Annotated in this window: 86 protein-coding genes and 1 tRNA gene; 56 read left to right on the top strand and 31 right to left on the bottom strand. The window is 32.6% G+C overall.

All coding sequences use genetic code 11. The features are described from left to right. On the top strand, positions 1-1,210 hold a 1,210-nt coding region (locus tag LF845_RS05865), incomplete at its 5' end, for a hypothetical protein (protein WP_242820071.1). 7 nt (positions 1,211-1,217) lie between these two features. Here LF845_RS05865 and LF845_RS05860 read toward each other — a convergent pair. Beyond that, entirely contained in the window at positions 1,218-1,418 is a 201-nt protein-coding gene (locus LF845_RS05860) for a hypothetical protein (protein ID WP_242820070.1), read from the bottom strand. Between the two features lie 171 nt (positions 1,419-1,589). On the opposite strand from LF845_RS05860, the gene LF845_RS05855 reads away from it, so the two are divergent. From LF845_RS05855 to LF845_RS05845, 3 genes are all read left to right on the top strand, one after another. Continuing rightward, positions 1,590-2,363 (top strand): HD domain-containing protein, encoded by a 774-nt coding sequence (locus LF845_RS05855; protein ID WP_242820069.1) that lies wholly within the window; start codon positions 1,590-1,592, stop codon positions 2,361-2,363. 102 nt (positions 2,364-2,465) lie between these two features. Beyond that, on the top strand, positions 2,466-2,675 hold the full coding sequence (locus LF845_RS05850) for a hypothetical protein (RefSeq protein ID WP_242820068.1): 210 nt from the start codon (positions 2,466-2,468) through the stop codon (positions 2,673-2,675). 31 nt (positions 2,676-2,706) lie between these two features. Beyond that, positions 2,707-3,891, top strand: a complete 1,185-nt coding sequence (locus tag LF845_RS05845) for a site-specific integrase (RefSeq protein ID WP_242820067.1) — start codon at positions 2,707-2,709, stop codon at positions 3,889-3,891. Between the two features lie 23 nt (positions 3,892-3,914). Here the strand turns inward: LF845_RS05845 and LF845_RS05840 are convergent. The 4 genes from LF845_RS05840 to LF845_RS05825 all read right to left on the bottom strand — a co-directional run bounded on the left by LF845_RS05840 (position 3,915) and on the right by LF845_RS05825 (position 5,893). Continuing rightward, positions 3,915-3,988 (bottom strand) — tRNA-Pro (locus LF845_RS05840). A gap of 114 nt (positions 3,989-4,102) precedes the next feature. Further along, complete coding sequence (locus LF845_RS05835) at positions 4,103-4,858, bottom strand: pseudouridine synthase (protein ID WP_242820066.1); 756 nt, start codon at positions 4,856-4,858, stop codon at positions 4,103-4,105. After that, positions 4,855-5,556, bottom strand: a complete 702-nt coding sequence (locus LF845_RS05830) for an LrgB family protein (protein WP_242820065.1) — start codon at positions 5,554-5,556, stop codon at positions 4,855-4,857. The genes LF845_RS05835 and LF845_RS05830 overlap by 4 nt, the downstream gene beginning before the upstream one ends. Further along, positions 5,540-5,893, bottom strand: a complete 354-nt coding sequence (locus LF845_RS05825; protein WP_242820064.1) for a CidA/LrgA family protein — start codon at positions 5,891-5,893, stop codon at positions 5,540-5,542. The genes LF845_RS05830 and LF845_RS05825 overlap by 17 nt, the downstream gene beginning before the upstream one ends. 104 nt (positions 5,894-5,997) lie before the next feature. Here LF845_RS05825 and prxU point away from each other — a divergent pair, with 104 nt between their 5' ends. From prxU to holA, 11 genes are all read left to right on the top strand, one after another. Further along, positions 5,998-6,720 carry a thioredoxin-dependent peroxiredoxin gene (prxU, locus tag LF845_RS05820; RefSeq protein ID WP_278252178.1) on the top strand — a complete coding sequence of 241 codons (723 nt, stop codon included), beginning with the start codon at positions 5,998-6,000 and terminating at the stop codon, positions 6,718-6,720. 166 nt (positions 6,721-6,886) lie between these two features. Continuing rightward, on the top strand, positions 6,887-7,252 hold the full coding sequence (locus LF845_RS05815) for a YbaN family protein (RefSeq protein WP_242820063.1): 366 nt from the start codon (positions 6,887-6,889) through the stop codon (positions 7,250-7,252). An 81-nt stretch (positions 7,253-7,333) separates the two neighbouring features. Continuing rightward, positions 7,334-8,101 carry a 5'/3'-nucleotidase SurE gene (gene surE / locus LF845_RS05810; protein WP_242820062.1) on the top strand — a complete coding sequence of 256 codons (768 nt, stop codon included), beginning with the start codon at positions 7,334-7,336 and terminating at the stop codon, positions 8,099-8,101. A gap of 104 nt (positions 8,102-8,205) precedes the next feature. Next, positions 8,206-10,869 (top strand): tetratricopeptide repeat protein, encoded by a 2,664-nt coding sequence (locus LF845_RS05805; protein ID WP_242820061.1) that lies wholly within the window; start codon positions 8,206-8,208, stop codon positions 10,867-10,869. Between the two features lie 9 nt (positions 10,870-10,878). Beyond that, complete coding sequence (locus LF845_RS05800; RefSeq protein WP_242820060.1) at positions 10,879-11,484, top strand: MotA/TolQ/ExbB proton channel family protein; 606 nt, start codon at positions 10,879-10,881, stop codon at positions 11,482-11,484. Between the two features lies 1 nt (position 11,485). Then, positions 11,486-11,887, top strand: a complete 402-nt coding sequence (locus tag LF845_RS05795; protein ID WP_242820059.1) for an ExbD/TolR family protein — start codon at positions 11,486-11,488, stop codon at positions 11,885-11,887. Beyond that, positions 11,884-12,603, top strand: coding sequence for a hypothetical protein (locus LF845_RS05790; protein WP_242820058.1), 720 nt, complete (start codon positions 11,884-11,886; stop codon positions 12,601-12,603). Before LF845_RS05795 ends, LF845_RS05790 begins: the two co-directional genes overlap by 4 nt. After that, on the top strand, positions 12,603-13,733 hold the full coding sequence (locus LF845_RS05785) for a class I SAM-dependent methyltransferase (RefSeq protein ID WP_242820057.1): 1,131 nt from the start codon (positions 12,603-12,605) through the stop codon (positions 13,731-13,733). Before LF845_RS05790 ends, LF845_RS05785 begins: the two co-directional genes overlap by 1 nt. A gap of 136 nt (positions 13,734-13,869) precedes the next feature. After that, positions 13,870-16,428, top strand: coding sequence for a leucine--tRNA ligase (leuS, locus tag LF845_RS05780; RefSeq protein WP_242820056.1), 2,559 nt, complete (start codon positions 13,870-13,872; stop codon positions 16,426-16,428). A gap of 2 nt (positions 16,429-16,430) precedes the next feature. Next, positions 16,431-16,919 carry a hypothetical protein gene (locus tag LF845_RS05775; protein WP_242820055.1) on the top strand — a complete coding sequence of 163 codons (489 nt, stop codon included), beginning with the start codon at positions 16,431-16,433 and terminating at the stop codon, positions 16,917-16,919. Continuing rightward, entirely contained in the window at positions 16,900-17,790 is an 891-nt protein-coding gene (gene holA / locus LF845_RS05770) for a DNA polymerase III subunit delta (RefSeq protein ID WP_242820054.1), read from the top strand. The genes LF845_RS05775 and holA overlap by 20 nt, the downstream gene beginning before the upstream one ends. On the opposite strand, the gene sfsA is transcribed toward holA, so the two are convergent. Next, on the bottom strand, positions 17,776-18,462 hold the full coding sequence (gene sfsA / locus LF845_RS05765; RefSeq protein WP_242820053.1) for a DNA/RNA nuclease SfsA: 687 nt from the start codon (positions 18,460-18,462) through the stop codon (positions 17,776-17,778). The two genes, holA and sfsA, sit on opposite strands and share 15 nt — an antisense overlap. A 133-nt stretch (positions 18,463-18,595) precedes the next feature. Here sfsA and LF845_RS05760 point away from each other — a divergent pair, with 133 nt between their 5' ends. The 14 genes from LF845_RS05760 (at position 18,596) to LF845_RS05695 (ending at position 29,739) form a co-directional block, all read left to right on the top strand. Next, entirely contained in the window at positions 18,596-19,279 is a 684-nt protein-coding gene (locus tag LF845_RS05760) for a lytic transglycosylase domain-containing protein (protein ID WP_242820052.1), read from the top strand. A gap of 11 nt (positions 19,280-19,290) precedes the next feature. Beyond that, on the top strand, positions 19,291-19,935 hold the full coding sequence (locus LF845_RS05755) for a lactate utilization protein (RefSeq protein WP_242820051.1): 645 nt from the start codon (positions 19,291-19,293) through the stop codon (positions 19,933-19,935). A gap of 170 nt (positions 19,936-20,105) precedes the next feature. Beyond that, the gene (locus LF845_RS05750) at positions 20,106-21,542 is read left to right on the top strand and encodes an HD family phosphohydrolase (protein WP_278252176.1); all 1,437 of its coding nucleotides are present in this window, start codon (positions 20,106-20,108) and stop codon (positions 21,540-21,542) included. 13 nt (positions 21,543-21,555) lie between these two features. Beyond that, complete coding sequence (locus LF845_RS05745; protein ID WP_242820050.1) at positions 21,556-21,909, top strand: response regulator; 354 nt, start codon at positions 21,556-21,558, stop codon at positions 21,907-21,909. Then, the gene (locus LF845_RS05740) at positions 21,902-22,666 is read left to right on the top strand and encodes a biotin--[acetyl-CoA-carboxylase] ligase (protein ID WP_242820049.1); all 765 of its coding nucleotides are present in this window, start codon (positions 21,902-21,904) and stop codon (positions 22,664-22,666) included. Before LF845_RS05745 ends, LF845_RS05740 begins: the two co-directional genes overlap by 8 nt. Beyond that, entirely contained in the window at positions 22,650-23,420 is a 771-nt protein-coding gene (locus tag LF845_RS05735) for a type III pantothenate kinase (RefSeq protein ID WP_242820048.1), read from the top strand. Before LF845_RS05740 ends, LF845_RS05735 begins: the two co-directional genes overlap by 17 nt. Then, complete coding sequence (locus tag LF845_RS05730; protein ID WP_242820047.1) at positions 23,404-24,168, top strand: tetratricopeptide repeat protein; 765 nt, start codon at positions 23,404-23,406, stop codon at positions 24,166-24,168. The genes LF845_RS05735 and LF845_RS05730 overlap by 17 nt, the downstream gene beginning before the upstream one ends. Then, on the top strand, positions 24,161-25,024 hold the full coding sequence (locus LF845_RS05725) for a helix-turn-helix domain-containing protein (RefSeq protein ID WP_242820046.1): 864 nt from the start codon (positions 24,161-24,163) through the stop codon (positions 25,022-25,024). Before LF845_RS05730 ends, LF845_RS05725 begins: the two co-directional genes overlap by 8 nt. Positions 25,025-25,082: 58 nt before the next feature. Continuing rightward, the gene (locus tag LF845_RS05720) at positions 25,083-25,838 is read left to right on the top strand and encodes a hypothetical protein (RefSeq protein ID WP_242820045.1); all 756 of its coding nucleotides are present in this window, start codon (positions 25,083-25,085) and stop codon (positions 25,836-25,838) included. 1 nt (position 25,839) lies between these two features. Then, a complete protein-coding gene (locus tag LF845_RS05715) occupies positions 25,840-27,024 on the top strand; it encodes a cysteine desulfurase family protein (protein ID WP_242820044.1) in 1,185 nt (394 codons plus the stop codon). A 51-nt stretch (positions 27,025-27,075) separates the two neighbouring features. Further along, positions 27,076-27,516, top strand: coding sequence for a Fe-S cluster assembly scaffold protein NifU (gene nifU, locus LF845_RS05710; RefSeq protein WP_242820043.1), 441 nt, complete (start codon positions 27,076-27,078; stop codon positions 27,514-27,516). A gap of 15 nt (positions 27,517-27,531) precedes the next feature. Beyond that, complete coding sequence (locus LF845_RS05705) at positions 27,532-27,753, top strand: NifU family protein (RefSeq protein ID WP_341352897.1); 222 nt, start codon at positions 27,532-27,534, stop codon at positions 27,751-27,753. 48 nt (positions 27,754-27,801) lie between these two features. Next, positions 27,802-29,088, top strand: coding sequence for a TrkH family potassium uptake protein (locus LF845_RS05700; protein ID WP_242820041.1), 1,287 nt, complete (start codon positions 27,802-27,804; stop codon positions 29,086-29,088). A gap of 3 nt (positions 29,089-29,091) precedes the next feature. Continuing rightward, on the top strand, positions 29,092-29,739 hold the full coding sequence (locus LF845_RS05695; protein WP_242820040.1) for a potassium channel family protein: 648 nt from the start codon (positions 29,092-29,094) through the stop codon (positions 29,737-29,739). Positions 29,740-29,753: 14 nt separating this feature from the next. On the opposite strand, the gene LF845_RS05690 is transcribed toward LF845_RS05695, so the two are convergent. The 18 genes from LF845_RS05690 to pyrF all read right to left on the bottom strand — a co-directional run bounded on the left by LF845_RS05690 (position 29,754) and on the right by pyrF (position 46,846). Continuing rightward, positions 29,754-30,881 (bottom strand): M23 family metallopeptidase, encoded by a 1,128-nt coding sequence (locus tag LF845_RS05690; protein ID WP_242820039.1) that lies wholly within the window; start codon positions 30,879-30,881, stop codon positions 29,754-29,756. 1 nt (position 30,882) lies between these two features. Next, the gene (locus LF845_RS05685; RefSeq protein WP_242820038.1) at positions 30,883-31,485 is read right to left on the bottom strand and encodes a DedA family protein; all 603 of its coding nucleotides are present in this window, start codon (positions 31,483-31,485) and stop codon (positions 30,883-30,885) included. Beyond that, positions 31,478-33,121 (bottom strand): DNA repair protein RecN, encoded by a 1,644-nt coding sequence (gene recN, locus LF845_RS05680; protein ID WP_242820037.1) that lies wholly within the window; start codon positions 33,119-33,121, stop codon positions 31,478-31,480. The genes LF845_RS05685 and recN overlap by 8 nt, the downstream gene beginning before the upstream one ends. After that, entirely contained in the window at positions 33,114-33,974 is an 861-nt protein-coding gene (locus tag LF845_RS05675; RefSeq protein ID WP_242820036.1) for an NAD(+)/NADH kinase, read from the bottom strand. The genes recN and LF845_RS05675 overlap by 8 nt, the downstream gene beginning before the upstream one ends. Beyond that, the gene (locus LF845_RS05670) at positions 33,949-34,752 is read right to left on the bottom strand and encodes a TlyA family RNA methyltransferase (protein WP_242820035.1); all 804 of its coding nucleotides are present in this window, start codon (positions 34,750-34,752) and stop codon (positions 33,949-33,951) included. The genes LF845_RS05675 and LF845_RS05670 overlap by 26 nt, the downstream gene beginning before the upstream one ends. Further along, on the bottom strand, positions 34,745-36,601 hold the full coding sequence (gene dxs, locus LF845_RS05665) for a 1-deoxy-D-xylulose-5-phosphate synthase (RefSeq protein ID WP_242820034.1): 1,857 nt from the start codon (positions 36,599-36,601) through the stop codon (positions 34,745-34,747). The genes LF845_RS05670 and dxs overlap by 8 nt, the downstream gene beginning before the upstream one ends. An 11-nt stretch (positions 36,602-36,612) precedes the next feature. Further along, positions 36,613-37,512 (bottom strand): polyprenyl synthetase family protein, encoded by a 900-nt coding sequence (locus LF845_RS05660; RefSeq protein ID WP_242820033.1) that lies wholly within the window; start codon positions 37,510-37,512, stop codon positions 36,613-36,615. Continuing rightward, entirely contained in the window at positions 37,505-37,729 is a 225-nt protein-coding gene (gene xseB / locus LF845_RS05655) for an exodeoxyribonuclease VII small subunit (RefSeq protein ID WP_242820032.1), read from the bottom strand. The genes LF845_RS05660 and xseB overlap by 8 nt, the downstream gene beginning before the upstream one ends. A 3-nt stretch (positions 37,730-37,732) precedes the next feature. Beyond that, a complete protein-coding gene (locus LF845_RS05650) occupies positions 37,733-38,203 on the bottom strand; it encodes a peroxiredoxin (RefSeq protein ID WP_242820031.1) in 471 nt (156 codons plus the stop codon). Continuing rightward, complete coding sequence (gene rlmN, locus LF845_RS05645; RefSeq protein WP_242820030.1) at positions 38,193-39,299, bottom strand: dual-specificity RNA methyltransferase RlmN; 1,107 nt, start codon at positions 39,297-39,299, stop codon at positions 38,193-38,195. Before rlmN ends, LF845_RS05650 begins: the two co-directional genes overlap by 11 nt. Then, positions 39,250-40,572, bottom strand: coding sequence for a GGDEF domain-containing protein (locus LF845_RS05640; protein WP_242820029.1), 1,323 nt, complete (start codon positions 40,570-40,572; stop codon positions 39,250-39,252). The genes rlmN and LF845_RS05640 overlap by 50 nt, the downstream gene beginning before the upstream one ends. Next, complete coding sequence (locus tag LF845_RS05635) at positions 40,544-41,806, bottom strand: CheR family methyltransferase (protein WP_242820028.1); 1,263 nt, start codon at positions 41,804-41,806, stop codon at positions 40,544-40,546. Before LF845_RS05635 ends, LF845_RS05640 begins: the two co-directional genes overlap by 29 nt. Further along, the gene (locus tag LF845_RS05630) at positions 41,775-42,110 is read right to left on the bottom strand and encodes an STAS domain-containing protein (RefSeq protein WP_242820027.1); all 336 of its coding nucleotides are present in this window, start codon (positions 42,108-42,110) and stop codon (positions 41,775-41,777) included. Before LF845_RS05630 ends, LF845_RS05635 begins: the two co-directional genes overlap by 32 nt. An 11-nt stretch (positions 42,111-42,121) precedes the next feature. Beyond that, positions 42,122-42,793, bottom strand: coding sequence for a flagellar brake protein (locus tag LF845_RS05625; protein WP_242820026.1), 672 nt, complete (start codon positions 42,791-42,793; stop codon positions 42,122-42,124). Positions 42,794-42,795: 2 nt separating this feature from the next. Next, positions 42,796-44,310 carry a response regulator gene (locus LF845_RS05620; protein ID WP_242820025.1) on the bottom strand — a complete coding sequence of 505 codons (1,515 nt, stop codon included), beginning with the start codon at positions 44,308-44,310 and terminating at the stop codon, positions 42,796-42,798. A gap of 3 nt (positions 44,311-44,313) precedes the next feature. Continuing rightward, complete coding sequence (locus tag LF845_RS05615) at positions 44,314-45,480, bottom strand: ATP-binding response regulator (protein WP_242820024.1); 1,167 nt, start codon at positions 45,478-45,480, stop codon at positions 44,314-44,316. 77 nt (positions 45,481-45,557) lie between these two features. Next, a complete protein-coding gene (gene pyrE / locus LF845_RS05610; protein ID WP_242820023.1) occupies positions 45,558-46,136 on the bottom strand; it encodes an orotate phosphoribosyltransferase in 579 nt (192 codons plus the stop codon). Next, positions 46,133-46,846 (bottom strand): orotidine-5'-phosphate decarboxylase, encoded by a 714-nt coding sequence (gene pyrF / locus LF845_RS05605; protein ID WP_242820022.1) that lies wholly within the window; start codon positions 46,844-46,846, stop codon positions 46,133-46,135. Before pyrF ends, pyrE begins: the two co-directional genes overlap by 4 nt. 124 nt (positions 46,847-46,970) lie before the next feature. Between pyrF and LF845_RS05600 the strand changes: the two genes are divergently transcribed. Next, the gene (locus LF845_RS05600) at positions 46,971-48,020 is read left to right on the top strand and encodes a threonine aldolase family protein (RefSeq protein ID WP_242820021.1); all 1,050 of its coding nucleotides are present in this window, start codon (positions 46,971-46,973) and stop codon (positions 48,018-48,020) included. After that, positions 48,004-48,453 (top strand): pyridoxamine 5'-phosphate oxidase family protein, encoded by a 450-nt coding sequence (locus LF845_RS05595; RefSeq protein WP_242820020.1) that lies wholly within the window; start codon positions 48,004-48,006, stop codon positions 48,451-48,453. Before LF845_RS05600 ends, LF845_RS05595 begins: the two co-directional genes overlap by 17 nt. Positions 48,454-48,466: 13 nt before the next feature. Here the strand turns inward: LF845_RS05595 and fdhD are convergent, their stop codons facing one another. After that, positions 48,467-49,249: a formate dehydrogenase accessory sulfurtransferase FdhD gene (gene fdhD, locus LF845_RS05590; RefSeq protein WP_242820019.1), complete on the bottom strand. Its 783-nt coding sequence runs from the start codon at positions 49,247-49,249 to the stop codon at positions 48,467-48,469. Further along, positions 49,209-49,823 (bottom strand): molybdenum cofactor guanylyltransferase, encoded by a 615-nt coding sequence (locus LF845_RS05585; RefSeq protein ID WP_242820018.1) that lies wholly within the window; start codon positions 49,821-49,823, stop codon positions 49,209-49,211. The genes fdhD and LF845_RS05585 overlap by 41 nt, the downstream gene beginning before the upstream one ends. A 311-nt stretch (positions 49,824-50,134) precedes the next feature. Between LF845_RS05585 and LF845_RS05580 the strand changes: the two genes are divergently transcribed. From LF845_RS05580 to LF845_RS05485, 20 genes are all read left to right on the top strand, one after another. After that, positions 50,135-51,046 carry a hypothetical protein gene (locus LF845_RS05580; RefSeq protein WP_242820017.1) on the top strand — a complete coding sequence of 304 codons (912 nt, stop codon included), beginning with the start codon at positions 50,135-50,137 and terminating at the stop codon, positions 51,044-51,046. Between the two features lie 16 nt (positions 51,047-51,062). Continuing rightward, the gene (locus tag LF845_RS05575; RefSeq protein ID WP_242820016.1) at positions 51,063-52,103 is read left to right on the top strand and encodes a cytochrome C; all 1,041 of its coding nucleotides are present in this window, start codon (positions 51,063-51,065) and stop codon (positions 52,101-52,103) included. A gap of 2 nt (positions 52,104-52,105) precedes the next feature. Further along, complete coding sequence (locus LF845_RS05570; protein ID WP_242820015.1) at positions 52,106-53,008, top strand: formate dehydrogenase subunit gamma; 903 nt, start codon at positions 52,106-52,108, stop codon at positions 53,006-53,008. Then, entirely contained in the window at positions 52,995-53,822 is an 828-nt protein-coding gene (locus LF845_RS05565; protein WP_242820014.1) for a cytochrome C, read from the top strand. The genes LF845_RS05570 and LF845_RS05565 overlap by 14 nt, the downstream gene beginning before the upstream one ends. A gap of 62 nt (positions 53,823-53,884) precedes the next feature. Next, positions 53,885-54,688 carry an NHL repeat-containing protein gene (locus LF845_RS05560; protein ID WP_242820013.1) on the top strand — a complete coding sequence of 268 codons (804 nt, stop codon included), beginning with the start codon at positions 53,885-53,887 and terminating at the stop codon, positions 54,686-54,688. Between the two features lie 25 nt (positions 54,689-54,713). Further along, positions 54,714-57,599 (top strand): cytochrome c3 family protein, encoded by a 2,886-nt coding sequence (locus tag LF845_RS05555; RefSeq protein ID WP_242820012.1) that lies wholly within the window; start codon positions 54,714-54,716, stop codon positions 57,597-57,599. Positions 57,600-57,650: 51 nt separating this feature from the next. Further along, positions 57,651-58,967 (top strand): cytochrome c3 family protein, encoded by a 1,317-nt coding sequence (locus LF845_RS05550; protein WP_242820011.1) that lies wholly within the window; start codon positions 57,651-57,653, stop codon positions 58,965-58,967. 10 nt (positions 58,968-58,977) lie between these two features. Continuing rightward, on the top strand, positions 58,978-59,916 hold the full coding sequence (locus tag LF845_RS05545) for a tetratricopeptide repeat protein (protein ID WP_242820010.1): 939 nt from the start codon (positions 58,978-58,980) through the stop codon (positions 59,914-59,916). Further along, the gene (locus tag LF845_RS05540) at positions 59,894-60,817 is read left to right on the top strand and encodes a cytochrome c3 family protein (protein WP_242820009.1); all 924 of its coding nucleotides are present in this window, start codon (positions 59,894-59,896) and stop codon (positions 60,815-60,817) included. The genes LF845_RS05545 and LF845_RS05540 overlap by 23 nt, the downstream gene beginning before the upstream one ends. A gap of 10 nt (positions 60,818-60,827) precedes the next feature. Next, positions 60,828-61,919 carry an NHL repeat-containing protein gene (locus LF845_RS05535; protein WP_242820008.1) on the top strand — a complete coding sequence of 364 codons (1,092 nt, stop codon included), beginning with the start codon at positions 60,828-60,830 and terminating at the stop codon, positions 61,917-61,919. Position 61,920: 1 nt separating this feature from the next. Then, positions 61,921-63,285 (top strand): sensor histidine kinase, encoded by a 1,365-nt coding sequence (locus LF845_RS05530; RefSeq protein ID WP_242820007.1) that lies wholly within the window; start codon positions 61,921-61,923, stop codon positions 63,283-63,285. Then, positions 63,275-64,576 carry a sigma-54-dependent transcriptional regulator gene (locus LF845_RS05525; protein ID WP_242820006.1) on the top strand — a complete coding sequence of 434 codons (1,302 nt, stop codon included), beginning with the start codon at positions 63,275-63,277 and terminating at the stop codon, positions 64,574-64,576. Before LF845_RS05530 ends, LF845_RS05525 begins: the two co-directional genes overlap by 11 nt. 349 nt (positions 64,577-64,925) lie before the next feature. Further along, entirely contained in the window at positions 64,926-65,528 is a 603-nt protein-coding gene (locus LF845_RS05520; RefSeq protein ID WP_242820005.1) for a cytochrome c3 family protein, read from the top strand. 61 nt (positions 65,529-65,589) lie between these two features. Continuing rightward, on the top strand, positions 65,590-66,300 hold the full coding sequence (locus tag LF845_RS05515; protein ID WP_242820004.1) for a cytochrome C: 711 nt from the start codon (positions 65,590-65,592) through the stop codon (positions 66,298-66,300). Positions 66,301-66,557: 257 nt separating this feature from the next. Next, positions 66,558-66,977, top strand: coding sequence for a cytochrome c3 family protein (locus tag LF845_RS05510; RefSeq protein WP_242820003.1), 420 nt, complete (start codon positions 66,558-66,560; stop codon positions 66,975-66,977). Next, on the top strand, positions 66,967-69,336 hold the full coding sequence (locus tag LF845_RS05505) for a hypothetical protein (RefSeq protein WP_242820002.1): 2,370 nt from the start codon (positions 66,967-66,969) through the stop codon (positions 69,334-69,336). The genes LF845_RS05510 and LF845_RS05505 overlap by 11 nt, the downstream gene beginning before the upstream one ends. Further along, positions 69,278-70,228: a peptidyl-prolyl cis-trans isomerase gene (locus LF845_RS05500; RefSeq protein ID WP_242820001.1), complete on the top strand. Its 951-nt coding sequence runs from the start codon at positions 69,278-69,280 to the stop codon at positions 70,226-70,228. Before LF845_RS05505 ends, LF845_RS05500 begins: the two co-directional genes overlap by 59 nt. Beyond that, the gene (locus tag LF845_RS05495) at positions 70,182-71,156 is read left to right on the top strand and encodes an NHL repeat-containing protein (protein WP_242820000.1); all 975 of its coding nucleotides are present in this window, start codon (positions 70,182-70,184) and stop codon (positions 71,154-71,156) included. The genes LF845_RS05500 and LF845_RS05495 overlap by 47 nt, the downstream gene beginning before the upstream one ends. A gap of 39 nt (positions 71,157-71,195) precedes the next feature. After that, entirely contained in the window at positions 71,196-72,800 is a 1,605-nt protein-coding gene (locus tag LF845_RS05490; protein ID WP_242819999.1) for a cytochrome c3 family protein, read from the top strand. A gap of 83 nt (positions 72,801-72,883) precedes the next feature. Then, positions 72,884-74,128, top strand: a complete 1,245-nt coding sequence (locus tag LF845_RS05485; protein ID WP_242819998.1) for an HD-GYP domain-containing protein — start codon at positions 72,884-72,886, stop codon at positions 74,126-74,128. A 75-nt stretch (positions 74,129-74,203) separates the two neighbouring features. Here LF845_RS05485 and LF845_RS05480 read toward each other — a convergent pair whose 3' ends face one another. The 5 genes from LF845_RS05480 to wtpA form a co-directional block, all read right to left on the bottom strand. Then, the gene (locus LF845_RS05480; protein WP_242819997.1) at positions 74,204-74,827 is read right to left on the bottom strand and encodes a PilZ domain-containing protein; all 624 of its coding nucleotides are present in this window, start codon (positions 74,825-74,827) and stop codon (positions 74,204-74,206) included. Between the two features lie 27 nt (positions 74,828-74,854). Beyond that, positions 74,855-75,742: a GGDEF domain-containing response regulator gene (locus tag LF845_RS05475; protein WP_242819996.1), complete on the bottom strand. Its 888-nt coding sequence runs from the start codon at positions 75,740-75,742 to the stop codon at positions 74,855-74,857. A 64-nt stretch (positions 75,743-75,806) separates the two neighbouring features. After that, positions 75,807-76,568, bottom strand: a complete 762-nt coding sequence (locus LF845_RS05470; RefSeq protein WP_242819995.1) for an ABC transporter permease — start codon at positions 76,566-76,568, stop codon at positions 75,807-75,809. Continuing rightward, positions 76,555-77,538 carry an ATP-binding cassette domain-containing protein gene (locus LF845_RS05465; RefSeq protein ID WP_242819994.1) on the bottom strand — a complete coding sequence of 328 codons (984 nt, stop codon included), beginning with the start codon at positions 77,536-77,538 and terminating at the stop codon, positions 76,555-76,557. The genes LF845_RS05470 and LF845_RS05465 overlap by 14 nt, the downstream gene beginning before the upstream one ends. After that, positions 77,531-78,481 (bottom strand): tungstate ABC transporter substrate-binding protein WtpA, encoded by a 951-nt coding sequence (wtpA, locus tag LF845_RS05460; RefSeq protein WP_242819993.1) that lies wholly within the window; start codon positions 78,479-78,481, stop codon positions 77,531-77,533. The genes LF845_RS05465 and wtpA overlap by 8 nt, the downstream gene beginning before the upstream one ends. Before the next feature lie 120 nt (positions 78,482-78,601). Here wtpA and LF845_RS05455 point away from each other — a divergent pair, with 120 nt between their 5' ends. The 5 genes from LF845_RS05455 to aroC form a co-directional block, all read left to right on the top strand. Continuing rightward, entirely contained in the window at positions 78,602-79,372 is a 771-nt protein-coding gene (locus LF845_RS05455; RefSeq protein WP_242819992.1) for a tRNA (adenine-N1)-methyltransferase, read from the top strand. A gap of 53 nt (positions 79,373-79,425) precedes the next feature. Continuing rightward, positions 79,426-79,599 (top strand): hypothetical protein, encoded by a 174-nt coding sequence (locus LF845_RS05450; protein ID WP_242819991.1) that lies wholly within the window; start codon positions 79,426-79,428, stop codon positions 79,597-79,599. 47 nt (positions 79,600-79,646) lie between these two features. Beyond that, positions 79,647-80,015, top strand: a complete 369-nt coding sequence (gene crcB, locus LF845_RS05445) for a fluoride efflux transporter CrcB (protein WP_242819990.1) — start codon at positions 79,647-79,649, stop codon at positions 80,013-80,015. Positions 80,016-80,017: 2 nt separating this feature from the next. After that, the gene (locus tag LF845_RS05440; RefSeq protein ID WP_242819989.1) at positions 80,018-80,347 is read left to right on the top strand and encodes a DUF190 domain-containing protein; all 330 of its coding nucleotides are present in this window, start codon (positions 80,018-80,020) and stop codon (positions 80,345-80,347) included. Between the two features lie 9 nt (positions 80,348-80,356). Further along, a partial coding sequence (aroC, locus tag LF845_RS05435) for a chorismate synthase (protein WP_242819988.1) occupies positions 80,357-81,382 on the top strand: 1,026 nt, incomplete at its 3' end.

Here is an 81,382-nt window from a genome sequence, read left to right as displayed (position 1 = left end):
ATTGTTGCATTTAAGTAATAAGGAATTTTATCGATTGCGTAAGGAGTGGTTTAATTATGTTAAGCCCTATCTTAATGATGAGCAATTAAATAAGGTAGGTAAATGGGAAGAAAATTTAGAGAAAAGAAAGTTAAATAAGGAACAACGATTTTATTTGGAGCCTTGGCAGGTAAGGGAGTTTGAAGAGTTAGAGCAGGAGATGGAGAGGAGAGGATATATATCTTTTGATAAAGCCAAAGACGTTAGGAGTTTTAAGGCATCAGCTAAGTTTTTAGGTGTTAAAGTTTTAGAATATTTGAAAGGTAATAAGGTGGATGCGTTAGTTAAGTTCTTACGTTTGTTTAATGCAGAAATTAAAAGTAAAGAAACGAAAAGCGGCAGGGTAAGACATTATTTGAATCTGCCCTATAAGGATAAGAGGAAAGAGGGTATTCGATTTGTAGATGTTAGGATTGATAATTTAACTCCAGAATTAAGAGAAGTGTTAGATGGAGTCTATAGGATTTATAGAGAAAATAGAAACATTGAGGAAAGAGCAGGTGCGGTTAAAAAAGGAAATACCGCTACTAAAGAGCAGGAAAATCCAATTGATAAAGGAAATACAACTATTAGAGGACAAGAAAAGCCAATTAATAAAGGATATCAAGGAATAGGAACAGAAGAAAGAGTTAATAGTAGAAGACAGGAGTCAAGCAAATGCTCAATGGAATTTAGAGAACAACAATCACAACGAACAAGTGCACAAAGAATTACCAAAAATAGTAAAAACCTTAGGAGTCCTAATTTTTTTGATAATACTAATCATGGTGATAAAAAAAATAGGAAAAATAATGTTAAAAATAATTTTGATTTAAATAACTATTTTATTGTTATTTGGAATCCTCAGAAAAAAGAAAAAATTCATTTAGAAATTGGCAAAGTAATTGATGTAGATTTTGGAGTGAAAATAAGCATGATTAATGAAAATTCTGCATTGATTCAAGGCGGTACAGCTCAAACACAAGCCGTAATAGCTATAAAATTGGCAAAAAAATTAAAATGGAAAGGTATTTCAACTAACTCTGATGACAAAGAATTTATCAAGCATTTAGTGAGTTATGCTAAGAAAAATAATATAAAATTCGTACCTAAGAATGATTTTCAAAAGGAAATTTTAATGGCAAATGAACTTGCTGATAATTCAGGTAATGTTTTTGGACCAACACTATAGGTAAATATTATTCTTCACCTACTTCAAATATATCAGGAAATTGCCAGTCCATCAATTTACAGAGCTTGTAAAAATTTTTCATACTAATATTACCTTCACCATTAAGAATTTTTTGAGCGGCATCAGCACTCATAACTTTTCTTAATGAAACTGAATTATGGTTTTTCCTTATTTGTTCTAAATATTCTGGTTTAATTTTGAACTGCATAATTATATTATACTCTTCAAAAAATTTATTTCAATAAAAAAATTGTTGACATTGTCGGTAAAGCGACTATTATATTAATGTCGGATATACGACAAGTTGTGGTTGTAAAGAATAGGCAAAAATGTAAGCTTTAATTTTGTCTTTTTAATATTTGTAAGCGGAGGTATTGAAATGGTTGATTGTATTTTCAAAGTAAAATTAATTGAATTTAACGATAGGAATTGTCACCTTTTTTTGAATAATAAAGAAGGTGCCATAAATGGATTGGCTGATTTAACTATTGCTAGTAATATTAGAAAAAATGATATAGTAAAAGTTACGGCTGAAGTAATTGATGAAAGAAGTTTAAAAATTATTGAACTGCAAAAATTATCAAATATAAATTATGAAACTGCTATAAATGTTTACTCTGCAGTATGGCCATACCAAGAAAAATATGATGAATTTATAAATATATTGCTAAGTATAAACGACTTATATTGTAGATATATTATAAGAAACCTTTTTTTGTCTCATAGTATTATAAATAAGTTTTTTTATATTGGCGCGTCTATTAATCCAAATAATCATCATTTTAGAAAATTTGGCTTATTCTTACATAGTTATGAGGTTATGAAATATGGCCTTTTTGATATAGAAATGTTAAATTTAACTGCCGAAGATAGGGATATTTTTATTACTGCTTCATTATTTCATGATATTGGAAAATGCTTGGATGACGTAATGCTTATTAATGGACATAAGCAAGCATCTGTAAATATCCTTAATTATTGTGCATCAAGGATTAATGATAGACTAAAGGTTATGAGAATTATCAATGCAATACTTCATACTCATAGCTATGATTATGATTTTAAAAAATCACATATTGGAATAATATTAAAAAATGCTGATATAAGAAGTGCTCAATATAATAAGACAATGGTTAAAGCTAGTAATTATTAGTAGGATAATTTGATAAAAATTAATAAAAATTACTTTTTTTTTTAAAAAAAATTAAAATTCATGTTATATATACTTTACAAGTAAATTTCGTAAGGAGGTAACATGAATAATATTAGCGAAAATATCGACTATTTAAGTTATGAAGAATTATCTCTAATTTTACATTTGAAGGTTTGCACTTTAAGAAAGTGGATGGTGGACGGTAAATTTAAACCGGGTAGAGATTATATCAAGTTAGGTAAAGCAAAAAAATCTAAAGTTTTATTTAAAAAGGATATTATAAATAGAATTGATAAGATTGCGAAATTTTGATACTATTTTAAGAAAATATAAAGGTTGAAAATTGAGAAAAACTGTAAAAGTTAGAACAGATAAAGGAAAGCTTTTATTAGATTTTTATTACAAAAATGTTCGATGCAGGGAATATCTCGGAATTGACAATACGAAACAAAATTGGCGATTTGCTGAACGTTTAGCAAGTGAAATAGAGCAAAAGATTTTGTTAGATACTTTAGATTATGTGGAGTATTTTCCTGAAAGTAAAAAGTTGGAATTATTTGGTATAAGTAGAAAAAAAGAATATTTATTTAGTGAGTACGCCAATAAATGGTACAACACACAATTAAAAAAATATGAAGCTAGCTTAATATCGAAAAGTACATTAAAGCAATATGAATACGGAATTAATAAAATTAAACTTACAGGTTTTTATTTTAAAAAAGTTGATGATATTAAAAAAAAGGAAATTGAAGAATTTATAATTGATTTGAAAGCTAAAGGGCTAAAATCAAAATCAATTAATAATATTTTAACACCTATCCGTTTAATTTTTAACAGTATGTACGAAGAAGAATTGGTTAATGATAATATTATGTTAAAAATAAAAAACATTAGACAGGAAAAAGTCGATATAGACCCATTTAATAGGGAAGAAGTTTTAAGGTTTTTAGAATACTCAAAAAATAAATATCCTGAAACATATCCTTTAATTGCAACAATGGTATTTACTGGTATGCGTGTTAGCGAAGTATTAGGGATGAAATGGGAAAATATAGATTTTAACGATAATACTTATACAGTTAAAAGTGTCATTGTAAAAGGCGAAATAAAGGAGACAACAAAAACAGTTGAAAGTAAAAGAGTAATTAACTTACCTGATATTTTGGTAGAAATTTTAAAAAAACATAAAACTAATACTTTTTTAAAAAGTGAATTTGTATTTTTAAATCGTTACAACAAGCCTTTTACAAAAACTGCTAATATAAATAAAGTTTACTGGAAACCTATGTTAAATAAATTAGGGATTAGGTATAGAGAAATCAGACAATTAAGACACACACATGCAATTTTAAGTATTCTTGCAGGTGATAACCCGCATGATATAGCTAAAAGATTAGGGCATTCTAATTTATTAACCTTTTTTAATAGATATGCAAAATATTTGAAAGATTATCAAAATGAATCCAAATTACAAAATTATATTTTTGCAGAATACTGTCAGAATTTGAATATTAAAAATTCTAAATAATTAATAAATAACGATGAAAATAATCGGGGCGACTGGATTTGAACCAGCGACCACACCCACCCCAAGGGTGTACGCTACCAAGCTGCGCCACGCCCCGAAAATTTTAGTAGGGTGTTTATAGCAAAATAAAAAATTAAATCAATTATTTTTTCAAATATATTTTTTATTTTTATATAATTTTTGACAGAACGTTACAAAAGCTTTAGCTTAATTAAGCTTTTATGCAGGCTTTTATAAAAGTTTTAAGGTTTTTGCTTGAGCAAAACGTATCGTTAATTTCTACCCTTTGACATCTAAGCATTAACCTATCTAAATTATCTTGAATTCCGTACATTTTATCACCTGCTATAGGGTGGCCTATATGACTAAGCAGAGCCCTTATTTGATGACGTGTTGCTTCTTCAACAGTTACTTTTACAAGTGTAAATTCATTAAAATACCTTATAGGCTCTATCGCTGTTCCTTTCCCTGTCAGCTTATCAGACACTTTTACTTTTTTTCTTTTTTCTGCATCTATTTTGTTAAAAAGTGTAACCGGCTTGTCAAATTTTCCATGGATAAGGGCAAGATACTTTTTTTCGATAAACTTTATATTTAGATTTCTCGATATTGCAGGAATTACTCCGTCAGTTTCATAATCAAGTCTTGAGATAAGTGTAAAATCCGGAAAATGTTCATCGATTATATCTGAAATAGTGAGTTTGTCTTCGAGTCGTATTCTTTCGGTGTGCATAAAGGGTGGTTTGTATAAAAAAACAATATTTTTATTAAAAGTTATTAGAAAGTCGTGCAAATTGTATGCTGTTTTTTCAGTCTGTATATTTAGTGTTATATCAAAAGAAGATAGTAGCTCAGAATCTGACTTTACTATCTTTTCATTAATAGCTACTAATCCTTCCTTTATATACCTTTTAGCGAGTCTCTTCGAAATATTATATTTTTTACTAATTACGTCACTTATTTTCATAATAACTTGTAGATTATGTAAAAGATTATGGGTGTAAATATTGCTGTTGCTATTCCATTAAGGCATATTGCAAGAGAGCTTGTTGCACCTTCAAGTTCACCTTCTTCAAACGCCCTTGCAGTACCAATCCCGTGGGATGCACTACCAATTGCAAGCCCTATAGCAACTTTGCTTTTTATCCCGGTAATTTTTAAAAAAGCCGGCCCGATTACTGCACCAAGAACACCTGTGGCAATTACGATAGCCGCGGTGAGGGATGGTATTCCGCCTATTTTCTCAGCAATACCCATTGCAATGGGCGTTGTTACAGATTTTGGAGCAATTGATGCTACAACAGCTTTTGATGCACCCAAAATTTTTGCTGTGAAGGCAGCAGAGAGTATCCCAACAACACTGCCAACAACAATTGAAATTATTATAGAAACACCCCTTTTTTTTATCTCTTCAAATTGAAGATACAATGGTACGCCAAGAGCGACAACGGAAGGGCCCAAGAAAAAACTTATAATTTTAGCACCACTAAAATATGTTTGATAGTCAAGGTTTATCAGTTTTAAAATTGCTATCAGAGATGTTATGGATAAAAGTACTGGATTAAACAGTATAAACTTAAATTTGTTATAAAGCATTGTGGAAAAATAAAAAACCATAAAAGTAACCATTATGGCAAAAATCGGAGAATTAATCAGCTCTTTCATTATTATTCCTATCCAAAGTTTGTTGAACTTTTCCTACCGCATATAAAACAGCCAGTGTACTAAAAATATATGAAAACAAAATTGGTATAAGCTCTGTTTTAATAAGGTCAAAGTATATCATTATCCCTACACCCGGAGGAACAAATAGGAATGCCATATTTTTGACAAGTATGTCTGCTGCAGGTTTTACAGAATTTAATTTAATGATTTCAATTTTTAATGATATTGTCAGCAATACCATCCCTATTACATTTCCCGGTATCGGAATTTTTGTAAGATAGGTTATGCTATCACCCAAAAACAAAAAAAGAAAAATAATCGTAAGACCCTGTATCATATACCTAATTTATCATTTCGCTAAGGATAATACAACTAAAATTTCAAGTTGGGTTGCTAACGGTATGCATTTGTGGTATATATTTATAAAAGGAGGTGAGATAGATGGCAGAAGAGATTAAAGGTGGCTGTGCCAGACCAACTGGCGGCCCGGTGGGTGAAGAGCCTAAACAGGGAATTGAACAAGAATCTTTAAGTAGCAATGTGGAGGTGAGAAAAATGATAATGGTAGGGCAAAAAGCTCCAGATTTTGTGGCACCGGGATATTTCAAAGGTGAATTTGTTAATATTAAATTGTCAGACTATCTCGGAAAATGGGTTTTACTGTGTTTTTATCCGGGAGATTTTACATTTGTCTGAGCGACGGAACTTTCTGCGGTCGCAGAAAAATATGATGAATTTAAAAAATTAGGTGTTGAAGTTTTGTCAATGAGTATTGACAGTATGTTTGTTCATAAGATGTGGAATGATTATGAATTGAAAAAAATGATAAATAAAGACATCCCTTTCCCTATGCTTTCTGATGCGGGGGGCAAGGTTGGCACGGTATATGGAGTTTACGATGAAAATGCAGGGGTCGAGACAAGAGGAAGGTTTATTATCGACCCAGATGGAGTAATCCAGGGTTTTGAGGTATTGACCCCTCCTGTAGGGAGAAATGTAAGCGAAACACTCAGGCAGGTACAAGCTTTTCAGCTTGTAAGAAATTCTAAAGGGACTGAGGCAACCCCTTCAGGCTGGAAGCCCGGTAAGCAGACTTTAAAACCCGGACCTAATCTTGTAGGTAAAGTCTGGGAAGCTTGGAAAGTAGATGAAGCCTTTGACTAAAATAAAAACAATAGGCCCCTTATTATATTAGGGGCCTTTAACGTTCTGATAAAAGGGAGTTCAGCTATTTTCTATTTAAATATATAGATAAAAGTTGCTCCTCAATATGAACTTATGGTAAGTTCAAGCCTCTAGCTATATAAAGTAAAAAAGGGGTAATTTAGGTTTGAGACGAATTATTGCATTAATATTTGCATATTTTTTCTTATTACTTGGCATAATTGGTATGTTTTTGCCTGGGCTACCAACAGTGCCTTTTCTTTTGTTGACTGCATGGTTTTCTTCAAAAGGCTCTGAGCGTCTTCACAATTGGTTGTATTCACATCCGAGTATAGGTAAAATTCTTAGGAATTGGAAGGAGTATAGAGCAATCTCTAGAAAAAGCAAAGTGTTAGCTGTTTTGATGCTTATTTTTAGTTTAGCAGTTATATATAAAAGCTACAGCAATAAAGTTGCTCTATTATGTTTTACAATTTTATTTGCATTTATTGGTTTTTATCTGATTAGCAGACCTGAGCCAAATATTAATTAAAACTTTATTCCTCTTTCAGTTAATATAATTTGATTGTTGATAAATAAAATATTTTTAGTATTATATCTGTTGAGGTGTGCTATGAAAGTTTTAATAACAAATGATGATGGAATATATTCAAGAGGGATATTTTCCCTATATGAGGCTTTTTCTAAAATAGCTGAAGTAACGATTGTTGCTCCAATTACAGAGCAGAGCGCGGTTGGGCATGCTATTACAATTACTTTGCCTTTGAGAGTACACGAAGTATATAGAAAAGATAACTTTTTCGGCTATGGGGTTAACGGCACTCCTGCTGATTGTGTGAAACTGGCTTTTTCAGACATATTAACCACTAAGCCTGACCTTGTAATTTCTGGAGTAAATAGAGGTGCTAATCTTGCTTCAAATGTGATATACTCCGGTACTGTTTCTGCTGCGACAGAAGGTGCTATGATGGGCGTCCCATCCCTTGCCGTGAGCCTTGCTTCTGTGGAATATAATGATTATTCAGTTGCTGCGGAATTTGCCGTATTTTTTGCCAAAAAGGTTTTGAAATACAAATTTGAAAATGGAACATTGTGGAATATAAATGTGCCCCCTCTGAAAAAAAGTGAAATTAAAGGGTGGAGGTATGCTGTGCAAGGTAAGACCAAATATCTTGATACTTTTGAAAAAAGGGTAGACCCTCGTGGAAATACATATTACTGGCTTACCGGGGAGAGAGTAATTGTGCGCACATCTGAGGAGAGTGATGATTACCTCTTGGAAAAAGGCTACATTACTGTAACACCTATAAAATATGATTTAACAGATTGCGAACTTTACAAAAGACTAAAAGAGGAAGAGGATAGCTATGAATTTAATTAAAAAACTTATTGTTATTTTGGTAGTTTCATTGTCTCTGTTTTTAATAGGGTGTGAAGGATGCTCTGACTCTAACCCGACATCACCAGAACAAACTCAAAACTAAAATGGGTAGGTTGTTACTTTCACTTTTAATAATATTTTTGTGTTCTTCAAATATTTTTGCCGGCGTGGAAATATCTGATTTTTCTTTTATAGGAAAAGAAGTTACAAATTTTAATATTCGCCCGGTTTATAAAAACATAAGTGTTGATTTTAAAAATATTAAAGCGTTTGATACTTATATAGACAAACTAAATTTTGAGGTAAACGATATCTCAAAAGATGATTATTCTACAAAAGAGCCCGGATTTATGTTTTCCGGGGATTTTGGTACGGCAATAAGCTCTGCATTTATTGGCTCTCGAGCATACAGAAACTATCTTGCCAAGATGTATCTTAGAAAGGATTATTTGAAAGTTATTGAGGGCTTTGAAAAATATGAAGATAAGTTAACAGGTTCGGATTTTAAGGATGAATGTACTTTTTTGTATGCCATCTCTCTGATGAGTGTCGGGTATTATGATAAATCTTTGAATTATTTATCAGATTTGGCGACAAGAGATAACCAATTTGGAAATCTCGCTCAAGAATACTTATTTGACTACTATAAAGAGATGTCTCAAAATGAAAAGATAATAGAGCTTGCAAGCAAATATTCAAAACTTACGCCATATTCACTTTATATTTATATTGATACACTTTTTAAACTCGACAAGTATGAAGAAATTGTTAATGTTATAGATAATTATATTGATTTGGCAGATAGTTATCCTTTTTTTTATGATTATTACTTCTACAGCAAATACATTTTAAAAGATTTTGAAAGTATCCTAAAAAATACTAACAAAGGGACAAAAAATTCATACCCTGTTTTTATCGACATTTATCTTAGTAAAGGTGAGCATTCAAAGGCTTTTGAATATATTGAACGACTTGATGATAATGAGCTTAAAAGTTTTTTTACTGTAAAAAGTAAAATTTATATGGGGGATTATCTTGAGGCTTTGTCAGATTTAAAAAATATAAAAAGTGAAAATTATCTATCCAATCTGTTTTTTGAATTAATGTCGAAGGCTTTTCCTAATATTGAAGTGTCATTACTTGACAAATTTAATTTCAAGGATTCATATAACATAGATTATAAAAACTTTTATAAAGGTTTATTGTTTTTAAAAAAGTCAGATTATCTAAGCGCTGCTTCAAGTTTTGAAAAAATAACTTTTAATGAATTGTTGTTGTTGAATAGTTACTATTACAAGGGGTTGGCATATTTTTATGTTAACAAGGATTTGGCTGAAGTCAATCTGAAAAGATTTATTTTGGAAGGGAAGGATAAACAAAAATTAGATTCTGCAAGGTATTTGCTCGGGCAGATTTATCTTAACAGAAATCAGACAGACACGGCGTTAATTGTGCTTGAAAGTTGCAGCACTTTCTACTGTGAAGAGCTGAAAGGGGAGATTTTTATAATAAATAAAGAGTATGATGTTGCCCTTGAATATTTGAAAAATGTTGAAACTGATAGAGGTAATTATCTTAAAGGCGTTATAGCTTTTAATAGGAAAGATTATGAAAGTGCTTTAAAATACGTGAAAAAGATAAAAAAAAGTGACATAGAAACAGATTATCTTTTAATGTCAATTTATTTTAAGCTTAACCGCCCTGATGCTGCACGAGCTATTGTAGAAGAGTATAAAAATAACAAACAATTTTTTGACTCGGCTGTGAATTATTATTTTTTAAAAGGTGACTATGAAAGGGTATTATATCTTTTAGATTCTACAAACTACAAAGATGACAACTATTTATTACTCAGAGGTAAGTCACTTTATTCTTTAAAAAAGTACAAAGAAGCCGAATCGATATTTTTTGATTTGCTCAATAGAGACAAATATGTTTATGACTCAATTTTTGGAATAATCAATATTAAAAGGGTCAAAGGTGATAGTGAAAAATATGTGGATGAGATTTTCAAGCTTATAAAGGACAGAAATTTTGACAGGAAGGGGCAGCTTGTCATAGAGCTTGCCAAGGAAAGTGTAAACCAGAATAATCTTCAAAGTGCGATTTACATTTTAAACTATTATTTTGATAATTTTTCTGAGGCAAAAAATAACAAGGACGCATATCTGTTAAGAGGGGACATCTTTAAAAAGCTTGGTAGATTTAATGAGTGTATTAAGGACACGGAATATTTGATTAGAAAATTTTTGGATAATGATGATGCATACCTCTTGCAGGCAGAGTGTTATGAGTCTTTGGATAAGGCAAAGGCTATTGGTGTGTATGAGAAACTTATTGGTAATAAAAGATTTGACATTTTAAGTAAAAAAAGACTTTTAAACCTTTATGAAAATCCTGACAAGATTATTCAAGTTGCCAATAGTTTTGTTGAAGAGGACAAGTTAGTTTATCTTGAGGGGATTAAAAAGGCACTAAAATTCGTTGGCGACAATAAAAATATTTTAAACTACAAGGGTGAGATAGATAATCTTATTGATTCTGAAATAAAGGGTTATGTTTTGGCCGGCATTTATTTTAATTCGTTATATCTTTATTATCAAAATGATTTTAAAAATTCTGTCAAATACTCAATGAAAGCCTATTATCTGGACAAAAACTCAGAATTTAGTAAACTTTCTCTTGAGAATGCAATCAGAAGTTATACCGCATTAGGCAATAAAGCAAATGCTGAAAAGGTTAAAAAAATATTAAAAGATTTAAAATAGGGGGTCTTGATGTTTGAAATAATTCAAAAAGGCGGGGTCTTGATGTACCCGATAATTTTTCTTTCTGTGTTGTCTCTGGCAATATTTCTTGAAAGATTATTTTCTCTTCGTACTGAAAAGTATGTCCCGTCAATGTTTATGGAAAAAATGCACGCTTTCCTGAAAGCAAAATCTTATGAAGATGCAAGGTCACTATGCGATTTAAAGCCTTGTGCCATAGGTAATATATCAAAAAGTATGCTTAATAATCTCGATCTGCCTATTTCAAGGTTAATGGAGCTTGTGGAAGAGACGGGAAGGTTTGAGTCTCGTAAATTAGATAAATTTTTACCTACACTGCAGACTATTGCCACCGTTTCCCCCCTTCTCGGACTTCTTGGTACAGTTATAGGTATGATTAAGACATTTATAGTTATCTCTCAACAAGGGATAGGAAATGCTCAGGCTCTTGCAGGTGGTATTTCCGAAGCCCTATTGACTACAGCTGCGGGGCTTTCTGTTGCTATCCCTACAGTTATTTTTTATCATATTGTCAGACATAGGTCAGAGAAGATATCAAACGAACTTGAGATAGCAGCATCAGGCATAGTAAATTTAGTTTTTAAAGAGGAATAATATGAAGTTTAAGGAAAGTTCCAAAGATAAAGGGCTTGAGATAAACCTTACCCCTCTTATAGATGTTGTATTTTTGCTTTTAATTTTCTTTATGGTGTCGACTACATTTGTCTACACAAACTCATTAAAGGTAAATCTTCCTAAAGCTAAAGGGGAATCGGTTGAGACTCAAAAGAATGTAAATGTTTCGGTTACAAAAGCAGGTGCGCTGCTTATAAACGGTAAAGAGGTATCAAAAATTGCCTTTAAGAGTAAAATAAAAAATCTTTACAGTGAAAACCCTAATGCCACTATTATTATTCAGGCGGATAAGGATAGCAAACACGGTGATGTGGTTTTTGTTATGGATGAGAGTAAAAAAGCGGGTTTTGACAGGTTTGCAATTGCAGCTGAGGAAGAATGATAGGAAGCCGAGGCTTTTTTTTAATATTTTTGACTGTATCTTTGATATTCCATATGGCATTGCTTTACGTGCTACCATCTTTTAATATAGATATTTCAGCCAATATTGAAAAAATCATTGATGTTGAGTTTGTTAAGACTCCAAAAGTAAAAACAGAAAATATTAAAAACAAGGAAACTAAGCCGAAAGAGATGTCAGCTTACGACTTAGCCAGTAAAATATTAAATGAAAGTTTTGATAATCAGAAAACTCTCCCCCCTGATGTGAAGCTTCCGGAGTTTGATTCAAAAGAAAAGATAAATCTTGACAGAAAAGAAGAAAATATTGCCTCGCCTGCTTATAAGCCTGAAAATACTAATATTGATGTTTCTTCCGAATTAGAAAATAAAACGGGGGTCAGCAGCACTGAGATTGCAGCGGAAACCAACGAAAGTAACAGTGATTTTTTCAAGATTGAATCAAGCTCGGTAAGGGTAAGAAAACCTATATTTATCCCAAGTATGCCCGATTATTCACTTGAAAATGATACGGAAGTAAAAATACAATTTTATGTTGACTTTAAAGGGAATCCGTTAAAGATTACCTTTTTAACTGCTACGGACAGTTATATAGAAAAGCTGTCAACAGATTTTGTTTCAAGGCTTAAATTTGAGCCGGCAGGCTCTCAGGGGCAGCTTGACAAGGCTGTAATTACACTATTTTTTAAGGTGAAATAATGGATTTGAATATTCGTGAAATTGTAAGTGATAAGATTAAAAAAAATGGAAAGATGACTTTTAGAGAATTTATGGATATAGCCCTTTATTACCCTGGGTTAGGATACTACCAGAAAGAGAATCCCTTTGGGCAACAGGGAAGTTTTTATACGTCTGTGGATGCTTCAGAATCATTTGGGAAAAGCATTGCTAAAGGGATTTTTAAATCTATTTCACAGTTAAATCTTGAGCCAAATCTTTGTGAGATGGGTGCAGGCAGTGGTCTTCTTGCTAACGATATTTTAAATTATTTCAAAGAGAGTGAGCCGAATTTTTATGAGAATATGACTTATACCATAATTGAGAAAAGTGACTATTTGATAAACTTTCAACGAGAAAACCTCAAAGAGCATTTGGATAAACTGCAGTGGAAATCATTTAAAGAGTTAAATAATTTTAATGGTGTATTTTTCTCAAATGAGTTGGTTGATGCGTTCCCCGTGCATAGGATTATAAGTATAGGCGGTGAAATAAAAGAGCTTTATGTGATTGAACATGAAGGCAAATTTACATTTTATCCTGACAACTTATCAACTGCTGAATTAAGTGAATATTTGGATACCTTAAATATCAGATTAATAGACAAACAGATTGCCGATATTAACCTTGACAGTGTAGTTTGGATAAAGGATGTGGGGAATAAAATTAATAAGGGATTGGTAATAACTATTGATTATGGTTTTATGGCTGAGCAGTTATATGCACCTTTTAGAATGGATGGAACGGTTACTTGCTATTTCAAACATACTCAAAATAATGATTTTTTTGAAAGGATAGGATTTCAGGATATTACCGCATTTGTAGATTTTTCTGCATTAAAATATTACGGTGAAAAGTCAGGTTTAGATTTTGTTAATTTTTTCCCGCAATGGACTTTTTTGATTGCAAGTGGAATCATGGATGAATTTGACAATAAAAATATGACTGACCTGCAAAGGGCATCTCTTAAATCTTTAATTATGCCTGAAGGGGGGTTTGGAACAAACTTTAACGTTCTTATCCAATCAAAAGGGGTTATTTGTAAAAGTGATTTTTTGTATAAAAAAACTTCTTTTCAGCTTTTAAGTGAGCTGACTGAGAGATTGAGCTAAAGATTTTAAAAGTTGTATTCCGGTATTTATTCTCTTACAGCCATAAAAAAGGTGTGGATAAAAAATTTCTTGGTTGAAGTTTGATTTTTTTCTTAGTAATATCTTAGTTTGACAATATATAATTTGGAGGATTTTTATGTATTACGATGCATCAAAAATTGAGAATAAATGGCAGAAAAAGTGGGAGGAAAATAAGGTATTTAAAGTATCTTACGATAAAAGCAAACCAAAATACTATTGTCTTGAGATGTTTCCTTACCCGTCAGGGAAGATTCATATGGGGCATGTAAGAAACTATGCAATCGGTGATGTGGTCGCAAGGTTCAAGAAGATGAATGGATTTAATGTACTTCATCCGATGGGTTGGGATGCATTTGGCCTACCGGCAGAAAATGCTGCGATTAAAAATAAAATTCATCCTGCCAAATGGACATATTCAAACATAGATTATATGAGGGCACAACTAAAGCAGTTGGGGCTTTCGTATGACTGGGACAGAGAGCTTGCTACATGTGATCCTGAATACTACAAATGGGAGCAGCTTGTATTTTTAAAAATGTTTGAAAAAGGGCTTATTTATAGAAAAAAATCCACCGTCAACTGGTGCGAGGATTGCAATACTGTTTTAGCAAACGAGCAGGTAGAGGATGGAAGATGCTGGAGATGTTCAAGTAATGTAACAATGAAGGAGATAAACGGCTGGTTTTTCAAAATTACCGATTACGCTGAAGAGTTATTGGAATATACTTACAAACTTACTGATTGGCCTGAAAAAGTTTTGACAATGCAGAGAAACTGGATAGGCAAATCATACGGTGCAGAAATAGATTTTGAGGTAAAAGATTTTGAACAGAAAATTACCGTTTTTACTACAAGACCGGATACTTTATATGGTGCTACTTTTATGCTTTTAGCTCCTGAACATGAGATGGCTAAAGAACTTATAAAAGGGACTGAATATGAAGAGGAAGGGCTGAAATTTATAAACAGTATTCTTAAAGATGACAAAATCAGCAGGGCAGCTGACAATAAGGAGAAAAAAGGATTTTTTACCGGAAGATATGTATACAATCCTTTGACTAAAAAAGAGATTCCTGTGTATATCGCAAATTATATATTGATGGATTACGGGACTGGTGCTGTTATGGCAGTGCCGGCACACGATCAGAGGGACTTTGAATTTGCAAGAAAATATAACCTTGATATTGTGGTGGTGATAAATCCTGAAGGGGAAAGTTTAAATCCTGCCGATATGCAAGAGGCTTACACCGGCCCTGGAGTGATGATTAATTCCGGTAAATTTGACGGGATTACAAACGAAGAAGCAAAAAGTAAAATTACGGAATTTCTTGAAGAGGAAAATATAGGTAAGAAAACAGTTAATTACAGACTTAGGGATTGGGGGATATCAAGACAGCGTTATTGGGGAGCACCTATCCCCGTAATTCACTGTAAAAAATGTGGTATTGTCCCTGTGCCTGAATCTGACTTACCTGTAAGACTCCCTTTGGATGTTGAATTTACAGGGAGTGGCAATCCTCTTGAAACATCTTCCGAGTTCAAACATGTTAAGTGTCCACTATGTGGAATTGATGCGGAAAGGGAAACTGATACTATGGATACATTTGTGGAGTCTTCATGGTACTTTTTAAGATATTGCTCTCCAAAATGCGATACCGATATATTTGACAAGACTGAGGCTGAGTATTGGATGAATGTTGACCAATATATAGGTGGCGTAGAGCATGCCGTTATGCACCTTTTATATGCGAGGTTTTATACGAAGGTGCTAAGAGATTTGGGTTTTGTTAATATCGATGAGCCTTTTGAAAGACTCCTTACTCAAGGTATGGTCTGCAAAGAAACTTATTCTTGCAAAAAAGACGGATGGCTATTCCCTGAAGAGGTCGAAGACGGAAAATGTAAGCTTTGCGGTGGGGAAGTTGCTATAGGCAGAGTTGAAAAGATGAGTAAGTCTAAGAAAAATGTTGTTGACCCGGATGCATTAATCAAGAAATATGGGGCAGATACAGCAAGACTTTTCAGTTTATTTGCAGCACCACCTGAAAAAGACCTTGAGTGGAGTGAGCAGGGGGTTGAAGGCTGCTTTAGATTTTTAAACAGAGTGTTTAGGCTGTTTTCAAATAATTTAGAATTGATTAGGCAAGATATTAATGCGGCAGATGATGGAAGCAAATTAGCAAAAGAGATTTTATATCATATGAATGTAACAATAAAAAAAGTAACAAGTGACATTGAAAAGTTTCAGCTTAATACTGCTGTTGCTGCTATTATGGAGTTGACAAACAATCTTTATTTAATTGAGCCAAAACTGTCAACCAATTATGAAAAGATGTTGTTTAGAGAATGTTTGTTAAGTATGGTGAAACTTTTGACTCCATTTACACCTCATATGTGTGAGGAGTTATGGCAGCTTGTAGGCAAGTCAGGATTTGTTTCGCAAGAAAGCTGGCCTGCATATGAAGAAAAGTATACTGTTAAGGATGAAGTTACTCTTGCAATACAGGTAAATGGTAAGGTAAGGGCTGAAATAACGCTTCCTCGGGACGTGGATAAAGATACAGCAATTAGTGCTGCTAAAGGCAATGAAAAAATCATGGGTTATCTCGAAGGGAAGACTATAGTCAAAGAGATATATGTACCTCAAAAACTTATAAGCCTTGTGATTAAATAGATATGAAAAAGTTATTAATACTATTGGCTATTTTTGTCAGCGCCTGCGGATACAGATTTGCAGGCGTTGATTTTGCATCAGGAGAGGCAAAGTATAAATTTTATGTATCTGAGATTAAAAATAGCTATTTTGAGTCCGATTATCTGTCTTTATTAAGTGACGAAGTAAACGATTTTTTCAGCAAGTATGGTATGCTGGCTGAGCAAAATAAGGCTGATTATATTATTAAGTTTGACCTCATTAGCGCCAAAACTGAGTCGAGTATTACTTCCGTATCAAATCAGGCCGTAGCTTCGGATATAAATATAAAGATAAAAATTTATGTATCTGACCAAAATTCTAGGGTAGTATATGAAAAAGTTAAATCTAAAAGTGAGAGTTTTAATCTGACGGAGAATATTTCTGGCAATATTCAAAATAGGGATGATGCATTTAGAAAAGGTGTAAAAAATCTATTGTTAGACTTTAAATATGAATTTGAAAAAAGATAAAATATTAATTATTGGAAGTGACAGTTTTCATGATGAGCAGGTCGAAAAGGTATTTGAGAGGTTTGCTGACCTTGAAATAGATAAAAAAGTCTATTACGGCGATGAATTTGATTATGAGGATTTTGTTTTTTTTATATCATCACTCCCCCTTTTTAGTGATTTAAAAGTTGCTTTAGTAAAAAAAACAGAAAAACTAAAAAAAGTTGAAGACATATTAAGTACGGTTTCTAAATCTGAGTCTGTTATAATTTTTTTGTCTGGCGAAGAGAAAGCGGCTGCTGATTTTAAAAAATGTGAAAACATTAAAATTATCAATGAGCCGAAAAAGAATAAGTATTCAGACTTGAATTTAATATCTGATATGTTTTCGGAAATCGGTATTAAGCTCAGCAAATTGGCTGCAGAAGAAATTTATGAAATGTGTGGCAAAGACTTCGGGATTGTAAAAAATGAAGTTGAAAAATTAAAAATTTATTATGCATATAAAAAACCGGAAGGTGAAAATGAAATTTTAGAGAAGATAAGTTATGCAAAAAGTGAAAATGTATTTGACTTTATAGATAGTTTTTTTGATAAAAATAAACATAAGTGTATGAAAATTCTTGAGGGTATGACAAAAAATAATGAGAATCTTGCCCCGCTTTTTTACATGCTTTCAAAAAGGCTGATGCAGATTGCAGTGTATAAGATTAATCCGGCTTTGATTAATGAAAGACAATTTATTATGGAGAAGATTAAAAAAAATGCTGCAAACTGGAGCATTCTTGAGCTTTCCAAATGCTCAGACCTTTTTGTAAAGATAGATTATGGCTCAAAAGTAGGCATGGCTGATATCGACAATGATATTATTACCCTTTTAGGGTTGATTTAGTTTTTCCAAATAGCATAAGCTTTTTTCAGGCTTAAAAATATTTTTGTACACGATTACATTGATTATTTCCTTTAGTTCTTTCAATTTGTTACAATAATCTTTATCAATAAAATCTGCACACTTGAACTTGTCATTTGGTGATTGTATTACATAAAGCATATAAGGTATAAATCCGTCTGTAATTGATTCAGACAATGTATTTAAATGCTTCAGGCCTCTTGTTGTAGTAGCATCTGGAAAATATGCAAAGTCATTATCAAACATAGTAACATTTTTTACTTCTATAAGTGCATTTTTACCATTTTTAAGTTTTACCATAAAATCAATTCTGCTATCTTTGTACTTAAATTCCCGCTTAACAGAATGAAAACCGCTAAATTCTGATATTTCATTGTCATATATTGCAGCTTCTACAATTTTATTGACAGCTATAGTGTTTGTGTAAAACCAATGATTTTTTACCTTGATCCCTTCCATTGTATATTTTAATTTTCTTTTTTGGTTATCAGATATGCTGAAAGCAACCAAACTATCCCTTTCTAAAATGGTCTTCATAGAGCCGGTGTTTGGATTATGAAGGGTAATAACTTCATCACCAAATAAAATATCTACAAAGAATCTTTTATACCTTTTTAGAAACTTTCCAAAATAAAGTTCTTTTAACTTCAACATGTTATGCTCACTTAGCAAATAATTGCTTGCTTTTTTTTAAAAGTAGTATATTTTTTCACAAAAATCAAATTCAACTATTTGGGGTGTTTCCCCTTTCATATAAATCTGAATATTGCGCTTTGAGGTGTTTTTAGTGAAGAAAACTTTTAAAATGTATGTTAATGTAGTATTTATATTAAGCGTATCAATAGCTTTATTTTCAATGGCATTTAATTTTTATCTTGTTAGAAAAGTAAACAGTTACGTAACTTATTCTGAAAGTTTAAATAAAAAATACTCAAAGCTTCAAAATGAGCTTGAGAGTACTTTAAAATTATTAAATTTTTATCTTGATGTGCAAAGGATAAGTGAGTTAATTGAGCAGTTTGATACACAATATAGTAAGTATACAATTACAGATATAGCTTATTCTATTGTTGAGGAATCTGCAAAGAATAATCTTGACCCTTATCTTATGCTTGCAATCATAAAGACTGAAAGCTCATTTAATTATAAGTCGGTTTCAAGGAAGGGTGCCATAGGCCTTATGCAACTGCTGCCTGATACGGCATATTATATATCTGAAAAAGTTGATGATTTATTTGTAGAGAATAAGAAAGAGATATTTGACCCTGTCACAAATATCAGACTTGGAATAAATTATTACAATTATCTTTTATCCAAATTTAACGGAAATGAGGAAGTGGCTATAGCTGCTTATAATTTGGGACCAAGAAATATTTACAAATATTTAGGCAGAGGGAGACGAATCCCAAAATTTTATTACTACAAAGTTATGCAAAACTATGCAGAGTTGACTGCTCAAATTAAATCTTAGGTAGGGGCGATATGGAGATTGTTAAAAAGTGGTTTAACGAGCGAACAGCTTCTTTAACAATTGAAAATCTTGAAAAGAATGGATTTAAGGCATCTTATTTTGAAAAATCTGAAACTGCCCTTAAATACATCGAGTCTATTGCCCAAGATTTCAACAGAATCGGTTTTGGCGGTTCTATGACTGTACTGCACGATTTAAAACTTGATGAGCTGCTTAAGGCAAAAGGGAAAGAGATATTAAATCACAATATTGGCTCACTTTCACCCGAAGAAAAGCTGGAAATTCGAAAAAGACAGCTTACTTGTGACCTTTTTATTACATCAACAAATGCCCTCACAAAAGATGGAAAGCTAATAAATACTGATGGGGTAGGGAACAGAGTTGCAGCAATGATTTTTGGGCCTAAAAAAACATTGGTACTTGCAGGCGTTAATAAAATTGTTAAAGATGTAAATGCAGGATTAAGCAGAATAAAAGAAATCGCTTCACCTATGAACACAAAAAGGCTGAATGTGAATACTCCTTGTGCAGTGACCGGAGTTTGTTCAGACTGTAACAGTCCGCAGAGAATTTGCAGAGTTACAACAATAATTGAAAAGAAGCCCAATTTTAGTGATATAGAGATTATTATCATTGGCGAAAATCTTGGTTATTGAGAGTTCAATGTTCTATGTTCTACGTTTTAGGTTCAAAGTTCTGACTTCAAGGTGCAACGTTTTGAATTTGATCTAAGTCTTTTTTTACGTTTTTTAATTAAAACTTTTTATTTTTATCGCAATCTTTAAATCTACCTGTTATAATATGTGAAAATGCTAAAGGGCTTTGGATGAATAACGACAAGATAATTAAGATTGTGCAGTCTTTGGTTAGTATAAGAGATTTAGATGCATTGATGGAAAATACTTTAATGCTGCTTAGAGATTTGGTTATTTGTGATGCCGGCAGCATTTTTATATATAACAGCGAGGATGATTCACTTGTTTTTAAATATATTCAAAATGATTCTATCGATGTGAGCTACAAGGAATTTAGTATACCTCTGGATGAAAAGAGTATTGCAAGCTATTCAGGCCTCATGAAGGAGGTTGTTCATGTTGAAGACGTTTACTATATTGACACAAATAAACCATACAAGTTTAATGTAGATTTTGATAAAATGTCGGGATATCGCACCAAATCTGTACTATCAATCCCCCTGTTAAATATTAATAAGGATTTGATAGGTGTACTGCAACTTATTAACAGGAAGGTTGAAAAAGTAAAATTAACCTCTTCTAATGTAGACGATGTTATTATCCCTTTTAGTGCTGAAGATATAAGTATTTTATATTCTTTAAGCGGCATTGTAGCGGTAGCTCTTGAAAACAGCATACTGTATGGGGATATAGAAAGGATGTGGGACGGATTTATTACCGCAAGCATTCAAGCAATAGAAGCAAGAGACCCTGTGACAAGAGGACATACAGACAGGGTGACAAAAATTACAATGAAAATTGCCGAAGAGATGGATAAGGATGATGTCAGTTTCCCTGATTTTAAGATGACTCCTGACGATGTGACACTTTTGAGATATTCTTGTTTACTCCATGATTTTGGGAAAATAGGTGTTAGGGAATATGTGTTAAATAAGCCAAAGAAACTTTTTCCTGATAAGCTTGAGGCTATCAAATATAAGTTTTTATATGCTATGTGTGTTGCTAAATCTACTTCTGAAGATGCATATAATAAGCTTGTTAGTTATTATGAGAGTGTACTGAAGGCTAATGAACCTACCGTCTTGGATTCAGATATAGGCAATGATTTAAAAGAGTGTGCAAACTATGCTTTTAAAGGGATAAATGGAGAGGAAATCAAATTGCTTGAAGATGCAGAGTACAGCTGTTTATCTGTCAAGAGGGGGACTCTTACTGAAGAGGAAAGGAAAGAGATTGAATCTCACGTTTATCATACATATGACTATTTAAATAAAATACCTTGGACGCAAAAATTGAAAGATGTTCCTAAAATTGCCTGTATGCACCATGAAAAAATCGATGGCACCGGCTATCCGTTTGGGTTGAAAGGGGAAGAAATACATATTTATGGTAGAATTATGGCTGTGGCAGATATTTTTGACGCCTTGACAGCAAAGGATAGACCTTATAAAAAGGCTGTTTCTGTGGATGTTGCTTTGAAAATAATTCAGGAAGAAGCAGAAAATAATAAGCTTGACAAAGATATTGTAAGATTTTTTATAGATAAACAAATATACAATCATATTTAGGTTAGGAGGAATTGTGATTACTGTGCTTATTGTTGATGATGACAGTAACATAAGGCTGTTGCTGAGGGATGAATTTTGTGAGTTAGGTTTTAATACGATTACAGCTGTTGATGGCGAAGAAGCTCTTATAAGCTTTAGTGAGGAGAATATAGATTTGGTAATTCTTGATATAAGAATGCCAAAAGTTGATGGCAAAAAAGTCCTTGAAGAAATAAAAAAGGTTGATGTAGATGTTCCTGTAATATTGTATACAGCAAATCCTTATGATATAGATGATTATAAAAAGTATAAAAATGTAGAGCTTGTTATCAAAGGAGCTGATTTGACAGAGCTGAAGAATACAGTAAAAAAATACGTTAATGTTTGATAAAAATCTTTATTTTGCAACTTTAAATACACAAAAACTTGGGAGAAATTTTCTCTATTTCCAAAGTATTGACTCCACCAATACCTATGCAATTGAAAATAAACTGCCTTATGGGAGTATTGTGTTTGCTGATATGCAAATAAAAGGGAAGGGGAGAAGTAACCGCAAGTGGAGTAGTATCAGTGACCAAAATATTTATTTTTCATGTGTGTTAGGGGATATAAAGCCTGAAAATCTTCTGCAGCTAAACATCATTATCGGCTATGCCGTATGCGATGTGCTGAGGAAATATGCTGATTGTTACTTAAAATGGCCAAATGATATTATGGTTAATAACAAAAAGGCCGGTGGAATACTTATTGAAACAAAATTTAGCGGTAATCATCTTGAAAAAGTAATATTTGGCATAGGTATCAATGTAAATAACACTCATTTTGAAGATGTGTTGAAAGATATAGCTACCTCGCTAAAGATTGTTTCCGGCAAAGATTTATCACGAGAAATATTGCTTGCTGAGCTTGTGAATGAGTTGGAAATAAAAATAGAGCAACTTAAAAATAATTTTATAGACTTAAAAAAATTGTGGGCTTTTTATTCATGTTGTTTGAACAAAGAGATATCAGTGACAGTGGATAATAAAAAAAATATATTTATTGAAAAGGGAATAAATGATTATGGTGGCTTGATTGTATCAGATAAATCTGGTATAGAAAGGGTATTATACAGCGGAGATATCGGTTATGATTTTTGCAGTTGATATTGGTAATACTAATATTGTGATTGGTGTATTTGAAGGTGAAGAGTTGGTTTCTAATTTCAGGTTGGCAACTGATGTATTAAGGACAACAGATGAGTATGCTGCAACTGTTCTTTTACTTTTAAACGGACAGGGGATAGACAGTAAAAAGATAGATAGTGTTGTGATTTCAAGTGTTGTTCCACAGCTGATATATACTTTTTCTAAATTATCGAGAAAGTATTTTGATTTGGAGCCTCTTGTAATTGGACCTGGTGTAAAGACGGGCCTTAAAATAAAACTTGAAAATCCTAAAGAGGTTGGTGCTGATAGGGTTGTAAACGCTGTGGCCGCAATAGAGCAATATGGCACCCCAGTGATTGTAGTGGACTTTGGTACGGCAACTACCTTTGACGTGGTAAATGAACGTTCCGAATATCTCGGTGGAATCATATACCCAGGGATAAAACTTTCAGCAAGTATATTGAGAAGCAAAACAGCCAAATTACCTGAAGTAGAGATAGAAAAGTGCAGCAGAGTTGTTGGTAACAGCACTATCAATTCTATTAAGTCTGGAATATATTTTGGCTACTTGTCTGTAGTGGATGGTATCATTGAAAGGGTAATTGATGAGCAATTTAAAGGAAAGCATGTCAATATAGTTGCAACCGGGGGATTAGGAAGTATTTTTATAGATGACTCAAAATACTTAAAAATATACGAACCTAATTTAACATTAAACGGGTTGAGGTTAATTTATGAAAAAAATATTTAGTTTATTTGTTGTGATTTTATTGATAGGTTGTGCATCAAAATCTCCTAATTCCAGTGTAAGTGATGAGGTTATTGCCGAATTTCACTTTAAGATGGGGCTTGCATATCTAAATACTGATAAGGATTATCTGGCTGTGGGTGAGTTTGAAAAGGCATTGGCTATCGACCCTAAAAATGATAGAATTTATTATGCTTTATCTACATTTTATATAAAAAGAAATCGTATTGCCGATGCAAAGCACAATATTCAAAAGGCGTTAGAGCTTAATCCGAAGGAATCTGAGTATATAAATACATATGCCTCAATATTGGCTTCAGAAGGGAAACTTGAAGAGGCTATTAAGCAATGGAAGATTGTATTAAACGACCCTGGTTACCCTTCAGCGTCCCTTGTAAATTACAATATAGGTCTTGCGCTATTTAATCTGAAAAGATACGAAGAGGCAGCACAATATCTGGAAGTAACCGTAAAGACAAATCCAAAGGTAGTGGCGCCAACCTTATTGCTTTACAGAAGCTATCTGTTTTCAGGCAAGATTGATGATGCTGAAAGGACTCTTTTGACTTCTATTATGATAAATCCTGATTATTTGGACCTTAAACTTGAAGCTGGAAAATTTTATTATGACAATGGAAAATACCAGGAAGCAGCTAAATATTTTTCAGAAGTAATTGATGCCAAGAATAATACCAAATTTGCAGATGAAGCAAAGTCTTACTTGATGAAGATGGGTATATACAATGAGTAAAGTCTCTGAAATTTTAAAACAAGAAAGGGAAAAACAGGGTCTTAACTTAGAAGATATTTCTAAAAAGACAAAAATAAGCACAAATTTTCTAAATTTGATTGAAAGTGGGGAGATAGAAAAGCTCCCTTCATATGCCCATGCTTTTGGATTTATCAGAAATTATGCATCTTTTCTGAAATTAAATGTTGAAGAGATTGAGAATATTTTTAAGGAAGAGTTTTCAAAGGAAGACTTTGGAAAGAAAAAGGCGGGTATTGTTGAATCTGAACAAAGCAATACTTCTAACAGCAGCAGTAATTTTTACAAGGTGTTTTTTATAGCTATTGGTGTGATCATTGTAATCTCACTGATAATTTTTTTATTATATAAAAAAGATTCGACAAAAGAGGTAATAAACAAAACGGATAACGTTATGCAGGAGCGTATTGTAACAGATAATATCAGTAAAGACAATAAGAGTTTGGATAATAGTAGTGCCGCAAGTATTGACAATGTCTCAGCAAATACAAAAAGTAATGAGGTTAAAATAGACCCTGAAATAATTGCCAAGGAAGTGTTTAAAAAAGAGCAGGATAAAGAAAAGAAGGCCAGTAAAATTGTAAGCTTATTATTTAATGATATATGTTGGATTCATTTAAAAGCAGACAATAAGACTGACTATGACTTTATAGCAGAAAAAGATTTGGTTAAGAATATAGGTTTTGATAATTCATTTAAGCTTGATATTGGAAATGCTGCGGCAGTGACAATAAAATATAAAGATCAGGTTATTCAAGGGCTTGGTGATTATAGGCAACCACTGAAAAATCTATATTTTTATGTTAATGATAATGACACCCTTGTTTTTGAAAAATAATCATTGATTTTTTTGTCTTAATTGTATATTTTCTAAAAAAGACTAAAAAGGTATTAAAATGAAAAATATTGGTGTGTTTAGTAAAGATAATTTTTTGTTTAAAGAGTTAGAAGAGTTTACATCTGACAGTAATTTTATCCTTGAGCTAATAGCAGATGAGGAAGAGATTAAGGATGTTACAGCGTATGATGTGTTTATAGTTTTAAGTGATTTTAACGAAAAACTGGTGAATTTTATCAAAAATTATAATGGAACAGTTTTAGACCTGACTGGGGTTGTAAAAAATTACTATAACAATACAGAAGATATAGTCGAGCCGAGTGTTTATCTTTTGGAAAAGTACTTTGGTGATTCTTTGGATGTGATAAAAGGGAATATATATTATCCTACCTGTATATTTGGTAAGGCAGGGATAGATGATTTGGTAAATCAGACTAAGGATATATTTACTTTTGGTAATACCGAGCCAAAAATACTCAAAAGCTCTATCCCTTTTAATGCAATTTTAGGAATGGGGTTTGGGCAGAATGGATTGAAAGAGTATATTTCAAGGTTTAGTGATACAATAATATCTAACTTTGATTTGAGACTTTTACCTTTTTCCACATATATGATTATTGATATTTTTAAGCCTTTCAATGTGGAAATTTATAGCGACTATTTGGAAGAGGAGATTGCTCTTTCAGGTATATTGCATGACAGGACTCACAAAATTTATCTTATGGATGATGAAAGGGCTACAGTAGTGGCTGATTACTTAAAATTGATATCTGAGCAAATTACAGAAAAAATAAAATTTAATATAGGAGAATAAGATGATTTATCTTGATAATGTGGCAGGGACTAAGCCGGATGAGCGTGTAGTTGAAAAGATGATTCCGTTTCTAAAAGAAAAATACGGGAATCCGAGCGCACATTTTTACCCGTTGGGTAGGGAAGCTTTTGAAGCGGTAAACGAAGCAAGGGAGCATGTAGCAAATCTTATAGATGCTACACCTGATGAAATAGTGTTTACTTCGTGTGGCACAGAATCAAACAATATGGCCATAAAGGGTTTGGCATTAAATGATAATTATAAAGATAAAAAACATATAATTATAAGTGAGATAGAACACTTCTCAGTTCAAAATACCTGTATAAAGCTTTTAAATGAGGGCTATAAAATCACAAAGCTTAAGGTTGATAACAATGGGCAGATAAATCTTGATGATTTGAAAAAGTCAATTACGGATGATACGCTTTTAGTATCCATTATGTCTGCTAACCCTGAAATAGGGACGATTCAAGATTCGGCTGCAATCGGTCAGATTTGTAAGGAGAAAGGGGTTATTTATCATGTAGATGCGGTTGCTTCTGTCGGTCATCAAAAAGTAAGCGTAAAGGATTTTAATTGTGATCTGCTTTCACTTGCGGGACAAAACTTTTACGGACCACGAGGTACTGGTGCACTTTACGTAAATAAAGAAGTAAAACTAACCCCATTGTTTGATGGTGGCTTTCAGGAAAACGGATATAGAAGTGGCTCAGAAAATGTGGCAGGTATTGTAGGTTTGGGAGAGGCCGCGAGAATAGCTAAAGATGAGATGGATACATATATCCCAAAAATGCAAGCTCTTGGGAAAAAGTTAATGGCATCCCTTGAAGGTATGTTTGACTTTTTGCATATTACTGGGGACAAATCAAAAAGATTGCCAGGTCATGTAAGTTTTTGGATAGAATATATTGAAGGGGAATCTCTGTTGTTGTGGTATTCTTTGAATAATATCTACGGTGCAAGCGGTTCTGCGTGCTCTTCAAATATTTTGGCTGAGGATGAAGACGATTTGGCTGCTTCCCATGTATTAACCGCAGTGGGTGTGCCAAATGATATTTGTGCAGGCTCAATGACTTTTTCTATGTCAAAATATATTACTGAAGAAGATATAGATAAGGTAATAGAGGTGACACCTACCATTGTTACAAGATTGTGTGAAATGTCACCTTATTATAATAAAAAGTAATTTACATATTTTAAAATATGGTTTAGAAAATTAGACTCACAGGAGGAAAAGATGGCAAAAGGACCATACAGTGACAAAGTAATGGAACATTTTATGAATCCAAGAAATATGGGTGAGATTAATGACGCTAACGGAGTAGGTGAAGTTGGAAACCCTGCTTGCGGAGACGTCATGAAACTTTACCTAAAGATTAGCGATGATGGAATAGTTGAAGATGTAAAGTTCAAAACATTTGGCTGCGGAGCTGCAATTGCATCAAGCTCTATGGCAACTGAGCTTTTGAAAGGCAAGACAGTTGAGCAGATTCTTGAACTGACAAATAATGCTATAGTTGAGGCGTTAGATGGATTGCCACCAGCTAAAATTCACTGTTCTGTTATGGCTGAAGAGGCGATAGAGGCGGCTTTGAAAGACTATTATGTTAGAGTTGGTAAAGACCCTAAAATTGTAGATGAAATGAAAGCTAAAATAAAGGATAAAGTTAAACATTAGGAGGAATAGATGACTTTGAAAGAAAGAGTAGAAGAAGTTTTAAAACAAGTAAGACCTACACTTCAAGCTGATGGTGGGGACGTAGAGCTTATTGGTGTAACAGATGATGGTGTTGTTAAAGTTCAGCTAACAGGAGCTTGCGGAAGCTGCCCATTTAGTACAATGACTTTAAAACACGGTATAGAAATGAGACTTAAAGATGCTATCCCTGAAGTTAAAGAGGTAGTTTCTTTCTAATTGACAAAAAAATATTATTGGCCGGTAACGTTACCGGCCTTTTAATTTATGAAGAAATTTTTCAGAAATCCTCTAAATTTATTTGTTATAACATTTGGCTTATTGATAATTATTGGTTCACTCTTACTAAGTATTCCTGGAATAAACTATAGAAGTAATTTTACATATATAGATGCATTGTTTACAGCTACTTCAGCTGTTTGCGTTACAGGCCTTACTACTTTTCCCGTTTCAAGTTTCAGCTTTTGGGGGCAGATTATAATTCTACTTCTTATAGAGCTTGGCGGGATAGGGATAATGACTTTGACTACATTTATTGTGTTGTTTTTACGGGGTGAGCTTGATTTAAAGGGGAGAATATCGGTTGCAAAGATTAGCGGCACTCTTTCCATTGCAGAAACGGACAATATTATTGTTTTTATCATTGGTTATATGATTACGATAGAGGTTATTGGCAGTATTTTATTGTTTTTTGGATTTTATATGGAGAATATAAATTTATCCGATTCGTTCTATTATTCAATATTTTACTCAATATCAGCGTTTTGTAATGCCGGTTTTTCTATTTTTGATGAAAGTCTGGTCAATCAGTCTGCTTACATTAAAGTTGTAATAGCGATATTGATTATTCTTGGTGGGATAGGGTTTTATGTGGTTTTTGATGTTATGAGATTTTTTAGATTAAAAAATAGATTAAAAAGTCATACAAAAATAGTAATTATAACTACATTCTTTTTGATAATTTCTGGGATGTTAATACTGTATGCAGTTGAGGCCGGAAAAGTTACAATCGTTGATGCTTTTTTTCAGTCCATAACAGCAAGAACTGCGGGGTTTAACTCTGTTGATATTGCGGGACTCCATAATGTAAGTATTTTTGTTATTTTCATATTAATGGTGGTTGGTGCTTCACCCGGCTCAACCGGTGGCGGTATCAAGACTACGACTTTCTTTGTAATAGTATTATCTGTTTTAAATACCTTAAAAGGTAGTGATAGGCTTGTTGTATTTAAAAGGGAGATACCTTATCAGAATATTTTAAGGGCACATGCGATATTTTTTCTTTATATATTGTTTATTTCTGTAGGTACGACTATATTGTTACTTTATGATGATTTTGGATTTATCAATACATTTTTTGAGGTTGCTTCTGCTGTGGGTACGGTAGGATTATCTTTGGGAATTACATCAAAGCTTGACGGTATTGGCAAGTCTTTGTTGATATTCTTAATGTTTGCAGGAAGGGTCGGACCTTCCATTTTATTTATGTTACTTTTAAATAAAGATAAAAAAACACATTTAAAATATCCTGAAGAAAAGATTATTTTGGGGTGAAAAATGAAAAAAGATGTTGCTGTATTTGGTTTGGGCTATTTTGGGTATTCGGTTGCCAGAGAATGTTATAAATACGGACACTCAGTATTAGCTGTAGATAAAAATAAAATGATTGTTGAGCAGATTAAGGATGATGTTACGGAAGCCGTTTGTGCTAATGTAGCTGATGAAGACACTTTAAAAGAGCTGGCAATAAATAAATTTGATGTAGTTGTCCTTTCCATGAGTAACAGCTTTGAAAGTCAGATTCTGACCCTTGCTTTTCTGAAGAGACTTGAAGCAAAATATGTTATTTGTAAAGCAAATACAAAAATACAAGAAGAAATACTTTACAAAATGGGTGCAGACCAAGTAATCTTACCTGAGAGAGAGATAGCTAAAAAAGTAGCTACTAAGATCAATTTTGAAAATTTCTTTGAAATGCTTGATTTGGAAGGTGAGCTAAAAATCGTAAATATTAAGGCTAATAAAAATTTAATTGGTAAGTCATTAAAAGAGCTTGATTTGAGAAGAAAGTATGATCTTAATATCCTTGCGATTAAAAGAGCTAACGACAAGTTAAAACTTACCGTTAATCCGGATTACGTAATAAATGAAAATGATGAATTGATTATAGTCGGTGTAGAAGAAAATATTCTTAAGCTGATGTGATAAATCAAATTTTACTATTTCAGCATTTTAAACTTAGCCAGTCTGTAATATGTCCTATCGAGCATACTTGCATATGATGCAGTGGCTTTTGTAAAGGCTTCTATTTTTTCCTTTGGCAGCGATTTTGATGGCGATTTAAATGCAAGCGGGTTCAAATATGTGCCATTTTTTATAATTCTATAATCTACGTGAGGTCCGGTAGCATACCCTGATGTGCCGATATAGCCTATCACTTCCCCTTGTTTTACATAGCTGCCAATATGTTGCCCTTGTTTAAATTTGGAAAAATGCATATACATTGTTTCGTAGCCATTGTTATGCTTTAGCTTGACATAGTATCCGTTCCCTTTTTTATATTCTCTTGCAATAATTTTTCCATCGGCAGTTGCATGAACGGGGGTGCCGTAAGGTGCTGCATAGTCAACTCCATAGTGAGCTCTAACTTCATTTAAAACAGGGTGCAACCTTCTTGATGTAAAACCTGATGATATTCTGCCAAACTTTATAGGTGCCTTTAAAAAACCTTTTCTTAATGACTTTCCATCTGGTGAGAAATATCCTGCTGTTTTTTCATCTTCGTAATAAAGAGCCCTTATTAGTCTTCCTTGATTTACAAAATCGGCTGCAAGAATTTTTCCATAGCCTATGAATTTTCCTCTGCAAAAATTTTTTTCTACCAATATCTTGAATTTATCCCCTTGTCTTATATCCTTGAAAAAATCTATTTCCCATTCGTAAATATTAGCAAGCATGATGGCGAGTATATCATCTTCACCAGTTGCCCTGACAGCTTCAAAGAGGGAGCTGTCAATACTGTTTTCTACTACTGTTTTTAGCTTAAATATTGGGAATTGTTCAAGTTTTATTTCCAACTTATTATTATTCTTATAGATGACAAATTCTTTATCTATTGCATATTTTAGTCTTACGATATCTTTATCAAACATAAATGTCTGACCTGACTGAAGTGTAAATTCAGAAGACAATTCTTTAAGCCTTTTGTCAATCGTAATTATTTCTGAATAATCAAAATTATTACTTAAAATATTTACTAATGTATCACCATTTTTAACAGTGTATGTAGTTGCAAACAGATTAAATGCTATGAGAGTTAAAGTTAGAATGAAATATATTTTTTTCATATCAAGCCTTTTTCTTTTTTTTGTTTATATAGATATATAGCATAATTATTATAATTATAAAAGGGATAATTATTATTGTTATAATGTGAAGCTTTTCTCTAATAAGTTCAATATTGTTCCCGATGAAATAACCAACGTAAGCGAGAATTACGACCCATATACCTGCTCCAAGAGCCGTGTAAAATATAAATTTGGTTAGGTTCATTTTCGCAAGACCGGCAGGAAATGAGATATATTGCCTTACTCCGGGAATAAGCCTGCCTACAAAAGTCGATATTTCTCCATGAGTTATAAAAAAACTTTCAATTTTTTTAAATTTTTCTTCGTTGATAAAAAAATATTTCCCATAGGTTATAAGTAGATTTCTTCCATACTTGTAAGCAATGTAGTAATTTACAAAGGCACCTAATATACTGCCTAAAATTCCGCTTAAGATTACTAAAAAAATATTCATTTCCCCTTGAGAGGCGAGATAGCCGGCCGGAGGGACTACTACTTCACTTGGAAAAGGGAAAAAAGAGCTTTCAAGTGCCATCAAAAGCACAATTCCAATATATCCCATTCCACCTATGGAAGCTACAATAAAGGCAACTATTTTATCCATTTATCAACTCTTCAGCTTGTTTTATAGACATTTCCGTAACACTACCGGAAATCATTGCTGCCAAAATCTCTTTTTGAGCGTGTCCATCCAAAGTACTAACTACTGTCTTGGTAGTATTATCATCATGTATCTTTGAAATATGGAAATGCCTATCAGCCATCGCGGCTACTACTGGCAGGTGAGTTATAACAATTAATTGTTTGTAATTAGAGATATTTTTTAATTTTTCCGCAACTTTTTTTGCCGTTTTACCGCTAATTCCGGTATCTATTTCGTCAAAAATTAGAGTTGATACATTGTCAGATTCGGCAAATACATCTTTTATCGCCAGCATTACTCTTGATATTTCTCCACCAGAGGCAATTTTAGACAACCCAGCTGGTTCAAAGCCGGCATTTGTTGAGATTAAGAACTCACCTTCAGCAAAAGCATTATCATCAACTTTATCAAGAATTTTAAGATTGAAGTCAAATACTGTGTTTTTCAGTTCGAGTTCGTTTAAAATCTTTTCAATTTTTTCACATATGACCTTAGCTGCACTTTTTCTTTCTTTATTAATAACTTCACCTTGATTTAAAAGAGTATTTTTTAATTCGGTTAGTTTTTTTTCAATTTTTTGAACTTCATCTTCATTTACTTCTATGTTATCAAGCTGACGTTTAAGTTTGGTTTTATAATCAAGTATTTGGTCAAGTTCAAGATTGTATTTTTTCTTTAGGTTGTCTAATCTATATTTTCTTGCATTTAGCTCATTTAAAATATTAGGGTCAAATTCATCAACTTGTATATATTCATACAATTCTGAAGCAATTTCATCTAAATTATAAAGTACTGAGTTAAGTCTGTTTTCTGTATCTTTTAACTTTTCGAGATAACGGCAGGTATAAGAAATATTCTTTAGTGCATCTGAAATAAGTGAATAGGCATTGATTTCTCCATCTTTCAGATTATTTAACGCAGCTGATAAGTTTTCATTTATCTTCTCAATATTTGTCATATAATTTAATTTGTCTTCAAGCTCCAAGTCATCAGGTAGCCTTATATTTAACTCTTCTATCTCTTTGATTTGAAATTCCAAGAAGTCTTTATTTTTTAACAAATCTGATATTTCAGATTTTAATGTTTCATACTTTCTTTTCAAATGAATATATTCAGAGAACTTATCTTTGTATATCTTAAGATTATCCGACTTAATATATTTATCTATATATTTTAAGTGATTTTTTGGATTTAGTAATTTTTGGTTTTCATGCTGTCCATGAATATCTACAAGCTCAGAGATGATATCTTTGAGTTGATTCAAGGTAGCAATATTTCCATTAATACTAATCTTATTCTTTCCTGAAGGATCAATAATCCTTTTGACAATAATTTCACTTTCTATGTCAAACTCAGCTTTAATTTCATCATCAAGAAAATCAAACTTATTTTCGAATACAGCTTCGATTTTTACAGGTAAGCTTTCATCTCTTATGAGAGTTTTGTTAAATCTGTCCCCTAAAAGCAATTTTATTGCACCAATAAGCACAGATTTTCCCGCTCCTGTTTCCCCTGTGATAATATTTAAACCTTTTTCAAATTCAATAAATACGTCTTCAATTACTCCTAAATTTCTAACAGATAGTGCTTTAAGCATTAGGCCTTCCCCAACCAAGCTTTTCTTTTAGAAGTGTAAAATAATTATGGTGTTTTGTTACAATAAGGTTTGCAAATGAATTTGATTTTTCCACATAAACTTCTTCGCCTGACTCCATCTTTTTCCCTTCCTGACCATCACATGTTATAAATACTTTATCATAAAGGTCTTTCACTTTTAATTTCAGCTTACTTGTATCATGAAGGACTATAGGTCTGTGGCTGAGAGCATGCGGGCAAATAGGTGTTACTATAATTGAATTTAGAGTAGGGTATACGATTGGACCTCCCGCTGCAAGGGTATAAGCCGTTGAGCCTGTAGGTGTGGAAATAATTATACCGTCAGCTCTATAGGTGTTCATAAAAAGGTTATCAACGGTTACATCAATATCAATTATTCTGGCGAGAGCACCTTTATTAATTACCAAATCATTAATTACCTGCGCTTTGAATGTGGTATTATATTTGTTTTTTACTAAGACATCCAGCTTCATCCTTTTTTCAATCATGTAATTTCCTGAAAAAACCTCTTGTAAGGTTGACGTGGCATCTTCTATTTTTGTGTCGGTTAAAAAACCGAGCCTACCCAAATTTATACCCAAGACAGGTGTACTTTTTTCTTGTAGTAACCTTATAGCAGAGATTAAAGTGCCGTCACCGCCTAATACTATTACCAAATCTGCACTATCCCTGATTTCATTTTCACTGTGATAATTATCTACACACAAAGCTTCAGCTGCCCTTTTTTCAAGTAATATACGTTTATTTTTACTCATTAAAAAATTAATTATTTTTTCAGTAATATCTTTTATGTTTGGAGTATGCGGTTTAGCCACAATGGCAATATTCTTCATAAACTACTTTCCTTATTTCGTTTTCTGCAATTTCCTTCTCACTTTTAGAATTATACTTTAAATATAAAAGGTATTCAATATTTCCTTTAGGACCTTTTATTGAAGATTTTACAAGACCTTTGGTGTATAGGCCATATTCTTTTGCAAAATCTATAATCTTGTTAATTACTTGCACATGTACTTCTTTATCCCTTACCACCCCGTTTTTACCTACAAATTTTGCCCCCGCTTCAAATTGAGGTTTTATTAAAAGGCAAGCTTCAGTTTTCTCATGACAGAATTGAATAATCGATGGGATAATGTTTGTAAGGGAAATAAAAGATACGTCTGAGACTATTATATCTGCTTTTTCGTTAATCGCGTCAAAAGTGATGTATCTGAAATTTGTTTTTTCAAGATTGATTACTCTTTCATCTTTGAGGAGTTTTTCATGCAATTGATTTTTCCCCACATCCACCGAGTAAACTTTAATAGCACCGTTTTGTAGACACAAGTCTGTAAATCCGCCGGTTGATGCCCCTATATCAATTACAATTTTACCTTTAAAATTTAAATTAAAATACTTAAGAGCGGTTTCTAATTTTAGTCCGCCACGACTGACATATTTTAATGTCTCTTTCAAGGTTATGTTGCATGTTTCATCAATTTGGGAGCCTGGCTTATCTATTACATTATTATCTACCAACACAAGCCCTGCCATAATTAATCTCTGTGCTTTTTCCCTTGATTCTGCCAAGCCTCTTTCTGTTAGAAGTTTGTCAAGTCTGGTTTTAGGCATGTTCCAAAATGAGCTCTACAACGGATTCACTATCAAGTTTGAGCTGTTTTTTTAATATACTGACATCTCCATGTTCAACAAAACTATCGGGTAACCCCAATTTTATGACTTTCGCACAGATATTATTTTCCATAACGAGCGAGCATATTTCTTCACCAACCCCGCCTTTGATACTGTTATCTTCCAGGGTTACAATTAGTTTTTTATCTTTTATTGCATCAGTTAATACTTTTTTATTTAATGGTTTTAAAAACCTTAAATTTATAAGGGAAATATCAACACCTTTTTCTTTTAGTAATTTTTTTGCTTTAAAGCCTTCAGAGAAAGTATGTCCAGCAGTAATTAATGCAATTTCTCCTGTATTTGTTACAATTTCAGGCAAGCCAAGCTCAACTTCAGCATCAATATAGCCGTCTATATCTTCAGCGCTGCCTCGTGGATATCTTATGGCAACGGGAGAGTTTATATTTTCAGAAAGCTCTAACATCTTTTCAAGCTCAAAAAGGTTTTTCGGTAGCATAATGGTTATATTTGGGACGCATCTCAGATATGAAATATCAAAACTCCCGTGATGTGTAGGCCCGTCAGCTCCCACAAGCCCCGCTCTATCTATGCAAAATACTACAGGAAGGTTTTGCAGAGCTACATCGTGGATAATCTGATCATAAGCTCTTTGTAAAAATGTAGAATATATCGCAACGTAAGGCTTAAGTCCGTTAATTGCAAGACCTGCCGCAAATGTTACAGCGTGTTGCTCTGCTATTCCCACATCAAAAAATCTGTCGGGGAATACTTCAGCAAATTTTTTAAGCCCTGTACCATCTGCCATAGCAGCTGTAATTGCAACAATCTTATTATTTTTAAGCGCCATGTCTACCAGTTTGTCACCAAATACATTTGTAAAAGTTTTTTTTGCCCCAAATTTTATAGGTTTTCCATCATCCTTATTAAATGATGATACTCCGTGATATATGTCTGGGTTTTCTTCTGCTGGCTTGTAACCTTTCCCTTTTTTGGTTGATACGTGTATTAAAACAGGACCATCTTGCTTTTTAGCATTATTAAGTGCAGAAACTATATCTTTTATGTTGTGTCCATCAATGGGACCTATGTATCTAAGTCCTAACTCTTCAAATATGGCTCCGGGAGTGAAAAATCCTATAAGCCCTTCTTCCATTTTTTTTGCAACGTGAAGAAGCTGCCCTCCAAGTGGTGCATTTTCAAGAAGCTTTTGAACATCTTTTCTAAACTTTGTATAGATATCTCCTGATAAAATCTTTGATAAATGTCTTGAAAAAGCTCCGACATTTGGGCTAATCGACATTTCATTGTCATTGAGGATTACTATCATATTTTTGTCAAGCTGGCCAAGGTTGTTAAGCCCTTCAAAAGCAAGCCCTGCTGTCATGGCACCATCGCCTATTACAGCAACTACACGCTGCCCCTTTCCCAACAGGTCTGAAGCAGTTTTAATCCCAAGACCTGCAGAGATAGATGTACTTGTGTGGCCTACGCCAAAAGTATCATAAATACTCTCTGAAGGTTTGATAAAGCCACTTATCCCTTTATAAGTCCTTAAAGTGTGAAACCTATCTTTTCTGTCAGTTAGTATTTTGTAGGCATAAGATTGATGCCCCACATCCCAGACTATTCTGTCAAAGTCAGGTTTGAATACTTTTAAAAGTGCAATGGTTAATTCCACCACACCAAGGCTTGGAGCAAGATGCCCCCCATTTTTGGAAACTACATCTATAATTAGCTCTCTTACATCCTTGGCTAACTCTTTTAATTCGTCATACCCTAAAGCTTGAATCCCGTCCGGCAGTTTTATATTGTCTATTATCCCCATCCAACCCCTCGTTAATTATTTCTTGTAGTGGTATATTTTGCAATTTCCACAAGCGGCCTGGAGGCAGCTTTAAAACATTCGACAGAATTTATTGCCTCATCTATTAGTTCGTTTGCTATTTTAATGGATTCATCCACACCATAAAATGTAGTGTAAGTTGCTTTATTATTCTCAATGTCACTTTTTGCATTTTTACCAAGTTGTTCGGTAGTTGATGTCACATCAAGGACGTCATCGTATATTTGAAAAGCAAGACCAATTTTTTGCCCAAAATTTTTCAATATTTCTTTATCTTTTTCATCCCCGAAGCCGAGGATTGCCCCAAGCTCTGTGCAGTAACCTATAAGGGCTGCAGTTTTATGCTGGTGAATAAAGATTACATTTTCTAAGCCAACCTTACTATTTTCAGCCTTAATATCTGCAAATTGCCCTGCAACCATTCCTCTGTCACCAGTTGCAATTGCCAATTTATGTGCTGCTTCTATCATCATTTCAATCGGTATATCTGTGTTTATATTTTTGTCCGTCATTATTTCAAATGCTTTGGTTAAAAGTGCATCACCGGCTAAAATAGCAGTAGCTTCTCCGAAAACTTTATGGTTAGTAGGCTTTCCTCTTCTTAAGTCATCATCATCCATTGCAGGTAAATCATCATGTATAAGTGAGTACGTGTGCAACATTTCAACTGCGGCAGCAAAAGGTGTAACTTTATCAAAATAGCTTTCAAATATTCCGTAAGCAGAATAGATTAGAGCAGGCCTGAGCCTTTTCCCCCCTGCAAAAACAGAATATCTCATTGCTTCCGTCAAACCGAGTGAAAAAGCACTATTTGGCTTCATGTAATTATTTAGCCACTCATCAACCTTCTTAGACCAAAATAGCAGATAGTTTTTCAGATTAAACTCACTCATCAAAGGGCTCCGTTTTTATTTCATCATCAATTTCATTAACGACTTTTTGGACTTTCAGCTCGACTTCCTCTAAGATTTTTTTACATTCCTTTCCCAATTTCATCCCTTCTTGAAAGAGGCTTAAAGATTCTTCAATACCGATGTCCTGACGCTCAAGTTTTTCCGCTATTTCTTCTAACCTTTTTAACTTTGCTTCAAATTTGTTATTATCTTTCATAGTCTATTTAAACCCTTTTAAATCGTTTAAAACTTTTTCTGCATGCCCTTTAGCTTTTACGTTATAGTATGCATTTATAACAATACCATTTTTTATTACAAAGGTAGATCTTATAATCCCTTTTGTAACTTTACCATACATCTTTTTTTCACCAAATGCACCGTAAGCCTCAGCAACTTTTTTATCAGGGTCGCTCAAAAGGAGAATTCCGAGGTTGTGTTTGTTAATAAAATTACAATGAGATTTCACCGAGTCAGGGCTTACACCAACAATCTCAGCGTTTAAATTTTCAAATTCGTTTTTTTTTGCAGTAAATTCAATTGCTTCAGTTGTACAACCTGAAGTATTGTCTTTAGGGTAGAAATAAAGAATTAATATTTTATCTGAAAAACTGTTAAGGGAATAAACATTACCATCATTTGCTTCAAGTTCGAAATTTGGAGCTTTGTCTTCCTTTTGAAGTTTAATTGACATCACAGCCTCCTTGTTTTAAATATTTTGCATAAAGTTGCCCGCAGGCTCCATCAATGTCCTCTCCGAGACTTTTTCTTATGAGAGCACAAATACCTGCATCTGTCAAAACTTTTTGAAATCTTAAAATATGTTCATATGATATTTTTTGAAATTCAGAATCTTTGGTTATATTGTATGAAATTAGGTTAACTTTTGAAGGGATACCTTTTAACAGCTTGATTAATCTTTTAGCATCATCGATGCTGTCATTAATCCCTTTAAGCATGACATATTCAAAAGTGATTCTTTTTCGTTTTTGAAGGGGGAGTTTTTTTATGTCGGTTAACAGTGTTTTTATCGGGTATTTGTTATTTACCGGCATAATCCTGTTTCTTGTTTCATCTGTTGTGGCGTTAAGGGAAATAGCAATATTTGGTGCATTCTTTAATTCAAATAGATTAATAATTTTGTTGCTTACTCCTGAAGTTGATACTGTGATTTTTCTATGAGAATATCCTAATCCGTTTTCATCAAGGATTATATCAAGTGCTTTTATAAGATTATCCATATTGTCAAGTGGCTCTCCCATGCCCATAAAGACAAGGTTTGATACCTTTTTGCCAAATTCATCCAAAGAGATTTTATTTATAAGCTGTATTTGCCTTACTATTTCTCCTGACGTGAGATTTCTAATTAGCCCGATTTTAGCCGTATTGCAAAATTTACACCCCATACGACACCCTATTTGAGATGATATACAACCGGTAAGTCTTTCAGAATCTTTTAAAATGACTGATTCAATGTAATTATTGTCAGACAATTTTATTAGAATTTTCATACTTCCGTCAATTTTTGAACGAGTAATTTGTGCGACTTCAAGCTTTGTGAGCTTTGTGTGAGCTTTAAGTTTTTCTCGTAGCGTTTTAGACAAATCGGTCATACTTTCAAAATCATCCGAATATTTAGAGTATAACCATTTATAAACCTGTTCAGCTCTAAATTTTTTCTCACCTATTGATGTAAAAAAAACTGTAAGCTCTTGTTTGGAAAGGTTATCAAGGGTTATGTCAGAAAACTCTGTTAATTGTTCTATTTCTTCCTCTTTTTTTAGCTTCATAAAGTGCATCATCAGTTAGTTTATATATTGTATTATAGTCAAGTTTATCTACATTAATTCCAGTTAAAAGTCCAATGGAAATAGTAAATTTTATTTTGTATTTATCAATTATAAAAGTTTCGTTTTCCACAGTAGCTCTAATTTTTTCAGCTAAGTAATATCCCCCTTTTTCGTCGGTATCCGGGAGTAAAATAGCAAATTCTTCTCCACCGATTCGAGCAAAAATATCCGACTTTCTTAAGAGCTTTGCTACCAATTTACAAAGGGAGGTCAAAACCCCGTCACCAATCGTATGACCATATGAATCATTAATACGTTTAAAAAAATCTATATCAAAGAGCAATAACGAAAGGGGCATCTTTTTCCTTTTTGAAAGTATTAACTCTTTATTTAAAATTTCATCGAAGAATCGTCTGTTATATATCCCTGTCAGATAGTCGGTAATTGATATGCGGTGTTCTCTGATAGTTGTACTGCTTATGTGTATCACTTCCTCTATTTTTTCGAAAAGTTTGTTCAAAAGGTTTGTCATATATGTTTCGTCTTTTATCTGCTCTTTGCTGAAAATAGTTACTAAAAAAAGATCATTCTTTTTTATGAAATATGTTTGCGTATCTTTCAAATATATTTTTGTATATTCATGCGCCTTTGATTTTTCGTTATTTTGTATTGTCAGGTTTTCCGTGGGTATTTTATTAGAACTTAATATATTTTTGAAAGTTTGGATATCTACGAAAGAGTTTTGGGAAATAAACAGTGTTGTTTCATTATTTATTGTTTCGCCAATTGCAAGACCAGCCGGTAGTAACGCTATCTCCATCAGTTCAGTACATTTTTTATAAATATTACTTTTGTCTGTCTGTTTTTCTCTTAAAATTTGATTTAACATTTCAAAAGAGTTAAGCATCAGGAAGTCGTTAAATATATTGGAGCTAATTATTGGATCATAATTATTTAAAAAAGTTCCCATGTGGAAAATAGTTTCTTTCAGGTTATTAATATTTGTCACTATAATATCAGAATAGGTATAATTTTTTTCAGAAACCATAATTAATGGTGGGATATTTTTTAGCTTACTGAGTCTTATGAGAGGTGGCAAAACCAAGCTATTTACCTGAACAAATCCTTCAGTAACCACAACAATTATGCCAGAATTATTAAAGACGTATCTAAAAGCAGTTAAAAGGGAATTTTTTATCACACTGTCAGGGCACAATGTCTTGAATAGTTTATTTTCACTCTTTTTACATATTATAATGCAATTCTTCAGCATTTAGCCCTACTTTATTTAAAATTTCTCTTAATCTAATTATATCATCTTTTTTATTTAAGAGGGCTATTTTTTTCTTTAATATTCTTATATATTCAAAAAAATCTTTGGTTTTCAAACAAAGGTTAAGATATCGCTCAATTTTTTCCTCTTTATTCGAGTTGATGATGAGGTAAGTCTTAAGCCATTTTTTAGCTTCACTGTTAAATCCCAATTTATAAAAACTTTCTGAAATAATAATAAGTGCTTCATCATTTAATGGATCATTTTTCAATATGTTGTAGCTGATAGCTATGGCATTCAAAAAGTTATTTTTATTAAAGTATCGCTTAGCATCTTCTATGGTTGTTTCTTCTTGTTTTATTTTTAATGATTCATAATCAAATTCCGTATTCTCTTTATCAATCTTAATTTCAAACAGCTCACGGTATTCCATTGGTGCTATCTCTTCCAAGTTTGGTTTGGTGTAAAATTTACAATTGTTTGTTTTATCGCTTTTTAAAAAGTTTTGAAATGTTTTAATGGAATATCCTTCTTCGGTTGTCAGAAGAATTCCATCTGGCTTTAGTATGTTAGCAATCTTTTCTATTACATAGTCTATAGTCTTCTTATTCATGTAAATAAGAATATTGTTCATAAGAACAATATCTGCTTTTTGGTCCGGGAGTATTTTGCCAATATCATCTTTCAGAATATTTAATTTGTAAAAGTTAACGTTATTTTTAATTTCATTGGCAAGTATAAATTTTTTGTTATCTAAGGTGCTGAAATATTTTGCAAATTTTTCAGGAAGTTTTTGCAAAGAGTAAGGGGAATAGATTCCTGTTTTGGCATTTTCGACCGCTTGTTCATCAATGTCGACGCCAACTATTGTTGGGTTTAAACCGCTTTCTTTTAAGTACATTGAAATTGAATATGCCTCCTGACCGTTTGAACAACCGAAAGAAACTATTGTCGGAGCAAGATTGTTTTTACAGTGGTTTAAAATTAATTCCAATTGAGCAGGGTATCTGAAGAAGTAAGACTCATTGTTAAATAAAAAATCGCTTATTTGCCTGTCTACAACCTCTAAGACCTCTTCGTCAAACCCTAAGTCAGATATGTGGTTTTTGTAAATTAAATCGAAAACTTTGTCCGTATTCAGTTCATTTATTTTAAGCCCGTATTGGTTTTCGATATACTTTAATACTGCCTCAATTAACGTGTTACTGGAGAAGACTTCTTTTAGCTTCGTCATCGGTGTCAAATATTTCAAAAAGTTTATGAAGATTCGTATTATTAAATATTTTTGCGATGTTGTCACTCAGCCTGGTGAGTGCAAGCTTTATATTGTGATCTTTAAGATATTTTAATATTTGTATAAGCTCCCTGAGTCCACTGCTGTTTAGGTAGTTTACTCTTGAAAAATTTATAATTACACCGTCAATTTCATTGACTATTTCTGTCAAATATCGTGCTATCTCTTCTCCAGTAAGCGTGTCCAAATCGTTAATAGGAAAAATTAGCTCTATTTTTCCATCCCTTTCTTTGTAAATTGACATAAAGCACCTCTTTATTTTGACATTCTTTTTAACTCAATCTGTCTTTGAAAAACATACTTGATAATTTTATCTCTGTCTGTTTCCTTGATTGTGATAAACTCGACCCCCACTTCCGATTTGTCATCATTATTGTATATGTGGACAACTCTGGCAATTATATCAAACTTAGTGCCTATTGCTTCTGACATATCAAGTTCAATTGCCTGACCTTGTTCAAGTTGGATGTCGCTGGTAAGTCTTATGCCGCCTCCTGAAATATCTTTTATGATACCGTCGTACTCCTTTTTTATCATTTCAGGGGCACCATCTTTTTCAATATAATCAATAGTCCTAAATTTTATTTTTAACCTTGCTTCCACTCTAAAAAATCTTCTCAATTCCTGACGTCTTAAAAATTCAGGATATACTATTTCCAAAAGAGGAATATTTTCCCTTGTTCTCCCGATAACTTCGCTGTTAAATGAGAATCTTCCCATTGGGGTAATAAAGCTGACTTCTAATTTAGACCCTGGGCTTAATGGGAATGGTATCCCTTTTTGAGAGGGGATAGTTATTTTCATCTTGTCGTTGTGAATATCCTCAATCCTTGAATCGTATATTCCTCTGTAATTTCCGGATAATACATTGACAAGTATTTTTGTGTTTATTGTCAAATAAGTAGAAATATCTTTTATCTTTTCCATCTCTATTTTTGTACCTTATCAAATTTCATCAAAAACTCAGTGCAGTTATCATCGGAAAAAACTTCTACCCCTGCACCATGTTTATTCATAATTTGCCTTACGATAGCAAGACCCAGTCCAGTACCTTCACCATCACCTTTAGTACTAAAAAAAGGTTCAAAAATCTTTTCTTTCAAATCATCTGGGATTTTTGGCCCATTATTTGATATAGAAAGATAAATTTTATTATCTTCTTCATAAGTCTTAACTTTTATTTCAGGGTTGTTAGTATTTTTTAATGCTTGATGTGCATTTATCAGGATGTTTAATATGGCTTGTTCAAGTTGAGATTTAATCCCCATGGTATAGGAAATATTTTCATCTAAATCCAAAACTATATTTATCTGCCCTCTTTTTAATTCATACTCACCAAATTCTATAACATCTTTTATGATGCCATTTATGTTCAAAGGATATTTTTTCTCTGTAGATGGTCTTGCAAAGCTAAGGAGTGTTTTACTTAGGTTTTCAATCTTGTCAAATCCATGTTCAATTTTTGATGTAATACCTATTAAATCTTCACCATCAATATTGTTTAGATATTTTAATTTTAATATCTGAAAATAAGTTTTAAGTGCTGTCAGCGGGTTATTTATTTCATGTATTACACCGGCGGTGACTTGGCCGATTGATGCCAATTTCTCAAGATGCACGATTTTATCTTTTATTTCATTCTCACTTGAAATAGATCTTAATGTGGCTATTATTTCATCTTCCATATGTGTCAGGTTACATAAAAACAGGTCAAACTGATTATAATTTTTTAAAATAACTTGCAGGTTAGCAATGCTTTTTTTGTGTTCCAATGTTTCTTTTATTTTGGACAAGTCTTCCGTCCCGATATCGAAAATATCAAAGAAAGTTTTGCTTTCATCGTATTGTGCAACAAAATTTTTGTTGTTGAGAGCAGAATTGTTATAAAATTTAATTTTAAAGTTGTTATCGAGAAGGAAAATAATTTCGGATATGTTGGAAAGGATTTTTTCTATTTTACTTTCATACTTTGCCAACTCTTTGTTTAGCTTTAATATTTTTCTTGCCTTTTCTTCCAGTGATTTAGAAATTTCTCTAGAAATCTGGTTTATGCTTTTATCATCATTTAAAACAAGAGTAGTGTTTTCTATTATATCTTTCAGATTATCCGCAAATGATATAGGGTCTATCGGTTTTGTAAAATACTCGCAACACCCGGCAGACATTGACAGCTCTTTATACTCATCGCTGTAAGCGGCCGTAAGAGCTACGATAGGGATATGCTTTAGAGATTCATCAGATTTAATCATTGTAACGGCTTCATACCCCATAAGATTAGGGAGGTTAATGTCCATTATGATTATATCCGGCAAAAGCTGCTTTGCCTTATCAATTGCGTCTATCCCGTCAATAGCATTATAAACCTGAAACCCCTTCTTTGACAAAATAAAATCAACTAATTTGTAGTTTTCAAAATTATCTTCTACGTATAAAACCTTATACATTATTTACCCCGGTAATTGTATATAAAAAGTGCTACCTTTGTCTTTACCACTACTTTCTACCCAAATTTTTCCCTTTTGTATAGTAACAAATCCCTTTGCTATTGCAAGACCTAAGCCAATCCCTTTACCCATAAATTCATAATCACTGGAATGATGATGCTTGACATCGCTTCCTGCAAAGAAGGGCTTAAATATCTCTTTAAGTTCTTTTTCGTCGATGCCGATACCATAATCTTTTATTACAAATGTATTCTTATTAGAGTCAAAATATATATCTATCTTTGAGTTGTCAAAGGAAAATTTGATGGCATTCAGTAATACCTGTGTGACTATATAGGTGGTTTTGTCAAAGTCACAGTTTAGTGATTTATTATTGATATTAATATTGAAAGTTATCCCTCTTTTTTCTGCGTATGGTTGACAGTATGAGACGGATTTATCAATAATTTCAATAATAGTTGTGGGTTTGATATCTAAATTTAGGACACCTTTTTCAAGTCTTGCCATATCTAAAATCTTGTTTACCGTTTTGTTTAGTTTGTCGGCGGAATTATTAATATGTTCCAAATATTCGACGATGTGTTTTGGCAGGTTATCTTTTTCTTTTTCCATCAGAAGTTCAAGATAGCCCATAAGAGGGACAAGCGGAGTTCTAAGCTCATGAGAGGCTATGGCGATAAAGTTTGATTTTACTTTATCAAAGTCGAGTAAGAGCCTGTTCATCTCAGTAAGTTCATCAACTTTCTGTCTTAAAGATTCGATAAGCTTGTCGGCATATTTTTCAAGTACTATTTTTGTTTCAACCTGTAACGGCTTTTCATATTCAGCTTCTGTGATTTGTTTATAAAAGAAATTTGGGTCAATAGGTTTTTCAATATAGAGATTAAAACCTATTGCTTGGGCAATAATCCTATCGTCTTGACTATGAGAGGCTGAAACAGCTACAAGTTTTGTATTGTTATCATTTTTTCTGATAATTCTTGCTATTTCATGGCCACCAAGTCCGGGTAGGTTTATGTCAATCAGGACTATTTCCGGGTGATGTGTGTTATATAAGGTTAACCCTTCTTCACCTGTGGCACATGATATAAATTCAACGTTATATTTTTCTAATATTTTTTTTACCAGAAAAATATTGTTCTTTTCATCTTCAATATAAAGTATCTTCATAACTAATAATAATTAATGAATTAATAATAAGCAACAAAAGTTTTGTGTATATATGTTTTTTTATACTTTTTTTTGTCTTATTGTTTAATAAATCTGCTCCCGGGTTTAACCAGTTCAATATTTTCTTTACAGAGTGGGCACTCCTCAGGGGTATAAGTTTTTACATCAAGTCTAATAAGAGGATAAAAAGGGAAGTCAAATTTTGCCTGACCGCCGCTTCTGTCAATAAGACTTGTAATACCGATAACCTTTGCTCCCGTTGCAAGCACGGCATCGATACACTCTTTTGTTGATTTTCCTGTAGTTACTACATCTTCTGCTATAAGCACCAAGTCATTTTCATCAAGATAAAACCCTCTTCTGAGTGTCATTTTACCGTCAACTCTTTCCGTAAAAATTGATCTTTTTTTCAAAAGCCTTGCGAGCTCATATCCGAATCTTATGCCTCCGATTGCTGGACTTACAACAGTAGTAAAATTTACATCATATAGCTTTTTGACAAGCTCTGAGATAATCTGTTCAGCTATTATAGGATATTGCATTACAAGTGCACTTTGAAGATAAGTGTCACTGTGAAGTCCTGACGAAAGTAAAAAATGCCCTTTTAAAAGTGCACCATGCCTTTTATAAATTTCAAGTACTTGCTCCAATGTCATTTCATCTCCTCCTTTATCAAATCTACGGCTAATGCCGGATTTTCATGCTTTGTTATAGGTCTTCCTATTACCATATAATCTGTTTGCAAAAGATAAGCATCTTTCGGCGTGACGATTCTTTTCTGATCATTGTCAGCCGCAAATGATGGTCTTATCCCCGGGGTAATTGTAAGAAAGTCTGTTCCGCATATATCTTTTACGGCTTTTACTTCTTGAGCTGAAGAAACTACTCCGTCAAGCCCTGCTTTAAAAGCATTATATGCAAGATGTTTGACATATTCTTCCGTAGAATTCCAATTTAATTTCATCTCTTCAAAGTACTTGCTGTCAAGAGATGTAAGAAGTGTTACCCCTATGAGTTTCGGTTGTACAATCCCTTTTTTTATACAATATTCTTTTAAACCAAATGATGCCTTTTTCATCATTTCAAGTCCACCCTGACAGTGGATATTAATTATATCTACTCCAATTTCTGCTGCAGAAGTTACAGCTCCGGCTACAGTATTTGGAATGTCGTGAAATTTCAAATCTAAAAACACTTTTTTCTCGTTTTTTTTGAGAAAATCTATTAGGGTATGGCCAAACAAAACGAATGACTCAAGACCTACTTTGTAATAACTTATTTTCTCTCCTAAAATTTTTACCAAACTTTGGGCGGAATCCAAACTTTTAGTGTCAAGTGCGACTATAATTTCAGGTTTTTTTAACATTATTCTATTCTCCTTGAACGGTTTGGAATATATAATAAAATTATAAAATATTCAACAAGTTAATAAAATTGAAAATATATTTTTTAAGTTGAGAAGATTATGGATTTGTTTTAAGGTTATAGTTATGAATAAAAAATATAGTTTTAAAAATGATTACAGTGAAGGTGCGCACAAAAAGATATTAGATGCACTTGCATCTACCAATTTTCTGCAGTGCGATGGCTATGGAAAGGATGACTTTTGTGAAGCTGCAAAAGTAGCAATAAGGGAGAAGTTAGACATTTCTGATTGCGATATACACTTCCTTACCGGCGGGACTTTGGTAAATAAACTTGTGATAGGTAGCTTTTTAAAACCTTATGAATCAGCTGTTTCTGCCAAAACAGGGCATATTAATGTTCATGAGACGGGAGCAATTGAGGCTACAGGGCATAAAATAAATATTGTTAACTCTGATAGTGAAAAATTGACCCCCGAGTATATAGGCAATATTGTTAAAGCACATACGGATGAGCATATGGTCAAACCTAAGCTTGTGTATATTTCAAATGCGACTGAATGTGGCACAATATACAGCTATGGTGAGTTAAAAAATTTGAGTGAATATTGCAAAGCTAATGATCTCCTCTTATATATGGACGGTGCCAGGCTTGCACAGGCTTTGTCGTCCCCTGATTGCGATTATTCTCTAGCTGAGATTCACAATTTTTTTGATGCTTATTATATTGGCGGGACAAAAAACGGCTGTCTTATTGGTGAAGCATTAATTATCAATAATGATAAATTTAAAGAAAATTTTAGATATTATATAAAGCAAAGCGGTGCATTGCTTGCAAAGGGAAGGCTTTTGGGGGTGCAGTTTTTGGAACTTTTTAGGGATAATTTATTTTTTGAGCTTGGTAAAATTGCAGTGGAAAATGCCATCAGCTTGGCTGATAAATTGAAAAGTTTGGGGGTTACTTTTAGGTACAAACCTCAGACTAACCAGATTTTTCCAATATTTTCAAATGATTTAATTGAACATTTGTTGAGATTTTTTGACTTTTATGTGTGGGAAAATATAGACAGAGATTGTTCGGTGGTGAGGCTTGTTACTTCTTGGGCTACACCTTGCAAGCAAATTGATAATTTTTATGAAAAAGTATTGGAGTTTTATGATGAGAAGGGTAGATAGAAAGGTGGGCACGGACGAAGCGTTAAAATTTTTATCTGACGGAGAGTATGGGGTATTGTCATTATGTTGTGAAAATAATCCTTACGGCATTCCTCTTAATTATTGTGTCATAGAGAATAATATATATTTTCATTGTGCAGTAGAGGGGAAAAAGATTGAGTATATTGCTAAAAATCCAAATGCTTCGTTTTGCGTGGTTAAAAGTGCAAAAATTTTACCTGATAAATTTGCTACCTTTTATGAAAGTGTAATAGTGTTTGGCAAGATTAATGAGGTCTGCGGAGCAGAAAAGAAAAATGCCTTGGTAGGCTTAGTTAAAAAGTATTCATTAGATTTTTTGGAAAGTGGGATTGATTATATTGAAAAATTAATAGATAAAACAAGGGTATTTAGACTTAGTATAGATGATATAAGTGGTAAAGCCAGAAGATAGTATCAAAAGATATTCATATTATTCTTTCTTCTCCTGTAAATAGTGTAAACCCTTTTTTGGAAGTTAATCCAATCAATGTCATGTTAGATTTTTTGGCAATTTTTATCCCTTCCTCACTCGGTGCAGTCCTTGACACTACTACCGGGATTTTAGCTTTGGCACACTTTAAAATCATTTCTGAGGTGAGCCTCCCTGTGGAGAGCATAATTCCGTCAAAAGAAGCATTGTTAAGCAAAATAGCACCTATGGTTTTGTCGATAGTATTATGTCTCCCTATGTCTTCACAGGTAAATACAAATCCGTCGACAGACTTAAAGTAGGCCTTGTGAACGCACCTTGTATGTGTATGAAGCTCAGACTCACTTTCCAATCTTGTGAATAATGTTATTATCTCATCAAAAGCAAATTTAGTGTCAAATATTATTTTGTCGCTGGATGAGTAAGTTTTCTCCAATATTTTCCCGCCACCGCAGCCTGAAGTTACCGTCCATTCCTTTTTTGTGCTTACGTCAAAATACATATCTTCGAGATAGGTATAGATATTGTTTTGTTCGCATGTCCTAAAGTGGACAATATCGCTACTTTTTTGTATGATATCGGAGGTAAAAAGAAATCCGTATGTAAATTCTTTGATTTTATCTGGCAACAGCATGGCTGATGTGAATTTCTTCCCATTTACCAATATGTTGTATTTATATTCTTTAATAATGTAGCGTGTGCTATTTTCGACATTGTTTTCAGAATAAATTTTTACTTTATATTCCGATACCAAACTTTTTGGCAACTTTTTTTGCATATTCGTAATCCTCTGGAGTGTTTATGTTTATAAAGCTCAATAGCTCTGAATCATACTTTTTTATTTCGTTGACGTCACTTATAAATTTAGTGTTTATATGTGTGTAAATATCTATTAGTCTGTAGTTGTTTTCATTAAAGAAATTAAGCAAAGTTTGCAAAATTTTTTTCCTATAAAAACCACAAAGTGTGTTTATTTTGCCATTAATTTGGGTCAGCACGCTGTCATATTCGTCTGCAAATTTATACAAAAAACTTACTAATTCCAAAGAAAGGAAAGGTGTGTCCGCCGAAACAATGAAAACTTTGTCATGTTTTGCATTTTGCAGTGCAGTAATAATTCCAACCAGAGGGGATTGACTGTCGGTAAAATCGTTTAAAAATCTTACTTGATTAAGGGAAAAAATAAATTTTGAGCTGTCCTTCGAAATTACCATCACATCATCGCTGATTTTACAAAGCTTACTGGCAAGGATTTCAGTCAGACTTTTATTGTTGATTTCTGCAACTGTTTTATCTCTTCCAAATCTTCTACTTTGCCCGCCGGCTAAAATTGCACAAGAGAATTTATTCATATGAAAATTATAAAATAAATTTTGCTAATATTCCATATGATTTTACAATAACAGGTTTAATATAATTGTTTAGTTAAATTATAAGTGATTACTTAGTTAAAGTTATTATAAGTTAAATAATGGTTTATTGAAATATATAAAATATTGAATGAAAAAGAGAAAAGTTATTAATCTATAGTAAATAAGTGTGAATTATTTTTACAAATTTTAATAATATATTACAAATATGGCATGATTTTTGTTAATAGATTTTTATTATGTGTAAAAAAAGTGTGTTTTTAATTGCAATTATTTTTTGTTTCTCATATGTGTTGGTATTTGCTTACTCGGATAGATTAAGCGATACTGAAAATTGTAGTACATGCCATAATATCGCAAACATAAGCAGGTTGTGTGAAAAAGATTGTATTTTATGCCATAAGGCGGATTCAAATAATTATAAATATTTATCCGAAAACTATGTTCAATCTTTTTTCATTAATAAGAAAAATCCACATGAAAAAAATATATGTGCTGTATGCCATGTCAGAAGAGAGAAAATGTTGCGGTTTGACAATGATACAATGCTTTGTGAAAAATGTCATTCGGAAGGGGACGTAAGTGTTGAAGCCCACAGTACAAACTTTAAATATGTTGAAACCAAGGAAGTAAGAATACCGAGGGATTTTCCATTAAATGATGGTAAAGTTACTTGCTTAACTTGTCATTTGTTTAATTGTCTGGATAAAAATAATTTTAAGTACTTGAGAAGGCCATTCTCACATATTACTGAATTTTGTTTTAACTGTCACAATGCGGATGAGTATAAAAAATATAACCCGCATATTCAGATTAATCCAGATGGAACCGTAAATGAAAATAATTGCATAATTTGTCATTCAGTTAAGCCAGATATTAAAAAAGATAAAGGTATAGAATCTATACTATTAAAAGGTGAACCCAACAAGATTTGTGATGGTTGTCATCAAATTCGTGAGGCACACCCTACGGGAATCCTACATACTGTAACACCAAGTTCAACTATTTTAAATAATATTAAGTCATATGAGCAAAAAAGAGGGTTGGTATTTCCATTGGGTAAAAATAATCAAATTTTGTGCGTAACTTGTCATTTACCCCATCAGTTTGAGCTAATAAAGGGGCAGGCAAAGAATAAGTATAAGCACAGGACTAGACTACCAGAAGGCTATGAGCTTTGTAATGTATGTCATAATAAAGGTTAAATAAATGGAGGTGTATATGAGGGTAATTGCAAAACTGTTCTTATGTATTGTATTAGTTCTGTTTTTTTCTTCGTTTGGTAATTGTGCCGATGATGAAAATTGTCTTCTTTGTCACAAGTATCGAACCCTTTCAAGGATTGACGAAACAGGCAAGACAAGGCTTTACTACGTCAATGACAATCTCTTTCACTCATCTGTTCATGGCAAAATAAAATGTAAAGAGTGTCATAGTCAGATTACAAAGATACCCCATGAAGAGAATACTAAAGTAAACTGTCTTAACGAATGCCATATAGTAGAGCCAACGAGTGAAAAAAGGTTTTCACACAAAAGTGTAGCGGAAGTGATAAAAAGCAGTATCCATTCACCAGAAAACAAATATGCTAATTTTTCAAAAGCTGATGATTTTCCTGAATGTATAGATTGTCATAACAATCCGTTGTTTAAACCGATACAACTATTTAAGAATATTACTGAAGAAGGGCAAAGCCCAAAAGCTCTTGCCAGATGTAATTTGTGCCATAAAGAAGAAAAATTTATAAAGTATTTTTATAATCATGTTAGTCATCGACTACATACGAGCAAAGACAGCTCAGAAATCGTAAGGATGTGCGAAAGATGCCATTCTAAACCTGAAATGGTAAAAAGACATAAGTTAAAAAATGCAGTATCAACTTACAAAGATACATTCCATGGCAAAGCTATTACGTTTGGCCTTGAGGGTGCGCCGGATTGTGTAGATTGTCATGTCAGGGAAAATGAATCTGCTCATGCGATAAAAAGTTACGAAGACCCGGAAAGTTCAATTAATAAAGATAATAGAAAAAAAGTGTGTAGTCGCAAGACATGCCACCCTAATGCTGCAGATGGTATTGAAGATATCAGAATGCACGTTGTAATAGATAAAAATTTATACAAACCGGAATATTATACAGCATTGGGTTTTACAGGACTTACGTTAGGTGCATTTTTTCCACTTATAGTAGTTCTTATTTTAGAATTGATAAGAGAAATTTTTCCTAATTTTAGTTTGAGAAAATTTAAGAGGAGGAAATAGACATGAGGAAGTTACCCTTAATAAAAGTTCAAAGAGGTAAAAAATATTATTTAAAGATGACACCTGCTCAAAGGTATCAACATTTTATCTTGATGAGTACATTTATTCTATTAGTTTTAACAGGTTTTCCTCTTAAATTTCATTACTATCCTTGGGCTAAAACTTTAATAAACAGTTTGGGAGGGTTAAAAGTCACTACTGTTATTCATAGAATTTGTGGCGTTACAATGGTTGGATTATTTTTTTACCATTGGTATTATTTGTTTAAGAATCTCTATGTTTACTATATAGCTCCTTCAATAAGGCTGAAAAAATTTTCTTTAAAAGGCCTTCTTAAGTTTATTTACTATTCACCCATGTTTCCGCGAGTAAAAGATATTAAAGATGTGGCTGATTTTTTAAAATATGTATTTTTTATTACAGACGAAAAACCAAAACATGAAAGATTCCATTGGAGAGAAAAGTTTGATTATTGGGCGGTGTTTTGGGGTATTCCTGTTTTAGGCTTAACCGGTGCAATCTTGTGGTTTGAATCATATTCAACAATGTTTTTCCCGGGTTGGTTTGTTAATATAAGCTTTATAGCTCATTCTGATGAAGCATTGCTTGCAGCTGCAGTAATCCTTATATGGCATATGTACAATGCCCATGTTAACTATGATAAATTTCCGATGTCGCCACTGTTTCTTACGGGTTATTTGCCTGAAGAGATTATGAAGCATGAATACTATCTCGAGTGGAAGAGAATTAACTGTTTGGTAGAAAAGGATAAGAGCCTGTTTTTTGATATGGACGAATATAAGGCAAATAAGAAAAAGGAGATGCAAGAACATCTTTTACACTGTTTTGAAGATATAATTGATGAGAATTTTGAGAATGAGGAGAAAAAAGATGAGCAGGCATAGTAGTAGTTTCTTGAAAAGAATATATGCTGTAATAGGTATAGTGCTTTTAGTGTGGTCATCCTATTTAGTGTACATTTTAGTTATGCATATATGGCATCAGCATGGCGAAGAAGTGGAAAATATGGCTATTTCTGAAGAGGAAAAGTTATTTAAAGAAATGATGAAAGATAAAAAAGAGGTTACTTATAACTTAGGCTATAAGGTTATTAAACAAGAAGATATCGAAAAACATTTTCATCATATAGGTGATCCGGTAATGCACGATTCCATAAATATATGTATAAAATGCCATGGGGATATACCTCATGACAAGAATAAGGCAATAAGGGCATTCTTAAATATGCACAGTGATTTTTTTGCCTGCGAGACTTGTCATGTCAGAGTGGATAACAAAAAGTTTATTTGGTACAATAAAACTACCGGTAAAGAGGTAGACAATTTTGAGATATCAGTTTTTTTAAATAATATCCCTCAAAAATTAATCCCTTTATTGGAAGTTGACGGAAAGTTTGAAAGACTTGATTCAGATTCAAAAAGAAATTTTGTTGATGAGTTTAGAAAAATGCTACCTACCTTATCTCCTGATAAAAAGAGTCAGGGGTTAAAAATCATACACAAAAACGTTTCTAAAAATCCTGTCAAGTGTGATGAGTGTCATGCGCCAAGTTTAAGCCAAAGTTATCTACCGTTACTGGAAATCGGCTATAAAGAAAGAAGAGTGAATCAGATTCTCAGTAATGAAGTGGTAGGTATGGTTGAAAAGTACAAGGAATTTTATATCCCCAATTTTTTGATGCCGGGTCAAACTAAATGAGAGTTTTAGTCTATATATTTTTCATATTTTTTACAGTGTTTAAGGCTTTTGCCTTAAACACTGTGAATGTCGAAAAACAATATGAAATTCATTTTGATAAGGATGAGTTTGTTACTGATATAGAGGTAGTTGATTCTTTATTATATATTTTGGAGTCAAGCAAAAATAATGTGTTTTTTTATAATTTGTATGATGGTGCTTTGAAAGGTAAAAAAAATATTGGCAACTTTCACTCTTTGATCAGCTTCAAGTATTTTGACTCAAAATGGTATGTTTTATCAGCAAATGAGAATAGTTTAGTTATTTTTGATTCTACTTGGAAATATTTAAAAACAGCAAAAATTGATGCTCAAGATCCGACCGGTATAGCATTTTATGAGGATTTTATGTTTATAGTTGATAACGATGGTCAAAAGGTTATGAAGTATAAACTTAAAAATCTTAAGCTTACCCAACAGGTAAAAGGGTTTGGTTTTAATAAAAATCAGTTCAGATATCCTTTTGATATAAAAGTGGATGAAAAAGGAGATATTTATGTTTCAGAGGTAATAAATACGAGGGTGCAGAAGTTTAACACAAGTTTAAAATATGTAGATACAATTGGAGAGTGGGGCATAAAAAAAGGTCAACTTTATCGTCCAAAAGGTATTGAAATACAAGGGCAAAATCTTTTTGTTACAGACAGCATTATGGGAGTTATCCAGATATTTGATAAGAATAGTGGAAAGTTTTTAGGTGTTTTGGGAGAAAATGATAAAATATTGAGGTTAAAATCACCATATAGGTTAAAGGTGTATAATAATTTTTTATGTATATTGGATAATTTTAAAAAGGTTGTGTATGTATATAAATTTAAATTTAAATAAGTTGCCTATAATAATTTGCTTATTTTTGTTTTCTTATTTATCTGCAAGCTACTCTTTTACAGGTCAAGAATCTGCAAAGGAGTGTGCGATTTGCCACTATGAGTGGATGGATTCATTTATTTACGAGCTAAAAGGGACTGAAATAGTAGACTACCAAAAGGACAGAATTGTTGCAAACGAAAGGATGTGCTTTTCTTGTCATGACGGTTCGGTAGCTGATAGCAGATTACGTGTATGGGCTAATGATATGCATAAAGTTGGCATAAAGCCACCATCAAACATGAAGATTCCTGAAGAATTGCCCCTTGAAAATGGTGAGATTCAATGTAGGACTTGCCATACTGCTCATGGCACAAAGGATATTAACAAAGGGGACATAGGCAGAAGTGTTTTCTTAAGAGTAGAAAATACTAATTCACAGTTGTGTAAAATGTGTCACTCGGATAAAAAAGGTCATTATAATCACCCTGAATCCAAGCTAAATAGTAAAATGAGTGTTTCACGGCAATTAGTTGAAAATAAAGGAAAGTTAGGGGATGATGAGAAAATAATATGTGAAAGTTGCCATACTCCCCACGGTCCTAAAGAGAAGAAGATTTTGTTGGGTAAAATTGCAAATTCGGAAATTTGCTCTTTTTGCCATACCGATAAATTGGATTCTAAAAAACAATACAAAAAAGGTGTATTAAACCACCCTGTAAATATACCAACAGATAACACAATGATTTCAGAAGTAGAAAGTTTAGGAGGAAAGTTTGAGGATGGCAGGATAATTTGCTTGAGCTGCCACAATACTCATAAAGGTATCAATAAAGAATTATTAATAGTTGATAATAAAGATGATAAACTTTGCCTTACTTGTCACAAGAATAAGGTATCAGTGAAAAACACAAGCCATGACTTAAAAAAGAAAAAAGGGTTTAAAAATAAGTTTGGTCAGACACCTGATAAATATGGAACATGTTCAGCATGCCACGGTCCTCACGGTTGGGGAGTTGACTTGCCAAATGTTGATACCGATTTATTAAGCAAAGCATGTTTGTCTTGCCATATAGAGGCTGATATTGTTGGCGAAAAAAGGATTTTCAAGGATAGATTTAATCATCCGGTAAGTGTTGAGGTTAAAAACAGTCAAGATTTACCGTTATTTACAAAAAGTATAAATTATTTTAGTGAAATGAATAAGGAAAATAATGACAAATTTATCAATTGTGCTACTTGTCACGATTCACACGGTAAAGAAAAGAATTTTTTAAGGGCTGAAGTCAAAAATGATTTTATATGTTTAAAATGTCATGACAATAAAAAAGATATTTTAGGTTCTAAACATAGTTTAAATGATATAACTTGTCTCAGCTGTCATAATATTCATAATTCTGAGAATAAATATCTTTTGAAAAGAGATATTAAAGATATATGTGTAGACTGTCATAATAAGAATGGGGTAGCAAAGCAATTTATACCCGGGGAAAATAGCCACCCGGTTAACAAAATTGTTCATGATGTTATTCCTGATAACTTCAAGCTTTACGATTCAAAAATTCAATGTGCCACATGTCATGACCCTCATCAACCCGGTAAGAATAAAAAGTTTTTGAGGATTAACTTTAGCAATAAGGATGATTTTTGTATAAGTTGCCATATTGAAAAAAATGGTATTTTTAATTCAAAACACCATGATCAAAAGAAAAAAGGTTTATGCGAAAATTGTCATGTGGTTCATAATTCCTTTAGCAATAAATATTTGATGTCTATTAAGTGGGATTATAATAATGATAATGATTATTGTGAAGTTTGCCATAATACTAATGGTGTTGCAAAAAACAATATTGTTAAAGTATTGCACCCTTTTGGCACTATCAAAGATAAAAAAAATGCCATCAAGGAAAATCTTAGCTGTATTTCATGTCATGATCCGCACAGTCAACAGAAAGGGAAAAACAGATTTCTTAAATATAAAGAAGATAGTTTTTGTTTTCAATGCCATAAAGATAAGAAAGAATTTTTGGATTCACCTCATAATTCAACACACTTTAGAGATATGTCCGGTAAATTTAAAAAAGAGAATTGTTACTTGTGTCATGATATCCACAAAAGAGGTGAAACTGAAGATGCTGTATTAATTCGCACTTGTGAAAGCTGTCATAGTGATAAAAATATTTTTGGAAATAACATCATTAAAACAAGTCATATCGGCATGAAGGACGAAAAAATTAAAGATTTTTATACTCACAACGGGGAAGTTGTTTGTAAAACATGCCATGAGCCACATATAAATAATAAATATTTATTTCCATCAAATATTTTAAAATCCTATCAACTATGTATTTCATGCCATCAAAAAGAAAAAGATGTGCTATATTCGGAACATAATATGAGTCTTATCTTCAAAGATAAAGATTCCGTATGCGATGCATGCCACACTGTTCACAATTATTCAGAGAATAACAAGTATTTTTATAAGAAAGATGTCGATGCGAATAAAGATTTTGTAAAAGAAATATGTTTAGGTTGCCATAGCGAAAATGGAATCGCCAAGACTAAGGCGATTAATATTTATGGTCACCCTGAGATTCCTATGACTTTTAAGCTTGAAAGAGATTTGCCGGATAAATTTCTTTTTAAGAAAAATGGAGAAAAGTCTTTAACAGGGAATATTACTTGTGCTACATGTCATGATGTTCATAAGTGGAGTGAAAGTCACGATTATAAGGTTACAGAAAATACTGAAGGAAATGTTTTGAATAGTTTTTTGAAGTATAAAGGGATTATTACTTTTTGTTCAACTTGTCATGGGGAAGAAACAATGCTAAGATACAAGTATTATCATACTGATAAGTTAAGAAAAGAAAAATATAATGATAAAAAGAAACGAAAGAAAACTTTTATGGAGTTACTAATTGGAAATTAATTTGGTATATAAATTGCTTAATTCGTTCTTAAAAATTGCTGGAGGATTTTAATGAAGTCAATGAAGTTGTTAGGCTATTTATTTGTTTTTATGTTGCTTACTTTTAATGCATACGCAGTGACATGTACTACCGGAAACTGCCATACTGATATTATGAAAAATCAGTTTACTCATGGTCCGGTATCTGCTGGTCAGTGCAATGTATGCCATGCTGCAAGTGAGGAAAATTATAAGAAGCATTCAGAGAAGCCAAAGAGCTTTATTGATTTTGCTTCACCGACAGGTGACCAGCCTGTATGTATTATGTGTCATGATAATAAAGTTGATGGTAAATATGTGCATGCTCCTGTTACTGACGGCTCATGTACAACTTGCCATAATCCTCATGGTGCCAATAATAAGTATTTTATAATCGGGAAAAAAGAATCGGATACCTGTTTTCAATGCCATGAAAATAATAAGACAGTTAAAAAGTTTTTGCATGGTCCGGTAGCAGTGGGTGAGTGTGCTTCTTGCCACGACCCACATGCCTCCGATTATAAATACCAATTGAGAGATTCAGAAGATAAAATATGTTATAAGTGTCATAATGATAAAAAAGATGACTTTAATAATAAATTTGTTCACAAACCTGTAAAAGAGGGGTGCGCAAAATGCCATGACCCTCACAACTCTGATGCACCGTTTCACTTAAATGCAAAGTCTGAAAAAGAGCTATGTATGAGTTGTCATAAAGAGAATAAAAATTTGTCAAAATTTGTTGATACGGCAAAGTTCCAGCATAAACCTGTGGCTGACGGAGAATGTGCCGAATGTCACAACCCTCATGCATCTGCATATGGTAAGTTGTTAAAATCCGATGAAAAAAATGTTTGTTTTGAATGTCATGGGGATATTGCAAAAAGAGTCAAGGAATCTAAGTATGTTCATGGACCTGTTGCATCGGATGGATGTGCAGCTTGCCATAACGTGCATGGCTCTGATAACCCATTTATTTTAAAAATGGCTTTTCCTAAAAAGTTTTACAATCAGTATGTTGATGGATTGTATCAGTTATGCTTCAATTGTCATAATGATGATGTGTTAAAATATTCAAATACAACAAAATATACTGGTTTTAGAAATGGGGATAGGAATCTTCATTATCTTCACGTTATGATTAAAGGTAAAGGCAGAAGCTGTAAAGCTTGTCATGAGGTGCATGCTTCAAATCAGCAAAATCATGTAAGAAAATCTGTACCTTTTGGCAGTGGTGGTTGGGAATTGCCTATTAATTTCACAAAAACAAAGACCGGCGGTAGCTGTGTGGTAGGTTGCCACAAGCCGAAAGAGTATGATCGTCTCAATCCTGTAAAATATACAGAATAAGGTGACTGTTATGATTAGAACATTATTTTTGTTAATAGTATTTGCTATTGCTAATATATCATATGCTTTTCCAATTAAAAATCTGAAGATTAATGATAAGATCGATTTATCAGAATTTGAATCTTTGGATAAGCCTATTGAAAAAGCAGCCGGTATAAAAGATAAAAAGATGGTATTGGTGTGGGATTCAAACAAGCAGATAAGTATTGACATCTTAACAAAATTTTTAAAAATATGTGACGAGAAAGACATCGTTTGTTTTGCAGTTGAAGTTTCCGGTAAAAATGCTAACGAGATTGCCGGGATTAAGTTTGAAAATACAAAGAATATATATTTTGTTAAATTTAAAGGTGACATCTTGGTTGATTGGGGGCTGTTTACTCTTCCTGTAACAATATTTTTAAATGAAGAAAATATGATTATTGATGCTTTGGGGTATCAAGGTCAATATGTGGCGAAAGTAGGCCGATATATTGACTATTTGCGGGGTAAAATTACTAAAGAGGAATATGAACAATTTCAAAGTAATAACAAGGTTGTTACAAAGAGAAGCGAATTACCAAAGATTAATTTTGTTAAAAGATTAATCGAGGACGGTCAAAAAGATGATGCGGAAAGAAGATTGGCAGAGATTGAAGTTGATGGATTAAATCAGCTTGAAAAACTTAAACTGAGTGAAGTATATATAATGCTTGGAAAGTATGACGATGCAAACAAAATGTTGAATACTATTGCATTTAATATGAATGCAAAATTTTATATTGCCTATGTGCAATATCTGAGTGGGAAATATAATGAATCCCTTGATATTTTGAAAAACATTGAAAATATTTTTCCAAGTAAGGGTAAGTTATACTACTTGTTAGCAAAAAATTATGCAAAATTAGGAAATTACGAAAAAGCCAGCGAATATTATGAGAAAGCGTGTGAAAAAAATATATTTGATTAGTTTATTGCTGTTTTTTGTTTTTACAAAGGCTTATTCCGCAGATTTAACTATTGTATATCCTACAAATAATACCGTTGTATTTAATAGGACCATTCATATAGTAGGATATGTAAAAAAATCTGAAGAGTTTACTATTAAGACTAATAATAAGGTAGAAGAGATTGGTAACTTTAGAAAATTGGCTTCCAAAGATGGAGAAAAATACGTTTTTATGAAAAGTGTAACTTTAGATAAAGATGAGAATGACATACTTATCGACTACAAAGGTTCACAGCAAAATTTGAAAATATTTTTCAAAACTTCTACAGTTGCATATAGGGATAAAGTAAAAAAGAAAACTTTTTTCCATATGGATGAAAATAAGACTTTATGTGTGAGTTGTCATAGCTTTGAGAAGTCGTCCGATTGTATGAAATGCCATAAAGAAAAAACTAAGACAAAGTTTGTACACGGCCCTGTTGCTGCAATACAATGTTTTCAGTGCCACGATAAAAATAACTATTTTACCCCTACGCAACCGGTTTCTACAAAGTGTTTGCAGTGCCATCAGGAATTTCAGTCGGCAATGTTTGAGGCCAAGTTTGCCCACGGTCCGACAGTAGCCGGCTATTGTAACATTTGCCATGACCCTCACGGATCAGAGTTGAAATTTCTTTTAAATGATAAAATTAATGGGATATGTAATAACTGTCATACCGATAAAAAGTCAGGTGTTCATGTACTTGCTAATTTTAATTCCAATGCGCACCCTACTTCCGATAAAATCATTCGAAGCACGGGGGAAGAATTATCATGTGTGTCGTGTCACAACCCTCATTACGGTAAATCCAAGCAGTTATTTCAACAGGATGTAACGGATTTTATGGAATTGTGTTTAAAATGTCATAATGATAAATTGTAGGAGTTGGGATATGAGGAAATTATTTTTTATTTTTATTGTATTTGTTATATTTGGCTGTGCTTCTAAACCTCCGAAATTTGTATTGGATGAGTATGTATGGCCAAAAGAGTCAGCAAATCCAAAAATACAGGCTTTGAGAGTTATTACCAATTCTAATGAATTCCCAAAAAAGGAGAGCGGGAAGAGTGCAATCTTAAAAGAATTAGTTGGTGATGTTAATGTTAAGTGGATAGAAAACAGGTCAATCAGAATGGCTACTGACGGGAAAGGTAAAGTTTATATTGCTTCTCCGATTGCCTTTAAGATACAGATTATTGACTTTGTAAAACAGGAGATTAGAGATTTGAATTTTGGCAGTATAATGCCATGTGCCATTGATGTTACTCCCGATGGAAGAATCTTTATTGCTAACAGAGCTTCTGGAAGTATAATGGAAATAAATGAAGATAAAAAGGTCTTATGGTCATATGGTAAGAAAGTTAAAGATGAAGATCTTAAGAAATTTGAAAGTGGCGGAAGTTTTGATTCTACGGGACTTTATAAAGATATAACAGACCTTTATGTTTATGATGGTAAAATATATGTGTCAGATCAGCTGTTTGGTAAAATCGACATACTGACTCTCGATGGCAAGTTTGTAAAGAGTATTGAAAAAGTTCCTGCACCAGTTGCTTTGGCTGTTGAAAATGGCACCGGGAGAATTTTTGCTGTTTCAAAATTTGTCGGTAAGGTTTTTATTTATGATAAAGATGGTAATCTTATAAAAGATTTACTCGAGCCGGGGGATAATTTGTGGGCGCTAAATTTTCCTAACGGAATCGCTTTTGACTCTGAAGGGCACATATATATAGTTGACATCGCTTCAAATGGGTTTAAAATATATGGTCAGGATGGAACATTTTTATACTATATGGGCGATCAGAAGCCGTCTGTATATTTGGGGGGATTTAACAATCCCAAAGATATAATTATTGATTCAAAGGATAGGATATATGTGCTTGATGCACCGAATAGAAGATTGGTTGTTTTTCAATATTTGAGTGATATATACAAGAAAGCTCGAAAAAATATGACGGTTGAAGAGCCTATGCTTAGGTGGTAGATTGATTAAAAATATAATTGGCAGGTTAGCGTATTTCTTTGACAGGATATCTTTGACACAGAAATTTCTTATTACTACTGTAACTATTGTTTTCGGATTGCTGTTTCTTATGAATATTATGATTTATCAAGATTTTAAAAATTTTATTATTAAAAGTGAACAGGAATCTTTTGATGCAAAGTTTAGAAATATATTAATGAGTAAGACAAGTCTTTATGTATATAGAAATTTATGGAATGAGTATATTGACTTTTCTACACTTTTTAACAGTCTTGATTTTGAACCGGAATTAATTGATATTGTAGTTTATGATAATAAAGGTAAGCGATTAGCTGTGAAAAATTCAAAGCAGTTATTAAGCTTGAATAATGAAAGTGATGGGCTGAAGATAGCTTTAAAAGGGGAAAATTTTTATGAGATTAAACATATAGATAAAGTTGAAAGCGCTCATTATCTCATGAATATAAAAAATGTTGAATATGTACAAGAAATTTATATACCTGTTGTTTTTTCCGGCGAAATAAAAGGGGTAATGGAAGTTTATAAAAATGCTACCAATGTAATACATAATATTAATCATGTCAGAGTGAGGGCTTCCATATTTACTCTTTTAGGTTTTATAGCATATATTTTTATGCTGTATTTGGTCGTGAAAAAAATTGAAGAACGTGAAATTGCTCTTAATGAAAAAGTTAATCAGCTTGAAAAAATTTCACTTCTTGGTCAATTTGCATCTAAAATGGCTCACGAGCTTGGCACGCCTATTCACGTTATTTTGGGCAACGCTGATTTATTGCTTGAAATGTATGAAGATGAGTTTGTAAAAGAAAGGGCAGAAAGTATTGTAAGACAGACATCTAAAATGAAGACTATAATCAAAAATTATCTTTATGCCTCAAAAAAACCTGACCCAAATATAGAAGAGTTTAACTTGAAAGTGCTGATAGAGAATTTGATTCAGGATATATCTTTTACAATTTCTGACAATATTAAAATTACTTATTCTACATCAGATTATGACATCGTTTCTGATAGGGGATTTATAGAGCAGATACTTTTTAATTTTATAAAAAATTCAGCTGATAGTATTGGAGCTGATAATGGTCAAATTGAAGTAAAATCTATAATCAAGAAGCCAATCGTGGATATTTCGGTAACAGACAATGGGAAAGGTGTGCCGAAAGAGGTTATTGATAAAATATTTAATCCGTTTTTTTCCACTAAAAAAACCGGCAAAGGTACCGGCCTCGGATTATCCGTTTGTAAAGAGTTGGCAGAGGCTTTAAAGGGTGAAATATACTTTGAATCAAACAATAAAAATACAACTTTTGGGATAAGGATACCGGTTAATTATTATGAAGCTTAAAGTGTTAGTGGTTGATGACGACAAAAACTCAAGAGAAATAATTAAAATGGGGCTTCAAAAAGACTATGATGTTAAAGTCGCTTATGATGGAATACACGCCTACGATATATTAAAAAAGGAAAAATTTGACGTTATAATATGTGACTTTGTTATGAATGAGCTTGACGGACTTGAGCTTCTCAGAAGGATAAAAAGTGAAGGTAACGATGCTATTTTTATATTAATAACTGCCTTTGGTACAAGCGAGCTGACAATAAAGTCAATACAAGAGGGGGCTTATGAATATTTGAGCAAGCCTTTCAAAATTAAAGATTTAAAAAGAATAATTGAAAATTATGAAAAGAGGCAAGAGGCTGCAATTTCGGTAGAAAACAATAACAACACAGAAACAGAAAATAAAGACGAAATTATAGCCAATTCTCCTAGCTTTGTGCAAATATTGAAGGAGTTGGCTAAGATAGCTAAAAGTGATATGCCAGTTTTAATTTTGGGTGAAAGTGGAACAGGTAAAGAAGTAATAGCTAACCTAATTCATAAGTATAGTAACAGAAAGAATAATGAGTTTTTTGCCGTAAATTGTAATGCGATTCCGGCTTCTCTTTTGGAATCTGAACTTTTTGGATATGAAAAAGGCTCATTTACAGGCGCAGATAAAGATAAAAAGGGATATTTTGAACTTGCAAACAATGGGACTCTATTTTTAGACGAAATAGGCGATCTTGAGCTTGATATTCAGGTAAAATTATTGAGAGTTTTGCAAGAAAACACTATTAGGAGAGTAGGAGGTAAAAAGGAAATAAAGCTCAATGTAAGGTATGTTTTTGCAACCAATGTAAACCTTGAAAATAAGGTTAAAGATGGGAAGTTTAGAAAAGATTTATATTTTAGATTAAAGGTTGCTGAAATTAAATTACCGCCATTGAGGGAAAGAAAGTCAGATATACTTCCCCTCGCCAATTATTTTCTAAAAAAATATGCTGAAGGTGGAGAAATTTTGAAACTTTCCAAAGAAGCTGAAAAATGTCTTCTAAAATACGACTTTCCCGGGAATATTAGAGAGCTTGAAAATGTTATCAGAAATGCAATAGTAAAAGCTAAAGATAGCGGTGTTATTTTAAAAACAGACCTCAATCTCTGTCCAATTGACAAGGCAGAGAATGTACTTGTCGATAAGAATGCCTTAATAAAAGCCCTTGATGATTATAATGGCAATAAGGTCAAAGTAGCGGAAGCTTTGGGAATTAGCAGATCTACACTATATAGAATGCTGGACAGGCACGGCATTAAATAGCTTCGGGCAGTTCTCTGTTAAACTGAAAATTAGTATCGATTTGTGTCGTTGTCCAATCTTTTATTGTTAATGTTTCAAATCTGTTTCAAAAGTGTGTCAAAAGTGTACCACCACTGTGTCAAAATATTGTATTTTGTATACAGTTTGTATCAATAATAAGTGATCAATTTTCTGGCAAGCCAAAAAATCTTACAAGTTTGGTATGAAAATAAGTGAACCACCTTTATATAGTGCGATACGTTAGATTATTAAAGTAGGCAATGGTTCATAAAAAAATGACAATTGTTGGCACAGTTAATGCTATAAGTAATTCAACAAATTTGTTTCATAAAACAGACAGGAGGTATTTATGAAAAAACTTTTAATGTTGTTAGCTTTATTGGCTTTACCAACCATGCTTTTTGCAGCGGTTGCGGGGACTGCACACGACTTCTCAAGTGCAGGCAATAATTACGGTACTACTGCATGTTCAGGTTGTCACAAACCTCACAACGCAGGTACATTAATCCCTTTGTGGAATGATTCAAACAAGTTTGATGATACCACTTATGCTGCGTATTCATCTCCAACAGATGCTTTGAATCAAACACCTGGAAGTACTTTGGGTAATGTTTCACAAGCTTGTATGGCTTGTCATGATGGTATGGTAGAATCTGTAAATGTTGATTTTGCAAGTGCGCTACCAGTAAAAGCAGGCATTACTACAGGTTTGAAATTAGATTATACCAATAATTCAGGTGGCCAGCACCCTGTAGCTATTAAGTATGATGATGCAGGAACTAATACTGCATTGGTAGCTTTAGCAACTGTTAAGTCAGCAGGTTTTAAATTTTATGGGGCTTCTTCTGATACTTTAGAGTGTGCAACTTGTCATGATCCACATGATGATACAAATGGAGACTTTTTAAGGGCATCAAAAACAACACTTTGTCAGACTTGCCATAACAATTAATAGCTTTTTGTGGCGGGGTAAAGTACCCCGCCTTGATAAGCTATTAATCATGAGGTGGGATATGTGTAAAATTAAATTCAAATTCCTTGTAATTTCTTTTTTTCTATTAACTTCCGGCTATTTATATGCGTCAAGTTGTTCAACATATAACTGTCATAATTTTACTCCTGATGGTCATACAAGCCCTCATAATTTTTCGAGGGTCGACGGTGCTGATGTTAGTCCATGTGCTCCTTGCCATAAGCCTCATAATGCAGGGACTAAAATACCTTTGTGGAACGATGTAAATAAATATGATGATGGTGCGGCATATTCGGCATATACTAGCCCTACCAATACTCTTGATAATATTCAAGACACATCTATTAACCCATCATCAGAAGCCTGTATGGCTTGTCATGATGGGATGTCAGAATCAACTGGATATACTGAGAGTTATTTTGCAAGCCTCAATATGGGTAAATTGGAAATAGACTACAGCAAAGCAAATCATCCAATAGGAATAGAATATGATTATAATAAAGATTCAGGCCTTAGTAGTAATGTAAATAATGGTAAAGTTATTGGCACTAATGGTAGTTACAAGCTTGTTAATGGTAAGGTAGAATGTATAACATGTCATGACCCTCACAAAAAAGGACCAGTAGGTACGGATATGCTGTTTTATAAATTTTATGGGACTGTATCTGCTGAAGTTGCAATACCATATAATAAGTTACTAAGGACAACTGATCTTAAGACATTTTGTGCTGATTGCCACTCGACTAAATGAGGTTTTTGAGAATTGGGGGTGTGATGATGTATGGATTTTTTAAAGTAAGAAGGATTTCTGAGTTTAATATTATACTGCATAATAACTTATTTATAGATATTGATTATAGAGTTTTTTTATACGAATAGACATTGATTTAGTTAAAAATAATTAACAAGGTTTATTTTATGGGGAATAGTTGTAGGTATATTTTTGTGATCTTTTTGATGTTTTCTGCAACTTGTTTTGCAGTATCAAATTCTCATAGGTTTACTTTTATGGGTAAGAGTGATGACGAAGGCAAACAATATTGTAAGTATTGTCATAAGATAAGAAAATCGTATGACATTGAAGCTTTCTGGGGTAAAAGTAAGATTTACGAGTATGCAACGCCCACTATAAATGTGAAAGAATTTAAGAAAAATATTAAGAGTATTGAAAAGATAACCGAAGTGTGTCTTTCCTGCCATCCTGATTATATAAATCATAATAATCTGCACCCTTTTTCAATATCGATTGATACTGCTAAAAATGTGAAAAAAAATATTGCTGTGATAAACAAAAAAGTATTGGACAAACTGCCTTTGTTTTCTAATAATAAGGTTGAGTGTGCCACTTGTCATGATCCTCATGGGAAGAAAGATAAATTATTAAGAGATGGTTTAAATAGTCTTTGCAGTGATTGTCATGATAAATAAATTTTATATTTTATTGTTGTCTTTACTCATTTTTATATTCTTAGATAAAATTACTTTTGCTGGTCATCTCTATTTAAATGCTGGTTATGATTTACAATTACAACAATATGGTTTTAGCGATAATCAGACTAAAAAAACGGAATCAAATCAATTGGATAACTTGTTTCTTGAAACATCTTTTAATCGTGATTTTTATGGAAGGCGTTTGGGAAGTATAGATCTTGATGCAAAGGTTAACAGATATGATTTAGGATTTTATAATGATAATATGAAGATTAGTACCCCTTTTTATAAATCTGATAGCGAATCTGATACATTTTATAATGTAAAAAGTAAGTTAAGGTTTAACATCCCAAAGTATAAAATTTCCATGTCATTCGAACATTATGCAAATAAAGAAACAGATATTGATAACGATATATACTTTAATTCTCTTTCTAAGATAAAGTCTGACGTCAGTGAATTAGAAGGTATAATTAAATCTTTAGGCGACTATCAGAAAAGCTCTACTACTAATTATTATTTTTTCAAGCCGGGTAGCTTGACATTAATGTCAAGCTATACTGTTTATGATTATAAAAATACTACTGACAATGCCAGTTATCTTAAAAATGAAACAAATCTATCTACTGGTGCAGGTATAAAGAATAATTTTAGTCTATATTATGAGTCAAATAAAAAAGATTATGTTGACAGCTCAGACAATGAAGAAGAAGATGTGTATAAACTTGGATTTGTTGATGTTTTTGGAAATTCTGTAAACTATAAGCTTGGAGATTTCAAGGTTGGCGGATATGGTGAAAAAATAAAAGAATTTTATAAGGGTGCTTATTATGAAAGCCGACATTTATTTGCTGATTTTGGCTATGAAAAAGGGGTAAATTCATTACAGAATAATTTCTCATATAAGTATGATGAAGGTAAATATACCAATGACATAAAAGAAGGCTATTTTTATGATTTTGCTTATAACTATGACACCATAGATTTACCTTTTTACATTAAATTTTCGATAGGTAAAGAAAAAGTTGACTTAAATGACATTAATAATACGTATAATTATATCGGAATTACCAATTTGTTATCAGGTGGACTTAAGGGGAGTGGCAGTTTATTAATTTTAAATACCGGAAATTCTTCTATAACCATTGATTTGACAGGAATAAATATTGATGGCTCAAATGCCGGTTTGGGTTTGATAGTATTATCTTCTGGCGGACAGTATACAATTAACTTCGGTACATCCGTTGATGGAATTATAAATGTTATATCAGGTGATTCTAACGATCTCGAATTTAGTGTTAATAATTTAAACTATGGAACTTATGATAAAAAAATAATAGGTGGAAGTACGGGTTATTTTCTTAATACTTCTGAATATTTTAAAAATAGGTTTGATATTAATTACCTTAGTTATAATTATACAATTACAGATGACCCTCGAGGGAATCTTGATTATAATGACGAATATATTTTCAGTGCAGAAGATAGATTTGAAATTAGACCTTATGTTTATATCTTTGATAAGGCATTTAGATACAGCCACAATGATTACGATAATGAGTTTTATGATGAAATGTTTTTTGAGTCTAAAGATGGTTACTATACTTTAGATAAAAAGTTATATCTAAATAGTAAATATCAGACACGTAATGGTAACGGTTATGATAAAAGGGATAAATACGAGTTTATGCTTTATAGTGAAATTCTTGGTAAAAAAGGAAAGTTATCATTTTTCCCACTATATTCTAAAGAAACTGAAAAAAATAACTATACTAAAAGATTAAATAGTATTGAACTTTTAATAAATTATAAAATAAATAATTTTAGAGCATTTTATTCTAAAGAAATATATGAATATGCAAATAGTACTGAAAAGACTAAAAATACTATTAGAGATTTTAATTATCAAATCAATGCTCGAAATGTTATTGGTGAATTGATTTATAGAGCCTATGATTATGAGCAGAAGGTTGAAACTTATAATGCAAATATAAAACTAATAAAATATAAATATTTTCCGACAGTTTCACCATATTTGATTGCAGAGTTTGGTTTTGAAAGAGATAGGGATGATGCTACCGGAAGTTTTAAAAATGATGACTATTTTAAATTTAAACTTACTTATCAACCTACATCAAGGTTGGAAAGTATATTCTCGTACGAGAAAGAGCTTGATAAGAGTAGCAATAAAGGGGATGATTATGAGTTTATTGCTAAATATTACACAAGGGTATTTAGACTTGCAATTGGCTATCGAAAGAATATAACTGTCGAAAACGACATGAGGAGAACAGAAGATGTTGTATATTTCAAGATTAGTAAGAATTTTGACTATTTTTATAAGTCTCGCAATTAGTGTTAATGTTTTTGCAAATAATATTGTTGCTGAAATTGGCAATACTTCGATTACTCAATTTGAAGTTAATAGTTTTGTTAATACAGTGTTGCCAATAGGAAAATTTCATGGGGCAAGCCTTAATAAAGCTGACTATTGGAAGGATGCTTTTAAAGCTGCAGTAGAGTCAAGAAAATTAAGTTTATATCTGCATAAAACTGAACCTGAAGTTTATAAAAAGGCAGAAGAAAAAGCAAGCAATGTGATTAAAGATATTAGGAAAAGGTTTAAAAGTGATAATGAATTTCAAGAAGCATTAGCACAAAATTATATAACTGAGAAGGATCTTTTGTTAACACATATAGATTTAAATATAAAGAATGCTTTTAAAGAAGCTATTGAATCTACAGATATTCCAGATAGCCAGCTATTAGATTACTACAATAATAACAAAGACATGTTTAATCTTGGCTCATCTTGGAAGGTAGATAATTGTTTAATAGAGGCTGATGCAAGAAACTTAAAGCCTGAGCAGATGAAAGAAAAAGAAAATTTTGCCAATGAAGTTAAGCAAAGACTTCAACAAGGTGATAAATCTGCGCTAAAAGAGTGTTCTGATAAAAAGTATCCAAAAGAGGAAAGAATTTATAGATTCTCTAAAAATTACCCAATACAAGATATTGAAAAATTAGAGAAGGGTCAGTATGGCGGTCCATATAAAAATATTTTTGGATTTTTAATTGTCCATGTCAAAGAAGAATTTCCTCCTGAGATAATACCGTTTCAAGAGGTAAAAGAGGAAATTAAGAGAATTATGCATAACGGTATATTTAAAAAAAGATATGCTGAGGTTATGGAGAAGGCTAATGGTACGTTTGACGTTAAAGTTATTGATAATACTGTTAATAATTAGTGGTTGTGCTTATAAAGAAAAGAGCACTGCTAACTTTTTAGAATATTTTTACCCGGATATTACTAACCCAAAAGTTGCGTTGGTAGAAATTATTGACGGTAAAACTATAGAAGAAAATTACAGTTTTTTTAAGAAATTCTTTGGATACGGTTATGATGCTGTGCCTATTTTGTTTAGACCTTTTGCAGTTGCTGCAAATGATAATTATATTGCAGTAAGTGATATAGTGTTTGGTATATTATATGTTTTTGATAAAAATAATTTTAGGCTTAAGACAATCAGAGAGTTTAATTCAACACATTTAAAGTCGATAGTTGATCTTGATTTTGATGGTAATGATCTTTATTTGGTTGATTCAGATTTAGGTAAAATTATTAAAGTTAATATTATTACAGATAAAATATCCTTTTTTGATATCCCTGTGAAGAAACCAACTTCTATTAAAGTTGACCGCAAAAATAATGTGATATTTATAAGTGACAAAGAAAGAAATAATATTTTGGAGACAGATTTTAGCGGGAATATATTAAAAGAGTTTAATTATGAAATGAACTTTCCCATTGATATTGACGTAATCCCTGATGAAAGGACTTTATTTGTGCTTGACTCCATGAATTTTAGAGTTTTAAAGTTTGACTATAACGGAAAATTATTAGGAAGCTTTGGCAGCATAGGTAACAGTCCGGGTTATTTTTCCAAGCCCAAAGGGATATGCATAGACAAATATAAAAGAGTTTATATTACTGATACCGATTTTGATAATTTCCAAATTTTTAACATAAATGGAGATTTATTGTTTTTCATAGGGAAGAATGGCTCTCATGATGACGAATTTTATATGCCTGAAAGAATTTATTGTTATGAAGATGAAATTTATATAGCTGATCTTTTTAATTCGAGAATAAAAAAATATAAGTCTTATGAATAAATGGTATATAATTTGCATTTTAGTTTCCGGAGGTAAGATATGAAAAAAATTTGTTTATTCTTTATAATTATGCTTTTCACTATAGTTGTTTATGCTGGTGTGCAAAATACGAAGCATAATTTGTCTAAATCTGGCCCCGGGACTATAAAATCAAGCACCGAGGATAGAGTATGTGTTTTTTGTCATACTCCACATAATGCTTTAACATATGCACCTTTATGGAATAGAGAACTGAGTAATACAGTTTACACTACATATACATCAAACACCTTAAACGCGAATCCTGGTCAACCTACAGGTAATTCAAGACTTTGTTTATCTTGCCATGATGGCACTATTGCGCTTAATGCTATTTATAATGGTTCAGTTAGTGATTTAAATGCTACTATTTCAGGTGGAGCCAATCTCGGGACAAATTTGATGGACGATCATCCGATTTCATTTGTGTATGACAGTTCTCTTGCATCTTCTGATACTCAATTAAAGTCACCTCTCAGCTTGCCAAGTTTTATTAAGTTGCAAAATAATAGGATAGAGTGTACCACTTGTCATGACCCTCATACCGAAGCTGAATATTTTCTAAGAAATGCTGATAAACTTACTCTGTGTACAGCTTGTCATGACAAGAAAACAGGAACGTTGACATTTACAAATTCCGTTCATAATCAAGTAGTTACTAATTCTCCAATTTCATCAGATTATTCGTGCGGAAATTGCCACAAGGCCCATAATGCAAAGGACTTAATTACTAACTCTCAGACTTCTCAGTTATTAAGGGGCAATGAAGAAAACCTATGCTTTGTGTGTCATGGCTCAAGCGGAAACTTAGCCGTGGCTCCTGTGCCAAACGGGACAGGTAAAAATATTGAAAGTGTTACAGATACTTCAGTCGGTACATATGCTTCTCCAGGTTATAATAACGTTACTTGTGGAAAATCAAGCACAAACTATGCCTGCCATAAGGGGAAATTTAAAGATACAAATCCAAATAACTTTAGATATTACAATAAATCCCATGATGTAATTTCTACTGCTCAATCAGGTAACAGTACACATATGGAGTGTATTAACTGCCATGGACCGCATGGAGTGCAAAAAGATAATTTGGCTACTACTGTCATTGAAAGTCTTGTTGACCCTGACACACTGCAGCCTTTTACCCCTACGCAGAGTACTAGCTATACAGGTACAAGCAGCTATTGGAAAAAGTTTTATAGAATAAATGAATTTTGTTTGAAATGCCATGATGGTTCTTACTCTCAAAATCCCGCTAACAGAAGTGATTTAACGGTAAGCACAGCTACAAATAGGGCGCCGATAGTGTTGACAAGGTTTTCAAATGAGACGCATGGTTCTAAGTCAATTCCATGTCTTGCGTGCCATGATATACATTCAGGAAACTATATGGCTATGGTTAAAGATGTAAATTGGAATATTGATGGGGGAGCCCCCTTTAGCACAAAAGATGCTAGTAGAACACTTCAGACTACTATTTACGTTAGTAATGTCAATTTTACAAATTTCTGTTATGGAACTTGCCATAATGGTAGAAGTTTTACAAGTCATTCTAATCCTCACGTTCAATATATTAATAATGGTGGTTACTGTATAAGATGTCATTTTCATGATGGTGGCTTATTGTAATGAGCGAATTTGTTAATAAATTACAAAAACGCTTCTATAGGAGGACGTTTGTATTTGTATTAACTTTTACAATATTATTTTTAATGATACTACCGGTAATAGTATATTTTGTGGAATTAAGTGGTAATAAACACAAATTTATTGAAAGGCTTGATAAATTGACTCGTCTTGAATTAGCTAACATAATAGATGAGAAGGGTGAGTTTAAACCGAATTACCCTTTAATTGAGGATAGCATTAATGATTTGTATAATTATGGGGATATAGTTGACTTTAGGATATGGGTTGGTAATAAAATATTATATAGCTTTGCCAACAAATCTTTCATCGGTAGAAAATTTATCAACGAAGAGCTTATAGAATCGATTAAGAAAAATAAAATAATAAGTGAATATGTAAATCCCGGCAAAAATGAAAACTACTACCTTTTGGATAAAGGCTTATTACTTGAAACATATATCCCGATTACCAAAAGCGGTAAAGTTGTGGCCGTTGCTGAGTATTATACAGTAGCTCCAAAATTATTTTTACTTGGACCTCAAACGTTTGCAGTTATTCTTTTTGCTTCACTTATACCTTTTATAGTATATGTAATTCTTTATAGAGAGTTCAAAAATGCAATTAAAACCCTTGATAATTTTGATAACAAGCTGAAAGTTTCCTATGATAAATTGGGCATTTCTTATTCCAATAGTATTAAGAGTCTGTCAAAAGTACTTGAAATGAAAGATGTTGAAACTGAAGGGCATGCTGAAAGAGTCGCGCTGATATCGTTAAATATTGCAAATAAGTTAAAGTTAAACAGTTATGAAACTGGCCAGATTGTTATAGGAGCCTATTTACATGATATAGGAAAGATAAGTGTTCCTGATAGTATTATTTTGAAAAATGAGGCATTGTTGGACTTTGAGAGGAAGATAGTGCAAAAGCACGTGTTGATGGGCTATAAGTTGGTGGAGAGTGACGAGGTCTTATCTACGGTAAAAGATTTAATTTTGTACCACCATGAAAAATGGGATGGGACAGGTTATATTCATGGACTCAAGGGCGAGGAGATTCCATTTATTGCGAGAATTTTTAGTATTATAGATGTTTTTGATGCTCTTGTGTCTGAGAGACCTTATAAAAAGGCTTACAACTTTAATGAAGCCATGGATGTTATTAAGTCTTATTCCGGCTCATATTTTGACCCTGCACTTGTGGAAGTTTTTTTAACTTTAACGGAAAATGAATATAATGATATCGTACATAATATTAATTCTATGAAAATAGCTAACATTATAAATAGCGCAATTACGGTTGTTTTAAACAATAAAGTAGCTATATGAGAATATTTTATACTGCTTACCCTAATCAATTAAACAGCTATCTGTCTGATTTTGTAAATATGCATAGTTATGTTATTAAATATTTTCTAATATTTCGCCTATTTTAGAGCTGTTTTTATTAACATGGTCAAGGACTATGCCATACATTGTGCCAATATTCCAGACAACTACCCCTTCGAGCACATTATCCAGTATTGTTTTAAAATTGAAACATTTTTTACAGACACATTCCTCTCTAAAACCGCACGTACAAAGTGTGATATAAACATTTTCACCAACTTGAAGGCTTACTTCTTGGTTGGTGAGAATACACTTTATGCCGCCAAGACTGATATCTTTTATAATAATATCTTGACAGTCATATGCATGTAAGTTGGTCTTAATAAGGCCTTTTAAATTGGTTTCAATTCTGTCATATTTTCTTGGTGAGTAAAAAATTTTATTTAGACATGCCTCAAAATTTTTAGAACTTTTTATCAAACATTTATTATTGCTGCAATAGACGCATTTATAGCTAATTTCATTTTTTTTGCTAATTGTGTGAAAGTTGGTCAAATTTATAAATTGGCTTTTTTCAATTAAAAACATACTGGTAGAGCCAGTATTGTTATCAGTTAGCCAAAATGAACAAATTATGTAGTTGGGTGTAATTGGGTGAATACTACAACCAACTACTGTAACATCTTGAATAATATTCATATTTTAGTTATTGCAATAAATGTGCCATTAATAAACTATAACTTTATTTTTGCCAGATTTTTTAGCTTCATATAGTGCATCGTCAGCTAATTTTATAGCGTCTTCAATTTTAGTTTTTTCTGTTAAAACATATACGCCCAGACTTGCTGTTATTTTAAGGCTTAGTGAGCCGATATGAAATGTTTCTGATTCTATATTTTTTCTTATTCTTTCAGCAATTGTTTTAACTTCAATTACATCCAAGTCAGGAATAACGGCTAAAAATTCTTCCCCACCGTACCTTCCTACAAAGTCCGACTTTCTTATAGTATTTGATATTATGGCGGAAAATTCTTTTAATATTTGGTCACCGACAAGATGCCCATATGTATCATTAATGACTTTAAAGTTATCAATATCAATCATTATGATACCAAGTGATTTATTTTTATTGTTGTAGTCTTCAATTTTTTCCATAAGTGCTTTTCTGTTTAACACTCCTGTCAATACGTCATGTATACTTTCATTGTATAGTTTGTTGTAAGCATTTTTAAGTTTGTTTTCTAATTTTATTATTCTTTCTGCAGCAAAAATCCTGACTTTTAATTCTTGGAATGTAAAAGGTTTTACTATATAGTCATCAACGCCGTTATGGAGTGCCTCAATTGTGTCATCTTTTTCAGATTTTCCAGTAACCATAATGATATATACATATCTGTCAATCTTTGATTCTCTTATTTTTTGTGTAATCTCTATTCCGCTCATACCGGGCATCATCCAGTCAAGCAAGGCAATCGAAATATTTAATTCGTTTATTTTATTAAGTGCATCTATACCGTTGGAAGCGTAATGAACTTTAAATCCGAGCTTATTTATGTATAAGCCAAGTAGATTTTGAGCATCCTTATCATCGTCTGCTATTAAAATTTCTAACATTTAAGCTCTCCTATCCAAAATGTTACCAACTTTTAATAACATTGTAAATATATTAGTATTTTTTTTAAGTTTTTTTGTTAATTATTCTTACACTAATAAAAACTATCATAGACATAAGAATCATTGCTGCAGCAACCGGAGCAGAGTATTGAAGTCCAAAGTTATTAAACCTGTCATATATTAATACAGGCGCGACCATAGGATGATATGCAATGATTACAATCGCTCCGAATTCACCAATACCTCTTGCCCACATCATTAACATTCCATTTATTATTTCATGTCTTGCATTGGGCACTACTACTCTTGTAAATGCTGAAAACCAATTTGCTCCAAGCGTCCTCGCTGCATTTTCTAATTTTATATCAACTTTTCTAAAACCCTCTTTAGCTCCATTTACAAGGTAAGATGAGGATAAGAACATCATGGCAAACATAATTCCTATTTTACTATCAATTATGCGTATATTAAAATAATTATTTATAAATGTATTGTTGTAAGCTAACAGTATTGCTATTCCGGCGGCAGTGTGAGGTATCATGGTAGGTAAATCTATAACAGCTTCTACAAAAGATTTACCCCAAAAATTATACCTTGCCAAAATATAGGCAAGAGGAATCCCTGCGATAAAAGCTATAATTACCGCATAAAAAGATATGTAGAAGGTCAAACCAATAGATTTGTATACCTCTTTTTCAGATATGGTGTTTAATATGTTTGAAAGACCAACATTATATATCAGCTTGGCTATAGGGTAACTAAAAAATAAAATCAAAAATCCGCTGAGGAAATAAAAAATTAATTTATAAATTTCACTGTTTTTCATTTTTTTCTCTTAAAAAAACTATATCTTCTTTACTGAATCCAATTTTTAAACTTTTTTTACAAGAAGATAAGTTTATATTTGTGCATTTTGTAAATATCTTTTCCCCTTTGTGTGAAAGGTAAACTTTGAAATGGTCGGTATAGTTTAATATCTCCATGATTTCACAATCAAGTTTATAATCTGCAGAATACGGCTCTATCAATATTTTTGCAGGATTGATTGTAAATATTTTTTTATCTTTAAACCCTAATATATTGGCAGGGAGAATATTCTTGAATCCAAGAAACTTTGCTGTCTCTTTGTAAGTGGGGGAGTTAAAAATAATATCTTTGTTATTATATTCCAATATAGTTCCTTTATCGATTACTCCTATTTTGTCTGCCAGATAAAGTGCTTCACGAAAATTGTGAGTTACGTGTATAACTGTAATACCAAATCTTGGGATAAGCTGTTTTAAATAATCCATTATTTCATATTTAAACACTGGGTCAATGGCATTAAGAGGCTCATCAAGTAAAAGAGTTTTTGGTTTGTATAATAAAGCTCTTGCAAGTGCGACCCGTTGCTTTTCTCCGCCACTGAGTTTTTGGATGTCTCTTTCCATGATATCTTTTATTTTTAAAAAATCTATCAACTCTTCAAATAGCTTATTATCTATTTTTGTGTATTTTGAAGAAAAGAGAATGTTCTCCTTGACTTTCATGTTTGGGAAAAGTGCATAGTCTTGATATACAATAGAAAAATGCCTCTTTTCCGGTGGAAGATTTGTAATATTTTGATTTTTAAGAAATATTTTTCCGGTATTTGCTTTAATCAAACCGGCTATAATTTCAAGAAGTGTTGTTTTACCGCTTCCCGTTTTACCAAGAATTATAAAATATTCATTTTCATTAATTTCTAAATTATCAATAAATAAGTTAAAGTTTCCAATTTTATAAGATATATTATTTAAAATTAAAAAATTACTCATTTTTGATTATATTTCCTGTAACTAAAGGAGGATATATAGGGTTTTGTCCGGAGTTTTCCATAATCTTTCGTCCGTCTTCAGACAGTATGAAATTTAGAAACTTAATTGCCCCTTTTTTGTTATTGGGATAAATTTTATGGTCTTCAGGTATGGTTATGCCATACACAATTGGTTTTCCTGTTACCGTAATAAAATTGCTCGGCTTGCTTCCGGTAATGTTAAAATTAACTATGCTGTAAAAGTCTGAAAAATTAATATCATTGAGGGCAATTTCATTTGGCAATTTTACATACTTCAAATTATGTTGTATGGCAACCGACTTGTAAATAAACAGATAGTCAATTATTCCTGACTCAAGAAGTCCCAATAAATCTGTTTCTTTTGGCCTTACTATAATTTTTGAACGGTTTTCTTCTCCGTTTTCGTAACTATCTCCGTAATTCAGAAGCTGATTGTAGTAATTGTTGATTTTATAATATTTTTCAGCCAACTTAACCACTAAAATACTTCTGTAGCCGCAAGGGTCCAAATTAGGGTTTGAGTGCCCCACTTTTACATTATCTTTCAATAAGATATTGTACCAATTGTTGCTGTCTATGTTTTCACTGTATTTGGATTTGGCAGTGTAGGCTATTACCATTTCGTTTGTGGCAAAATGCACGTTAAATTTGGCATATTCTGGTATTAAGAGATTGTCTATGACAGAATAATCCGCAACTGCAACTATATCTGCAGGCTTTTTAAGCTCGGATATTTTTCTGGCACACACTCTGCTGCCGGAAGCTTCTCTAATTACGTCAAATTGCGGGTTATTTTTTTCAAATTCTTTTTCTAACATAGAGAAGGGGACACTCAAGCTTCCTGCATGAAAAACGATTATATTTTCTTTTGCACAAATTAACTGTGGAGCTAAAATTATAAAAAGTAGCAAAAGTCTGAACATAATTGTTAACCTCATAGGTATTTAGTATAAAAGTAACAAAAAACTAATGTTTTAACAACTAAGATTTTATTGCTATTATCGGGAATGAATATTATAAAGGCAAAAAATGGGATGGTGAATATGGATATTTTAAATTATGGTGACTTGGTAATATTAAGCGATAAAAAGGCAAGAAAATATATGATTACCTTGAAAGAGGGTGCAAGGTTTTCAAGTCAATACGGATTTATCGATCACGCGGAAATTATCAATGCAGGAAACGGCGGTCTTGTTAAGGCAAGTAAGGGGGAAGAATACAGGGTTTTTAAACCGACCTATATAGACTATGTTATGAAAATTAAAAGAAATGCACAGATAATATATCCGAAAGACACTGCAATGATACTTATGTATGCCGATATTTATCCAGGTTTAAATGTTTTGGAATCAGGTATAGGGCAGGGGGCTTTGTCAATCGCTCTTTTAAGAGCTTTGGGTGGTAGAGGAAGGTTGACTTCTATTGAAGTCAGAGAGGATTTTGCTTTGCAATCTAAAAACTTTATTCATAATTTTTTGGGCGAAGTTGACAATCATGATATTGTTATATCCAATATATATGACGGGTTTGAAGGCTGTTTTGATAGGATTGTTTTAGATTTGCCAGAGCCATGGCATGTGTTAAAACATTGTAAAACTGGACTTATCGATGGCGGGATGATAGTCTCTTACATTCCTACGGTTTTGCAAGTGAAAACCTATGTTGATACTTTAAAGGAAACCGGTTATTTTGATGATATAGAAACTTTCGAGCTAATAAAAAGGCCTTGGAAGGTAGACGGACTATCCGTCAGGCCGGAAATGTGGATTTATAATCACAGTGCATTTATAGTCAAGGCAAGAAAGATTAAATAGTTTTGTTAAATTTACCCCCCGCAATTTGTCCTAAGATTGAAACAGCAAGGAAAATGGGGATAAAATATAGGGAGACTTTGGAGAAGATTCTTATTCCTGCGACTAAAGGGATTGGTGCGTGGATGCATAGAAACCATCCGAGCGAATATTTTTTATATTTCGCTCTCAGTATTCCGAAAGGGATATTTATTGAGAATGCAAAAAGTGATATAAATATTATAAGTTGATATTTGCTCATGGTTATTTTATATACATTTTAAATAAAGGTGTAAAGATGAAAATTTTTATAATTGGTATGGGTGGCTTTTTCGGTGCAATTTTAAGATATTTTTCTTCAAAGTATACGAACCTTTTACTTTCTTCAAGTTTTCCTTACGGGACATTATTGGTGAATGTGGTTGGCTCTTTTACTCTCGGGTATTTGTATACTTTGTCTGTGGAAAAGCTTGCTATTACTGAAAACTTTAGAATGTTTGTAGGCGTAGGCTTTTTGGGCGCTTTTACGACTTTTTCAACTTTTTCTGTGGAGACTTTAAATCTGTTTGAAGATGGTATGTTATTGCTGGCTGTGGCAAATATTTTTCTAAATGTTTTTTTAAGCTTAATATTTGCTTATTTTGGAATTATATTGGCGAGGGTATGATTATGTTAAAATTACAAGGTAAACGAAAATTAATGAGAATATTTATTGGGGAAAAGGATAGGTATGAAGGGAAACCCCTATATAAAGCGATTGTTGATAAGTGCTTGGAGAACAATATCGCAGGTGCTACTGTAATCAGGGGGATATATGGGTATGGTGCCAGTTCGGTAATTCATTCGTCAAAAGTTTTGACACTTTCCGATGACTTACCTTTGATAGTGGAAATTGTAGATAAAGAGGAAAAGATTAATGAATTTTTGCCAATTATAGACTCAATGGTTGAGCATGGTTTGATTACATTAGAACTTGCTGATGTTATTACTTACAGATAGAGGTGTTTGATGGCAGGAAATAGTTTTGGAAGAATTTATAAGTTTATGACCTTCGGTGAAAGCCATGGTAAAGCTGTCGGAGTGGTTGTGGACGGTTGCCCTGCCGGGCTTGAGCTTGATGAGTCGGATATTCAAGTTGAACTCGACAGAAGAAGGCCTGGGCAGAGTGAGATAACAACGCCGCGAGATGAAAAGGACGAAGTCGAAATATTGAGCGGAGTTTTTGAAGGGAAAACAACCGGTACACCCATATGTATGCTTGTGTATAATAAAAATCAAATATCAAAAGATTATAGTAAGGTTAAAGATCTTTTTAGACCCGGGCATGCTGACTATACATATTTTATGAAATATGGAATTAGGGATTACAGAGGCGGGGGGCGTTCTTCTTCAAGGGAAACAATTGGGCGGGTATGTGCCGGTGCAATTGCCAAAAAAATATTACGAAATAAAAATATCGATATTATTGGTCATGTGTTGCAAGTAGGAAAGATTAAGGCTGAAACTTTCAAAAGGGATGATATAGAGAAAAATCCTGTAAGGTGTGCTGATATAGAAGCCGCCCAAAAAATGTTTGACTTTATTTTGGAAACAAAAAATAGAGGAGATTCAGTAGGTGGAGTTGTTGAAATTATAATAAAAGGTGTGCCGGTTGGTGTTGGCGAGCCTGTATTTGATAGATTAAATGCAGAGCTTGCAAAGGGGATAATGTCTATACCTGCCGTAAAGGGGATAGAGTTTGGCGTAGGTTTTAAAGCGGCAGAGATGTTTGGCAGTGAAAATAATGATGAGATGTCACCCTATGGGTTTTATTCAAACAATGCAGGTGGGACTCTCGGCGGAATTTCAACAGGGCAGGATATTATCTTCAGATTTGTTGTAAAGCCGGCATCTTCAATATTAATTCCAAAAAGGACAGTAGATGTTTTTGGTAATGAAAAAACTGTAGTGACAGAAGGCAGACATGACCCGTGCGTTGCTCCTCGTGTTGTACCAATAGCAGAGTCTATGTCAGCCTGCGTTTTGTTTGACTTA

The organism is Deferrivibrio essentukiensis (assembly GCF_020480685.1).
Taxonomy (GTDB): Bacteria; Chrysiogenota; Deferribacteres; order Deferribacterales; family Deferrivibrionaceae; genus Deferrivibrio; species Deferrivibrio essentukiensis.
Note: the sequence above shows the minus strand (reverse complement) of the source record. Positions and strands in the feature narration are given on the sequence as shown.

Bases quoted from the DNA above. Each gene is read 5' to 3' on its own strand.
- LF845_RS05860 (WP_242820070.1), bottom strand. From the start codon at position 1,418: ATGCAGTTCAAAATTAAACCAGAATATTTAGAACAAATAAGGAAAAAC.
- LF845_RS05855 (WP_242820069.1), top strand. From the start codon at position 1,590: ATGGTTGATTGTATTTTCAAAGTAAAATTAATTGAATTTAACGATAGG.
- LF845_RS05850 (WP_242820068.1), top strand. From the start codon at position 2,466: ATGAATAATATTAGCGAAAATATCGACTATTTAAGTTATGAAGAATTA.
- LF845_RS05835 (WP_242820066.1), bottom strand. From the start codon at position 4,858: ATGAAAATAAGTGACGTAATTAGTAAAAAATATAATATTTCGAAGAGA.
- LF845_RS05830 (WP_242820065.1), bottom strand. From the start codon at position 5,556: ATGAAAGAGCTGATTAATTCTCCGATTTTTGCCATAATGGTTACTTTT.
- LF845_RS05825 (WP_242820064.1), bottom strand. From the start codon at position 5,893: ATGATACAGGGTCTTACGATTATTTTTCTTTTTTTGTTTTTGGGTGAT.
- surE (WP_242820062.1), top strand. From the start codon at position 7,334: ATGAAAGTTTTAATAACAAATGATGATGGAATATATTCAAGAGGGATA.
- LF845_RS05805 (WP_242820061.1), top strand. From the start codon at position 8,206: ATGGGTAGGTTGTTACTTTCACTTTTAATAATATTTTTGTGTTCTTCA.
- LF845_RS05800 (WP_242820060.1), top strand. From the start codon at position 10,879: ATGTTTGAAATAATTCAAAAAGGCGGGGTCTTGATGTACCCGATAATT.
- LF845_RS05795 (WP_242820059.1), top strand. From the start codon at position 11,486: ATGAAGTTTAAGGAAAGTTCCAAAGATAAAGGGCTTGAGATAAACCTT.
- LF845_RS05790 (WP_242820058.1), top strand. From the start codon at position 11,884: ATGATAGGAAGCCGAGGCTTTTTTTTAATATTTTTGACTGTATCTTTG.
- LF845_RS05785 (WP_242820057.1), top strand. From the start codon at position 12,603: ATGGATTTGAATATTCGTGAAATTGTAAGTGATAAGATTAAAAAAAAT.
- leuS (WP_242820056.1), top strand. From the start codon at position 13,870: ATGTATTACGATGCATCAAAAATTGAGAATAAATGGCAGAAAAAGTGG.
- LF845_RS05775 (WP_242820055.1), top strand. From the start codon at position 16,431: ATGAAAAAGTTATTAATACTATTGGCTATTTTTGTCAGCGCCTGCGGA.
- holA (WP_242820054.1), top strand. From the start codon at position 16,900: ATGAATTTGAAAAAAGATAAAATATTAATTATTGGAAGTGACAGTTTT.
- sfsA (WP_242820053.1), bottom strand. From the start codon at position 18,462: ATGTTGAAGTTAAAAGAACTTTATTTTGGAAAGTTTCTAAAAAGGTAT.
- LF845_RS05755 (WP_242820051.1), top strand. From the start codon at position 19,291: ATGGAGATTGTTAAAAAGTGGTTTAACGAGCGAACAGCTTCTTTAACA.
- LF845_RS05750 (WP_278252176.1), top strand. From the start codon at position 20,106: ATGAATAACGACAAGATAATTAAGATTGTGCAGTCTTTGGTTAGTATA.
- LF845_RS05740 (WP_242820049.1), top strand. From the start codon at position 21,902: ATGTTTGATAAAAATCTTTATTTTGCAACTTTAAATACACAAAAACTT.
- LF845_RS05735 (WP_242820048.1), top strand. From the start codon at position 22,650: ATGATTTTTGCAGTTGATATTGGTAATACTAATATTGTGATTGGTGTA.
- LF845_RS05730 (WP_242820047.1), top strand. From the start codon at position 23,404: ATGAAAAAAATATTTAGTTTATTTGTTGTGATTTTATTGATAGGTTGT.
- LF845_RS05725 (WP_242820046.1), top strand. From the start codon at position 24,161: ATGAGTAAAGTCTCTGAAATTTTAAAACAAGAAAGGGAAAAACAGGGT.
- LF845_RS05720 (WP_242820045.1), top strand. From the start codon at position 25,083: ATGAAAAATATTGGTGTGTTTAGTAAAGATAATTTTTTGTTTAAAGAG.
- LF845_RS05715 (WP_242820044.1), top strand. From the start codon at position 25,840: ATGATTTATCTTGATAATGTGGCAGGGACTAAGCCGGATGAGCGTGTA.
- nifU (WP_242820043.1), top strand. From the start codon at position 27,076: ATGGCAAAAGGACCATACAGTGACAAAGTAATGGAACATTTTATGAAT.
- LF845_RS05700 (WP_242820041.1), top strand. From the start codon at position 27,802: ATGAAGAAATTTTTCAGAAATCCTCTAAATTTATTTGTTATAACATTT.
- LF845_RS05695 (WP_242820040.1), top strand. From the start codon at position 29,092: ATGAAAAAAGATGTTGCTGTATTTGGTTTGGGCTATTTTGGGTATTCG.
- LF845_RS05690 (WP_242820039.1), bottom strand. From the start codon at position 30,881: ATGAAAAAAATATATTTCATTCTAACTTTAACTCTCATAGCATTTAAT.
- LF845_RS05685 (WP_242820038.1), bottom strand. From the start codon at position 31,485: ATGGATAAAATAGTTGCCTTTATTGTAGCTTCCATAGGTGGAATGGGA.
- recN (WP_242820037.1), bottom strand. From the start codon at position 33,121: ATGCTTAAAGCACTATCTGTTAGAAATTTAGGAGTAATTGAAGACGTA.
- LF845_RS05675 (WP_242820036.1), bottom strand. From the start codon at position 33,974: ATGAAGAATATTGCCATTGTGGCTAAACCGCATACTCCAAACATAAAA.
- LF845_RS05670 (WP_242820035.1), bottom strand. From the start codon at position 34,752: ATGCCTAAAACCAGACTTGACAAACTTCTAACAGAAAGAGGCTTGGCA.
- dxs (WP_242820034.1), bottom strand. From the start codon at position 36,601: ATGGGGATAATAGACAATATAAAACTGCCGGACGGGATTCAAGCTTTA.
- LF845_RS05660 (WP_242820033.1), bottom strand. From the start codon at position 37,512: ATGAGTGAGTTTAATCTGAAAAACTATCTGCTATTTTGGTCTAAGAAG.
- xseB (WP_242820032.1), bottom strand. From the start codon at position 37,729: ATGAAAGATAATAACAAATTTGAAGCAAAGTTAAAAAGGTTAGAAGAA.
- LF845_RS05650 (WP_242820031.1), bottom strand. From the start codon at position 38,203: ATGTCAATTAAACTTCAAAAGGAAGACAAAGCTCCAAATTTCGAACTT.
- rlmN (WP_242820030.1), bottom strand. From the start codon at position 39,299: ATGAAGCTAAAAAAAGAGGAAGAAATAGAACAATTAACAGAGTTTTCT.
- LF845_RS05640 (WP_242820029.1), bottom strand. From the start codon at position 40,572: ATGCTGAAGAATTGCATTATAATATGTAAAAAGAGTGAAAATAAACTA.
- LF845_RS05635 (WP_242820028.1), bottom strand. From the start codon at position 41,806: ATGACGAAGCTAAAAGAAGTCTTCTCCAGTAACACGTTAATTGAGGCA.
- LF845_RS05630 (WP_242820027.1), bottom strand. From the start codon at position 42,110: ATGTCAATTTACAAAGAAAGGGATGGAAAAATAGAGCTAATTTTTCCT.
- LF845_RS05625 (WP_242820026.1), bottom strand. From the start codon at position 42,793: ATGGAAAAGATAAAAGATATTTCTACTTATTTGACAATAAACACAAAA.
- LF845_RS05620 (WP_242820025.1), bottom strand. From the start codon at position 44,310: ATGTATAAGGTTTTATACGTAGAAGATAATTTTGAAAACTACAAATTA.
- LF845_RS05615 (WP_242820024.1), bottom strand. From the start codon at position 45,480: ATGAAGATACTTTATATTGAAGATGAAAAGAACAATATTTTTCTGGTA.
- pyrE (WP_242820023.1), bottom strand. From the start codon at position 46,136: ATGACATTGGAGCAAGTACTTGAAATTTATAAAAGGCATGGTGCACTT.
- pyrF (WP_242820022.1), bottom strand. From the start codon at position 46,846: ATGTTAAAAAAACCTGAAATTATAGTCGCACTTGACACTAAAAGTTTG.
- LF845_RS05600 (WP_242820021.1), top strand. From the start codon at position 46,971: ATGAATAAAAAATATAGTTTTAAAAATGATTACAGTGAAGGTGCGCAC.
- LF845_RS05595 (WP_242820020.1), top strand. From the start codon at position 48,004: ATGAGAAGGGTAGATAGAAAGGTGGGCACGGACGAAGCGTTAAAATTT.
- fdhD (WP_242820019.1), bottom strand. From the start codon at position 49,249: ATGCAAAAAAAGTTGCCAAAAAGTTTGGTATCGGAATATAAAGTAAAA.
- LF845_RS05585 (WP_242820018.1), bottom strand. From the start codon at position 49,823: ATGAATAAATTCTCTTGTGCAATTTTAGCCGGCGGGCAAAGTAGAAGA.
- LF845_RS05575 (WP_242820016.1), top strand. From the start codon at position 51,063: ATGAGGGTAATTGCAAAACTGTTCTTATGTATTGTATTAGTTCTGTTT.
- LF845_RS05570 (WP_242820015.1), top strand. From the start codon at position 52,106: ATGAGGAAGTTACCCTTAATAAAAGTTCAAAGAGGTAAAAAATATTAT.
- LF845_RS05565 (WP_242820014.1), top strand. From the start codon at position 52,995: ATGAGCAGGCATAGTAGTAGTTTCTTGAAAAGAATATATGCTGTAATA.
- LF845_RS05550 (WP_242820011.1), top strand. From the start codon at position 57,651: ATGAAGTCAATGAAGTTGTTAGGCTATTTATTTGTTTTTATGTTGCTT.
- LF845_RS05545 (WP_242820010.1), top strand. From the start codon at position 58,978: ATGATTAGAACATTATTTTTGTTAATAGTATTTGCTATTGCTAATATA.
- LF845_RS05535 (WP_242820008.1), top strand. From the start codon at position 60,828: ATGAGGAAATTATTTTTTATTTTTATTGTATTTGTTATATTTGGCTGT.
- LF845_RS05525 (WP_242820006.1), top strand. From the start codon at position 63,275: ATGAAGCTTAAAGTGTTAGTGGTTGATGACGACAAAAACTCAAGAGAA.
- LF845_RS05520 (WP_242820005.1), top strand. From the start codon at position 64,926: ATGAAAAAACTTTTAATGTTGTTAGCTTTATTGGCTTTACCAACCATG.
- LF845_RS05515 (WP_242820004.1), top strand. From the start codon at position 65,590: ATGTGTAAAATTAAATTCAAATTCCTTGTAATTTCTTTTTTTCTATTA.
- LF845_RS05510 (WP_242820003.1), top strand. From the start codon at position 66,558: ATGGGTAAGAGTGATGACGAAGGCAAACAATATTGTAAGTATTGTCAT.
- LF845_RS05505 (WP_242820002.1), top strand. From the start codon at position 66,967: ATGATAAATAAATTTTATATTTTATTGTTGTCTTTACTCATTTTTATA.
- LF845_RS05500 (WP_242820001.1), top strand. From the start codon at position 69,278: ATGTTGTATATTTCAAGATTAGTAAGAATTTTGACTATTTTTATAAGT.
- LF845_RS05495 (WP_242820000.1), top strand. From the start codon at position 70,182: ATGGTACGTTTGACGTTAAAGTTATTGATAATACTGTTAATAATTAGT.
- LF845_RS05490 (WP_242819999.1), top strand. From the start codon at position 71,196: ATGAAAAAAATTTGTTTATTCTTTATAATTATGCTTTTCACTATAGTT.
- LF845_RS05485 (WP_242819998.1), top strand. From the start codon at position 72,884: ATGATACTACCGGTAATAGTATATTTTGTGGAATTAAGTGGTAATAAA.
- LF845_RS05480 (WP_242819997.1), bottom strand. From the start codon at position 74,827: ATGAATATTATTCAAGATGTTACAGTAGTTGGTTGTAGTATTCACCCA.
- LF845_RS05475 (WP_242819996.1), bottom strand. From the start codon at position 75,742: ATGTTAGAAATTTTAATAGCAGACGATGATAAGGATGCTCAAAATCTA.
- LF845_RS05470 (WP_242819995.1), bottom strand. From the start codon at position 76,568: ATGAAAAACAGTGAAATTTATAAATTAATTTTTTATTTCCTCAGCGGA.
- LF845_RS05465 (WP_242819994.1), bottom strand. From the start codon at position 77,538: ATGAGTAATTTTTTAATTTTAAATAATATATCTTATAAAATTGGAAAC.
- wtpA (WP_242819993.1), bottom strand. From the start codon at position 78,481: ATGTTCAGACTTTTGCTACTTTTTATAATTTTAGCTCCACAGTTAATT.
- LF845_RS05455 (WP_242819992.1), top strand. From the start codon at position 78,602: ATGGATATTTTAAATTATGGTGACTTGGTAATATTAAGCGATAAAAAG.
- LF845_RS05450 (WP_242819991.1), top strand. From the start codon at position 79,426: ATGGGGATAAAATATAGGGAGACTTTGGAGAAGATTCTTATTCCTGCG.
- crcB (WP_242819990.1), top strand. From the start codon at position 79,647: ATGAAAATTTTTATAATTGGTATGGGTGGCTTTTTCGGTGCAATTTTA.
- LF845_RS05440 (WP_242819989.1), top strand. From the start codon at position 80,018: ATGTTAAAATTACAAGGTAAACGAAAATTAATGAGAATATTTATTGGG.